This window comes from Haemophilus parainfluenzae ATCC 33392 (assembly GCF_031191205.1).
Lineage (GTDB): Bacteria > Pseudomonadota > Gammaproteobacteria > Enterobacterales > Pasteurellaceae > Haemophilus_D > Haemophilus_D parainfluenzae.
The window spans coordinates 1,678,731-1,794,073 of sequence record NZ_CP133470.1 but is presented as its reverse complement, the minus strand read 5'-3'; the positions used below and the strand labels follow the sequence as shown (position 1 = coordinate 1,794,073).

General features: G+C 38.8%; 103 protein-coding genes, 1 tRNA gene and 1 pseudogene (2 of these 105 cut by a window edge). 45 read left to right on the top strand and 60 right to left on the bottom strand.

Features of this window, described 5'->3' with window-relative positions:
* The 14 genes from dapB to glnS all read right to left on the bottom strand — a co-directional run.
* Window positions 1-708, bottom strand: the 5' portion of a protein-coding gene (gene dapB / locus RDV53_RS08700; RefSeq protein WP_005696006.1) for a 4-hydroxy-tetrahydrodipicolinate reductase. 105 nt of this gene lie to the left of the window's left edge; only the first 708 of its 813 coding nucleotides appear in the window; the start codon lies at window positions 706-708; its stop codon lies off the left edge, out of view.
* A gap of 16 nt (window positions 709-724) precedes the next feature.
* Window positions 725-1,351: a LysE family transporter gene (locus RDV53_RS08695; RefSeq protein ID WP_005696005.1), complete on the bottom strand. Its 627-nt coding sequence runs from the start codon at window positions 1,349-1,351 to the stop codon at window positions 725-727.
* Window positions 1,345-1,839: a phosphatidylglycerophosphatase A family protein gene (locus RDV53_RS08690; protein WP_005696004.1), complete on the bottom strand. Its 495-nt coding sequence runs from the start codon at window positions 1,837-1,839 to the stop codon at window positions 1,345-1,347. The genes RDV53_RS08695 and RDV53_RS08690 overlap by 7 nt, the downstream gene beginning before the upstream one ends.
* A complete protein-coding gene (gene thiL, locus RDV53_RS08685; RefSeq protein WP_005695999.1) occupies window positions 1,839-2,819 on the bottom strand; it encodes a thiamine-phosphate kinase in 981 nt (326 codons plus the stop codon). Before thiL ends, RDV53_RS08690 begins: the two co-directional genes overlap by 1 nt.
* A 57-nt stretch (window positions 2,820-2,876) precedes the next feature.
* Complete coding sequence (nusB, locus tag RDV53_RS08680; protein ID WP_005695998.1) at window positions 2,877-3,314, bottom strand: transcription antitermination factor NusB; 438 nt, start codon at window positions 3,312-3,314, stop codon at window positions 2,877-2,879.
* Window positions 3,315-3,319: 5 nt separating this feature from the next.
* Window positions 3,320-3,793, bottom strand: a complete 474-nt coding sequence (ribH, locus tag RDV53_RS08675; protein ID WP_005695997.1) for a 6,7-dimethyl-8-ribityllumazine synthase — start codon at window positions 3,791-3,793, stop codon at window positions 3,320-3,322.
* A 105-nt stretch (window positions 3,794-3,898) separates the two neighbouring features.
* On the bottom strand, window positions 3,899-6,364 hold the full coding sequence (locus RDV53_RS08670) for a glycogen/starch/alpha-glucan phosphorylase (RefSeq protein ID WP_005695996.1): 2,466 nt from the start codon (window positions 6,362-6,364) through the stop codon (window positions 3,899-3,901).
* A 115-nt stretch (window positions 6,365-6,479) separates the two neighbouring features.
* The gene (gene glgA, locus RDV53_RS08665) at window positions 6,480-7,919 is read right to left on the bottom strand and encodes a glycogen synthase GlgA (RefSeq protein ID WP_005695995.1); all 1,440 of its coding nucleotides are present in this window, start codon (window positions 7,917-7,919) and stop codon (window positions 6,480-6,482) included.
* A 90-nt stretch (window positions 7,920-8,009) separates the two neighbouring features.
* Window positions 8,010-9,308: a glucose-1-phosphate adenylyltransferase gene (gene glgC, locus RDV53_RS08660; RefSeq protein ID WP_005699011.1), complete on the bottom strand. Its 1,299-nt coding sequence runs from the start codon at window positions 9,306-9,308 to the stop codon at window positions 8,010-8,012.
* Complete coding sequence (gene glgX, locus RDV53_RS08655) at window positions 9,298-11,316, bottom strand: glycogen debranching protein GlgX (protein ID WP_005695993.1); 2,019 nt, start codon at window positions 11,314-11,316, stop codon at window positions 9,298-9,300. The genes glgC and glgX overlap by 11 nt, the downstream gene beginning before the upstream one ends.
* A gap of 17 nt (window positions 11,317-11,333) precedes the next feature.
* Window positions 11,334-13,523 (bottom strand): 1,4-alpha-glucan branching protein GlgB, encoded by a 2,190-nt coding sequence (glgB, locus tag RDV53_RS08650; protein WP_005695991.1) that lies wholly within the window; start codon window positions 13,521-13,523, stop codon window positions 11,334-11,336.
* Between the two features lie 11 nt (window positions 13,524-13,534).
* On the bottom strand, window positions 13,535-13,948 hold the full coding sequence (locus tag RDV53_RS08645) for a 4-alpha-glucanotransferase (protein ID WP_232620860.1): 414 nt from the start codon (window positions 13,946-13,948) through the stop codon (window positions 13,535-13,537).
* Between the two features lie 144 nt (window positions 13,949-14,092).
* Window positions 14,093-14,533 carry a YcgN family cysteine cluster protein gene (locus RDV53_RS08640; protein ID WP_005695989.1) on the bottom strand — a complete coding sequence of 147 codons (441 nt, stop codon included), beginning with the start codon at window positions 14,531-14,533 and terminating at the stop codon, window positions 14,093-14,095.
* Window positions 14,534-14,599: 66 nt separating this feature from the next.
* Entirely contained in the window at window positions 14,600-16,273 is a 1,674-nt protein-coding gene (glnS, locus tag RDV53_RS08635) for a glutamine--tRNA ligase (protein WP_005695988.1), read from the bottom strand.
* A gap of 222 nt (window positions 16,274-16,495) precedes the next feature.
* Between glnS and RDV53_RS08630 the strand changes: the two genes are divergently transcribed.
* From RDV53_RS08630 to RDV53_RS08615, 4 genes are all read left to right on the top strand, one after another.
* A complete protein-coding gene (locus RDV53_RS08630; protein ID WP_005695987.1) occupies window positions 16,496-17,677 on the top strand; it encodes an efflux RND transporter periplasmic adaptor subunit in 1,182 nt (393 codons plus the stop codon).
* Between the two features lie 18 nt (window positions 17,678-17,695).
* On the top strand, window positions 17,696-19,627 hold the full coding sequence (locus RDV53_RS08625; protein ID WP_005695986.1) for a MacB family efflux pump subunit: 1,932 nt from the start codon (window positions 17,696-17,698) through the stop codon (window positions 19,625-19,627).
* Window positions 19,628-19,710: 83 nt separating this feature from the next.
* Window positions 19,711-21,078, top strand: coding sequence for a toxin/drug exporter TdeA (gene tdeA, locus RDV53_RS08620; RefSeq protein ID WP_005695984.1), 1,368 nt, complete (start codon window positions 19,711-19,713; stop codon window positions 21,076-21,078).
* Window positions 21,079-21,130: 52 nt separating this feature from the next.
* The gene (locus tag RDV53_RS08615; protein WP_032822745.1) at window positions 21,131-21,760 is read left to right on the top strand and encodes a histidine phosphatase family protein; all 630 of its coding nucleotides are present in this window, start codon (window positions 21,131-21,133) and stop codon (window positions 21,758-21,760) included.
* A 74-nt stretch (window positions 21,761-21,834) separates the two neighbouring features.
* Here RDV53_RS08615 and apbC read toward each other — a convergent pair whose 3' ends face one another.
* Window positions 21,835-22,947, bottom strand: coding sequence for an iron-sulfur cluster carrier protein ApbC (gene apbC / locus RDV53_RS08610; RefSeq protein WP_005695981.1), 1,113 nt, complete (start codon window positions 22,945-22,947; stop codon window positions 21,835-21,837).
* Window positions 22,948-23,108: 161 nt separating this feature from the next.
* Between apbC and metG the strand changes: the two genes are divergently transcribed.
* Both metG and tehB read left to right on the top strand, forming a co-directional pair.
* The gene (metG, locus tag RDV53_RS08605) at window positions 23,109-25,157 is read left to right on the top strand and encodes a methionine--tRNA ligase (RefSeq protein WP_005695980.1); all 2,049 of its coding nucleotides are present in this window, start codon (window positions 23,109-23,111) and stop codon (window positions 25,155-25,157) included.
* Between the two features lie 104 nt (window positions 25,158-25,261).
* A complete protein-coding gene (gene tehB / locus RDV53_RS08600; protein WP_005695979.1) occupies window positions 25,262-26,122 on the top strand; it encodes an SAM-dependent methyltransferase TehB in 861 nt (286 codons plus the stop codon).
* Between the two features lie 71 nt (window positions 26,123-26,193).
* On the opposite strand, the gene dapD is transcribed toward tehB, so the two are convergent.
* The 4 genes from dapD to RDV53_RS08580 all read right to left on the bottom strand — a co-directional run bounded on the left by dapD (window position 26,194) and on the right by RDV53_RS08580 (window position 28,533).
* On the bottom strand, window positions 26,194-27,021 hold the full coding sequence (dapD, locus tag RDV53_RS08595; protein ID WP_005695977.1) for a 2,3,4,5-tetrahydropyridine-2,6-dicarboxylate N-succinyltransferase: 828 nt from the start codon (window positions 27,019-27,021) through the stop codon (window positions 26,194-26,196).
* Between the two features lie 150 nt (window positions 27,022-27,171).
* Window positions 27,172-27,636 carry an outer membrane lipoprotein gene (locus RDV53_RS08590; protein ID WP_005695976.1) on the bottom strand — a complete coding sequence of 155 codons (465 nt, stop codon included), beginning with the start codon at window positions 27,634-27,636 and terminating at the stop codon, window positions 27,172-27,174.
* Window positions 27,637-27,659: 23 nt separating this feature from the next.
* Window positions 27,660-27,959 (bottom strand): hypothetical protein, encoded by a 300-nt coding sequence (locus tag RDV53_RS08585; RefSeq protein WP_005695975.1) that lies wholly within the window; start codon window positions 27,957-27,959, stop codon window positions 27,660-27,662.
* Window positions 27,960-27,963: 4 nt separating this feature from the next.
* Window positions 27,964-28,533 (bottom strand): VOC family protein, encoded by a 570-nt coding sequence (locus tag RDV53_RS08580; RefSeq protein ID WP_005695973.1) that lies wholly within the window; start codon window positions 28,531-28,533, stop codon window positions 27,964-27,966.
* Between the two features lie 88 nt (window positions 28,534-28,621).
* Between RDV53_RS08580 and argS the strand changes: the two genes are divergently transcribed.
* Window positions 28,622-30,355, top strand: a complete 1,734-nt coding sequence (gene argS, locus RDV53_RS08575; RefSeq protein WP_005695970.1) for an arginine--tRNA ligase — start codon at window positions 28,622-28,624, stop codon at window positions 30,353-30,355.
* Between the two features lie 34 nt (window positions 30,356-30,389).
* Here the strand turns inward: argS and smrB are convergent, their stop codons facing one another.
* Window positions 30,390-30,899: an endonuclease SmrB gene (gene smrB, locus RDV53_RS08570; protein WP_005695969.1), complete on the bottom strand. Its 510-nt coding sequence runs from the start codon at window positions 30,897-30,899 to the stop codon at window positions 30,390-30,392.
* 84 nt (window positions 30,900-30,983) lie between these two features.
* Between smrB and prmB the strand changes: the two genes are divergently transcribed.
* Window positions 30,984-31,928: a 50S ribosomal protein L3 N(5)-glutamine methyltransferase gene (prmB, locus tag RDV53_RS08565; protein WP_005695968.1), complete on the top strand. Its 945-nt coding sequence runs from the start codon at window positions 30,984-30,986 to the stop codon at window positions 31,926-31,928.
* A 98-nt stretch (window positions 31,929-32,026) separates the two neighbouring features.
* Window positions 32,027-33,091 (top strand): MFS transporter, encoded by a 1,065-nt coding sequence (locus RDV53_RS08560; protein WP_005695967.1) that lies wholly within the window; start codon window positions 32,027-32,029, stop codon window positions 33,089-33,091.
* A gap of 60 nt (window positions 33,092-33,151) precedes the next feature.
* On the opposite strand, the gene cysB is transcribed toward RDV53_RS08560, so the two are convergent.
* From cysB to sucC, 5 genes are all read right to left on the bottom strand, one after another.
* Window positions 33,152-34,123: an HTH-type transcriptional regulator CysB gene (cysB, locus tag RDV53_RS08555; protein ID WP_032822708.1), complete on the bottom strand. Its 972-nt coding sequence runs from the start codon at window positions 34,121-34,123 to the stop codon at window positions 33,152-33,154.
* Window positions 34,124-34,135: 12 nt separating this feature from the next.
* A complete protein-coding gene (gene rluB / locus RDV53_RS08550; RefSeq protein ID WP_005695963.1) occupies window positions 34,136-35,146 on the bottom strand; it encodes a 23S rRNA pseudouridine(2605) synthase RluB in 1,011 nt (336 codons plus the stop codon).
* 39 nt (window positions 35,147-35,185) lie between these two features.
* Window positions 35,186-35,809 (bottom strand): L-threonylcarbamoyladenylate synthase, encoded by a 624-nt coding sequence (locus RDV53_RS08545; RefSeq protein ID WP_005695962.1) that lies wholly within the window; start codon window positions 35,807-35,809, stop codon window positions 35,186-35,188.
* Window positions 35,810-35,931: 122 nt separating this feature from the next.
* Window positions 35,932-36,801, bottom strand: coding sequence for a succinate--CoA ligase subunit alpha (gene sucD, locus RDV53_RS08540; RefSeq protein WP_005695961.1), 870 nt, complete (start codon window positions 36,799-36,801; stop codon window positions 35,932-35,934).
* 2 nt (window positions 36,802-36,803) lie between these two features.
* Complete coding sequence (sucC, locus tag RDV53_RS08535) at window positions 36,804-37,970, bottom strand: ADP-forming succinate--CoA ligase subunit beta (RefSeq protein WP_005695960.1); 1,167 nt, start codon at window positions 37,968-37,970, stop codon at window positions 36,804-36,806.
* A gap of 145 nt (window positions 37,971-38,115) precedes the next feature.
* Here sucC and cytX point away from each other — a divergent pair, with 145 nt between their 5' ends.
* Complete coding sequence (gene cytX, locus RDV53_RS08530) at window positions 38,116-39,294, top strand: putative hydroxymethylpyrimidine transporter CytX (RefSeq protein WP_005695959.1); 1,179 nt, start codon at window positions 38,116-38,118, stop codon at window positions 39,292-39,294.
* A 101-nt stretch (window positions 39,295-39,395) separates the two neighbouring features.
* On the opposite strand, the gene odhB is transcribed toward cytX, so the two are convergent.
* From odhB to RDV53_RS08510, 4 genes are all read right to left on the bottom strand, one after another.
* Window positions 39,396-40,622: a 2-oxoglutarate dehydrogenase complex dihydrolipoyllysine-residue succinyltransferase gene (gene odhB, locus RDV53_RS08525; RefSeq protein ID WP_005695957.1), complete on the bottom strand. Its 1,227-nt coding sequence runs from the start codon at window positions 40,620-40,622 to the stop codon at window positions 39,396-39,398.
* Between the two features lie 58 nt (window positions 40,623-40,680).
* Complete coding sequence (gene sucA / locus RDV53_RS08520; protein WP_032822710.1) at window positions 40,681-43,488, bottom strand: 2-oxoglutarate dehydrogenase E1 component; 2,808 nt, start codon at window positions 43,486-43,488, stop codon at window positions 40,681-40,683.
* Between the two features lie 148 nt (window positions 43,489-43,636).
* Window positions 43,637-44,341, bottom strand: coding sequence for a ComEA family DNA-binding protein (locus RDV53_RS08515; RefSeq protein ID WP_005695955.1), 705 nt, complete (start codon window positions 44,339-44,341; stop codon window positions 43,637-43,639).
* A 124-nt stretch (window positions 44,342-44,465) separates the two neighbouring features.
* On the bottom strand, window positions 44,466-45,128 hold the full coding sequence (locus RDV53_RS08510) for a Bax inhibitor-1/YccA family membrane protein (protein ID WP_005695953.1): 663 nt from the start codon (window positions 45,126-45,128) through the stop codon (window positions 44,466-44,468).
* Window positions 45,129-45,365: 237 nt separating this feature from the next.
* Between RDV53_RS08510 and RDV53_RS08505 the strand changes: the two genes are divergently transcribed.
* The 8 genes from RDV53_RS08505 to RDV53_RS08470 all read left to right on the top strand — a co-directional run bounded on the left by RDV53_RS08505 (window position 45,366) and on the right by RDV53_RS08470 (window position 53,326).
* Complete coding sequence (locus tag RDV53_RS08505; RefSeq protein ID WP_005695951.1) at window positions 45,366-46,112, top strand: SIMPL domain-containing protein; 747 nt, start codon at window positions 45,366-45,368, stop codon at window positions 46,110-46,112.
* A gap of 89 nt (window positions 46,113-46,201) precedes the next feature.
* The gene (gene sfsA / locus RDV53_RS08500; RefSeq protein WP_005695950.1) at window positions 46,202-46,918 is read left to right on the top strand and encodes a DNA/RNA nuclease SfsA; all 717 of its coding nucleotides are present in this window, start codon (window positions 46,202-46,204) and stop codon (window positions 46,916-46,918) included.
* A 207-nt stretch (window positions 46,919-47,125) separates the two neighbouring features.
* Complete coding sequence (gene tyrS / locus RDV53_RS08495) at window positions 47,126-48,313, top strand: tyrosine--tRNA ligase (RefSeq protein WP_005695949.1); 1,188 nt, start codon at window positions 47,126-47,128, stop codon at window positions 48,311-48,313.
* 75 nt (window positions 48,314-48,388) lie between these two features.
* Entirely contained in the window at window positions 48,389-49,315 is a 927-nt protein-coding gene (cscK, locus tag RDV53_RS08490; RefSeq protein WP_005695948.1) for a fructokinase, read from the top strand.
* A gap of 58 nt (window positions 49,316-49,373) precedes the next feature.
* Entirely contained in the window at window positions 49,374-49,985 is a 612-nt protein-coding gene (locus tag RDV53_RS08485) for a glutathione S-transferase N-terminal domain-containing protein (RefSeq protein WP_005695946.1), read from the top strand.
* Window positions 49,986-49,994: 9 nt separating this feature from the next.
* Window positions 49,995-51,449 (top strand): glycoside hydrolase family 32 protein, encoded by a 1,455-nt coding sequence (locus RDV53_RS08480; protein ID WP_005695945.1) that lies wholly within the window; start codon window positions 49,995-49,997, stop codon window positions 51,447-51,449.
* Window positions 51,450-51,458: 9 nt separating this feature from the next.
* Entirely contained in the window at window positions 51,459-52,076 is a 618-nt protein-coding gene (locus RDV53_RS08475) for a fused DSP-PTPase phosphatase/NAD kinase-like protein (RefSeq protein ID WP_005695944.1), read from the top strand.
* A gap of 77 nt (window positions 52,077-52,153) precedes the next feature.
* Complete coding sequence (locus RDV53_RS08470; RefSeq protein ID WP_147286815.1) at window positions 52,154-53,326, top strand: MFS transporter; 1,173 nt, start codon at window positions 52,154-52,156, stop codon at window positions 53,324-53,326.
* Between the two features lie 48 nt (window positions 53,327-53,374).
* Here RDV53_RS08470 and pgi read toward each other — a convergent pair whose 3' ends face one another.
* From pgi to pyk, 4 genes are all read right to left on the bottom strand, one after another.
* A complete protein-coding gene (gene pgi / locus RDV53_RS08465; protein ID WP_005695942.1) occupies window positions 53,375-55,024 on the bottom strand; it encodes a glucose-6-phosphate isomerase in 1,650 nt (549 codons plus the stop codon).
* A 56-nt stretch (window positions 55,025-55,080) separates the two neighbouring features.
* Window positions 55,081-56,163: an alanine racemase gene (alr, locus tag RDV53_RS08460; RefSeq protein ID WP_005695941.1), complete on the bottom strand. Its 1,083-nt coding sequence runs from the start codon at window positions 56,161-56,163 to the stop codon at window positions 55,081-55,083.
* 23 nt (window positions 56,164-56,186) lie between these two features.
* Window positions 56,187-57,593: a replicative DNA helicase gene (locus RDV53_RS08455; protein WP_005695940.1), complete on the bottom strand. Its 1,407-nt coding sequence runs from the start codon at window positions 57,591-57,593 to the stop codon at window positions 56,187-56,189.
* A gap of 149 nt (window positions 57,594-57,742) precedes the next feature.
* The gene (gene pyk, locus RDV53_RS08450; protein ID WP_032822712.1) at window positions 57,743-59,179 is read right to left on the bottom strand and encodes a pyruvate kinase; all 1,437 of its coding nucleotides are present in this window, start codon (window positions 59,177-59,179) and stop codon (window positions 57,743-57,745) included.
* 228 nt (window positions 59,180-59,407) lie between these two features.
* Here pyk and RDV53_RS08445 point away from each other — a divergent pair.
* Together RDV53_RS08445 and RDV53_RS08440 are read left to right on the top strand one after the other, a co-directional pair.
* Window positions 59,408-59,484 (top strand) — tRNA-Val (locus RDV53_RS08445).
* 191 nt (window positions 59,485-59,675) lie between these two features.
* Complete coding sequence (locus tag RDV53_RS08440) at window positions 59,676-60,893, top strand: tyrosine-type recombinase/integrase (protein WP_032822715.1); 1,218 nt, start codon at window positions 59,676-59,678, stop codon at window positions 60,891-60,893.
* Window positions 60,894-61,064: 171 nt separating this feature from the next.
* Here the strand turns inward: RDV53_RS08440 and RDV53_RS08435 are convergent, their stop codons facing one another.
* From RDV53_RS08435 to RDV53_RS08415, 5 genes are read right to left on the bottom strand one after another with little or no spacing between them, the layout of a single operon-like run.
* Window positions 61,065-62,834 (bottom strand): DNA primase family protein, encoded by a 1,770-nt coding sequence (locus RDV53_RS08435; protein ID WP_005695936.1) that lies wholly within the window; start codon window positions 62,832-62,834, stop codon window positions 61,065-61,067.
* Window positions 62,818-63,261, bottom strand: coding sequence for a hypothetical protein (locus RDV53_RS08430; protein WP_005695935.1), 444 nt, complete (start codon window positions 63,259-63,261; stop codon window positions 62,818-62,820). Before RDV53_RS08430 ends, RDV53_RS08435 begins: the two co-directional genes overlap by 17 nt.
* 1 nt (window position 63,262) lies before the next feature.
* Window positions 63,263-63,874: a hypothetical protein gene (locus RDV53_RS08425; protein ID WP_005695933.1), complete on the bottom strand. Its 612-nt coding sequence runs from the start codon at window positions 63,872-63,874 to the stop codon at window positions 63,263-63,265.
* Entirely contained in the window at window positions 63,855-64,064 is a 210-nt protein-coding gene (locus tag RDV53_RS08420) for a hypothetical protein (protein WP_005695932.1), read from the bottom strand. The genes RDV53_RS08425 and RDV53_RS08420 overlap by 20 nt, the downstream gene beginning before the upstream one ends.
* Window positions 64,061-64,390, bottom strand: coding sequence for a hypothetical protein (locus RDV53_RS08415; protein WP_005695931.1), 330 nt, complete (start codon window positions 64,388-64,390; stop codon window positions 64,061-64,063). The genes RDV53_RS08420 and RDV53_RS08415 overlap by 4 nt, the downstream gene beginning before the upstream one ends.
* Before the next feature lie 65 nt (window positions 64,391-64,455).
* Here RDV53_RS08415 and RDV53_RS08410 point away from each other — a divergent pair.
* From RDV53_RS08410 to RDV53_RS08390, 5 genes and pseudogenes are all read left to right on the top strand, one after another.
* A pseudogene (locus RDV53_RS08410) lies at window positions 64,456-65,610 on the top strand (ABC transporter ATP-binding protein/permease); the annotation flags it as partial.
* A gap of 136 nt (window positions 65,611-65,746) precedes the next feature.
* On the top strand, window positions 65,747-67,285 hold the full coding sequence (locus RDV53_RS08405; RefSeq protein ID WP_005695929.1) for a lipopolysaccharide biosynthesis protein: 1,539 nt from the start codon (window positions 65,747-65,749) through the stop codon (window positions 67,283-67,285).
* Window positions 67,266-68,222 (top strand): polysaccharide pyruvyl transferase family protein, encoded by a 957-nt coding sequence (locus RDV53_RS08400; protein WP_005695928.1) that lies wholly within the window; start codon window positions 67,266-67,268, stop codon window positions 68,220-68,222. The genes RDV53_RS08405 and RDV53_RS08400 overlap by 20 nt, the downstream gene beginning before the upstream one ends.
* A complete protein-coding gene (locus RDV53_RS08395; protein ID WP_005695927.1) occupies window positions 68,222-68,965 on the top strand; it encodes a YdcF family protein in 744 nt (247 codons plus the stop codon). Before RDV53_RS08400 ends, RDV53_RS08395 begins: the two co-directional genes overlap by 1 nt.
* Before the next feature lie 48 nt (window positions 68,966-69,013).
* Window positions 69,014-69,676, top strand: a complete 663-nt coding sequence (locus RDV53_RS08390) for an NAD(P)H-dependent oxidoreductase (RefSeq protein WP_005695926.1) — start codon at window positions 69,014-69,016, stop codon at window positions 69,674-69,676.
* Between the two features lie 41 nt (window positions 69,677-69,717).
* Here RDV53_RS08390 and zevB read toward each other — a convergent pair whose 3' ends face one another.
* Together zevB and zevA are read right to left on the bottom strand one after the other, a co-directional pair.
* Entirely contained in the window at window positions 69,718-70,695 is a 978-nt protein-coding gene (zevB, locus tag RDV53_RS08385) for a zinc transporter permease subunit ZevB (RefSeq protein ID WP_005695925.1), read from the bottom strand.
* Between the two features lie 2 nt (window positions 70,696-70,697).
* Entirely contained in the window at window positions 70,698-71,330 is a 633-nt protein-coding gene (zevA, locus tag RDV53_RS08380; RefSeq protein ID WP_005695923.1) for a zinc transporter binding subunit ZevA, read from the bottom strand.
* A gap of 348 nt (window positions 71,331-71,678) precedes the next feature.
* Here zevA and ettA point away from each other — a divergent pair, with 348 nt between their 5' ends.
* A complete protein-coding gene (gene ettA / locus RDV53_RS08375) occupies window positions 71,679-73,349 on the top strand; it encodes an energy-dependent translational throttle protein EttA (protein ID WP_005695922.1) in 1,671 nt (556 codons plus the stop codon).
* 55 nt (window positions 73,350-73,404) lie between these two features.
* Entirely contained in the window at window positions 73,405-73,761 is a 357-nt protein-coding gene (locus tag RDV53_RS08370) for a SirB2 family protein (RefSeq protein ID WP_005695921.1), read from the top strand.
* 47 nt (window positions 73,762-73,808) lie between these two features.
* Here RDV53_RS08370 and yciH read toward each other — a convergent pair whose 3' ends face one another.
* The 7 genes from yciH to cmk all read right to left on the bottom strand — a co-directional run bounded on the left by yciH (window position 73,809) and on the right by cmk (window position 79,269).
* A complete protein-coding gene (gene yciH / locus RDV53_RS08365; RefSeq protein ID WP_005698480.1) occupies window positions 73,809-74,129 on the bottom strand; it encodes a stress response translation initiation inhibitor YciH in 321 nt (106 codons plus the stop codon).
* A gap of 1 nt (window position 74,130) precedes the next feature.
* On the bottom strand, window positions 74,131-74,823 hold the full coding sequence (gene pyrF / locus RDV53_RS08360; protein ID WP_005695919.1) for an orotidine-5'-phosphate decarboxylase: 693 nt from the start codon (window positions 74,821-74,823) through the stop codon (window positions 74,131-74,133).
* 21 nt (window positions 74,824-74,844) lie between these two features.
* The gene (lapB, locus tag RDV53_RS08355; RefSeq protein ID WP_005695918.1) at window positions 74,845-76,023 is read right to left on the bottom strand and encodes a lipopolysaccharide assembly protein LapB; all 1,179 of its coding nucleotides are present in this window, start codon (window positions 76,021-76,023) and stop codon (window positions 74,845-74,847) included.
* Window positions 76,023-76,316 carry a LapA family protein gene (locus RDV53_RS08350; RefSeq protein WP_005698462.1) on the bottom strand — a complete coding sequence of 98 codons (294 nt, stop codon included), beginning with the start codon at window positions 76,314-76,316 and terminating at the stop codon, window positions 76,023-76,025. Before RDV53_RS08350 ends, lapB begins: the two co-directional genes overlap by 1 nt.
* Before the next feature lie 93 nt (window positions 76,317-76,409).
* On the bottom strand, window positions 76,410-76,700 hold the full coding sequence (locus RDV53_RS08345) for an integration host factor subunit beta (RefSeq protein ID WP_279386107.1): 291 nt from the start codon (window positions 76,698-76,700) through the stop codon (window positions 76,410-76,412).
* Between the two features lie 145 nt (window positions 76,701-76,845).
* Window positions 76,846-78,495 carry a 30S ribosomal protein S1 gene (gene rpsA, locus RDV53_RS08340; protein WP_005695915.1) on the bottom strand — a complete coding sequence of 550 codons (1,650 nt, stop codon included), beginning with the start codon at window positions 78,493-78,495 and terminating at the stop codon, window positions 76,846-76,848.
* Window positions 78,496-78,591: 96 nt separating this feature from the next.
* Window positions 78,592-79,269 carry a (d)CMP kinase gene (gene cmk, locus RDV53_RS08335; RefSeq protein ID WP_032822720.1) on the bottom strand — a complete coding sequence of 226 codons (678 nt, stop codon included), beginning with the start codon at window positions 79,267-79,269 and terminating at the stop codon, window positions 78,592-78,594.
* 382 nt (window positions 79,270-79,651) lie between these two features.
* Between cmk and RDV53_RS08330 the strand changes: the two genes are divergently transcribed.
* Entirely contained in the window at window positions 79,652-82,519 is a 2,868-nt protein-coding gene (locus tag RDV53_RS08330; protein WP_005695912.1) for a TonB-dependent receptor domain-containing protein, read from the top strand.
* A 97-nt stretch (window positions 82,520-82,616) separates the two neighbouring features.
* On the opposite strand, the gene RDV53_RS08325 is transcribed toward RDV53_RS08330, so the two are convergent.
* The 4 genes from RDV53_RS08325 to dsbC all read right to left on the bottom strand — a co-directional run bounded on the left by RDV53_RS08325 (window position 82,617) and on the right by dsbC (window position 86,531).
* The gene (locus tag RDV53_RS08325) at window positions 82,617-83,306 is read right to left on the bottom strand and encodes a 5'-methylthioadenosine/adenosylhomocysteine nucleosidase (protein WP_005695911.1); all 690 of its coding nucleotides are present in this window, start codon (window positions 83,304-83,306) and stop codon (window positions 82,617-82,619) included.
* Window positions 83,306-83,977, bottom strand: a complete 672-nt coding sequence (locus RDV53_RS08320) for a thiol:disulfide interchange protein DsbA/DsbL (RefSeq protein WP_049371166.1) — start codon at window positions 83,975-83,977, stop codon at window positions 83,306-83,308. The genes RDV53_RS08325 and RDV53_RS08320 overlap by 1 nt, the downstream gene beginning before the upstream one ends.
* Window positions 83,978-84,015: 38 nt before the next feature.
* Window positions 84,016-85,743: a single-stranded-DNA-specific exonuclease RecJ gene (gene recJ, locus RDV53_RS08315; RefSeq protein WP_005695909.1), complete on the bottom strand. Its 1,728-nt coding sequence runs from the start codon at window positions 85,741-85,743 to the stop codon at window positions 84,016-84,018.
* 101 nt (window positions 85,744-85,844) lie between these two features.
* Window positions 85,845-86,531, bottom strand: coding sequence for a bifunctional protein-disulfide isomerase/oxidoreductase DsbC (dsbC, locus tag RDV53_RS08310; RefSeq protein ID WP_005695908.1), 687 nt, complete (start codon window positions 86,529-86,531; stop codon window positions 85,845-85,847).
* A gap of 196 nt (window positions 86,532-86,727) precedes the next feature.
* Here dsbC and RDV53_RS08305 point away from each other — a divergent pair, with 196 nt between their 5' ends.
* Both RDV53_RS08305 and prfB read left to right on the top strand, forming a co-directional pair.
* Window positions 86,728-87,198: a PM1805 family lipoprotein gene (locus RDV53_RS08305; RefSeq protein ID WP_032822723.1), complete on the top strand. Its 471-nt coding sequence runs from the start codon at window positions 86,728-86,730 to the stop codon at window positions 87,196-87,198.
* A 141-nt stretch (window positions 87,199-87,339) separates the two neighbouring features.
* Window positions 87,340-88,438, top strand: a protein-coding gene (gene prfB, locus RDV53_RS08300) for a peptide chain release factor 2 (RefSeq protein ID WP_100207866.1) whose coding sequence is annotated in 2 segments (ribosomal slippage) — window positions 87,340-87,414 and window positions 87,416-88,438 — 1,098 coding nt in all. Because the reading frame shifts where the segments join, the coding sequence is not laid out codon by codon here.
* Window positions 88,439-88,489: 51 nt separating this feature from the next.
* On the opposite strand, the gene RDV53_RS08295 is transcribed toward prfB, so the two are convergent.
* Entirely contained in the window at window positions 88,490-89,557 is a 1,068-nt protein-coding gene (locus RDV53_RS08295; protein ID WP_005695903.1) for a TIGR01620 family protein, read from the bottom strand.
* A 180-nt stretch (window positions 89,558-89,737) separates the two neighbouring features.
* On the opposite strand from RDV53_RS08295, the gene RDV53_RS08290 reads away from it, so the two are divergent.
* The 3 genes from RDV53_RS08290 to RDV53_RS08280 are packed head-to-tail and all read left to right on the top strand — an operon-like array spanning window position 89,738 to window position 91,469.
* The gene (locus RDV53_RS08290) at window positions 89,738-90,844 is read left to right on the top strand and encodes a transglutaminase-like domain-containing protein (protein ID WP_005695902.1); all 1,107 of its coding nucleotides are present in this window, start codon (window positions 89,738-89,740) and stop codon (window positions 90,842-90,844) included.
* On the top strand, window positions 90,819-91,181 hold the full coding sequence (locus RDV53_RS08285; RefSeq protein WP_005695901.1) for a mercuric transporter MerT family protein: 363 nt from the start codon (window positions 90,819-90,821) through the stop codon (window positions 91,179-91,181). Before RDV53_RS08290 ends, RDV53_RS08285 begins: the two co-directional genes overlap by 26 nt.
* 9 nt (window positions 91,182-91,190) lie before the next feature.
* The gene (locus RDV53_RS08280; RefSeq protein WP_005695900.1) at window positions 91,191-91,469 is read left to right on the top strand and encodes a heavy-metal-associated domain-containing protein; all 279 of its coding nucleotides are present in this window, start codon (window positions 91,191-91,193) and stop codon (window positions 91,467-91,469) included.
* Between the two features lie 528 nt (window positions 91,470-91,997).
* Here RDV53_RS08280 and sodC read toward each other — a convergent pair.
* Complete coding sequence (gene sodC / locus RDV53_RS08275) at window positions 91,998-92,558, bottom strand: superoxide dismutase family protein (RefSeq protein WP_005695896.1); 561 nt, start codon at window positions 92,556-92,558, stop codon at window positions 91,998-92,000.
* A 109-nt stretch (window positions 92,559-92,667) separates the two neighbouring features.
* Window positions 92,668-94,077, bottom strand: a complete 1,410-nt coding sequence (locus RDV53_RS08270; protein WP_005695895.1) for a YcjX family GTP-binding protein — start codon at window positions 94,075-94,077, stop codon at window positions 92,668-92,670.
* A gap of 88 nt (window positions 94,078-94,165) precedes the next feature.
* On the opposite strand from RDV53_RS08270, the gene RDV53_RS08265 reads away from it, so the two are divergent.
* The 5 genes from RDV53_RS08265 to RDV53_RS08245 are packed head-to-tail and all read left to right on the top strand — an operon-like array spanning window position 94,166 to window position 99,570.
* The gene (locus RDV53_RS08265; RefSeq protein WP_005695894.1) at window positions 94,166-95,866 is read left to right on the top strand and encodes an ABC transporter substrate-binding protein; all 1,701 of its coding nucleotides are present in this window, start codon (window positions 94,166-94,168) and stop codon (window positions 95,864-95,866) included.
* Window positions 95,866-96,831, top strand: coding sequence for an ABC transporter permease (locus RDV53_RS08260; RefSeq protein WP_005695893.1), 966 nt, complete (start codon window positions 95,866-95,868; stop codon window positions 96,829-96,831). Before RDV53_RS08265 ends, RDV53_RS08260 begins: the two co-directional genes overlap by 1 nt.
* Window positions 96,821-97,708, top strand: coding sequence for an ABC transporter permease subunit (locus tag RDV53_RS08255; protein WP_005695892.1), 888 nt, complete (start codon window positions 96,821-96,823; stop codon window positions 97,706-97,708). Before RDV53_RS08260 ends, RDV53_RS08255 begins: the two co-directional genes overlap by 11 nt.
* A 3-nt stretch (window positions 97,709-97,711) precedes the next feature.
* The gene (locus RDV53_RS08250; RefSeq protein ID WP_005695891.1) at window positions 97,712-98,767 is read left to right on the top strand and encodes a peptide ABC transporter ATP-binding protein; all 1,056 of its coding nucleotides are present in this window, start codon (window positions 97,712-97,714) and stop codon (window positions 98,765-98,767) included.
* Window positions 98,767-99,570 carry a peptide ABC transporter ATP-binding protein gene (locus RDV53_RS08245; RefSeq protein WP_005695890.1) on the top strand — a complete coding sequence of 268 codons (804 nt, stop codon included), beginning with the start codon at window positions 98,767-98,769 and terminating at the stop codon, window positions 99,568-99,570. Before RDV53_RS08250 ends, RDV53_RS08245 begins: the two co-directional genes overlap by 1 nt.
* Window positions 99,571-99,627: 57 nt before the next feature.
* On the opposite strand, the gene sppA is transcribed toward RDV53_RS08245, so the two are convergent.
* A complete protein-coding gene (gene sppA / locus RDV53_RS08240; protein ID WP_005695889.1) occupies window positions 99,628-101,490 on the bottom strand; it encodes a signal peptide peptidase SppA in 1,863 nt (620 codons plus the stop codon).
* A gap of 110 nt (window positions 101,491-101,600) precedes the next feature.
* Here sppA and RDV53_RS08235 point away from each other — a divergent pair, with 110 nt between their 5' ends.
* Window positions 101,601-102,155 carry a nitroreductase family protein gene (locus RDV53_RS08235; protein WP_005695888.1) on the top strand — a complete coding sequence of 185 codons (555 nt, stop codon included), beginning with the start codon at window positions 101,601-101,603 and terminating at the stop codon, window positions 102,153-102,155.
* A gap of 40 nt (window positions 102,156-102,195) precedes the next feature.
* Here RDV53_RS08235 and metX read toward each other — a convergent pair whose 3' ends face one another.
* Window positions 102,196-103,281, bottom strand: coding sequence for a homoserine O-acetyltransferase MetX (gene metX, locus RDV53_RS08230; protein ID WP_005695886.1), 1,086 nt, complete (start codon window positions 103,279-103,281; stop codon window positions 102,196-102,198).
* Window positions 103,282-103,438: 157 nt separating this feature from the next.
* Here metX and RDV53_RS08225 point away from each other — a divergent pair, with 157 nt between their 5' ends.
* The 5 genes from RDV53_RS08225 (at window position 103,439) to yedE (ending at window position 109,026) form a co-directional block, all read left to right on the top strand.
* Window positions 103,439-104,140: a SanA/YdcF family protein gene (locus RDV53_RS08225; protein WP_005695885.1), complete on the top strand. Its 702-nt coding sequence runs from the start codon at window positions 103,439-103,441 to the stop codon at window positions 104,138-104,140.
* 167 nt (window positions 104,141-104,307) lie between these two features.
* Window positions 104,308-105,660 carry a lysine-sensitive aspartokinase 3 gene (gene lysC / locus RDV53_RS08220; protein WP_005695884.1) on the top strand — a complete coding sequence of 451 codons (1,353 nt, stop codon included), beginning with the start codon at window positions 104,308-104,310 and terminating at the stop codon, window positions 105,658-105,660.
* Window positions 105,661-105,789: 129 nt separating this feature from the next.
* Window positions 105,790-107,088: an adenylosuccinate synthase gene (gene purA / locus RDV53_RS08215; protein ID WP_005695883.1), complete on the top strand. Its 1,299-nt coding sequence runs from the start codon at window positions 105,790-105,792 to the stop codon at window positions 107,086-107,088.
* A gap of 64 nt (window positions 107,089-107,152) precedes the next feature.
* On the top strand, window positions 107,153-107,818 hold the full coding sequence (locus RDV53_RS08210; protein ID WP_005695882.1) for a DUF484 family protein: 666 nt from the start codon (window positions 107,153-107,155) through the stop codon (window positions 107,816-107,818).
* Between the two features lie 146 nt (window positions 107,819-107,964).
* Complete coding sequence (gene yedE, locus RDV53_RS08205) at window positions 107,965-109,026, top strand: YedE family putative selenium transporter (protein ID WP_005695881.1); 1,062 nt, start codon at window positions 107,965-107,967, stop codon at window positions 109,024-109,026.
* Between the two features lie 93 nt (window positions 109,027-109,119).
* On the opposite strand, the gene ilvN is transcribed toward yedE, so the two are convergent.
* The 3 genes from ilvN to fabB form a co-directional block, all read right to left on the bottom strand.
* Window positions 109,120-109,611, bottom strand: a complete 492-nt coding sequence (ilvN, locus tag RDV53_RS08200) for an acetolactate synthase small subunit (protein WP_005695880.1) — start codon at window positions 109,609-109,611, stop codon at window positions 109,120-109,122.
* Window positions 109,611-111,335: an acetolactate synthase 3 large subunit gene (locus RDV53_RS08195; protein WP_005695878.1), complete on the bottom strand. Its 1,725-nt coding sequence runs from the start codon at window positions 111,333-111,335 to the stop codon at window positions 109,611-109,613. Before RDV53_RS08195 ends, ilvN begins: the two co-directional genes overlap by 1 nt.
* 370 nt (window positions 111,336-111,705) lie before the next feature.
* Window positions 111,706-112,926 (bottom strand): beta-ketoacyl-ACP synthase I, encoded by a 1,221-nt coding sequence (fabB, locus tag RDV53_RS08190; protein ID WP_005695877.1) that lies wholly within the window; start codon window positions 112,924-112,926, stop codon window positions 111,706-111,708.
* 182 nt (window positions 112,927-113,108) lie between these two features.
* Between fabB and mnmC the strand changes: the two genes are divergently transcribed.
* A complete protein-coding gene (gene mnmC / locus RDV53_RS08185) occupies window positions 113,109-115,118 on the top strand; it encodes a bifunctional tRNA (5-methylaminomethyl-2-thiouridine)(34)-methyltransferase MnmC2/FAD-dependent 5-carboxymethylaminomethyl-2-thiouridine(34) oxidoreductase MnmC1 (RefSeq protein WP_005695876.1) in 2,010 nt (669 codons plus the stop codon).
* Window positions 115,119-115,149: 31 nt separating this feature from the next.
* Here the strand turns inward: mnmC and RDV53_RS08180 are convergent, their stop codons facing one another.
* On the bottom strand, window positions 115,150-115,343 hold the 3' end of the coding sequence (locus tag RDV53_RS08180; RefSeq protein ID WP_005695875.1) for a tetratricopeptide repeat protein. It continues 481 nt past the right edge of the window; only the last 194 of its 675 coding nucleotides appear in the window; the start codon falls outside the window, past its right edge; it ends in the stop codon at window positions 115,150-115,152.

Below are 115,343 nucleotides of genomic sequence, written 5' to 3'. Positions count from 1 at the left end.
GCTTGATGCTTTGTGAGCAATTTCAACGCGCTCTCCAATATCCGCAAACCAGACACTATGTTCCCCCACTACATCTGAAGCACGAATGGTAGAGAAACCAATTTCATCACGTTTGCGTTCGCCTGTAATGCCTTCGCGACAAAATACGCCATGTGTTTTCAAATCACGCCCAAGAGTTTTCGCAATGTGTTCACCCATAGAAAGTGCGGTACCAGATGGTGCATCCACTTTGTGACGATGGTGTGCTTCAATGATTTCGATATCGCAATAATCACCCATCACTTTGGCAGCTTTTTCTAATAGTTTAAACACCAAATTCACCCCTACGCTGAAATTTGAGGCAAATACAATGGCAATTTTTTCTGATGCGGCTTGAATTGCGGCTTTACCTACATCATCAAAACCTGTGGTACCAATTACCATCTTTTTATTATTAGCGACACAAAATGCGATATGCTCAAGCGTGCCTTCCGGACGCGTGAAATCAATCAGCAAATCAAAGTTGTCTTTTTCTGCATTTAAATCATCTGATACTTTGATACCTAATGCACCAATACCCGCAAGCTCACCGGCATCTGCACCGACTAAAGAGGAACCCTTACGTTCAAAAGCCGCACCTAATTCTGTTCCTTCTGCATTATGTACGGCTTGAATTAATTGACGCCCCATTCTTCCGCCAGCACCGGCGATCGCAATTTTTAATGTCATGTTTTGTCCTTTTTTATCAAATTAAAGCGTGTTGAACGCCACTATAAATTAAATAGATTCCGAAGAAAATAAAAATCAGCCCTGCTGCATTATCAATATAGCGACTATATTGGCTATAAAACTGTTTTGCAACAGAACGAGAGAAAAGCACCGAAATGATATAGAAATATAAAAAGGTTTCTACGGTAATCACGGCAAGTGCGGTCAAAATTTGTGATGTTTCGGTAATATTCACTAGAACCAATGACATCACACTGCTGAAATAAATCACAACTTTAGCATTAGATAAATTGACTAATAAGCCTTTCATAATGCTCGTTAAGGTTGATTGATTTGGCACATTTGCATTCTGCTTTTCATCAAAAACCGCATTGTTTTTTACTTTTGCCATTTTAATGCCGAGATAAACTAAATAGGCTCCACCAAGCATCATCACAATGCCTTGAATAATTGGCATGGTGGCAAAAATAATGGCGAGCCCTAAAACAGCAGCCGTCGCCCAGATTAATACCCCAATGGTAATCCCAATCACGCCACCAATGGCTTCTCGACGAGAACTCATCGCTGAAACTCGACTGACATAGAAAAAATCAGGGCCAGGCGAAAGTAAACCAACAAGATGAATAATCATCAAATTTAGCATGGCAAGCCTACAATACTTAGTATCGCAATCACGATAACAGCATAGACTGCTGCTAAAACATCATCCATCATAATCCCAAAACCGCTTTTCAGTTTTTGATCAAAGTATCGGATTGGATAAGGTTTTAAAATATCAAAGAAACGGAAAAGTATAAAGGCAATGACAATCCAAGGTAATGATAAAGTTGGAATCGAGGCTAATACGATAAATACCCCAACAAATTCATCCCAAACAATAGAACCGTGATCATGAACGCCCATATCATCAGCCGTTTTTTGACATAAGTAACAGCCAAGCGCAAAACAAAGTGCGGTCAAAATTAAGAAGATTTTTAGTCCAAGACAAGCTAATAATGCCGAACCTAAAATCGTTCCGGCTAAACTTCCCCATGTCCCCGGTGCAGGACGAATGAGTCCTGAACCGAAACCTAATGCAAGTAAATGAACTGGATTTTTTAAGCTAACTCTATCAAGAGGTGAACTATTCATTATTTATCCTTAAAATGATCGAAACCAGACAGCGCTTGATAATTGATGATACGTCCATCTTTAAAAAAAGTAATCGGATTGTTATTTTGCTGAACAATTTTTCCGATACAAGTGCAAGGTATATTCAACGATTGGGATAACTTTTCAATCTCGGCCTTTTTATTTGCAGGAACCGTAAAGCAAAGCTCATAATCTTCCCCGCCACTTAATGCAAACGCTTCTGTCTTTTCTAAGCGATATGTTTTTTTGAGTGGTGTGGATAAAGGCAAGGTAGATAACTCAATCTCTGCAGAACATTGGCTTCTCGTTAAAATATGCCCTAAATCAGCAACAAAACCATCTGAAATATCTATGCATGAATGCGCTACATTCACTAAGGCTTGACCTAATTCAACGCGTGGCGTTGGATGAAAATGGCGTTTTACTAAAAATTCAGTATCAAAATCGACCGCACTTTTACCTTGTAAGATCCAATTTAAACCCGCTGCACTATCACCTAACGTGCCCGATACATAAATTACATCACCAACCTTCGCGTTATGTCGGAATAAAGCCTTTCCTTTTGGTACGAAACCTTGTGCCGTAATGGTTATAGAAAGTGGGCCTTTCGTTGTATCGCCACCAATTAATGTTACATCATATTGATTTAATGTATCAAACAAGCTTTGACTAAATTGGCTCAGCCAGTTTTCATCAACTTCAGGTAATGTGAGTGCAAGAGAAATCCAAGCGGGTTTAGCGCCCATAGCAGCTAAATCACTTAGATTTGTCGCGATAGCTTTATACGCTAAATCTTGGGGAGAAATGGAAGATAAAAAATGCGAGCCCTCGACCATTGTATCGGTGGTAATGGCAAGCTGATAGCCTTCTGGAATATGAGTGATTGCACAATCATCCCCAATACTGAAATCAACAAAGTGTTGATTGCCTTTTTGTATTGAGAAATATCGCCCTATAAGATCAAATTCACCCGTACTCATTTTATCTGCACACCAAAAAACAAAGGGCAGACATTTGTCTACCCTACATTTAAATAATTATTTGCGACCTAATGCAGGAGCGACTTTATCCAATACACCGTTAATGTATTTATGACTTTCATCTGCACCAAACACTTTCGCCACTTCAATTGCCTCGTTAATCGCCACTTTATAGGGCACATCTGGCTCAAATTGAAGTTCATAAACCGCTAAGCGTAAAATCGCTCTTTCAATCGGATCTAATTCATCCAACGCGCGATCTAAATAATGGCTCATTGAAAAATCAACGGCTTCTACATTCGCAACGGTTTGACGGAAAAGGCGGCTAAAATAAGGTTTATCCACACCTTTTAAATCTTGATCCACAACGAACGTGAGTTCCACTTGTTCTGGCGCATTACCAGAGAGCGCCCAAGAATATAATGCTTGAACCGCACATTCTCTCGCTCTACGACGTGGCGATACTTTTTTTACAGGTTCTTTTTTATCTGTCATTGGAATTATGCCGCATCAATTTGTTGTAAAAGGTTCACCATTTCAAGTGCCGTTAATGCTGCTTCTGCACCTTTGTTACCTGCTTTGGTGCCAGCGCGCTCGATAGCTTGTTCAATGTTTTCAGTCGTTAAAACACCAAATGCCACTGGAATTTCAGCTTGCATTGCTACTTGACCTAAACCGCTACTTGCTTCACCCGCTACATATTCAAAGTGAGCTGTACCACCACGGATCACAGTACCTAATGCGACGATTGCATCAAATTTTTTGCTTTCAGCTAAACGACGTGCTACTAATGGAAGTTCATACGCACCTGGTGCACGAACGATAGTGATATTCTCATCTTTCACTTGGCCGATACGTTTTAATGCATCTACCGCACCTTCTAATAAACTTTCATTAATAAAACTGTTAAAACGAGCAATCACCACTGCGATTTTAGCATTTGGCGCAGCTACCGCACCTTCTAAAACTTTCATACTTTTTCCTAATCTGAATGAACAATAAATTTGACGGTGGATTTTAGCATAAAAAGAAACCCTGTGGAAATAATCCGACAGGGTTTTCTATGAGTGGAAAAGAATTTACTTCTCGAGTTTTAACGGTTCAATTTTCCAGATATTTTTCGCATATTCAAGAATTGTACGGTCTGATGAGAAGAAGCCCATGTTCACCATATTTTGAATGGTACTAGCTATCCATACATCACGATCTTGATATTTTTTATCTACCGCTTTTTGCGCTTCCACATAACTGCGGAAATCAGCAAAAGATTGGTAATAATCGTGGTACTGTAAACCTTGAATTAGAGAGTGATAACGGTTCGGTTCTTCCGGCGAGAAATCACCACGAATGATTTGGTCAATAACTTCACGTAATTGCTCGTCATTTTGATAATAATCAAACGGACGATAACCTTCGCGACGTAATGCTTCCACTTGTTCAACCGTATTACCAAAGATAAAGATGTGATCTTCACCAACATTATCTAAAATCTCAACGTTCGCACCATCAAGCGTACCCAATGTTAACGCACCATTTAAGGCAAACTTCATGTTACTGGTACCTGATGCTTCTGTTCCTGCAAGAGAGATTTGCTCAGAAATATCTGCCGCTGGAATGATTAATTGTGCAAGACTTACGCTGTAGTTCGGGATAAAGACAACTTTTAAACGACCTTTTAAGCGTTCATCATTATTGATAACATTCGCGACATCGTTAATTAAACGAATGGTTTGTTTTGCTGCATAGTAAGCTGAAGCTGCTTTACCCGCTAGAATGAACACACGTGGCTGCCAATCTTTTTCTGGATGAGCAAGCATTTCGTTATAACGTGCAATAATGTGTAACACATTAAGCATTTGACGTTTGTATTCGTGAATACGTTTTACTTGTACGTCAAATAAAGCATGTGGATCTAAATCGATATCAAGTGTTTTCTTCACATATTGTGCTAATTTCACTTTGTTATCGTATTTAATATCTACAACAGCACGCTTAAATTCACCTTTATCTGCAAACGCTTTAAGTTTTTCAATTTGGCTTAAATCGCAACGCCATTCAGAACCAATATATTGATCAAATAAAGCCGCTAATTTCGGGTTTGCTACGGCAAGCCAACGACGTGGTGTCACACCGTTTGTCACGTTAGTGAAACGTTCTGGATAGATACGAGCAAAATCAGCAAAGGTTGATGTCACCATAAGATCTGAGTGAATCGCCGCAACACCGTTTACTTTATGTGAACCGACAACAGACAACCATCCCATGCGCACTTTACGTTGATATCCTTCTTCGATAAGTGAAACGCGACGGATAAAGTCCATATCAGTCGTGACATAAGTTTTCACATATTCAAGGAAATGATCATTAATTTCAAAAATCATTTGTAAGTGACGCGGTAAGATCTTCGCCATCATTTCTACCGGCCAGGTTTCTAATGCTTCTGACATTAAAGTATGGCAAGTATAAGAGAAAATACGACGAGTCACATCCCAAGCATTTTGCCATGAGTAACCGTGTAAATCGATTAAAATACGCATCAACTCAGGAATGGCTAATGCCGGGTGGGTATCATTCAAGTGAATTGCCACTTTATCTGCAAGATTATCCAATGTACCGTGAGTTCTTAAATGGCGACGGAGAATATCTTGTAAAGAAGCCGATACTAAGAAGTACTCTTGACGTAAACGTAACTCACGACCATTCCAAGTAGAATCATCCGGATAAAGTACGCGGGATAGATTTTGGTTAGCGGAACGCGTTGCCACAGCTGCTAGGTGGTCACCACGGTTAAATTCTTCTAAATCAAATAACTCTCCACCATGAGCAGACCATAAACGTAAGGTCGATGCCGAATCATTTTTATAGCCAGGGATCATTTGGTCGTATGCAAGTGCGGTCACTTTTTCAGCCGGATTCCAGATACATTTTTTATCTTCAAAATAGATATGACCACCAAAATCAATACTGAAACGTTTTGATGGACGCATAAATTCCCAAGGCGCACCTTTTTCCAACCAATCATCTGGACGTTCAACTTGTTGACCATTTTCAATTTTTTGACGGAACATACCGTATTCATAACGAATACCGTAACCCATCGCTGGAATAGCTAATGTTGCCAGTGAGTCCATAAAGCAAGCAGCAAGGCGACCTAACCCCCCGTTACCTAAACCTGGATCCACTTCTTTTTCAATAATCTCTTCCAAATTAACATTTAATTCAGCCAAGGCTTTTTCTGCCACATCATAAACACCTTCTGCGATCATTGCATTAGAAAGTGTACGGCCGATTAAGAATTCCATAGAAAGGTAATAAACACGACGGGTTTCTTCTGCACGAGATTGACGAGCGGTGGTAATCCAGCCTTCAGTCACTAAATCACGTACCGCATGAAGGGTCGCATTTAGCCAGTCGCGTTGACTCGCCTCTTTTGGTGAACGACCAATTAAGAAAATTAATTTATAAACAATTGCTTTTTTCACGCCTTCAACATCAAGACTTGGTCGATTGTAGAGAAATGGCGAATCAAAATTGTTCATGATCATAGAAAATAAAACCTCAATAAAAAAATCGCGCAAATTTTAAGCTTTTTTACGAAAAAAACAACAAAAATTCCCCCTTCAAAGGCGATTATTTCGAAGAGGGAGTCAATCCATTAAATTATGAGTTTAAAATGCTTAAATAGAGCTGCTCATATTGAGCGGCCGCATTTTTCCAACTAAAGTCCTGTGCCATGGCATTATTACGCACCATCGCCCAAACACGTTGTTTTTGCCACAAGGCAAAGGCATGCTGGATAGCACTTCGTAAATCATCTGCTTCGGCTTTTTGGAATACAAAACCTGTTGCAGTACGCTCTTTAATGGTTTCACTTGTACTGTTGGTCACGGTATCTGCTAATCCTCCCGTTGCACGAACAAGCGGCAATGTGCCATATTGCAACCCATATAATTGAGTTAATCCACAAGGTTCAAAGCGGCTTGGTACCAAAATGACATCACCACCGGCAACCATCAAATGTGAAAGTGCTTCATCATAACCAATTTTTACTGCAATATTTTCTGGGTAACGTTGTGCTAATTGGCAAATTCCCTCTTCCAAATGTTTTGCACCAGAACCGAGAATAGTTAATTGACCACCTTGTTTAACAATTTCATCCGCTGTGGCAATCAGTAAATCCACGCCTTTTTGTTCGGTTAAGCGAGTCACCATCACAAATAAAAGTGCATCAGGTTGTTGTGGCAAATTAAAATAAGCTTGTAAATCCGCTTTATTTTTCTTCTTACCCGCGATGGATTTCAATTTGTAGTGATGCTGAATATAAGCATCACAACTTGGATGCCAAATTTCTTGATCAACACCATTTAAAATCCCCACCAACTTGCCTGCTTCACGTAAACCCGTTAGCAAGCCTTGTAAGCCATAAGCAAAGTCTGGTGTGGTAATTTCTTTCGCATAAGTTGGACTCACTGCTGTGACCATATCAGAATAATAGAGACCTGCTTTCAAATATGAAATTTGGCCAAATAACTCTAAACCATCAACATGGAACATCCCTTCTGGCAATCCAATTTCATGTAAATGACGGTGGGCAAATTGTCCTTGATATGCCAAGTTATGAATCGTAAATACTGATTTTGCAGGACGACCTTTATTAAAGAGATAAGCGGCGGCTAAGCCCGCATGCCAATCATGAGCATGAACCACTTCTGCTCGCCACCAACTGTCTAAGCCTGTCGAAAGCTCTGCTCCCACCCAGCCTAATAAAGCAAAACGTTTATAGTTATCGGCATAATCGTTGTAATCGCTATCATGATAAGGATTTCCTTCTCTCCAATAGAGATGTGGCGCATCAATCAGATAAATCCCTACACCATTGTATTCACCATAACGCAATACAACATGACCAGCAAAATTATCAAATTCTGTGACAACATGCGCGTTCTCAATGCCTGCAGAAATTTTTGGATAAGCCGGCAATAAAATACGCGTATCAATACCAATTTCTTTTTGTGCAAAAGGTAACGCCCCTAAAACATCGGCAAGCCCGCCAGTTTTGAGTAAGGGATATAGCTCCGAGCAAACATGTAAAACTCTCATAATTTTCCTTTTATACTTAAAATTGTGCTGTCATTGATAACAGCACAATCTTTTTAGTTCACTTAAAACACTGTCAAAATTGACCGCACTTTAGTCCAAATGTTCTTCGTTAGTGACTTCTTCACCTTGCAATTTTTTCAACATTGTTGAGGTTACAAGTACAACTTTACCGGTAGAACTTACACGGAAACGTTTACTGTCTAGGGCTTTGTCCACACCGATTTCCATACCATCTGGAATAATACAATGGCGATCAATAATACAATCTTTCAATGTACAATTTTTACCAATTTGTACTTGCGGTAACACGACACAGTGATCCACAGAAGAGTCTTCATCAATTTTGACTCTATCAAACAATACTGAATTACTAATAGATGCATCGGTAATCACACAGCCACCACCGATAAGCGAGTTATCTACCGGTTTAACATTCGCTTTTTTATAGAAGAATTTAGATGGATAAGCCTGCACTGGATTACCACGAATTGGCCAGCTTTGATCATAAATATCTAATTGTGGATGCTCTGAAACTAAATCGATATTCGCTTGCCAGAAACTATCGAGCGTACCCACATCACGCCAGTAAATTTCACCTTCAGTGTTTCGGCCCATACAAGAACGGCTGAATGGATGCGCATAAAGCACGCCTTCTTCCAAGCATTTTGGCAAGACATCTTTACCAAAGTCATGAGATGTGCAAGGGGTATTCACTTCTCTATCAAGCATTTTATAGAGATACTCAGCATCAAACACGTAGATCCCCATAGAGGCTAGCGACGTATCTGGTTTACCCACCATGGCAGGTGGATCTTTCGGTTTTTCAACGAAGGCTTTCACTTTAAGGTTTTCGTTTACCGCCATGACACCAAATTCACTGGCTTCAGAACGTGGTACCTCAATACAGCCTACTGTACATTTTGCTCCACTTCTCACGTGATCCATCAACATGACACTGTAATCTTGTTTATAAATATGGTCACCCGCAAGAATCAAAATGTATTTTGGACGATAGTGATTACGGATAATCGCCATATTTTGATACACCGCATCCGCTGTACCACGGTACCACGTAGAATCATCAATTTGTTGACGGGCAGGTAACATATCAACGAATTCACCACGCTCTTGCGGTAAGAATGACCAACCTGTTTGTAAATGGCGTAATAAAGAGTGAGCGGCATACTGGGTTACAACACCGATACGATTCAGGCCTGAGTTAATACAGTTGGAAAGCGCAAAATCAATAATGCGACGATTACCACCAAAATATAACGCAGGTTTAGCACGTTTATCGGTTAATTCATGTAAGCGAGAACCACGACCACCAGCCAAAATAAGCACTAAAGTATCTTTAACTAATTCATATTTATTAAGATCACTTTTCATAACAAACTCCATCGTTTTCATCATCCATATGTTCCAACACTTCAAATGCTATACCGCTCACATCACATTGTTGAATCACGCTATTTTCAGTTTCGGCAATCTTTTTCCATTTACCATTTGGCAAATAAAAAGATTGCGGTTCAGTTTTTGCATTAATTAAGAAAAGATATTTGCCGTCCAACATAACTTGTAGGGCTTTGCTTTCCCGATTATGCCAATCGTCTAGTGTCATCGGGTTTCCCCCAGTATTCAACCACTCGACATTTTCATCCGACCACCAAGCCTCCTGTTGCAAACTTTGAATTTTTTTTCGTAATGCAATGGTTTGCTTGGTAAAGTCAAATAAGGTTTGGTTAAAATCATTCCACTTTAACCACGTAATTTCGTTATCTTGGCAATAGGCGTTGTTATTGCCATATTGGCTGTTGCCGAACTCATCCCCAGCAAGCAGCATGGGGACACCATTTGCCAGTAATAAAGAGCCTAACAAGCCTTTTTCTGATAAAACACGGTTATTTTCGACCGCACTTTGCCATTCATCAGATAAATCCAGTTGAGAACCTTCTATGCCATGATTGTAGCTATAATTTTCATTGCGTCCGTCACGGTTCTCTTCACCGTTAGCGTCATTGTGTTTATGGTTATAGCTCACTAAATCTCGTAACGTAAAACCATCATGGGCAGTAATAAAATTCAAGCTACCATGTGGTAATCGTCCTTCTCGTTTAAAAATATCGCTCGAGCCAGCAAAACGTTCTGCAAAAGCACCCACTTCACCACTTTGCCATAACCAAAAACGACACATATCATCGCGGAAACGATCATTCCATTGAGAAAAATAGGCTGGGAAATAACCAACTTGGTAACCGTAATGCCCTATATCCCAAGGCTCTGCAATTAATTTAATTTGTTGTAGAACGTCATCCTGTTCCATTTCCGCAAACAATTTTGCATTTGGATTGAAATCAGGCGTTTCACGACCAAGTACCGTGGCTAAATCAAAACGGAAACCATCTACATGACATTCTGTTACCCAGTAACGTAAACAATCTAATACCCATTTGCGAGTGACGTCATTAGCAAGATTGAGCATATTGCCGCACCCCGTCCAGTTGAGGTAATCACCATGCTCGTTTTGCCAGTAATAGGTTTTGTCATCAATACCACGCTGGCAAAATGTCGGAAATGATTTTTCGGATTCAGCCGTATGGTTAAATACGACATCTAAAACCACTTCAATGCCCGCTTGATGCAGGGCTTTCACCATGCTCTTAAATTCGTTCAATGGTTGTTTTTGATCTGCCGCATAACTTGGTTCTAAAGCAAACATAGCTAATGGGTTATAGCCCCAATAATTGCGTAATCCTTTTTCTTGCAAATGTGGTTCATCAATGAAGAAATTCACTGGGAGCAATTCAAGGCTGGTAATACCCAATGATTTAAAGTACGAAATGTTTTTGGGGTGAGCCAATGCCGCATAAGTACCACGGATATTTTCTGGAATACGGGAATTTAATTGGCTAAATCCTTTAACATTTAATTCATATACAATGGTTTGAGCCCAAGGAATAGACGGTTTACAATCCCCTGACCAATCAAAATGCTCGTCAATAATGCGGCCTTTAGGTGCAACGGCGGCATTGTCTCGTCCATCATTTAACACGAAAATTGAACGAGATTCTGGTGAGCTCAAATCCGGTTTATGGCTTACTGCTTTGGCATAAGGATCAAGTATTAACTTTTGCGGATTAGCTAAAGTGCGGTCATTTTTGCCTGTGATTCTGAACGCATACTCATCATTTAACTTAACGCCTTCGATTGCTATATGCCAAATATTATCGGTTCTACTCATGGCAAAACGGCTTTCTTTGCCATCACGGAACAAGCAAAGTTCAATAGCATCCGCCGCACTAGAAAACAGCGCAAAATTCGAAATTTTTAGGCCGTTTTCCAGCGTTTGCGAATATCCCATTGGGGAAGGTTTACCATTGTTATAAATATTAAACATTGTGCCCTTCACTATTGTTATGCTTTATACTTCAAATAGATAGTTGCGAGTGGCGGAATGGTCACGCTAATCGAATTTTCACGTCCGTGACTTGCGATCGCTTCGCTTTCTACCAAGCCAAAATTACCCACGTTTGAACCTTGATAATACATTGAGTCAGTATTCAAAATTTCTTCGTATTCACCCGCGGCATTGACCCCAATGCGATAGCCTTCGCGTGGCACAGGTGTGAAGTTACTGATTACAATAATGCGTTCGCCATTACTGCTTTTACGTTCAAAAGCAAAGACCGAATTTTCCGCATCATCCACCACTAACCAATCAAAGCCTTCCGGTTCACTGTCTAATTCAAAGAGCGGTGCATTTTTTTGATAAATTCCGTTCAAATCTTTGACTAATTGCAATACACCTTTATGCCATAGGCCACCATGGTTTTCGTCAAGTAAGAACCAATCCAAACTTTCTTCATAATTCCATTCGCGACCTTGAGCAAATTCATTGCCCATGAATAATAATTTCTTGCCTGGATAGCCCCACATATAACCGTAATAGGCACGTAAATTAGCGAATTTTTGCCATGTATCGCCCGGCATTTTGCCGAGTAACGAACATTTGCCGTGTACCACCTCATCGTGAGAAAGTGGTAATACAAAGTTTTCGCTGTATTGATAAATCATCCCGAAGGTCATTTTGTCGTGATGATAACGACGATAAACGGGATCGAGTTTCATATAACTTAGGGTATCGTTCATCCAGCCCATGTTCCATTTGAAATTAAACCCAAGTCCACCATTTTCTGTCGGATGAGTTACACCACCAAAAGAAGTAGATTCTTCGGCAATGGAAATCGCGCCAGACATCTCAGAATGGATTTTCCAATTGGTGTGTTTTAAGAATTCAATGGCTTCTAAGTTTTCACGACCGCCATATTGATTCGGAATCCATTCGCCTTCAGCTCGGCTATAATCGCGATAAATCATTGATGCGACCGCATCTACACGGATACCATCTACACCAAATCGCTCAAGCCAATACAGTGCATTACTGGATAAGAAGTTTCTCACTTCATTACGACCATAGTTATAAATTAAGGTATTCCAGTCTTGATGATAGCCTTCACGTGGGTCAGCATGTTCATATAAGGCTGTACCATCAAATGCCACTAAACCGTGTGTATCACTAGGGAAATGCCCTGGCACCCAGTCTAAAATCACATTAATGCCTGCTTTGTGGGCTTTTTCGACTAAGCGTTTAAAGCCTTCTGGTGTACCAAAACGACTCGTTGGAGAATACAAACCAATCGGTTGATACCCCCAAGATCCATCGAATGGGAATTCGGAGAGTGGCAAAAACTCAATATGCGTAAAGCCCATATGTTTAACATAAGGAATGAGCTCATCGGCAATTTGATCATAATCAAGCCAGAAATTATTCTCTAAATTACGACGCCATGATCCCAAATGTACTTCATAAATCGAAATGGGTTGGTTGCGTTGGTTCGCTTTACGACGTTGCTCCGTCATTTCGACTACATCCGGCAACATACTGATTTCTGATGCAGTATCTGGGCGCAATTCCGATCTGAATGCATAAGGGTCAGCTTTTAAACGAAGGTTGCCGTTGCAATCAATCAATTCAAATTTATAGCGTTGCCCCAGACTGGCTTTTGGTAAGAATAATTCCCATACCCCACTTGCCGGATGGAAACGCATTGGATGACGACGACCGTCCCAATAATTAAAATCACCGACCAACGAAACGCGCTTAGCATTTGGCGCCCATACCCGGAAATTTACGCCCGGGACACTGTCACATTCAGTAAAATGCGCACCTAATACTTCATAAGGACGCAATAACGAACCTTCCACTAATAACCATTGATCCAAGTCATTAATCATCGGATGGAAGCGGTATGGATCTTCAATAATTTGGGCTTCTACGCCCCAATACACTTTTAATTGGTAGGTAAAGAAATGGTGAATCTCTGGCACAATAGCAGCAAAAAACCCGCGGTCATCCAGTTTTTCTAGTTCGACAACGATGGATTGACTTTCTTTGTCAATCACATCGACTTTATCTGCATCGGGTAATAAAGCACGAATCTCAATACCATTGTGAGTTTCATGCATGCCTAATACAGCAAAAGGATCGGCATGTTTGCCATCAAAAAATGAATTAATTACTGATTGAGCGACTAATTTCGTCATGACATACTCCTTTATGCTTTGTAAGCTTGATTATTTACAACCGATTGTATTTTCTCGTTTGTTGAGCGACAAAAAGCATTAAACGATGATAGATAAAAGACAAAGCAGGCAATGAATGAAAGTGCGGTTGAATATGGAATGGTTTTTTCAAACTGAATTTGGTTTTGCTCGTCGAGCAATTGATAACGCAAAGAAGCATCAGGAGGAGAAGAAAACGCGATTAAATCACCATGAATGGGTTCATTTTCAAAGGCACATATGACATGTTGGAACGGCTGATTTTGTCCAATATTCGGCGGAAATTGCAACTGCTCGATAAAATAATCAATACTGGTTGGCGATGCATCAATCAAATGCCCACCAATATCATAATGGGAAAACGAAATGCCAAGTTTTTTAGCAGATTGTTTAAGTGATAAGGACATTTGCATACAACGAATGATACATCTATATAATACTTAATAAGTATTATAAGTAAGCACAATTGAAATACAATTGCCAATCTCGCAAATTGTGACCTAAATCAAAAAACAAAGTTTAAAGAGAATAAAAAAACAACGAAATTTAAATTATTCAGTTTCAATGACAAATTCAAACCAATCAATGACATCTTCTTCGTGCACGCCATCTGGAATTAAAATACCTGCATTTTTCACTGAATTAGGATCACCGCTGATTAAGGGATGCCATTCGGGCAAAGGTTTACCTTCATACAATAAACGATAGGCACAGGTATTCGGCAGCCAACCAAAATCAGGCAAATTCTTTTTGGTTAATTTCGTACAATCACTTTCGATTTTAAAACGTTCAGGATAATTACGACACTTCCCTGTTTCCACATCTAATAGATTGCAAGCAATGCGCGTGTAATAGAGTTTTTCACGCTTGCCCCGCCCTTGAATATATTTCCGATAACAGCATTTCCCGCAGCCATCACATAGGGCTTCCCATTCGGATTCCGTCATTTCAAGGAGCGATTTTGTTTGCCAAAAATGAGATTCAAATTGCATAGTGAAACCAATAAAAAAGTGCGGTCAAAATTTACGTGATTTTTGACCGCACTTTGTTGTTTAGAATTAGAAGCCTTCTTTTAAGCTCACGGTTAAGTTAAACACTAAGTGCTCTGGGCGGCTGTCTTTGTTATCCGCACAGAAATAACCTTCGCGTTCAAATTGGTAACCTTTTTCTGGTTCTGCATTTGCAAGGCTTTGTTCTACAAAACCGTGTTTCACCACTAAAGAGGTTGGATTTAACACGCTTTCGATGTCTTCTGCTGCACCTGGATTTGGTACAGTGAAAAGACGCTCGTATAAACGAAACTCTGCCGGATAATTATGCACTGCAGATACCCAGTGAATAACCCCTTTCACTTTACGACCATCGGATGGATTTTTACCTAAGGTTTCTGGATCGTAAGTACAGAAGATGGTGGTGATTTCACCATTTGCATCTTTTTCGACACGTTCAGCTTTAATCACGTAGGCGTTACGCAAACGCACTTCTTTACCTAATACTAAACGTTTATATTGTTTGTTTGCTTCTTCACGAAAGTCTGCACGATCAATATAAAGCTCTTTCGTAAACGGTAATTGACGCTCACCTAATTCAGGACGATTCGGGTGATTTGGCGCCGTTAAGGTTTCTTCGCCTTCAAAGTTTTCAATCACTACGCGAACAGGATCAATCACCGCCATTGCACGTGGCGCGTTTTCATTTAAATCTTCTCGAATGCATGCTTCAAGTGCAGAATACTCTACGACGTTATCTTGTTTAGTCACACCGATACGACGGCAAAATTCACGTAACGAAGCCGGTGTATAACCGCGACGACGTAAACCTGAAATGGTTGGCATACGCGGGTCATTCCAACCATCTACAATACCGTCGTTCACTAATTTCAATAATTTCCGTTTAGACGTTAACGTACCTTCTAAATTTAAACGAGAGAATTCATATTGATGCGGTAATGGACGTTCAATACTGATATTTTCCAACACCCAGTCATATAAACGACGGTTGTCTTGGAATTCTAATGTACATAGAGAGTGTGTAATACGCTCAATCGCATCAGAGATACAGTGAGTGAAATCGTACATTGGGTAAATGCACCATTTATCACCAGTTTGGTGATGGCTCGCAAATTTAATACGATAAAGCACAGGGTCACGCATGACCATAAATGGTGAAGCCATGTCGATTTTCGCACGAAGACTTAATGTCCCTTCGGCAAACTCACCGTTTTTCATTCTTTCAAATAACGCTAAGTTTTCTTCGACACTACGATCACGATATGGGCTGTTTTTACCTGGCTCAGTTAATGTACCACGATATTCACGCATTTGGTCTGGTGAAAGTTCATCAACATAGGCTAAACCTTTTTCGATTAACTCAATCGCATAGCCATAAAGTGCATCGAAGTAATCAGATGCATAACGCGGTTCACCTTCCCATTTAAAACCTAACCATTTCACATCGGCTTTAATGGAATCCACATATTCCACGTCTTCTTTCACCGGATTGGTATCATCAAAACGTAGGTTACATAAACCGTTATACTCTTTTGCTAAGCCAAAGTTTAAGCAAATCGATTTTGCGTGGCCAATATGCAAATAGCCATTTGGCTCAGGTGGGAAACGAGTATGAACACTTTTGTGTTTACCCGAAGCTAAATCTTCATCAATAATTTGAGTAATGAAATTGTGTGTGCGGGTATTTTCCGCATTTTCTAGAGTGTGTTCTGTATTGCTCATAAATTTCTCAATAAATTGAAAATAATTTCCCCATTCTATACGAAAAGTCTGGCGTTGTGAATTTGATCACAAAACTAACCGCACTTTCATTAAATTAATGACTGAATTTTTTAGAATTTTTAGGTCTAACTTGAAGATTTTTCGTGCAAACTGAAAAGTTTACCTTTAGAATACCACTTTACTGAACAAACGTTCATTTTTATTTAGGATAACAAAGTCTTTATGAAAAAACGCTTTTTTATTTTAATCGGATTAGCCGTTGCTGCTGGCGCAGCTTATTATTTTTTCTCAAGCAATAACAAACAAGAAACCACCTATCTGACGGAATCCGTTACCCGTGGTAATGTGGAAAAAACAGTGATCGCCTCTGGTTCAGTTGAAAGCGTGAATGAAGTTGATGTTGGTGCCCAAGCTTCGGGTAAAATTACCAAACTCTATGCCAAATTAGGGCAAGAGATCAAAAAAGGTGAAATGATCGCGGATATTGATTCCACAACTCAAATTAATACCTTAAATACCAAAAAGGCCGCATTAGTTAGCTACCAAGCTCAATTAAAAGCGAAGAAAACCGCTTATGATATTGCCCTTTCAAGTTATAACCGCTTATCAAAACTTTATTTGCAAAAAGCGACGTCTTTAGATAGTGTAAATACCGCAAAAAGCACCCTTGATAATGCGAAAGCTGAAATGGAAGCCATTGAAGCTAATATCAAACAAGCTGAAATTGAAGTGAATACCGCAGAAACCAATGTGGGTTACACCAAAATCACCGCACCAATGGACGGTACTGTTATTTCCGTGCCCGTTTCTGAAGGTCAAACCGTTAATGCCAACCAAACGGCTCCAACGATTGTAACTATTGCTGATTTAAGCAAAATGAAAATTAAGCCTGAAATTTCAGAAGGCGACATCACCAAAGTGAAAGCAGGTCAAGAAGTGAGTTTTACTATTTTATCGGATAGCCAAACCGTGTATCACTCTGTCATTGATTCGGTTGATCCAGCCAATACCACAACAAGTGATAGTTCTTCAACATCATCTTCGACAAGTTCAAGTAGCAGCTCAACGACCAGTGCGATCTACTATTACGCCAATGTTTTGATTGATAACCCTGATCGTACTTTACGCATCGGAATGACGACAGAAAACAACATCAAAATTGCCAACGCGAAAGATGTGTTATTAGTTTCCAATATGGCTATCCAAAAACGTGATGGCAAAAGCTTTGTCAATGTATTGAATGATAAAAATCAACCTGAGCCGCGTGAAGTTGAAATCGGTGTTCAAAATGATTTCAAAACTGAAATCAAATCGGGTTTAAACGAAGGTGAAAAAGTCATCGTGTCGCAAGTTGCGAATGGTGAACAAGTTGGCTCTATGCCTCGTGGTCCAAGAATGTTCTAAAAGTGCGGTAGAAAATTAATGAATATTATTGAAATTAAGGATCTCAACCGTTACTTCGGTGAAGGCGAAAATCGTGTTCATATTTTAAAGAATATCTCTTTAAATATAGAAAAAGGCGATTTCGTCGCGATTATTGGGCAATCAGGTTCCGGTAAATCGACCTTGATGAATATCATCGGATGCTTGGATACGGCAACCAGTGGCTCTTACAAAATCAATGGCAAAGAAACCATTGAATTAAGCAAAGATCAGCTGTCAGATTTACGTAGCCAAAAATTCGGCTTTATTTTCCAACGCTATAACTTATTGTCGAGCTTGACCGCAGCAGAAAACGTCGCCTTGCCTGCAATTTATGCGGGGATGTCGCAAGAAAAACGTCTTTCTCGTGCAAAACAACTGTTAGAAAAATTAGGCTTAGGCGATAAATGGCAAAATAAACCCAGCCAGCTTTCAGGTGGTCAGCAACAACGTGTGAGTATTGCGCGAGCATTAATGAATGGTGGCGAAATTATTTTAGCCGATGAACCTACTGGTGCATTGGATTCACAAAGTGGCCAAAATGTAATGGAAATTCTGCATCAATTACACGCAGAAGGCCACACTATTATTATGGTAACCCACGACAGAGAAATTGCCGCCAGTGCGAATCGCGTGATTGAAATTAAAGATGGCGAAATCATTGGTGATACACAAAAAAAAGCGGTAAAAAGTGCGGTCGAAAATCAAACCAAATCTAAACCGAACTTTGGGTTTAGCAAAGATCAATTTGTCGAAGCCTTTCGTATGTCTGTGAGTGCCATTATCGCCCATAAAATGCGTTCTCTTTTAACCATGCTGGGGATTATTATCGGGATTACTTCTGTGGTTTCTGTCGTGGCATTGGGAAATGGTTCACAGCAAAAAATCTTAGAGAATATCAAAGGTATTGGTACAAGTACCATGACCATCTTTAATGGTACAGGCTTTGGTGATCGTCGTGCTGAACAAATGCAGAATCTCACAATTAATGATGCCACTGCCTTAAATCAACAAAGCTATGTACAAAGTGTCACGCCAAATAGCTCATCAAGTGGCACATTAATTTATGGTAACCAGACTTTCTCCTCGACCAGTTTAAAAGGTGTAGGCGAACAATATTTTGATGTAGATGGCTTAAAACTAAAATCCGGTAATTTATTTTCTGCTCAAGATGTTGCTGATAACAACCAAGTAGCCTTAATCGATGAAAGTGCGAAAAAATCGATTTTCCCGGATGAAAATCCTATCGGCAAAATTGTAATGTTTAATAAACGTCCATTACGTATTATTGGCGTGGTATCTGATAAACAAATGGGCGGGGCAAGCAGTTCACTTAATCTCTATGCCCCTTATACCACCGTGATGAATCGTATTTCGGGCAGTAAAAAAATTGGCTCGATTACCGTAAAAGTAGATGATTCCGTGAATACTACTGTCGCTGAAAAAGGAATTACTGAATTGCTTACCATGCGTCATGGTAAAAAAGATTTCTTTATCATGAATAGCGATACCATTAAACAAACCGTTGAAAGCACAACAGGCACGATGAAATTGCTCATTTCCTCTATTGCCTTTATTTCATTGATTGTAGGCGGTATTGGGGTAATGAATATTATGTTGGTTTCTGTTACTGAACGAACTAAAGAAATTGGCGTGCGCATGGCTATTGGTGCGAGACAATTTAACATTCTGCAACAATTTTTAATTGAAGCCGTGCTGATTTGTTTAATTGGTGGCGTGACGGGTATTCTACTTTCGGGTTTAATCGGTCTGCTATTTAACGTATTTATGACTGACTTTACGATGGCATTCTCAACTGGCTCAATTGTTGCAGCGGTGGTCTTCTCTACCCTGATTGGTGTGATCTTCGGCTATATGCCGGCAAAACGTGCAGCACAATTAGATCCAATTACCGCCCTTGCGAGAGAATAAAGAAATTTTGTAAAACTCAAAAGAGCGGTTAAAATTCTTACTAATTTTTGACCGCACTTTAATTAAAAAGAAAGGAAAAATCCATGTTAAAAATGAAAAAATTAACCTTAGCAATCGCGATGGCAACTGCTCTAGCAGGTTGTGCTAACATCGGCGATTCTTATAAAGCGAGCCAGCAGGATTACCAAAATTATGCGGAAATCACCAAACAATTTAATGTAAAAGAAAACTGGTGGGCACTTTACAATGATTCACAATTAAATCGTGTGGTAGAACAAGCATTAGTTAATAACAAAGATTTAGCCAAAGCGTCTATTGCCGTAAACCGTGCTCTATATAATGCAAACCTTGCAGGCGCGAATTTAATTCCGGCATTTAGCGGTTCAACCCAATCTTCTGCGGGTAAAAATCTGAAAACTGGTGGCAACTCAACCATCAGTCATAAAGGTGCATTAAATGTGAGTTATACGTTAGATCTATGGCAACGTTTAGCGGATACCGCTGATGCAGCTGAATGGTCACACAAGGCAACGGCTGAAGATTTAGAAGCAACAAAACTTTCACTCATCAACTCTGTTGTAACAACCTATTATCAAATTGCCTACTTTAATGATGCAATCAGCACCACGCAAGAAAGCATTAAATACTACAACGACATTAGCAGCATTATGCAACGCCGTTTATCACAAGGTGTGGCTGACAGCGCAAGTGTGGATCAAGCACAACAAGCGGTATTGAACGCACGTAACAACTTGATCAACTATCAAACGCAACGTAAAACAGCGGAACAAACTTTACGTAACTTACTGAACTTAAAACCGGAAGAAGCATTAAATATCAACTTCCCACACATTCTTAATGTGAAAAACGTGGGCGTGAATTTAAATGTACCCGTTTCTGTGATTGCGAATCGTCCTGATGTAAAAGGCTATCAATATCGCTTAAGCAGTGCATTCAAAAATGCCAAAGCAACCGAAAAAGGCTGGTTCCCTGAAATGACTTTAGGTGGTAGCTTAACATCAAGTGGTACTAAAGTTGGTAATACATTGCACAATCCAGTGGGTACCGGGTTAATCGGCATTAGCCTGCCATTCCTCAACTGGAATACGGTGAAATGGAACGTGAAAATCTCTGAGGCAGATTATGAAACTGCACGTTTAAACTATGAGCAAAGCATTACTAAAGCCTTGAACGATGTAGATACCAACTACTTCGCCTACACACAAGCACAAAGTGCCTTTGCTAACTTGCAAAAAACACACAGCTATAACCAACGTATCACCAAATACTATCGTGATCGTTACAATGCTGGTGTATCTGAATTACGTGAATGGCTTGCAGCGGCAAACACAGAGAAAAGCTCTCAACTTTCTATCTTGAATGCGAAATACAACATCATTCAAGCAGAAAATGCCGTATATAGTTCAATGGCAGGTTATTACTCCCGTTAAAATCATGATTAAGGAAGTTTCGGCTTCCTTAATCTTTTTTATGGACATGAAAATGAAAAAACAACTGACTTTTTATTTCATTCGCCACGGTAAAACTGTTTGGAATACGGAAGGTTTAATGCAAGGTCATGGCGATTCCCCTTTAACAGAAGAAGGTGTTAATGGTGCGAAAAAAACAGGTGTGGCACTTAATCATATTCCTTTCATTGCTGCTTATTCCAGCATATTAAACCGCACTATCGCAACCGCCTCTCATATTATTGGTGAAAGAGATATTCCCCTTTTCCATCACCAAGGTTTAAATGAACAATATTTTGGTTCTTGGGAAGGCAAAGTTGTTGATACGTTAAGAGAACACCCGGAATTTAAACAACTTATTAAAGATCCTGCCAATTACAAAGCTCAAGCGAATGGCGGAGAAACGTTTGAACAATTAGGCGAACGTGCCATGAAAGCATTGCAGGATATTATTAAGATCCACGATCAAGGTAATATTCTCATTGTGTCACATGGCCATACCTTGCGTTTATTGCTTGCCTTATTAAACGGTGCAACGTGGCAAAATCACCGTGATGAAGATAAATCGGTATCGCTCATTAATACCTCAATAAGTGTTGTACATTATGACGATGAGAATGGTTTTCGCATTGAGAAAATAAATGATGCAGATCATTTAAAATAAGCAAATTTAGCTAAAAAAATAACCGCACTTTGGATGACCTAAAGTGCGGTTAATTTTTATGATATTTTTTGTGATTATTTCACTTCGCGGAATAAAATCTCGCTTGGAATCACAGAACCTTGCCAGTAAAGCTCAGTTGATACTTTCTCTGCTAAATCTAAGAAAGATTTCGCAATTTCACTGTCTGGTGCAGCAACTACGGTCGGTTTACCTGCATCCAAATCTTGACGAACTTGGATATTCAACGGTAACTGACCTAATACTTTCACATTGTATTTTTGTGCCATTTTCTCTGCACCACCAGTGCCGAAAATCGCTTCGTGATGGCCGCAATTGCTACAAATATGCATAGACATATTTTCCACAATACCTAACACTGGTACTGACACACGTTCAAACATCGATACACCTTTCACCGCATCTAATAACGCAATATCTTGTGGTGTTGTGACCACTACCGCACCCGTTACAGGGATTTGTTGTGAAAGGGTCAATTGGATATCACCTGTACCCGGTGGCATATCGATCACTAAGTAATCTAAGCTATCCCATAATGTTTCATTTAAAAGCTGACTTAATGCACTACTTGCCATTGGACCACGCCAAATAGTTGCATTATCTTCATCCATTAAGAAACCGATCGAGTTTGCAGATAAACCATGTGCTTTAATCGGTGTGATATGTTGGTTATCTGGTGAAGTTGGGCGTTGATGTGGGGCGCCTAACATATGCGGAACAGATGGGCCATAAATATCCGCGTCTAAAATCCCCACGCGAGCACCTTGAGCTTGTAAAGCAAGCGCAAGATTCACAGAAACCGAGGATTTCCCTACTCCGCCTTTACCCGAAGTCACCGCGATGATGTTCTTCACGCCTTTTACAGCGGGTTGATTATTCGCACGTTTTAACGTTGCGATTTGATAATTCACCACCCATTTGATTTCTTTACTATCTGTTGCTTTTAATAAGGCATCAGAAAGTTGCTGTTTCACTTGCTCCACGCCAGTGTTCCATGCAAAAGGCAATTGTAATTCAATACGTAATACGTCACAGCCTTTTTCAACTTTCTTCAAAGTATTTAATGCGATTAAGTCTTTTTGCAAACTTGGATGTTGAAATTGTTGGAAAACTTGCAGAACTTGAGATTGTTGTTCTGCCGTTAAATTTTCAGAAAAAGCAGTTGCCATAATATTCCTTTAATAGTAGTAGGTAGTAGAGTAAATTTGTCAGGGATATTTTACCCTTTTTACACCTCAAATGTTAAGCTAAAAGTATAACTAAACTAGAAAAAATCGCACTAATCGGGTAACATACTCGCAATTTTTGCAAAAAGAATAAGAGAAAAATAATGACAACTCAACCTCGTAAAATTTTAGTTACTTGTGCATTACCTTATGCAAATGGCGCCATTCATTTAGGGCACATGTTAGAACACATTCAAGCGGATATTTGGGTGCGTTTCCAACGTATGCGTGGCAATAAAATTTATTTTGTTTGTGCAGATGATGCGCATGGCACACCAATTATGCTTAATGCCGATAAATTAGGCATTACACCAGAAGAATTAATTGCAAAAGCAAAAGCGGATCACGTACGTGATTTTGCTGGTTTCAATATTAGTTTTGATAACTATCACTCTACTCACAGTGAAGAAAATAAACAGATCACCGCTGAGATTTACAATAAATTGAAAGCCAAAGACTTCATTAAAACAAAAGTGATTTCTCAGTTATTCGATCCTGAAAAGAACATGTTCTTACCAGATCGTTTCGTCAAAGGGACTTGCCCAAAATGTAAAGCTGAAGATCAATACGGTGATAACTGCGAAGTTTGTGCTTCGACTTATAGCCCGATGGATTTAATTAATCCTCGTTCAGCTGTATCAGGTGCAACACCAATCATCAAAGAATCTGAACATTTCTTCTTTGACTTGCCTGCTTTTGAAGGTATGTTAAAAGAATGGACTCGCTCTGGTTCACTTCAACCTGAAATTGCAAACAAAATGCAAGAATGGTTTGAAAGTGGTTTACAACAATGGGATATCTCTCGTGATGCACCTTATTTTGGTTTTGAAATTCCAGGTGCAAAAGATAAATTCTTCTATGTTTGGTTGGATGCGCCAATTGGCTATATGGCTTCTTTCAAAAATCTCTGCGATCGTGAAGGCATTGATTTTAATGAATTCTGGGGAGAAAACAGCGATGCTGAGCTTTATCACTTTATAGGTAAAGATATCGTGTATTTCCACAGCCTATTCTGGCCAGCAATGTTGGAAGGAAGCGAATACCGCAAACCAACCAATGTGTTTGCTCACGGTTATGTCACCGTAGATGGCGCCAAAATGTCAAAATCACGTGGTACATTTATCCAAGCTAGCACCTATTTAAACCATATTGATCCAGAATGTTTACGTTATTACTACGCAGCAAAATTAAACGATCGTATCGAAGATCTTGATTTCAATTTGGAAGATTTTGTTCAACGTGTCAATACGGATATCGTCAATAAACTAGTCAATTTAGCTTCTCGTAATGCTGGATTTATTGCGAAACGCTTTGAAGGCAAATTAGCAGATAAATTAGAAGACGAAGCACTTTTTGCTGAATTTACTGCACAAGCTGAACAAATCGCTACTTATTATGAAAGCCGCGAATATAACAAAGCAATTCGTGAAATCATGACATTAACCGATAAAGCCAATAAATATATCGATGAAAAAGCCCCTTGGGTCATTGCAAAAGAAGATGGCAAAGAGACAGAATTACAAGCGGTTTGCTCAATGGGTATCGAGCTTTTCCGTGTATTAATGTCTTACTTAAAACCGGTTCTCCCAAAACTGGCTGAACGTGCAGAAGCGTTCTTACAAACAGAACTAACTTGGAATAATATTGCACAGCCTTTATTAAGTCATCAACTTACTCCATTTAAAGCGCTTTTCTCTCGTTTAGAGAAAAAACAAATTGATGCTGTTGTAGAAGAAACTAAAGCACTTTTCGCCGAAGCAAACAAAGCGACAGAAAAAACAGCGGCAAAAGCGACCGCACTTTCAAATGTTGAACCAATTGCTGACACTATTACCATTGATGATTTTGCTAAAATCGATATGCGTGTGGCAAAAGTACTGAAATGCGAAGCAGTACCAGAATCAAATAAACTCTTACGTTTTGAATTAGATTTAGGTGACCATACTCGCCAAGTGTTCTCTGGTATTAAAGCTGCTTACAACAAACCTGAAGAATTAGAAGGTCGTTTTGTTATTGTGGTTGCAAACCTTGCACCGCGTAAAATGAAATTCGGCGTATCAGAAGGGATGATTCTTTCTGCTGGTACCGGCGGAAGTGATTTATTCTTACTTTCAGCTGATAGCGGTGTAACTGCCGGTATGCAAGTAAAATAATTTAATATTTAGGCGACTTCGGTCGCCTTTTTTATTGCCAAGTAGAGTTAAATACCCTACCATATCAATCAGTTATTTATCACGCAAATTAAAAGGAATTCATTATGACAAACGAACTTATCTGCTATAAACAAATGCCGGTTTGGACAAAAGATAAACTACCTAAAATGTTCCAAGAAAAACACAATACTAAAGTGGGCACTTGGGGCAAACTTACAGTATTGAAAGGTAAGCTTAAGTTTTATGAGCTAACTGAAGATGGTGATATTATTACTGAGCATATTTTCACGCCAGAAAGTAACATTCCGTTTGTCGAGCCACAAGCCTGGCATCGAGTTGAAGCCCTTTCTGATGACTTAGAATGTACGCTTGGTTTTTATTGCAAAAAAGAAGACTATTTCAGCAAAAAATACAACATGACTGCAACGCACGGTGATGTGGTTGATGCCGCTAAAATTATTAAGCCTTGCAAAGTGTTAGATTTAGGTTGCGGACAAGGTCGTAACTCCCTTTATTTAAGTTTAAAAGGTTATGATGTGACTTCTTGGGATCACAACGAAAACAGCATTGCCTTCTTAAACGAAACTAAAGATAAAGAAAACTTAAATATCAAAACTGCTGTTTATGATATTAACACCGCTAATATTCAAGAAAACTACGACTTTATTGTATCAACCGTGGTATTTATGTTCTTAAATCGTGAGCGAATTCCAGCTATTATTAAGAATATGCAAGAACACACCAACCCAGGTGGTTACAACTTAATTGTAGCCGCAATGTCTACACCTGAGGTGCCTTGTCCACTTCCGTTCTCATTTACATTCTCTGAAGGTGAATTGAAAGAATATTATAAAGATTGGGAATTCTTAGAATATAACGAAAATATGGGCGAATTACATAAAACCGACGAAAACGGCAATCGCATTAAGTTAAAATTTGCGACAATGTTAGCAAGAAAAAAATAATTCGCTAATTTAGAAAAGAAAATGACCGCACTTTGTCACATAAAGTGCGGTCATTTTTTATAGTATTTTAATTACTCTTCAATAGAACGTAATAACTCATTGATACCCACTTTACCTAAAGTTTTTGCATCAACTTTTTTCACGATCACTGCACAGTATAAGCTGTATTTACCACATTTTGATGGAAGGCTACCTGAAACAACCACAGAACCCGCAGGAACGCGACCGTAGAACACTTCACCCGTTTCACGATCATAGATTTTAGTTGATTGACCAATGAATACGCCCATAGAGATCACACAACCATCTTCAACAATCACGCCTTCAACCACTTCAGAACGTGCACCGATAAAACAGTTATCGCCAATAATGGTTGGGTTTGCTTGTAATGGCTCTAATACACCACCGATGCCTACACCACCAGATAAGTGTACATTTTTACCAATTTGCGCACATGAACCAACAGTTGCCCATGTATCAACCATGGTACCTTCACCCACATATGCACCGATATTGACATAAGAAGGCATCAATACACAGTTTTTAGAAATGTATGCGCCTTTACGTACTGTTGCAGAAGGTACGACACGGAAACCTTCTTGAGCAAAACGCTCTTCGGTATAGTCAGCAAATTTTAATGCTACTTTGTCATAGTATTTGGTTTCTGCACCATCAATGATTTGGTTATCATTGATACGGAAAGATAATAATACTGCTTTTTTCAACCATTGGTGAGTCACCCATTCACCATCAATCTTTTCTGCAACACGGTATTTACCGCTATCTAATCCTTCGATCACTTCTTCGATTGCTGCACGAGTTTGTGCATCAACTGTTTTAGGGGTAATTTCCGCACGTTTTTCAAATGCAGCTTCAATAACTTGTTGTAAATTTGACATTTTGCTTCCTATTGTTGATGTGAAATAACGGTTGATAGTTGTATCATATTTTTGACTTTCAAGCAAAAAACAACCGCACTTTCTTTTGATTTAAAACATAAAAAAAGCGAACCTTATTATGGCTCGCTTTTTTTCTATTTCTAGCTTTAGTTAGTTGATAACAGAAACATTTAATGATGAACCGCCAACGATTCTTACGCGACGACCAGCTTGAAAACTTGGATCGGCTTTTTGAACCACAACGATCTCTTCTCTATTATCTTTTCTGATAACAAGCTCTGCACCATTAACTTGGCTCATTTTCTCTTCAGCTTTGCTACCAATAATCGCCCCACCAATTGCACCTACTGCAGTTGCAATTGCTTGTCCAGTGCCACCGCCAATTGTACTACCAGCGATACCACCTAAAGCACCACCACCAACTGTACCGATTACACCTGGATTATCCGCTTGGATTTTAACAGGACGAACAGAAACAATAGTACCATAGCTAATTGAACGCGCTTCTTTTGCTTGTCCAGCTTCATACACATCACCGCTAAAAATATCAGTGTTTGCACAACCGGTTAAGCCGATAGACATCATAAGTGCTAATGCTACTGTTACTTTTTTCATAAAACTAACCTTCTAAAAATGAATTAGATTGGGTTTCTTGGAGACCAAGTTGAAACGTTTTTCACGCCTTGACCGTTGTCAGATACTTTCACACAAGCACCAGTTACTAAAGTTGAATCGTATTTGTGAACGATAACTTCTGTTTCACCTTCTTGTTTGTATGAGCAGTCGTTTTTACGAACGGTTAATTTTACATCATCACCTTGGAATTCGGTGAAGATAACTTGACCTTTATAAGCGCTTTCATCTTTTTGTGATTGAGATGAACAAGCTGATAAACCTAAACTTAATAAGACAGTTAATGCTAAGGTAATTTTTTTCATTACACTAAACCTCGAGTATTTTCTTTATTGTATAAGGATGAACCTTTATGCAAACGTGATTTTCTGTTTTATCAACAAAACTCACTGCAATGGATGGATTGGGCAATTGCTCCCCTTCCACCTTAGGTTCGCTCACCTTCATGGTTAATTGAGTTAGTTCCTTCCATAAAAATGTATTGCAAATTCGATTAACCCAATCCTCAACAGATTCATGAGATAAAAGCGGCATTACAATTTCAATATGTTCCCAAGTTTCTTGGGGATATTGTTTATTTTTAGGAAACGGTAATTCAATAACATCGACAGGCTGACCAATGAAATCAACTGGCTCATCTAATTCAATCAAATAGATAGGACGCCCATTGACGATATTATCGCTTAAAATTCTACCGCACTTTAATAACTCTGTCAGCCAATTTTTTGCTTTTTCTTCAGTATTTGCTCTTAAAGCTAAATGATCAATTTGATAATCCGCTAAATTCACTTTCATGACGGCAGCTAATTGCTGAATTTTTTCCTGAAATAAAGGCAACTCCTGATAAAGTGCGGTCGATTTTTCCATTAAATTTGACATTTTCTCCTGCTCTTACTTTGAGAAATCTATAAACAACGGTATCATAGCCGATTATTTTCATTATTCAATTTCAAGATTAGGAAAAACCGTGAATATTCAATCTATTTTATCCGATAAAATTAAACAAGCGATGATTGCTGCTGGCGCAGATGAACAATGTGATGCGCTTATTCGCCAATCAGGTAAACCACAATTTGGCGATTACCAAGCAAACGGCATCATGGCTGCTGCTAAAAAACTAGGTTTAAATCCACGTGAATTTGCACAAAAAGTATTAGATCATGCTGATCTTTCTGATGTCGCAGAAAAAACTGAAATTGCTGGTCCAGGTTTTATTAATATTTTCTTAAATCCAACTTGGTTAGCGAATAACGTTTCTGCTGCATTAAAAGATCAAAATCTTGGTGTCAGCGCAAATGAAAAACAAACCATCGTGATTGATTATTCTTCACCAAACGTTGCGAAAGAAATGCACGTAGGTCACTTACGTTCTACCATAATCGGTGATGCCGTTGTTCGTACCCTTGAATTTTTAGGTCACAACGTTATTCGTGCGAATCACGTGGGTGACTGGGGTACGCAATTTGGTATGCTTATTGCTTATCTTGAAAAAATGGAAAATGAACACGCAAGCGAAATGGAACTTCAAGATCTTGAAGCATTCTATCGCGAAGCGAAAAAACATTATGATGAAGATGAAGCTTTCGCTGAAAAAGCCCGTAACTATGTGGTGAAATTGCAAGGTGGAGATGAATATTGCCGTACAATGTGGAAAAAATTAGTTGATATCACCATGCAACAAAATCAACGTAACTATGATCGTTTGAATGTCACGTTGACCGAAAAAGATGTGATGGGTGAAAGTCTTTATAACCCGATGTTACCTGCTATCGTTGAAGATCTGAAAAAACAAGGTTTAGCAGTTGAAGATGAAGGTGCATTGGTCGTTTATCTTGATGAATTCAAAAACAAAGAAGGCGAACCGATGGGCGTTATCGTTCAGAAGAAAGATGGCGGTTTCCTTTATACCACTACCGATATCGCGGCGGCTAAATATCGTTATGAAACCTTAAAAGCGGATCGCGCATTAGTGTTCTCTGATACACGCCAAAGCCAACACATGCAACAAGCGTGGTTAATTACGCGTAAAGCAGGTTATGTGCCAGACAGCTTCTCACTTGAACATAAAAACTTCGGTATGATGTTGGGTAAAGATGGTAAACCATTCAAAACTCGTACTGGCGGCACCGTAAAATTAGCAGATTTATTAGATGAAGCTATTGAACGTGCCACTGTATTAATCAACGAGAAAAATACCAACTTATCTGATGAAGAAAAAACTGCGGTTATTGAAGCGGTGGGTATTGGCTCGGTGAAATATGCGGATCTTTCCAAAAACCGCACAACTGACTATGTGTTCGATTGGGATAATATGCTCAGTTTTGAAGGTAATACCGCGCCTTATATGCAATATGCTTATACGCGTATTCGTTCAATCTTCAATAAAGCAGATGTGAATCCAACCGCTCTTGCAGAAGCGAAAATTCAGCTTTCAGATGAAAAAGAACGTGCATTAGCGATCAAATTGCTTCAATTTGAAGAAGCGGTTCAAACGGTGGGCAAAGAAGGAACACCGCATGTGCTCTGTGCTTATTTATATGAGTTGGCGGGGATATTCTCTTCATTCTATGAACACTGCCCAATCTTAAATGCAGAAGATGAAAACGTAAAATTAAGCCGTTTAAAACTCGCTTCTCTTACAGAGAAAACCTTAAAACAAGGTTTAGCGTTATTAGGCATTAAGACAATCGAAAAAATGTAAAAAAAGTGCGGTCAATTTCGACCGCACTTTTTCTTTATACATCCACTAAAATGAGTATCGCCGCTTCTCCGCCCCATTCTTTGGGAGCTTGGTGTAACGCTCGTACTTTAGGATGCTGAACTAACCAACGTGGAATTTGTTTTTTCAACGTAAACGTGCCATAGCCGGTCATGATGCTCGCGCAATAAACATGCTCATCTTCACAAGCTAACAACAGTGCTGCCAATTCCATTTTGGCTTGTTCACGGGTTAAACCATGTAAATCCAAAAATAATTCAGGTGAAAAATCGCCACGACGAAGTTGTTTCAATAAATGGCTATCTTCCCCTTCGCGTAAATATTTGATGACACCATCATGTTCATTTAGCAAGGGTTCATACTCATCAGAAAAATAGAAAAGCGTATCTTCTTTTTCTCGAATATCACGTAAATGGGATTTTTTTTGACCGCTCTTTTGACGAGGTGCCACAAAGGTATCTTGCTTAATAGGTTTGATCCCTTTGGTTTCTGCCCGAAAAAGATCAAAATCATCTGGTTCTGTCATTATTTTTCTCAATTTGTTATTTTGCTTAATGATAGCACATCTATTCTATGGTATAACTAGCCAAAATTTTTATTGAGGCACAAAATGGAAACCTTACACAATCAAGAACTTGTTGCGACAATTTTAGAAGATAATGTGGCAAGTGAATTAACAACTATTCAAGATTTTTTACGCTGGACATACAGCACATTTAACCGTTCTGATATTTACTACGGGCAAGGCCATGACAATGCGTGGGATGAAAGCCTTCAATTAGTCCTTGCGGGGCTTCAATTACCGCTCGATTTACCACAAGATTTGTTTAACAGTAAACTTACTCATTCAGAAAAAGAAACTTTAGTACAATTAGTTTTAAGTCGTATCGAACAACGTGTGCCAGTCGCTTATTTAACGAATAGTGCGTGGTTCTGCGGATTAGAGTTTTATGTGGATGAGCGCACAATTATTCCTCGCTCGCCAATTAGCGCATTAATCCAAGATAAATTTGCTCCGCTTTTAAAATCTGAACCCAAACGTATTTTAGATCTTTGTACTGGCAGTGGTTGTATTGCAATCGCAACAGCTGAAGCCTTTCCTGAAGCGGAAGTAGATGCGGTCGATCTTTCTGTGGATGCATTAAATGTGGCTGAAATCAATATTGCACGCCACCAATTAGAACATCGTGTTTTCCCGATTCAATCAGATTTATTCCAAAATCTCTTCGGTCAACAATATGATTTAATCGTCACCAATCCGCCTTATGTGGATGAAGAAGATTTGGCAGATATGCCGGAAGAATTCCACTATGAACCTGAGTTAGCCTTAGGTTCAGGTGTTGATGGGTTAGAAATTACAAAACAAATTTTAAAACAAGCACCAGATTATTTAACGCCAAATGGCATGCTCATTTGTGAAGTGGGCAACAGCATGGTAAGCCTTATCGAGCAATATCCAGATGTGCCATTTGAATGGGTTGAACTAAAAAATGGTGGCCTGGGTGTATTTGCCATTAGCCGCGAAGATTTAGTGAAATATCACGATTCTTTTTAATCTCAAGTACGGTTAAAAATCGTCGTGAATTTTGACCGCACTTAACCAATTCCTGGCGCGCGTTCTTAACGCGTGCTTTTCTTTTTTAAATAAAACCAATGAATTTACAAAAACTTTTACTGACTCGTCGTTTCTTTTCTACCCTTGCATTCTTTTCCATGCAAACGGTATTTTTCATCTACTTACAAGGAAAAGGCTTAAGCAACAGCGAAATTGCCTTTTCGCTCTCGTTGCTTTTCTTCTGTAACCAAGCATTGGCTATTTTAGCCGGTATCTGGGGTGACCGTTTTGGACTGGCCAAAATGATGTTACTTGGATGCTTTTTAGATGTGATCGCCTATATTTTCTTTCTCTCTGCTGACAATTACATTCTGCTTTTAATTGCCACCACCTGTTTTGGCCTAGGCAGCTGTTTGTTTGGTACCAATGCGAAAGCCTGCCTATTGGTTCTCGCGGGTGAAGAATACAAAGAGAAAACCCGATTACAGGGAAAATATTTAAAAGTCACCTCCATGTCGTCTATGTTTGCGCCTTTATTGGTGATTCCATTTATCAAATACAATCACATTGAATGGTTGATTTGGGTCTGCTTTGCAATGGAAGCGATTCTCTTTGCCCTAATGGTTAAACCGTTTTATCAAATTCAAACCTTGCAAACCTTAGTGAAATTTCGCTTTGCCCAAATTAAAGAAATCATCACTAAAGAATTTTTATTAGTGCATTTGATGTTGTTTATTCCCCTTTCCATTGCAACCTCATTCTTTGTGATCTTCCCGTTCCTATTTGATAACAAATTAGGCATGCCGGAACACTCCCCCATTGCACTTTTTGTAAATGGTTTGTTAACTGTATCACTACAAAGTTATTTTTCTCGAAAAATTAATTTAACGATTAAACAAACCCTATGGGTGGCACCAATCTTGGCTGTTGGTATTATCCTGCCTTGGTTTATTACGTTGAAATATATTTCTTTGGTTTCTGCTTATATTTACTTAGTCATTTTCACGGTGATTGAAGTCTATGCTTTAACGGCAATGGCAAATTTATTAGTAAAATTTGATAATGGTACAAACCGAGGTTTTATCTTTGGCTCATCACGATTATTACTTTCTATCGCAACAGTTATCGTCATGAACTTAGTGCCACATTTGTTTTTATTGTAAAAAAAAGAAACGGTCAGAATTCACATTAAATTCTGACCGCACTTTTATATTTTTCTATGCTTATTTCACTTCTAATTCAACATTATCAAACAATTTCTTCACCGCGCTGTTATCACGCAATTTCTCCGCTTTTTCAACCATTGGACGCATTAAGTGCGGAGAGAAAAACTCAATAAAGTCATACATATAGTTGCGTAAGAAAGTACTGTGTTTAAACGCAATTTGCGTCATACTCGCACGGAACAAATGCCCTGCATCAATCGCCACTAAATCCTTATCTGCTGGTGTATGTGCCATAGAGGCCATGATGCCCACACCTAATCCTAAACGCACATAAGTTTTAATCACGTCAGCATCCGTTGCGGTAAACACAATATTCGGCAGAATCCCCGCGCGGTTAAACGCATAATCCAAATCAGACACACCGGTAAAACCGAAGGTATAAGTGACTAACGGATATTTACCTAACTCCTCAACAGTAAGATTTTTCACTTTTGCTAAAGGATGGTCCGGTTTAACAATCACCGAACGATTCCACAAATAGCAAGGCAGTTGAATCAAATCATCAAAAAGATACGGCGCTTCTGTTGTGATCGCTAAATCCACTTCGCCCGAAATCAATGCATCATGGATTTGCGTCGGTGAACCTTGATGAATATGTAAACTCACATCCGGATATTGTTTAGAGAAACGCTCCACCACAGCCGGCAACATATAACGCGCTTGCGTATTAGTTGTCGCAATACGTAACACACCATGATTCGGGCAAGTATATTCATTGGCCACTGATTTAATGCTTTGGGCTTTCACTAAAAGCTCACGAGCAATAGCGACGATCTTTTTACCCGCTGGCGTAATGGATTTAATGTGTTTACCATTACGCTCAAAAATCTCTAAACCTAATTCATCTTCTAACAAGCGAACTTGTTTACTGATACCTGGCTGAGAGGTATAAAGCGCATTCGCGGCTTCAGTCACATTTAAATTTTGGTTTACAATCTCAACAATGTAGCGAAGTTGCTGCATTTTCATCGCGAATACCACCTATTTTTTATAGCGTTTACTTAACTCAGTATAACGTTTTACTGCTTTACGAATTTGACCTGATTTTGGTCGACGACGAGGTTTCGTCACGTCTAATTTAGTTTCTGTTTCAGGTGGCAAGCCCACTAATTCACGTAAATAGTTGACGTTTTCCAGATCCATTTCTTCCCAGCCACCACGAGGTAAGCCTTTCATTAGCTTAATGTTGCCGTAACGAATACGAATTAAGCGGCTCACCTGAATACCTTGAGATTCCCACAGACGACGCACTTCACGGTTACGACCTTCCATTAAGGTCACGTCGTACCATTGGTTAATCCCAATACCGCCCGCAAATTTGATTTCTTTGAAATTAGCTGGTCCATCTTCCAACTGTACGCCTCTACGTAAACGCGCTAACATGGCATCGTCTACTTGACCAAATACACGCACAGAATACTCACGCTCAACTTCACGGCTTGGGTGCATTAAACAATTCGCTAATTCGCCATCTGTTGTGAAAAGCAATAAGCCTGAAGTATTAATATCCAAACGACCGACAGCAATCCATCTTGCGCCATTTAAGCGTGGTAAACGATCGAATACAGTTGGACGACCTTCCGGATCACTGCGAGTACAAAGTTCACCTTCCGGTTTGTAATACATCAACACACGACACACTTCTTTTTGTGCTTGTTGAAGGTTGATGATACGACCATCAATACGCACTTTTACACCAGAATGTACATCGATACGATCACCAAGAGTCGCCATTTTGCCATCAACACTCACACGGTTATCAGCAATCATCGCTTCAATTTCACGACGAGAGCCCTGTCCTGCTCGCGCAAGCACTTTCTGTAATTTTTCACCTTCTACAGTAGATTGACAAGATGGCTTAGCTACCTTAGCCTTAGGAGTTGATTTGATGTCAGAATTGACCGCACTTTTACGATCTTTACGCTCAAAGTGCGGTTGTTTTCCCGCTTGTTTTTCACGTTCTTGTCTGACTGGTTTTTGAATAGGTTTCATTTGTTTTCCTTTGTCGCTTTCCCAAGCGTCTAAAATAAGTTAAATGAAAGGATCGGTACTACCACTTCCTTCACGTAAAATGACTGGCGATTCTTCCGTTAAATCTACCACCGTTGTTGGCTCTTGACCTAAATAGCCACCATGAATAATTAAATCCACTTGACGTTCTAAGCATTCGCGAATCTCTTCGGGATCGGAATAAGTCATATGTTCATTATCAGGCAACATCAGTGAGCAAGATAAAATTGGTTCTCCTAATGCCTTCAATAAATCTAAGGCAATTTGGTTATCCGGTACACGCAAGCCAATGGTTTTTCGTTTTGACGTCATTAAGCGACGAGGAAGCTCTTTCGTCGCCGTCAAAATAAAGGTATAGCGCCCTGGTGTATTATTTTTAATTAAGCGATAAGCCACATTACTGACCGTTGCATAGGTTGAAAGCTCGGATAAATCGCTACATACCAACGTAAAATTATGCCCTTCTGGCAATTTACGAATCGCCACGATACGATCCATCGCATGTTTATCGCCGATCATACAACCTAAGGCATAGCCTGAATCGGTCGGGTATACAATGACACCGCCTTGACGCAAAATTTCTACCGCTTGATTAATCAAACGCGCTTGCGGATTTTCAGGATGGATATAGAAAAATTGGCTCATAATTTTGTCCTTAAAAAACTGATGAGATTATACACCGATTTAGATGCAGGTTATAAGAATTTGTTATAAAAAACGACCGCACTTTGAAACTAATCTAAAGTGCGGTCCATTTTTTAGGTATTTTATTTCAATAATTCATGAAGGGCTGAACCGATTTCAGCGAGACTTCTCACTGTCTTCACGCCTGCCGCTTCAAGTGCTGCAATTTTATCTGCAGCTGTTCCTTTTCCACCGCTGATAATCGCTCCTGCGTGTCCCATACGCTTGCCTTTTGGTGCCGTCACGCCTGCGATATAAGCCACCACTGGTTTTGTCACATGAGCCGTAATAAACGCAGCAGCTTCCTCTTCTGCAGAGCCACCGATTTCACCAATCATCACGATGGCTTCAGTTTCAGGATCTTCTTGGAATCGTTTAAGAATATCAATGAAGTTAGATCCTGGAATAGGATCGCCACCGATCCCTACGCAAGTGGATTGACCGAAACCTTCATCTGTCGTTTGTTTTACTACTTCATAAGTCAAGGTACCTGAACGAGAAACAATGCCTACTCTGCCTTTTTTATGAATATTTCCTGGCATAATACCAATCTTACATTCATCTGGTGTAATCACACCTGGACAATTCGGGCCGATCATCACGACACCGGTTTCAATTAATTTTTGTTTTACCAATAACATGTCCAATGTTGGGATGCCTTCTGTAATACAGACCACTAATTGAATGCCTGCATCAATGGCTTCTAAAATAGCATCTTTACAAAATGGTGCAGGCACATAAATCATGGTTGCCGTAGCCCCTGTAACTTGCACTGCTTCACGCACTGTATTAAATACCGGCAAACCTAAATGCGTTGTTCCGCCTTTATTTGGTGAAACGCCCCCCACTAACTTGGTGCCATAAGCCAATGCCTGTTCGCTGTGAAATGTTCCTTGAGCACCAGTGAAACCTTGGCAAATTACTTTTGTCTCTTTATTAATTAAAATCGCCATGATTATTCTCCTTTTGCCGCTTTCACTGCCGCTTGTGCTGCTTCTTGTAAACTATGTGCAGCAATTAAATTCATACCACTTTCGGCTAAAATTGCTCTGCCTTGTGGGGCATTGGTTCCTTCTAATCGAACCACAACAGGCACTTTTACACCGACTTCTTGAATCGCTGCTACGACACCTTCAGCAATAAGATCACAGCGTACGATTCCACCAAAAATATTTACTAAGACTGATTTCACATTTTTATCGGTGAGAATAATCTTAAAGGCTTCAGCCACACGCTCTTTCGTTGCACCGCCACCAACATCAAGGAAGTTTGCAGGATTACCACCATATAATTTCACGATATCCATGGTACCCATAGCAAGCCCGGCGCCATTGACCATACAGCCAATATCACCTTCCAAAGCAACATAGTTAAGCTGATATTTTTCTGCTTCTGCTTCACGTGCATCACTTTGACTTAAATCGCGTAAGGCTAATAAATCAGGATGTCGATAAAGTGAGTTATCATCAATGCTCACTTTTGCATCTACGCAAATTAAATTGCCTTCTTTTGTCACCACGAGCGGATTGACTTCAACTAGAGAAAAATCTTTTTCGATAAAAAGTTTAGCGAGTTTTACAAAAATCTCGGCAAATTGTTTATTTTGTTCGCCACTTAAACCAAGTTTAAAGGCTAATTCACGGCCTTGATATGGCATTCCACCCACGAGAGGCTCAATGGTCACTTTATGAATTAATTCAGGCGTCTCTCTTGCCACATCCTCAATGCTCATACCCCCTGCTGAAGAAGCCATAAAAACCACTTTCTGCGAAGCACGATCAATCACTGCCCCAAGGTAAAGTTCTTTCTCAATCTGGCAGGTTTCTTCAATATAAATACTATTAACAGGTTGGCCTTTTTTATCTGTTTGGAAGGTGACCAAATGCTGCCCAAGCCATTTATCTGCAAAAGCACGCGCTTCTTCTGCATTATGCACGAGCTGCACACCTCCAGCTTTTCCACGTCCACCTGCGTGAACTTGACATTTCGCTATCCAAACATCGCCATTCAGCTGAAACAACGCCATTTCAGCTTCATCTGCCGTTTTGCACACGACACCTTCACTCACCGGCAGAGCATATTGCTTAAAAAGCTGCTTAGCTTGGTACTCATGTAAATTCATATTTCCTTCCTATTTTTGATGTTGTTTAGCGAAACAAACAAAAATTTGACCGCACTTTGTTTTAGCTCAAATTCAGGGCTTGTTCTTTAAATATTGAGTTATATACTGGAACTGAATAACCACAATTTATGTTAAGGATAACAACATGCAAACGAAAAAATCAAGCAATCTTGCGATTGCACTCATTTGGTTTACCGCTGCTATTTCAATGGCAGAAATTCTCACGGGTACTTGGTTTGCACCACTTGGATGGAAACAAGGTTTAATCGCCATCGTCGTTGGACACTTTATTGGCGGCTCGATGTTTTTCTGTGCAGGTTACATCGGCGCGAAAACCCAAAAAAGTGCTATGCAAACGGTACAAATTTCATTTGGTGAAAAAGGCTCTGCGCTTTTCTCTTTACTTAATGCCATGCAATTAATGGGATGGACTGCAGTCATGATTTATATGGGCGCTGACGTTATTTCCATCTTAAATCAAACACCTGATGCTTCACTCTTCCCATTTCTTACACTTGGTTTAGGCATACTCATCATACTTTGGCTACTACTCGGCTTTACTAAATTAGGTATTTTTAAAAGCATTTCACTTGTCACCATGTTTTTACTGATGTTATGGCTTAGTATTCAAGTTGCGAATAAACCATTCATTGCCATGGATGTAGCACAAAATATTAAATTTGGTACAGCTGTTGAAATTGCTGCCGTCATGCCGCTTTCTTGGTTACCGGTAGTATCTGACCATACGAAGAATAGCGAAACACCATTTAAAACGACCGCACTTTCAACGCTGACTTATACCGCGACTAGCTGCTGGATGTATGCTCTTGGCTTAAGTGCAGCATTAGTGACCGGTAAATCTGAAATCTCACAAATTCTTTCGCTTGCTGGTGTCAGTGTTATTGGTGTATTAATTGTCATCGCCTCTACCATGATTAACACTGCACTTCCTGCCTATTCTACCGGCATGAGTTTAAATAATATTTTCCCTCAATTAAAAGTTACGCCAATCTCAGTTCTGACCGTGATTGTGGGCATCATATTAGCCTCAACCTTACCAGTGACAGAATACGAACATTTCTTGTTCTTTATTGGCTCAGTATTCGCGCCAATGATCGCCGTGCTTATCGCTGATTTCTTTGTGCTTAAACAGCATGATGTGAGAAAATCAGTTGATAGTGTTGGACTCGGCGTTTGGTTTGTCGGCTTCGTGCTCTATCGTTTTCTTATGGCAAAAGGTTGGGAAAGCGATTTAGGTCTGACTTTCCCTGTTATCATCATTACCTTTATCTTAGCAATCTTAGTACGCAAAATAGCTAAATAAAGATTGGATTTTAACGATAGAAAGGCGGGCATTATTCCCGCCCTTTTAGTTACTTCGATATAAAAAAGGCTTTTCCCCTCAAAAGAGAAAAGCCTATATGCTTAGATTTCTAATAATAAACGAGTTGGATCTTCCAATAAGTCTTTAATCGCCACTAAGAAACCGACGGATTCACGACCATCAATTAAGCGGTGGTCATAAGACAATGCCAAATACATCATAGGGCGAATCACCACTTGGCCATCTACCGCAACTGGGCGTTCTTTAATGGCGTGCATGCCTAAAATCGCGCTTTGCGGTGGATTGATAATTGGTGTGGACATTAAAGAACCAAATACGCCGCCATTAGTAATGGTGAAGTTACCGCCTGTTAAATCTTCAACCGTTAATTTACCATCACGGCCTTTTTCAGCTAGCAATTTAATTTGTTTCTCAATATCTGCCATGCTGAGTTTATCGCAGTTGCGTAATACTGGTGTCACTAAACCACGCGGCGTTGAAACGGCAATGCTAATATCAAAATAGTTGTGATACACAATGTCATCACCATCAATTGAAGCATTCACTTCGGGATAACGTTTTAATGCTTCAACCACGGCTTTAATGTAGAAAGACATAAAGCCTAAACGTGCACCATGTTGTTTTTCAAATTTCTCGCCGTATGTTTTACGTAATTTCATAATCGGCTGCATATCCACTTCATTAAATGTGGTGAGCATTGCGGTGGTATTTTTTGCTTCCAATAAACGCTCAGCAATACGTTTACGTAAACGGGTCATTGGTACACGTTTTTCTGAACGAGAGCTATATGCCACAGTGCTAATCGTATTTTGCTCTGTCGCTACATCTTGTTTCGCTTTTTGAGCATCTCGTTTTGCTACTTCACGTGCAACATCTTCACGAGTAATACGGCCACCCACACCAGAACCTTGAATTTTCTCTGCATCTAAATCATGTTCAGCCAATAAACGACGAATAGCAGGGCCTTGATCCGCTGAATTATTATGGCTATTTTCAATTGATGCTCTTTGACGATCCGCAGGCGTTGGTTCATTGTCTTTCACTGTTTCAGATGAAATATCGCCAGCCTGTTGGGTTGAAAGCTTACCTAAAAGCTGTTTACTTACTACGGTTGCGCCTTCTTCTTGAAGAATTTCAGCCACTACGCCATCACTTAATGCTGGCACTTCAAGTACCACTTTATCTGTTTCGATTTCCACTAAAACTTCGTCACGTTTTACTGTCTCACCCACTTTTTTATGCCATGTTGCAACAGTTGCATCCGCAACGGATTCCGGTAAATCTGGAACAAGAATTTCGATTGTCATTTTATTTTCCTTTAAATTATTCTTTACTTTAAAAATTACTAAAATTTCGACCGCACTTTTACAGTGTCAGCGCATCTTCTACTAATTGTTTTTGCTGTTTGGTGTGTAAAGACATGTAACCTACTGCTGGTGAAGCAGAGGCAGGACGACCGGCATATTTTAACTTCACATGCTCAGGAAGCGAGCTGTCAAAGTTATGTTTACTGCAATACCAAGCCCCTTGGTTTAATGGCTCTTCTTGACACCACACAAAATCCGTCACATGAGCATAAGGCTCTAACGCTTTCTTCACATCTTCATGTGGATACGGATAAAGCTGTTCAATACGAATAATCGCCACATCTGTTTGGTTATTCGCACGACGTTGTTCCAAGAGATCGTAATACACTTTACCTGAGCATAGGACTACGCGTTTAACTTGTTTTGGATCGATATTATCAATTTCACCAATGACCGTTTGGAATGTGCCATTTACTAATTCATCTAAACTTGAGACGGCAAGTGGATGACGTAATAAGGATTTTGGTGAAATACCAATTAATGGACGACGCATTTTACGGATCGCTTGGCGACGTAACATGTGGTAAACCTGTGCTGGTGTAGATGGAATACACACTTGCATATTCTGCTCAGCACAAAGTTGTAAATAACGTTCTAAACGAGCGGATGAGTGTTCTGGACCTTGGCCTTCATAACCATGTGGTAATAACATCACCAAGCCACACATTCTGCCCCATTTTTGTTCGCCAGAACTAATAAATTGATCAATTACGATTTGTGCACCATTTGCGAAGTCACCAAATTGAGCTTCCCAAATAGTTAATGTTTTTGGATCCGTTGTGGCATAACCATATTCAAAAGCCAATACGGCTTCTTCGGATAATACAGAATCCCACACCTCAAAACGACCTTGGTTGGCGTGCAAATGAGTTAATGGCACATAGCCTGTCCCGTCATTTTGGTTATGCACAACTGCATGGCGGTGAAAGAACGTACCACGTCCTGCATCTTCACCAGATAAACGGACATTAGTGCCTTCATCTAATAAGGTTGCGTATGCCATAGTCTCTGCCATACCCCAATCGAACAATTTCTCACCTTTTGCCATTTCACGGCGATCAGCATAGATTTTTTCGACACGAGGATGTGCACGCAAGGTTTCTGGATATTCACTGACACGCTCTGCTAAAGTTTGGAAACGTTCTTGTGGGAATTTACTTTCGTAAGGGGATGTCCAGTCATAGTTGAGATATTGCAACCAGTCCATTTGGGCAATATCCATTTCTCGCCATTCTTTCACTATACGATCGCCGTTATCTAAAGCATCACGATAGAGATTCATCATTTCAATGGCTTCTTCTTCGGTGATTACCCCTTCAGCAATTAAACGATCTGCATAGACTTTACGTGGCGTTGGATGTTTTTTGATGATGCTATACATCATAGGTTGAGTGGCTAATGGTTCATCAGCCTCATTATGACCATGACGACGATAAGAAATCAGATCAATGAAGATATCGCGTTTGAATAAATTACGATATTCCACCGCCATTCTCGCCGCAAAAGCAACCGCTTCAGGATCATCACCATTCACATGAATAATCGGTGCCTGAATCATTTTCGCGATATCTGTACAGTATTCTGTTGAACGGGTGTCATTTGGGTTAGAGGTGGTAAAACCAATTTGGTTATTAATCACAATACGGATTGTTCCACCAACGGTATAACCACGTGCATTAGACATATTCAAGGTTTCTTGTACAACACCTTGTCCCGCTACCGCGGAATCCCCATGAACAGTAACCGCTAATACTTGATTACGCTCTGTATCATTCTTTTTGGTTTGACGAGAACGTACCGCACCAATCACTACTGGGCTAACAATTTCTAAATGGGATGGGTTAAATGCAAGGGTTAAATGCACGCGACGATCACCGACTGCGAAGTCAGAAGAGAAACCTTGGTGGTATTTAACGTCACCTGTACGCTCGCCTGAATGTTTACCCGCAAACTCGTCAAAAAGATCTTCGGGTTTCTTACCGAGCACGTTTACTAACATGTTTAAACGACCACGGTGTGCCATACCAAACATCACATCTTGTACACCTTGTTTGCTCGCATGGCGAATAATTTCTTTCATCAATGGAATAAAGGCATCACTTCCCTCTAAAGAGAAACGTTTTGCCCCCGGGAATTTCGCACCAAGATAACGTTCTAAGCCATCTGCAGCGGTCAATTCACTTAATAAATTAATTTTTTCTTCTTTGGTAAAGAGCGGTTTATTTAATTGGCTTTCTAATTTGCTTTGTAGCCAACTTTTTTGCTCCATATCTTGAACATGCATAAACTCAAGACCAATTGAGCCGCAATAGGTCTCTTTCAGCATTTCAGCTAAATCACCTAACTTGATGTTATCGCGATGATAGACGTAGTGATTAATATTGAAGGTTTCATTGAGATCCTTCTCGGTAAAACCGTGATAACGGTAATCTAATTCAGGTACGGTGGAGACTTTCCAACGATAATAATTGATTGGGTCTAGTTTTGCTTCTAAATGACCGCGGAAACGATAAGCGTTGATAAATTGGAGGACTTTGACTAATTTTGCACTGGCTTCTGGATCGATAACCGTCACGGCTTCTGTTGTATTTTCTCTCGCTAAACGACGGAAATAATCACGGACTAGTGAATGTGGTTGCTCCACTGCGGTTGTTTTCGGCAATGCATCAAACGTGGCACGCCAGCTTTCATCAACTGAAGATGGATATTCTAAATAACGTTCGTATAACTCCTCAATATACGATTGATTAGAACCACCCAAAGCGGTTGAAGCCAACCATTCATCAAAGGCATTGTAATGCTGCATATCTACCCCTTGTATTACATGATGTTGTCCACCATTATACATAGGATAAAAAAAGAAATAATCCTCAAATCACACTTTGTTACAATTTTGTGATCTACTTCAACAAAAAAACCGCACATAAAGTGCGGTCTGTTTTATCTGAGTTTTCTTAGAAACTTAAGAATGGCGTAATTTTTTCAATTGTAGCTTCACCGATACCATCAATATTAGAAAGCTCAGCAGCACTTTTGATTTTGCCCACTTTGTTACGGTAATCAATAATCGCTTGTGCTTTTTTCTCACCGATACCAGAAAGTTTTTGTAGAGTTTCTGCATCCGCTTTATTGATGTTTACTTTAGCAGAAGAAGCCACTTTCTCTTTGGCTGCATCTTTTGTAGAAGCCGCTTTTTCTTTCACTTCTTTTACTTTATCTGCGGCTTTTGTTTTTGCTTCAGATGCTTTTTCTTTCGCATTATCTTTAACTGAATTGAATTTTTCAGTAGCTTTATCTTTAATTGACGGTTGATTATTCTCAGTCGCCTTTTCTTTTAAAGCGGACGCCTTCTCTTTTACCGCATCTTTTGCAGAAGTGGCTTTATCTTTCATTGCATCTTTCGCGGAAGTCGCTTTTTCTTTAGCTGTATTAACTTTATCTAATGCGTTTGATTTTGTTGAGCTCGCGCTATCACTCATTGATTTAAGCTTATCATTTGCCGCATTTTTCACGTCAGCTTTTGTGCTTTCAACCATTGATTTTGAATTGGTTACAACATCTTCTTTTGTTGGCAATACGGAAGTATTCGTTGCTAATGCAGAACCTGATACCGCTAATGCGAGTGATGTTAATGTTAAAAGTGATCTTAAAGATTTCATAAAAACTCCTGTTTTATTATCAATAGGTTCAACTAGCGAACCTGTATGCTAAGACTTCTCTTCAGAAAATTAGTTCAAAACAAAAAACGCCCCTAATAAGGAGCGTCTTTAAATTTAATACTGACTAATCATCGCTTGAGAAGATAGAAAGTAATCTTAATAAGCTAATGAATAAGTTGTAAATTGACACATAAATACTCACCGTTGCACGAATATAGTTTGTTTCGCCACCGTGAATAATATTGCTGGTTTCATAAAGGATTGTCATTGTTGAGAACACCACAAACAATGCACTGATCCCTACCGCTAATGCTGGAATTTGGAAGAAGAAGCTTGCCACAATTCCTAACAATAACACGATAAATAATGAGAAAATCGCGGTAGAAAGGAAAGACATATCTTTCTTCGTTGTTAGCACATAAGCTGAACATGCAAAGAAGACGATAGCGGTACCTGCGAAAGCAAGCATAATCAAATCTTCCATTCCTCTCGCCACATAGATATTTAAAATTGGCCCAATGGTGTAGCCCATAAACCCAGTGAACGCGAATGCAGCCAAGATTCCCCACGCGCTATTTGCTAAACGGTTTGTGACAAAAAGTAAACCGTAAAAGCCCACGAGCAATACGATAAGGTTTGGATAAGGCAAGTTTAAGCTCATAGAAATATAAGCAACAACCGCCGAAAATGCCATCGTTAATCCCAATAAGAAATAGGTATTACGTAGCACTTTATGTGTGCTAAGTAGTGATTCTTCCTGTGAATTAACCACAATGCGAGATTGCATAAAAGCTCCTTATTTTACAAAGAATAAATTTGATGAAATCATCAGTTCGTAAAGTAAGGGCTATATGGAAAAAAGTCAATGGTAAATAAAGAATCCGTTTCGATTTTTTTAATTTATTTGGTCAACTCTTAAAGCTATTTTTTATAGCCCGCTATAATGAATAAATAAATTAATTTACTCAATAAGATTGATTACATTATAATAAGCTTCCTATTTATTCCACATCACGGACATTATATGAACAACAAAAAATCTTATCTCGCTATTTTTGGCATCATTCTTGCCGTCGGATTGATGGCGTCAGCATTTATCCTAGGTAATCAATTTAAAAATTTACGTCAAACTGGTTCTATTTCAGTTAAGGGATTAGCAGAAAGCCACTATACGTCAACACAAGGCACATGGGTTATCCGCATAAATGGTTGGGGAGCAACTTATAATGATGCCATGGCAGCTAATCAGAAAAACTTAAATGAAGCGGTTCGTTTTCTTAAAGCACAAGGTTTTGCTGATGAAAATCGAGAAATCACTGAATTGGATGTATCTACTCATACTGACTATTATGAAAATGAAAAAGGTGAAACCAAAAGTAAAGACAATGGCTTTGATGCATCTAGATCAATCCGAATTTCGACCAAAGAACTCACTAAGTTACAAAAAGCACTCACCAACATTCACCAATTGGTTTCTAACAATCAAGACATTAGTTTTGGTGAACCTAATTATTATTTAGAAAATCTTGAACAAATTAAACGTGAATTAATTTCAAAAGCAACACAAGATGCCCATGTTCGTGCTGAAGAATTTGCGAAAACCAGTAATGTAAAAGTTGGCGTGTTAAAATCTGCTTCACAAGGGCCATTCTACATTCAAGCGCCAAATCCTGATGCGGATGACTCTAGCGATTACACTGGTAGCTACGATACAAGCACTATTGAGAAAAAAGCACGCTTAGTCGTCACCATTGAATATGCAATTGAATAATCATTTAATATTTACTCAACATTCATAAAAAAGTGCGGTCAATTTCATCATTAAATTCGACCGCACTTTCTTTTCAAAAGGAATAAGCTATGCAACTCCCCACTCTACAATCTGCAAAATTAATTCGCCGCTATAAGCGTTTTTTGACTGATATTGAATTACCAAATGGTGAAGTAATCACTATTCATTGTGCAAACACTGGTGCAATGACTGGCTGTGGTGAAAAAGGTGATACCGTTTGGTACTCTCATTCTGATAGCCAAACGCGCAAATATCCACATAGTTGGGAATTAACTCAATTAGCAAATGACCAACTTGTTTGCATTAATACGCACAGATCCAACCAGTTAGTCTTTGAAGCCTTGCAAAATAAACAAATCAAAGAACTGGCTATGTATGATGAAATTTATCCTGAAGTGAAATATGGTGAAGAAAATAGCCGTATCGACTTCTTACTTAAAAGTGAAGGCTTGCCAGATTGTTATGTTGAAGTGAAATCCATCACCTTTGTAAAAGGCTCATTAGGCATGTTTCCCGATGCGGTTACTACCCGTGGACAAAAACATGTTCGTGAACTTTTAGCCATGAAAAAACAAGGACATCGCGCGGTTGTTCTCTTTGCTGGATTACATGATGGCTTCGATCGTTTTAAAATCGCTGAGTTTATAGATCCTGAATATGATCGTCTTTTAAAGAATGCCAAATCACAGGGCGTTGAAGCTTACGCTTATGCGGGAAAATTTGAAATCTCAGATGGAATTCCGACCGCACTTTCTCTTACGGAAAGTGTACCTTACATTGATTAAAAAATAATTGAGAATTATTTTCATTTTTCTATTGACATGACATTTGAGAATGGTTATCATCTAAACATTCCAAAAACAAATAGATAATCACTCCAACTTCACGCCTATTTCCCCACAAATAGGCGTTTTTTTTCATCTCAATCTTTTCATTTCAGCCATATTCTCTATAATGTAGCCTTTAATATTGAAATAACATTAGGAAATAGAATGACTGATATTAATACCGTTCTCGCAGAACTAAAACGCGGTACTGATGAGATTCTTTCTGAAGCAGATTTAATCGAAAAACTGAAAGAAAATCGCCCACTTAAAATTAAACTTGGTGCAGACCCTACTGCTCCGGATATTCACTTAGGGCATACCGTGGTATTAAACAAACTTCGCCAATTCCAACAATTAGGCCACGAAGTCTATTTCTTAATCGGTGATTTTACTGGTATGGTCGGTGACCCATCTGGTAAAAATACTACTCGCCCACCACTTAGCCGTGAAGATGTGCTTCGCAATGCGGAAACCTATAAAGAACAAATTTACAAAATTCTAGACCCACAAAAAACAAAAATCGTATTCAATTCTGAATGGTTGGGTAAATTGGGTACTGAAGGGATGATCCGTTTAGCGAGCAACTACACCGTAGCGCGTATGCTAGAACGTGATGACTTCAAAAAACGTTTTGGTAACAATCAACCTATCGCGATTCATGAATTTATTTACCCATTATTACAAGGCCATGACTCTGTTGCTTTAGAAGCAGACGTAGAACTTGGTGGTACAGACCAAAAATTCAACTTACTTGTTGGTCGTGAATTACAAAAATCAGCCGGTCAGAAACCACAGGTAGCGATTACGCTTCCATTACTTGTTGGTTTAGACGGTGAGAAGAAAATGTCTAAATCATTAGGCAACTACATCGGCGTGACAGATGCACCAAGCGATATGTTCGGTAAAATTATGTCGATCTCTGATGAATTAATGTGGGATTGGTACAACTTACTTTCTTTCCGTCCACTCACTGAAATTGCGGAATTAAAAGCTGAAGTGGCAAATGGTAAAAACCCACGTGATGTGAAGATTTTATTAGCCAAAGAAATCATTGCGCGTTTCCATGATGAAGCGGCTGCAGAGGCAGCTGAGCAAGAATTTATTAACCGTTTCCAAAAAGGTGCAATGCCGGATGAAATGCCTGAATTCACCTTTGAAGGCGAAATTGGTTTAGCCACCTTATTAAAAGAAGCGGGACTGGTTCCTTCAACTTCTGAAGCAATTCGCTCAGCGAAACAAGGTGGTGTGAAAATTAACGGTGAAAAAGTCGAAGACATGAAAGCCAACGCACCGAAAGGCACGAATGTTTACCAAGTCGGTAAACGTAAATTCGCACGCGTAACCATCGCATAAAACACCTATGAAAATGACCGCTCTTTTTAAGTGCGGTTATTTTTTAACTGATATCCACAATAGAAGGAAAATAATATGAGCCAAAAAATCTGGGTAACCGGTGATGCGGTTGTCGATCTTATTCCTGACGGTGAAAATCATTATTTACGCTGTGCCGGTGGTGCGCCGGCAAATGTGGCTGTTGGCGTGGCACGCTTAGGCAGCCCGAGCGCTTTTATTGGTCGTGTAGGTAACGATCCGCTTGGCCAATTTATGCAAGATACCTTAAATGCGGAAAATGTGAATACACAACATATGATTTTAGATCCGCAACATCGCACCTCTACCGTTATCGTCGGCTTAGATAATGGCGAACGCAGCTTTACCTTTATGGTAAACCCAAGTGCGGATCAGTTTTTACAAGCTAGCGATTTACCCCCATTCCAACAAGGTGAATGGCTGCATTGCTGCTCTATCGCGCTGATTAATAATCCATCACGCGAAGCGACTTTCGAAGCCATTCGTCGTGTTAAAGCTGCTGGCGGTTTCTTCTCTTTCGATCCAAATCTACGTGAGTCACTTTGGTCAAGCTTAGAAGAAATGAAAACCGTAGTAATGGAAGCGGTTGCCTTAGCTGACGTATTGAAATTCTCTGAAGAAGAATTAACGCTTTTGACTAATACTGATAGCCTTGAAAAAGCCTTTGAAAAAGTGACCGCACTTTATCCTGAAAAATTGATTATCGTGACCTTGGGTAAAGATGGTGCACTTTATCACTTAGAAGGTAAGAAAGATGTGATTTCTGGAAAAGCCTTACAGCCGGTAGATACAACAGGTGCTGGCGATGCTTTCGTTGGTGGCCTACTTGCTGGACTTTCACAGCATCCAAACTGGAAAGAAAATGATGTGCTAGTGCAAATCATCCGTCAGGCTAATGCCTGCGGAGCCCTGGCTACGACAGCAAAAGGGGCGATGTCTGCTCTACCAAATCAAACACAATTAGCAGCATTTTTAGCGAATTAGCGTGCAAAGCTGCGAATAACCACACCTTTTATTTATGAAGATAATTTAGGAGATATTTATGAAACTTTGGTATTCCAACTCTAGCCCTTATGCTAGAAAAGCTCGTGCTGTAGTGCAATATCATCAATTACAAGATCATGTTGAATTACTCCTCGCAACCAGTGGTTTAGATAAGAATTCCCCCCATAATTTAGACAATCCTCTTGGACGTTTACCAGCATTACAACAAGAAAATGGCGAATGGCTTTATAATAGTTCACTTATTGCAGAATATCTCGATCACCTCGGTACACAACCTTCACTTTATGGAAACAGCGAGACACGTTGGGAAATTCTTCGTTTACATTATTTAGCCGATGGTATTTTAGAAAATGAAATCTCAGTCGCACCTGAAAAACACCTTCGTCCACAAGAGCAATGGTGGCTTGAACGTCATCAGCAAATTTTTGACCGCACTGAGCGAAGCTTAATTGAACTAAAAAAAGCCATTGATAGTTTTGGTGAAGAATTAAATATCGGCACATTGAATGCCGTGTGTGCAATTGATTTCCTACTGTTCCGCGATGCTTGGACTCATGCTTCACAACATGCAACCATCAAATCATTAAAAGCATGGGCTGAAGCAATGAATCAACGCTATGATTGCTTAAAAAATACTTTACCCAAATAAGATTAAATTATGATTATTTTCAATAATGGCAAATACAAAAGTATCCTAGCCGCAGAAGCGGGTGAACTCACAAAAATTACTGAAACTGTGCAAAAAGACAAGGATTTTCGACCGCACTTTCATATTGCCCCACCAACTGGCTTGATGAATGATCCGAATGGTTTGATCTTCGATGGAGAGAAATATCATCTGTTCTATCAATGGTTTCCATTCGATGCAATTCACGGGATGAAACATTGGAAGCATTTAATCACGAAAGACTTCCAACATTACCAATCAGCGGATGATCTGATTCCTTGTGAGCTTTTTGAGTCTCACGGCTGTTATTCGGGTGGTGCTTTAAAAGTCGGTGATAAATTGGCCATGTTCTACACTGGCAATACTCGTCGTCCAAGTGATAATCAACGCGTGCCTTATCAAAATTTAGCGATTTTCGATCTTAACGGGAAGTTGCTTAGCAAACGTCCGTTAATTGAAAATGCGCCAGAAGGTTATACCGAGCATGTTCGCGATCCTAAACCGTATTTAACTAAAGACGGCAAAATCCGTTTTATCTGCGGCGCACAGCGAGAAAACCTCACGGGAACAGCCATTATTTTTGAAATGGATAATCTTGAAGGTACGCCTCGCTTATTAGGTGAGCTTTCCTTACCTGCTTTTGACAATACAAACGTGTTTATGTGGGAATGCCCTGACCTATTGAAGCTCGGTGATAAAGATGTGTTTATTTGGTCGCCACAAGGTAAAGATCGGGAAGCGCATCAATTCCAAAATAATTATCATGCGACTTATGCTGTGGGTAAATTAACGGATTTAACCTTTGAAGCAGAATATATTAGTGAGTTGGATCAAGGCTTTGATTTCTATGCCCCACAAACATTTGCTGGGTTAGATAACCAAACTCATGCCGTGCTTTTCAGTTGGATTGGTTTACCTGATTTAACTTATCCAACAGATAAATTTAAATGGCATTCAGCTTTAACCTTGCCAAGAGAATTGCGTTTAGAAGGTTCGAAAATTTATCAACGCCCGATTGATAAAATATACGAAAATCTGACCGCACTTTCTGCGCTTCATCTCGATAAAAAAGAGAATATTGCTAATTTAGATCGTGCGTATCTTAAATTTGAGGCAAATAACCAAGCCTTTGGCTTAACCTTCTTCCAAAATGAAAAAGGACAGTCACTGCGTCTATCTTATGAAAATGGGTTGATTTGCTTAGATCGCAGTCAAAGCGAACAAACTGAATTAATGGAAAAATTCGATAGCAAACGTTTCTGTGAAATTGAAAATTTGCAAACTATCGAAATTTTCTTTGATCGCTCAATTATTGAAATTTTCATTAATCAGGGTGAAAAAGCGATGACATCAAGATTTTTCATTGAGAATAGAAAAAATACAATAACTAGCAATCGTCCATTAGATTTAATGATCGGTTATTTACCGGCTATTCAATATATTTAAAAGGTGTTTATGCAACAAACTCATTTCAATTTATATAAGATGAGCAAAAATGTCCTTTTTGCTTTAACAGCTTTTTCATTAGTCGCCTGTACGACGGCACAAAGTGAACCGCCAAAAAATACTGAACATTGGGCTACTCTAATCAGCGAACAGGAAAATTTATATCAGATTGATAATAAATTTTATCGTAGTGAGCAATTAGAAGCCCAATCTGAAGCGTTATTAAATAAATTGAATATTCACACTATTGTGAATTTACGCTTTTTTGACCGTAATGATGATAAACAAGCATTTGGTCATACTAAGATCAATTTGATTAATACCCCATTACTTACTTGGTCAATCAGCCCAGACGAAGTGGCTGATATTTTGTGGCAAATTAAACAACATCAAAAAAATGGTGCGGTTTTAGTACATTGTTATCATGGCGCTGACAGAACAGGCTTAATTGTTGCAAGCTACCGTGTGATTTATCAACATTGGGATCTCAATGAAGCCAAACGTGAAATGCAACAAGGTCCTTACGGCTATCATTCTGTTTGGAAAAATATTGATAATTTCTTCACACAAGAAAATATGGCTAAGATCAAAGCCGAATTAGATAAACGTTCTAACACAACAAAATAGAGAACATGAATGAAAGTGCGGTTAAAATTAACCGCACTTTTATTTCCCACTACGCTCTTTTATTAAAATTAATGACTATGTTTGTTCAACAACAAAACTCAACACCATCCAATATTGTGGCGTTCAATTTTCTATTGATTGCCTTTTTAACGGGGATTGCATCTGCATTTCAAACACCGACCTTGAGTTTATATCTGTCTCAAGAGATCAATGTTTCGCCTTTTTTTGTGGGCTTATTCTATTCAGTTAATGCCATTATTGGCATTATCTTAAGCCAAATTCTCGCAAAATATTCTGATAAGCAAGATGATCGTCGTAAAGTGATGATTGTTTGCTGTTTGATTGCCGTGCTTGGTTGTCTGATTTTTGCTTATAGCCGAAATTATTATGTATTGATTATTATCGGTACCACGCTATTAGGGTTAGGTTCATCCGCTAATCCGCAATCTTTTGCTTTAGCACGAGAATATGCTGAAAGCAGCCATCGTGAAGCAGTAATGTTCACCACAATTATGCGAACTCAAATCTCATTGGCTTGGATTGTCGGACCACCACTTTCCTTTTTCATTGCACTCAACTGGGGCTTTGATTATATGTATTTGGTGGCAGGTTCTGCCTTTTTACTATGTGCAGGCGTCAGCAAATTATTGCCGAAAATACCTCGTCAAAGTGCGGTTAAAAATCAAGAGATTTTAGATAATACGCCACCAAGAAGAAGTGTGATTTACTTATTCATTGCTAACCTATTACTTTGGACCTGTAACAGCATGTATCTCATCAATATGCCATTATTTGTGATTAATGAGTTACATTTAGGCAAAGAATTAGCAGGAACATTGATGGGAACGGCTGCTGGATTGGAAATCCCTGTGATGATTTTTGCGGGCTATCTCACCAAATACTTCAGTAAAAAACGCTTAATGATGATTGCTTTAGTTTCAGGTCTCGCCTTCTATTCAAGCTTATTATTTTCTGACCAAACTTGGCAGCTTATCGGGTTACAAATGCTTAACGCGATTTTTATTGGTATTACCGCTACCATTGGCATGGTGTATTTCCAAGATTTAATGCCGACTAAAATGGGCACGGCCACCACACTATTCAGTAATGCAGCAAAAAGTAGTTGGATTATCGGAGGACCTATTGCCGGTATTATTGCGGAAATTTGGCATTACAACTCTGTTTTTTATGTCGCTGTAGCATTAATTTTTATCAGCGTAGGCTGTATGTGGAAAGTTAAATCAGTTTGATTAAAATAAAAAAGAGCGGTCAATTTTGACAGCTCTTTTTACTTTATATTATCGCCATGCTTTGAATTGATTAATCAATCCATTAGTTGAGCTATCATGGCTTGAGACTTTCTCTTTATCTGCCAATTCAGGAAGAATTCGGTTCGCTAATTGTTTACCTAATTCCACGCCCCATTGGTCGAAACTGAAGATATTGAAAATCACACCTTGTGTAAAAATTTTGTGTTCATACATCGCAATTAATGCGCCAAGAGCAAATGGTGTAATTTTTTGCACTAAAATAGAGTTGGTCGGTTTGTTACCCGTAAAGACTTTAAATGGCACAATGTCTTTTACCTCATCTAAAGACTTACCCGCTTTCACAAACTCTGCTTCGACTTCTTCTTTGGTTTTACCCAAAGCAAGCGCCTCAGTTTGCGCAAAGAAGTTTGATAACAATTTGCTGTGATGATCACCTAATGGATTATGACTTTGTGCCGGCGCGATAAAGTCACAAGGGATTAACATCGTACCTTGGTGAATTAATTGATAGAATGCATGCTGGCCGTTTGTACCTGGTTCGCCCCAAATAATTGGGCCGGTTTGATAATCACGGATAACATTGCCATTACGATCAACATATTTACCGTTTGATTCCATATTACCTTGTTGGAAATAAGCGGCAAAACGGTGTAAATATTGGTCATAAGGTAAAATCGCTTCAGTTTGTGCACCAAGGAAGTTGGTATTCCATAAACCGACTAATGCTAATGTTACAGGGATATTTTTTTCTAATGGCGCGGTACGGAAATGTTTATCCATTTCATGCGCACCACTTAATAACGCTTCAAAATTATCAAAGCCGATTGAAAGTGCGATAGAAAGACCGATTGCAGACCATAAAGAATAACGGCCACCAACCCAATCCCAGAACTCAAACATGTTGTTTGTATCAATACCAAATTCCGCTACCGCTTTACCATTAGTAGAAAGTGCAGCAAAGTGTTTTGCTACCGCGCTATTATCTTTCGCTGCCGCTAATAACCAATCACGCGCAGAATTCGCATTAGTCATGGTTTCTTGAGTAGTGAAGGTTTTAGATGCCACTAAGAAAAGTGTCGTTTCAGGATTCACTTTTTTCAACGTTTCAGCAATATGTGTACCATCTACGTTTGAAACAAAGTGCATATTCAAGTGATTTTTATAAGGACGAAGCGCTTCGGTCACCATATAAGGGCCTAAGTCCGAACCACCGATACCGATATTCACTACATCAGTAATTGCTTTTCCGGTATAACCTTTCCACTCACCTGAAATCACACGATCACAGAACGCGCTCATTTTCGCTAATACTGCATTCACTTCTGGCATCACATCTTTGCCATCTACATATACAGGTGTATTTGAACGGTTACGAAGTGCGGTATGTAATACGGCTCGATTTTCTGTACGATTAATTTTCTCACCTGTAAACATAGCATTAATTGCTTCATCTAATGCAGATTCTTTAGCTAATTGACGAAGCAATTTGAGGGTTTCTTGATTAATTTTATTTTTTGAAAAATCCACTAAGATTTGATTTTCAAAAGTTAAAGAATAATCGTTAAAACGATTTTCTTCTTGCTTGAACAAATCAGTAATCGTGGTATGAGCCAATTGAGATTGGTGAGCTTCAAGGGCTTTCCACGCTTGTGTATTGGTTGGATTGACGTTTTTCATGAATATTTCCTTTTAAAAATTAAATTTTCTGTATTTTGGCTTTCTTGCAAAAACAACTAATCAACATATTCTGTTATAACACGAGGCGTTAATTTTGTAATCAATTCATAGCTTAAAATACCACTGTATTTAGCTACTGTTTCAATTGGTAATTCCTTACCCCATAAAATCACTTCATCACCCACTTTATCTTGGCTATCTGCGCCTAAATCGACCGTGAGCATATCCATTGAGACACGACCGACACTAGGAACAATTCGACCGTTTAGATAAACTGGCGTACCTTCTGGCACATCACGCGGATAGCCATCACCATAACCAATCGCAACGACACCAATTTTGGTATCTTTCGGACTGGTCCAAATGCCACCATAGCCAACAGGTTCACCTTTTTTATGTTCGCGCACCGCAAGCAATGAAGAAGTTAAGTTCATCACGGGAGTTAAACCAAATTCTGCACCGACAGTATCCGTTGGTGAAATGCCGTACATAATAATCCCTGGACGAATACAATCTAAATGAGCCTCAGGCCAGAATAAAATCCCGCCAGATGCCGCAATGGTTCTTTCTCCACCTTTATCTTTTGTCGCTTGAAGGAAACGATCAAGCTGAACTTGAGTATAATCAGAATCTAGTTCATCAGCACGGCTAAAATGGCTGACAAAACCTAAGTGCGGTTGAATTTGAGGGAGTTTTTTCAGCTCTTGATAAAAATAGTCCACTTCATCAAGCGACACACCTAGACGGTGCATCCCCGTATCAATCTTCAACCAGACTTTGATTGGACTTGGCACTGCAGCTCGCTTTAATGCTTCAAGCTGTTCACGGTTATGTACCACCGTTTCAATGTTATTTACCGCAATAATCGGTAAGTCTTTTTCATCAAAGAATCCTTCTAGTAATAAGATCGGTTTGATAATACCGTTAGAGCGTAACGATAACGCCTCTTCTAAACGCGCTACGGCAAAGCAATCTACCATGCTTTCTAAAGCAGATGAAACAAATACCACGCCATGACCATATGCGTTTGCTTTTACCACGGCAATAATTTTGCTATGTGGCGCTTTTTCTTTAATAACTTGTAAATTATGTTTTAAGGCAAGCGAACTGATTTTCGCTGTTGCCGGTTTTACGTTCATTTTTCTAATCCGTTCTATCTTGCCTAATAATCATCTCTGTATTCACGCTGTTCGGCAAGGTTATCAAAGCGTGAGAATTGACCGTTAAATGCTAAACGTACACGACCAATCGGACCGTTACGTTGTTTACCAATAATGATTTCAGCAACACCTTTATCTTCAGAATTATCGTTATACACTTCGTCACGATAAATAAACATAATCAAGTCAGCATCCTGCTCGATAGAGCCTGATTCACGCAAGTCTGAGTTTACTGGACGTTTATCTGCACGTTGTTCTAAAGTACGGTTAAGCTGGGAAAGTGCAATAACCGGGACTTCTAATTCTTTCGCTAATGCTTTTAAAGAACGAGAAATCTCGGCGATCTCTAAGGTACGGTTATCTGAAAATGCGGGCGCGCGCATTAATTGAAGATAATCCACCATAATCATACTCAAGCCACCATTTTCTCGATACACACGACGCGCGCGAGAACGCAATTCTGTTGGAGTTAAACCCGATGAATCATCGATATAAAGATTATTTTTTTGCTTAAACATCCCAAACACGCTAGCAATTTTGCTCCATTCCGCTTCTTCCAAGTTTTGGCCTGTACGAATTTTGGTTTGGTCCACGCGAGCTAGAGAGGCAATCATACGCATCATAATTTGCTCAGCAGGCATCTCTAAACTGAAGACTAATACAGGCTTATCACTTGCCATGGCCGCATTTTCACAAAGGTTCATTGCAAATGTGGTTTTACCCATGGAAGGACGTGCTGCCACAATGATGAGATCGGAAGGCTGTAAACCGGCTGTTTTCTTATCTAACTCAACAAAGCCCGTTGTGACCCCTGTCACACCGTTATGATTTTCAAGCTTACCTAAGGTTTCAATTCGAGCAATAGTGCTTTCCAACACGCTGAGCACGTTTTGAGGGCCCTCTGTTGAAGAACTCCGTTTTTCAGCGATCGCAAAAACTTCCCTTTCAGCTTCATCCAACACCATTTTGATGTCTTTGCCTTTTGGGGAATAACTGTTTTCTGCAATACGATTCCCCACTGCAATAAGCTCACGCAAAATCGCTTTTTCACGTACGATTTCAGCATAAGCCAAAATATTAATAGCATTTGGCGTGTTATTGGAAAGATCTGCGAGATAAGCAAAACCGCCTACGGAATCACTGATACCTTTGGCTTTAAGGGCTTGATCAAGGGTGATTAAATCAATCGGTGTTTGGTTACGCATTAATTCTTCCATAGTTTGGAAGATTGCTTTATGCGCAAAAGTGTAAAAATCCTCAGCAATGACTCTTTCAGCGATACCATCCCAATGCTGATTACTCAACATTATACCGCCAAGAACGGCTTGTTCAGCTTCAGTGGAATGAGGCGGGATACTAACTTGTTCAGTTTTCTGATCGGAAGATTGGATTTGTCGTTGTGATGCCATAAGGATTTCAATTTAAACTAAAAAACTGTGCTTATGATACCGCAAATACGAGGTGGTTTTAAGAAAAAAGTGCGGTCAATATTTTCAATATTTTAGACATAAAAAAACGGTGGAAAAATCCACCGCTCTTTTTCATTCAGGCATGTTGATTATTCAACAGTTAAAGTACGACAAACGTTAGTTGTACCTTCTGATTCATCACCTTGTGTTAATAAAACAAGATCACCTGAAACTAAATAACCTTTTTCTTTTAATAGGTTAATCGCTGCTTTTGCACCTGCAGCGCTACGAGATTCACCATCAAAATGAACTGGTGTTACACCACGGTATAATGCGCAACGGTTTAAGGTTTCTTGAACACGAGAAAGTGCAAAGATTGGTAAACCTGAGCTAATACGTGACATTAATAATGGTGTACGACCAGAGTGGCTTAATGTAATGATTGCTGCAATACCGCTTAAGTGGTTTGCTGCGTACATTGCTGACATCGCTACAGATTCTTCAATATCTCTGAATTCACGATCTAAACGGTGTTTAGAAATATTGATGCTTGGCATTTTTTCTGCACCTAAACATACGCGAGCCATTGTCGCTACAGTTTCAGCTGGATATTGACCTGCTGCAGTTTCTGCTGAAAGCATTACCGCATCAGTACCATCTAATACCGCATTTGCCACGTCCATTACTTCTGCACGAGTTGGCATTGGGTTGCTGATCATTGACTCCATCATTTGAGTTGCAGTGATTACCGCACGGTTTAATTGACGTGAACGACGAATTAATTTTTTCTGTACGCCAACTAATTCAGGGTCACCGATTTCAACACCTAAGTCACCACGTGCAACCATAATTACATCAGAAGCAAGAATGATATCGTCCATTGATGCGTCATCAACTACGGTTTCAGCACGTTCAACTTTAGCAACGATTTTCGCATCTAAACCTGCTTGTTTTGCTAACTCACGTGCATAGTTTAAGTCTGCACTTGAACGTGGGAAAGATACCGCTAAGTAATCTACACCGATACGAGCTGCAGTGATAATATCTGCTTTATCTTTTTCAGTTAATGCATCAGCAGATAGGCCACCACCTAATTTGTTGATCCCTTTATTGTTTGATAATGGACCACCAACAGTCACTTCAGTAAATACTTTTGCACCTTCAGTAGAAAGTACTTTTAATTGAACACGGCCGTCATCTAATAAAAGAATATCGCCTGGCACAACATCTTGTGGAAGTGTTTTATAGTCTAAACCAACGGCTTCTTGATTACCTTCACCTTTTGGTAATTCCGCATCAAGAATAAATTTATCACCAACATTTAAGAAAATTTTGCCGTCTTTAAAAGTAGAAACACGAATTTTAGGACCTTGTAAGTCACCTAAAATTGCCACGGTTTTACCTAATTTTTTCGCGATCGCACGAACACGCTCAGCACGCTCAATATGATCATCTGGTGTACCGTGAGAAAAGTTCATACGTACAACATTAGCGCCTGCTGCAATAATTTTTTCAAGATTGTTATCGCGGTCTGTTGCTGGACCCATTGTACATACAATCTTCGTTCTTCTTAATTTTCTAGACATTATCTAAACTCCACAAATGGTTACAATTTACTAAAGCTTTTTTTAAATTTCGGCTCATCCGAGATAAAAAACGCTGGGGATTATACGCTTAAACCTGCATAAAATCAAAATAACTACTGAGACTTTTTAAATCAATTTTTGGTTATTTTTTTAGCAGCTAAATTTAACTTAAAACAAATTCTCTTGTTTTCATTCTTAAAACTGTTTATCATCTGCCACATCTTTTATGCGACTATAGCTCAGTTGGTTAGAGCACCACCTTGACATGGTGGGGGTCACTGGTTCGAGTCCAGCTAGTCGCACCATTTACCCTAAACACAGCCCCGCGAAACTACTCGCGGGGTTTTGTTTTTCCTAGTATTTTCAAGGCTTCTCAGCCATTTCACTTATCGTCACTAATCGGATTTAATTGTCTTTAACCGCACTTTTTAGTAACAAGTTTAGTAACAAGGTGATAAACTTCGAAAAATCTTGTTACTAAAACTAAGGAAAAATGATGCCTCGTGTTACTAAGCCGCTCACAAATACCGAAGTAGATAAAGCGAAAACAAAGGATAAAGAATACAATCTAAGTGATGGTAACGGTCTTTTTTTACGCATTAAGCCTACCGGTGCTAAGGCTTGGATTTTTAATTATTATCACCCAGTAACAAATAAACGCACATCTTTTACTATTGGAACTTATCCAGCTATAACACTTGCGCAAGCTCGCCAAAAACGCGAAGAATATCGCGCCCTACTCGCTCAAAGTATCGATCCGCAAGAATACATCAAAGAACAAGAACTAATTAAAAACGGTCAGAACGAAAATACTTTCTATAAAGTCGCTTTACTTTGGAAAGAAAAAAGAAGTAAAGAAATTGAGCCTATGACAATGGAAAAGAATTGGGCAAGATTAGAAAATTATCTATTCCCTACTCTTGGGAATTACCCTATCGATCAGATTACTTCCCCTTTATTGATTAAAACTGTTCGGCCATTAAATGAAAAAGGTTTCAATGATACGCTGCATCGCTTGTTAAACCTCGCTAATCAGATTTTAAATTATGCGGTAACAATAGGATTGATTTCGTTTAATTCTTGCTTGAAAGCATCTGATGCTTACCATAAGGAGTCTCAAAAACATCACCCAGCAATCAAACCGGAAGAATTACCGAAACTATTACAAGACTTCAAAAATTCAAGTAGAGATCATCTAACAAAGGTTTTGTTCCGATGGCAATTACTTTCTATGGTTCGTCCGGCTGAGGCTGTTTCTGTTGAATGGTCTGAAATTGATTTCGATAAGAAATTATGGACTATTCCAGCAATCAAAATGAAAAAAACAAGACAAGGGCAATTTCCTCACATTGTTCCGCTTTCATCTTTAATGCTTAAAATTTTAGAAGAATTGAAACCTATAACAGGTGGTGACAAATTCGTATTTTCTCACTACCACAAACCTAACCAATCAGCTAGTAAAGAACTAATAGCTAACGCATTAAGAAAGATAGGTTACAAAGGGATTCAAGATGCTCACGGATTGAGATCGATAGCTAGAACGTTTTTAGAAAATCAGCAAGTTGATTTCCGTATTGCTGAAAGTTGTCTTGCTCATAGCATTGGGAATAAAACAAGTCAGGCGTATAACCGTTACGATTATGTAGAACTCCGCCGCCCTGTGATGCAATTATGGAGTGATTTTGTGGAGCAATGCGAAAAAGAAAACGTGTGAATGAGCGGCGTGTAAAAAATATTACAAAAATTGGTTCACCTGTTCACCTTGCCAATTTAACCTTTTATTTCATATAGTTATGGGTGAATAGGTGAACATTATTGTTCACCCTAATTGTTCACCTTTTAAGAGAAAAGCATAAAAAAGGGGCTTTCGCCCCCTTTCCCTAGTTTATGAATTGAACTCGTTTTGGAACTCATCATAGTTTTTGAAGTGAACATTGGAGCGATATCCATATTTTCCCTTAATCTTAGAGAACTCAAATTTATTTTTATGTTGCGCAAATCCTTGCTTTAATGAATTTGAGAAGTTTCTCAAAGTAAGGGTATTTGTAATGCCGCTCGCTACAGCAAAGGCTAAGTATGCCGGATAAAGATGCGTTCTTGACTTATTGCCTTGATTCGCATTTCCTATATACAAGCCGTCATTCTGTGGCGTAGTATAGAAATATCCGCAAAATTCGGTGATGTGGTCGGATTCGCTTTTTATTTCCAAAGCCTCATCACTTGTTTGTTGCTCTTTTAAAGCGGCCTTAGCGGTTTCAGGTTGTTCAAAGGTATGTATTAGTTTGTAAATAATACCCCCTACTTCCCTCTCAATCTTATCCATAAAATTAGGATCTCGCTCGTTTTCAGGTACTACTTTGTCAAAGTGAAAGATTACCCTTCTTCGCTCAATCCCACCGCTACGCTCTGTAAATCTAGTCGCCTCGTTATTAACGATTAAGACTACTGCCGAAATAACAGCTTTAAATTTAGTGCGGTGTTTTGGGTCAATATTCACAGGGTCGCCACCTGTAATACTTTTCAATCCACCACCATCACCACCATAACGCGATTGTTCAGGGCAAATTAGCAAAGTTTTACCTACAAAGCTTTCTCGCCCGCGCGGTTCATCTAAATCCACTAAGCGCCCGCTTTCTGTGTTCTGCGCACCAGCTAATAACGTGGCAATATTAGCAAAAACAGATTTACCACTTCCGCCATCGCCTGTTACTTCAAAGAATAATTGCCAGTCGTTGCGATTAGTTAAAACTGCGTATAAAGCCGCTAGAATAGCGTTCTTTTTGTTTTCTTTACCACCGCTTACGAACTCTAACCACTTATCAAAATAAGGCGTATTTTGCGCTGAATTTAGATATTCATGCGGAATATAAGACATTAGCCAATTTTCCCGATAATGGGGCAAGAACTCTAACGTAGTGCGGTTTAAAGTGCCGTTATTGAAAGCAATCAACTCTTGCACCTGTGTTCCCATTTTTGGCGATTGGATTTTGATTGTATCAATAATGCTTTCGATTGAGCGCGCACTATAATTGAAGTCCTGTTCATCAAAGAAAGTTACTGCATTATCTAAGAACTCAAATTTATCTACTAGCTGCCAGCTTATGCCGTCATAGCGATATAATTCTCGGTCTTTTGGGTTTAATGCTAAATCCATATTTAGCCACTTCGTCAAAGCCCGTGCCTTCTTATTTACTCCGTCATTTTCTTTCAGTTTTTCGGGCGGTGCTAATTGGTCTGCTAAATCTGCCGCCTTTTTATCGGTTCGCAAGCGTTGAATGTAAGAGCTTAAATCCTCTTTTACTTGTGCGGCCGCATCAATGAGTTTCACTTCTCTAGCAGAAGTATTTTTTGCTAAATTCTGACAAATTTCGGTGATTTCTTCCTGTTTTAATTCGCCATATTGAGCAATCTTCACTAACTGCTGATCTTCTTTAGCTATACGCGTTGAAGAAATATTATCAAGTTGATTTTCACCTAGAATAACTGGTTTCTGATTACTTTCTAGACCATCCACCAACGAACACAATAAGAGCCACTCTTCACCTTTTCCATTATCCCATGCTTGCCATGCTTTAGAGCCAGCTAGCACAAATAAATCGGAATAAGGTTCATGCGGTTGCTCCGCAAGATGCGGAGCATTAATTAATCGAGCCATTGTTCACACCTTTAAGTACTCCGTTTTCAATATCATTGATACGTTCAGCAACTACTTTTTGAAAGTATGTAAGAGTTTCAACTAAAGAAATGACAATGCTATTTTTCAGCAATCCATCAATGATTTCATCGTTAGTTAAACTTGCTACTATTTCTTCCGGATTAAATGAAGGCGGATTCGGTGCTAGTTGTAATAAATGCTTATTAGCCGCTAACAGTTCATCGTGTAGATTTCGTAACACATAGAGTTTTTCAGAAGGATAACTCTCAAAAATTTCTGCTAACGTTACGATTGTTTCACCCAGATAAGGTAAAGGTAAATAAAGAGCATCTCCCTCTTTCTTTTCAAAATTCATCTGACAAAGCATAATCGCTTTCAATTCGACCGCACTTAAATTTGAGTAGTCTAATTTATCATTCATATTCATCTTATTTACCCTCGCTAACGATTAATTTTTGTTTTTCAATATTTTCAACTTGTAACTGCTCAATCTGCTCTATCACTTCAACAAACTTATGGATTAAGTAGTTATTTGCTTGATTAAATCCCTTTAGCGCTCCGTACTTATCTTTAATTTCCACGCCTTGCGACTTAGCCATTTCATTAAGTAACTTTGAGCCAGCTTTTAACTTCTCTACTAAATCAGCTAGTTCATTACGGAATTTCACTTTGTGATGAAACTCGTCTGGATAAACTTCAAGGCATTTGCGGTTGCTGTCATGAATTAGCTTAAATTGGCGAGAAATCTGAGTATATTCAAACACTAACGGGTTGAATGATAGTTTGCCTTGGTATTTGGCTTTAGGTGCGCTGTGCTCGTTTCCTTGCGTATTTTCTACAGAATGTAAATTTGCATTCTGGTTTTTCTCAAATTTGAGTTTAACCGCACTTTTAACCGGACCAATTTTGGTCTTGTTACCTTTAACCGAACCAATTTTGGATTGGTTCATTTCATTCATAAACTTATTTATTTTTGCTTGCTCATTGTTTTTCTTCCATTGCTCAAGCTGTGCTATTGGATTAGTTGGTTTTGGTTTCATTTTCGCCCTCCGTTAAAACTGTGATAGTTTCTAAACGTCTGCCGGTAATATCTTTTTCGCCAATCTCAGCTTTTGTTCTGATTTTGGCTTGTAGTACGTCTCTAAGTGAACAATATTGACCCGCAGTGAATTGATCGCCGTTGTCATAGGTAAAAACAAGGGTGTAAGGGAATTTCGTGTTACTCATCATTTAGCCCCCTTATCTCCACCATTGAGATGGTAAGTTGCTTGGATAGAGGCTTCTCGTAAGGTATTAAGAAAATAAGCGTTAGCCTGAATTAATGCTCCAATATGTTTTACATTGTCATTACTCATCGCGTGGCGATCAAAGGTTTGCTCACTCTCAGCCAAGAAACCTAAACGACTTATCATATCGCCCAATTCCATTAAGCCATATTCGATAGATTCACAAAGACATTCGCTTTCTGTGCGAATTTTCTCTAAGGTCTGTTCACTTACATCATTACTATTAACAACATCTTGAAGAGCTATTTGAATAGCATCATAACTAAGCATGAGCCACCTCCGCGAAAGAGATTGAAGGGAAAGTATTTGCGGATAAAGCGCTAGCGTTTTGAAGATTAAGTCTTTTTGGCTTGAATATCGAAAAAGGCGTCGTTTTCTTTATTTATGCCTTTATTATCCTCGCAACGTTAATGTCCGTTTGGATTGGTCACCCTTTAATCAAGCTGAACTTCAATAAAGAAAAACTTAATGGTGACTACCGTTATTCTTTGATTCGAGTGCGAGATAATGCGGAAAGTATCGCTTTCTATCAAGGCGAACTGCAAGAACAACACTTATTGAAAAACAAATTTGCTCAAATCATTCATAACCGTTGGGCAATTGTATTGAGAATGTTGGGATTAGACGGCTTTAATGGAAGTGTCACGCGCGTTGCAAAACTCTTACCGTTAATGCTGCAAGCACCTCGTTTTTTCACTGGACAAATCAAACTGGGCGATATGCACCAAACTGTGCAAGCATTTAACCGATTAATGACCGCACTTTCCTTCTTCCGTTTGTTCTATGAAGAATTTACGCTCTACCAAGCGCGTTTAAATCGTCTTTATGGTTTTATGACGAAGTTGGATGAATTAGATCATTTAGAGGTTCATCACCCCATGAAATGCTCAAACCGTGTTGCGTTATCAAATTTTGGTATTAAAGATGACCAAGGCAGATTGTTGCTTAATAACTTGAATATTGAATTAAAAAATGGTGATGCTTTATTAATTCAAGGGCCTTCTGGTACGGGAAAAACATCGCTATTAAAAGCGATGGCAGGAATTTATCCTTTTGAAACAGTTGGTCTGGTGGAACATCCTTGTGTGACCAGTTTGTTCCTACCGCAACGCCCTTATATGCCACAAGGTACGTTACGTGAAGCGATTTGCTATCCAGATATTGATCCTTATCATCCTGAATTGGAAAAAACACTGGCTGACTGTTGTTTGGATAAATATCTTCATAGCTTAGATGTAGATAACGATTGGCAGGCAATTTTGTCGCCAGGTGAATTACAGCGCGTGGCATTTATTCGGATTTTACTGACGAAACCTGAAGTGGTCTTTTTAGATGAAACCACATCAGCACTTGATGAGCCAACCGAGTACCTCCTTTATAAAACAATTAAAGAGCGGTTACCCAATATGATCATTCTGAGCGTGGGTCATCGTGGCACATTGCATCAGTTCCATAATAAGCAACTAGATTTGGCAGTCTGCATCGTCTAAATAACAAAAGGCTAAATTTATATTTAGCCTTTTCTTTTTACTAAGCGTAATTCAAATACAGAGAAGTCTCTCAAGGCTTGCTACACATCCCAATCCCCCCTATAATTCCCCCAATTTTTCTAATTTCATTCTCACAATGTCAAATAAAACCATTGCTAAAAATACGCTATTTCTTTATATCCGAATGCTTTTCAACATGGGGGCCATGCTGTATATCTCTCGTGTGGTATTACAGGTATTGGGTGTAGAAGATTTTGGTATCTACAACATTGTGATGGGTGTGGTGGTCTTATTTTCTTTTTTTAATGGCACAATGACAGCCACCACTCAGCGTTTTATTAACGTAGAAAAAGCCTCGAATGACATTCAACGTGTCAATAAAGTCTTTAATATTAGTATCTTAAATCACCTACTGATTATTTTTATCGTATTTTTGTTAGCCGAAACTGTCGGTTTATGGTTTTTAAATCACAAATTGGTGATTCCAGCAGAGCGCTTGCAGGCGGCGAATATCGTTTACCAATTAGCGTTAATTATTGCCCTCGTTGAAATCATCAAGGTGCCATTCAATGCCATGATTGTTGCACACGAGAAAATGGGATTCTATGCTTGGTTGGGATTAGGTGAAACCATTTTAAAACTGACTTCTGTCTTTATCTTAAGTCATATCACGTATTACGATAAGCTAATTACTTATGGCTGCTTATTACTTTCAGTCAGCTTAATTGTGCTCTCTCTTTATGTGTTATTCACTAAGTATTATTTCAAAGAAGCCGCACGTTTCCGCCTATATAAAGATTTAAGCAAAACCAAAGAAATGGTAAGTTTTTCCGGTTGGATGCTTATGGGACAAGTTGCCTATGTGGGTTCAACACAAGGCTTGAATATGGTATCAAACTTATTCTTTGGTGTGGCAGTCAACGCCGCTGTTGCCATTGCAACACAAGTAGAAGGTGCGGTTTATAGCTTTGTGAATAATTTCCAAATGGCGGCTAATCCGCAGTTAGTGCAGTCTTATGCAGCAAAAGATTACGATCGCAATCGCCAATTAATCCTTGGTATTTCAAAATATTCACTTTATTTAATGGCGATTCTCTCTGCACCGGTATTGTATTTCACCCATACCTTACTGACATTTTGGTTAGGCGATCATCTTCCACAATATACTGAACAACTTGTACAAGCTATTATTGCTTGCTTATTAATCAGTGCGATGGCTGGGGCATTTTGGATGAGTGCATTAGCCATTGGCACATCCACCGTAAAACAATACAATATCATCGTGGCGTTAATCGATCTCTGCACAGTGCCTTTGGCTTATTATTTGTTCACACTAGGTTATAATCCAGTATTTGCCTTTGTGGGTAAATTTAGTACGATGGTCATCTCACAACTCTATCGATTATATTTTATTAATAAAAAAATTAAATTTAACCATAAAGAATTTGTCTCATATTTAGTGAATGTCGGCGTGGTGTTTGGCCTACTATTAGGTATCATCTATATATCAGATACCACCCGCAGCTATTCTTTATTGGAATTTATTGGACAATCCATCATTTTAGAAATGGTATTAATCTGTGTCATTTTAATCTTCGGATTAAACACAGCAGAAAAAAATTTCTTGTTTAGCTATTTAAAGAAAAGAGTAAAAAATGAATCAACTCCTTATTGATTTAAAAAACAAACTGAATCCTATTGTCGAACTGATCAAAGATAAAAACGACGTATTTTATTTCGACTACCCACTTCATTTGAACGTGGGCGATTTGCTGATTTATCACGGAACCGAGCAATTTTTTAAAGATCACCATATTAATGTGACCTTAAAACGTTGCGAATATGATTTAGATCTTGAAGAAGTTAAAGCGAAAATTACACCAAACACCACCATCCTTTTACATGGTGGCGGTAATTTTGGCGATCTTTATCCGCAGCATCAAAAAATCCGCGAAGAAATGGTGACGAATTTCCCGAATAATCGAATTATTGTGTTGCCACAAACTGCTTATTTTAAACACGAAGAAAATCTGCAAAAATCAGCCACACTGTTCCGTAGCCACAGTGATTGCCATCTACTGGCTCGTGACGAAAGAACAGAGAACCTATTTGCACAATTTTCAAATCATGTTTATTTGTCACCGGACATGGCTCATCAGCTTTATGGCACCATGGAAACGAAACAAGGCAAAACTGGTGAGCAGCTTTACTTCCTACGTAAAGATATTGAAACGAGTGATATCGAGAAAAATATCCTTGCTCGACTTCCTGCTAACAGCAACGTAAAAGACTGGGAAGATATTCTTTCAACAGAAGACGATGTTGTTTTAGCAGTAAGCTGGCGAATGAGTAAAATGGCCAATAAATTTGGTCTGGGTTGGCTGAAAGATCTTTGCCATCAATTCTGGTATGCCTATACTCAACGCATTGTAAAACGCGTTGCTCAGGTGTTCTTAGCGAATGACAAAGTGACCACAACTCGCTTACATGGTCATATTTTCTCTTGCTTGTTAGAAATTCCAAATCGTGTTTGCGATAACTCTTATGGCAAAAATAGTAGCTATGCTAAATTATGGACCAAAGAACTAGATTTTGTTGAATTGGATAAATAATGTTTGAATTGAAAAAACTGATTACAGCCATGATTCTTCCCCCATTTAATATTTTAATTTTATGGGGACTTTCACTTATTCTAGCTAAATTCAATTTCAAAAAATTAAGCCGAATTTCGACCTCACTTGGTTTCTCTCTACTCTATCTTTTAAGCATTCCTTACACTGCACAAGTACTTAAAGACAGTCTCATTACTGAAGATCATTTAACACTGCAAGATTATCAACAAGCTCAAGCGATCGTTTTACTTGGCGGTGGTTTACGTGATAGTAAAGAGCTTTATGCACCATTAGCTTCAACAGGTATTCAACTTGAACGCTTACGCTATGCCGCATTCTTGCAAAAAGAAACGCACTTGCCATTATTAATTACAGGGGCGAGTCCAACTGGCGCCATTGAAGCAAAAATCGCTGCGGAAGAACTCCAAAATTTCTTTAATGTGCCAACTAAATGGATTGAACCTAAAGCCCTTACTACCAAAGAAAATGCACTTTTCACCAAACAAATGTTGGAAAAAGAAGGTATTCACAAAATTATTTTAGTCACCAATGAATGGCATATGCAACGTGCAAAATTATTATTCCAACAACAAGGTTTTGATGTGTTACCTGCAAGTGTAGGTGAAGGCATTACGCCTGACAGTTACGGACTCAATATGATGCATTTTATTCCGCAAGGTGGTGCAATTACTAAAAATATGCAATTACTCAAAGAGTGGATTGGATATTGGAAAGAGCGCTAAAGTGCGGTCAAAAGATCACAAATTAGATAATGTTAAGAGGAAGAAAACATGAGTCAAATTACACGCGAAAAAATGCTTCAAGTATTCGAAAATCGCTGTTCCACACGCTATTACGATCCGAATAAAAAAATTAGCCAAGAAGATTTTTCGGCAATTTTAGAATTTGCTCGCTTATCACCAAGCTCGGTCGGTTCTGAGCCATGGAAATTCTTAGTTATTCAAAATAAAGCATTACGCGATAAGCTCAAACCTTTTAGCTGGGGCATGCAATATCAATTAGATGATTGTAGTCATTTAGTGATCATTCTTGCGAAGAAAAATGCGCGATATGATACACCTTTCTTCCGTGATGTGGCGGTGCGTAGAGGTTTACAAGGCGAGCAATTAGAAAAAGCCTTGGAAAAATATAAAGGCTTACAAGAAGTTGAAATGAAAACCGCAGAAAGCGAGCGTGCATTATTTGACTGGACAAGCAAACAAACCTACATTGCATTAGCCAATATGCTAACTGGTGCCGCCGCTATCGGTGTAGATTCTTGCCCTATTGAAGGCTTTAACTACGATAAGATGAATGAAGTTTTAGCCGCTGAAGGTCTCTTTGATCCAAATGAATGGGGCGTATCTGTGGCAGCAACATTTGGTTATCGCGCAAGAGACATTACCAAAAAATCTCGTAGACCAATTGAAGAAATCGTCACTTGGGTTGAATAATCTATTTTCAAATAAATGGGCAGCAAACGCTGCCCTTTTCTTTATCCACCAAACAAGGCTGCTCCACCTGTTACAGCCCCCATCGTGCCATATAACAAGCTTAGTGCAAAAAAGATCATAATTGCGCCCGCAATACATTTGATCATTGCCTCGCCTTTTTGATTAGAACCCGCTAAACCATACCAATGACCTAAGCGGGTCGCGACATTTCTTGCATAGCGTACTAACCCCGCAAAAAGTGACAGCATTAATCCTGTGCCGAGAGACATGGCAAACGTGGCTAAAATTCCCCACCAATACAAATCCAACATATAAGCGAGAAAAAGCACGAAAATGGCGCCACTACATGGTCGCATACCAATGGTTAAAATCACTAAGAGTTGAGATTTTAAATCACCTGATTGCTTAAGCTGTTGATCATTGGGTAGATGTTGATGTCCACAACTGCATTGTGTTTGGCTCACTATTCCTTGCTCATATCGAAATGGCGAAGCTGTTCCAATCTGTTTCGGCAATGATTGAATAGATGTAATACGAAAAGATTGTTTTTTCTTCAAGCCTTTCAAACCTTGAGCAATCCAATAAAGTCCTAATAACAATAATAAAATGAGCGCGCTACGTTCCAGCCATAACTGGCTAAGTTTAAAATATTTAGAGGAAAGATTAAGTATCACCACCACAATGGAGGTTGCAGCAACGGCGACAAAACCTTGCATGAGAGAGGAAAGCAAGCTTAAGCGTACACTGGTTTTAAGTTGACTTTCGTGTGTAGAAAGATAGCTAGCGATAATAAATTTGCCATGCCCAGGCCCTAATGCATGTAATACACCATAAGAAAAGGCGGCAAAAATCAACCACAATCCTGCCGTTGATGAATGTGCTTGAATTTGATGTAGATTTTCAGAAATCAACTGATTAAAGGCTTTTTGCCAATCAGCAACTTGCACAAACAGCCAAGGTAATAATGCGAAGATAATCGCTAATAAACCAATAAAAAGTGCGGTTAGTTTTAACTTCATTTTTATTCACACTTAATTTTTACTTTCTGCGCAAACAATACACCAAGAGAATCATCTTCATTTTTTTGCGATTTATCTAATGATGAGGCGTAAGATTGAATTTTTTCATCAACATTAGGTTCAAGCACCTCGCCTTTGCAGTTTGCAGGAAGTGATGAAAAATCAACCGCGCTTTTGCCAGTTTCTGCATACCGCATAGCCACATAATAAGTGCGGTCATAAGTCATCAGCGTAAATTCATTATTTTGCAAAGCCTGTGGCTGTGCTAAAAGAAAATCAAAATAATATTCCACTTCGTTCCCTTTCACGCGCATACCGTAATTTTCAGGGCGTTTTGTGTATTTAATTTTATGATTTTCTTTGTCAAAGACATAACTAAAGTAATGTTCATTCACAACATTTTCCATTACTTCATCAATTAATTTCTGTTGGGCGGCCTTATCTCCTTTTGCCTGCTTCACGTCGTACAGGACAGCTGAAGAACTGGCTTCATCTAGTAACCATTGCGTCGAAAAACCAATTAATTGATTATCTTTCACTAAGGTTTTCGTTTGCATATCAATGAACGCATGAGGATGTGCTAGCGCTGAAAAAGGTGAAATCAGCAATAATCCAAGAAGTGATTTTTTAAACATAAATAAGAAAAAAGAGTGGCTAAATGATTGAATAGACAGATTTTATCACAAGCAGTTCCCAATCAAAATCGAATAAAAATCAGTCTAAAAGTAAAAAATCCCATGATTTTATTGATTTTTATCAAAAAATGATTCATTCGCATTTCCCTTATAACTGAAATTTATGTACTATCTGTGTCGTCAAGTGATTGCTTGATATTCATAAAGTTCCTAAATAAAATAATCATAAATATAGCTAAACTACTTTCCTACCACCCTGTATGGGTGGTTTTTTTTGCCTTTCAAATAGCTTATTCCCTAAACATCAAGTAAAATAACCGCACTTTTATTCATAACATCGAGAAAATTATGTCAACGCAATTTGTATATACGATGCACCGTGTCGGCAAAGTGGTGCCACCGAAGCGTCATATTTTGAAAGATATTTCTTTAAGCTTCTTCCCTGGTGCAAAAATCGGGGTGCTCGGCTTAAATGGTGCGGGTAAATCAACCCTTTTACGCATTATGGCGGGCGTGGATAAAGAGTTCGAAGGTGAAGCGCGTCCACAACCGGGTATTAAGATCGGTTATCTTCCACAGGAACCAAAACTTGATCCTCAACAAACTGTGCGTGAAGAGGTAGAAGAAGCGGTTTCTGAAGTAAAAAATGCACTGACTCGTTTAGATGAAGTCTATGCGCTTTATGCCGATCCCGATGCGGATTTCGATAAACTCGCGGCGGAGCAAGCGAATCTTGAAGCGATTATTCAAGCACACGATGGCCATAATTTAGATAACCAATTAGAACGTGCGGCAGATGCATTACGTTTACCGGATTGGGATGCCAAAATCGAACATTTATCTGGTGGTGAGCGTCGTCGTGTAGCGCTTTGTCGCTTATTACTCGAAAAACCAGACATGCTCTTATTAGACGAACCAACCAACCACTTAGATGCAGAATCTGTGGCATGGTTAGAGCGCTTCTTACATGACTATGAAGGTACTGTTGTGGCGATTACCCACGACCGTTACTTCTTAGATAACGTAGCAGGTTGGATCTTAGAGCTCGACCGTGGTGAAGGTATTCCTTGGGAAGGTAACTACTCTTCTTGGTTAGAGCAAAAAGAGAAACGCTTAGAGCAAGAACAAGCCGCTGAAAATGCGCGCCAAAAATCCATTGCGAAAGAGTTAGAATGGGTACGCCAAAACCCTAAAGGTCGTCAAGCGAAAAGCAAAGCTCGTATGGCACGCTTCGATGAGTTGAACTCTGGCGAATACCAAAAACGCAACGAGACCAATGAACTCTTTATTCCACCTGGTCCACGTTTAGGTGATAAAGTGATTGAAGTGCAGAACTTAACCAAATCTTATGGCGACCGCACTTTAATTGATAATTTATCATTTAGCATTCCAAAAGGGGCTATCGTGGGTATTATTGGGCCAAATGGTGCGGGTAAATCGACCCTATTCCGTATGCTTTCAGGCCAAGAACAACCCGATAGCGGCTCAATTACGATGGGTGAAACCGTTGTGCTTGCTTCTGTGGATCAATTCCGTGATTCAATGGATGACAAGAAAACCGTTTGGGAAGAAGTGTCTAACGGACAAGATGTTCTGACCATTGGTAACTTTGAAATTCCAAGCCGTGCCTATGTTGGCCGATTTAACTTCAAAGGCGTAGATCAACAAAAACGCGTTGGCGAATTATCAGGTGGTGAACGTGGTCGTTTACACTTAGCGAAACTTCTACAACGTGGTGGTAACGTACTGTTATTGGACGAACCTACCAATGACTTAGACGTTGAAACCTTACGTGCATTAGAAAATGCGATCTTAGAATTCCCGGGTTGTGCAATGGTGATTTCCCATGACCGTTGGTTCTTAGATCGTATTGCGACTCATATTTTAGATTACGGTGATGAAGGTAAAGTGACGTTCTACGAAGGTAACTTCTCAGACTACGAAGAGTGGAAAAAGAAAACCTTAGGTGAATCCGCAACACAACCACATCGTATTAAATATAAGCGTATTGCAAAATAAGAAATTAAAGTGCGGTCGCTTTTGACCGCACTTTCCTTTTACATCTGGAGTGATTATGTTAATTTATTTGCACATTGTTTGTGCATTTTTAAGTTTAGGATTATTAATTATCCGTGGGGGAATGCAATTAAGTGGGAAAAATTGGCGCGCGATTAAACTGCTAAAAATTTTACCGCACTTAGTGGATACACTTTTAATTGCAAGCGGCTTAACGATTTTCTTCTTGGTCGGTTATCAGCTACAAAGCTGGTTGGTCATGAAAATCATCATGCTTGTGCTTTATATCTTCTTCGCGGCTAAATATTTTAGTCGTAAAGCAGTCAATCCAAACAGTGCATTTCTGGCATTTGCCTTGTTAAGTTTCTTAGGTGCAATGTTCTTTGCTTACCAACCAAACTTTATGGAAGGCTAATTATGAAAAAATCCATCTTCAATTGAAGAGGGATTTTTTGTCTTATCTTAACCACCGGCTAATTTTACTTTAAACCCTTTTTGTTCTAAAAGTTGTTTAATTAAATCGCGTTTTTCACCTTGAATCTCAATGTTGCCGTCTTTAACCGAACCACCGCAACCACAACGTTTTTTAAGTTCAGCGGCTAACTTTTTCAATTCATCATCAGCTAAATCTAGCCCAGTAATCACTGAAACGCCTGCGCCTTTTCGACCACTGGTTTGTTTTTGGATGCGAACCACACCATCACCTTTAGGGCGTTGTACCGGCTCTTTTTGCACTTTAATTCGACCGACTTCGGTAGAATAAACTAATGTACTCTCAGCCATATTACTCAATTGATGCATTAATTGAACGAAGCACTTCAGCTGGGTTTTCAGCTTGCGTAATTGGACGACCGATTACTAAATAATCAGAACCAGATCGAATAGCTGCAGCTGGTGTCATGACGCGACGCTGATCTCCAAAATCACTACCAATAGGACGAATCCCTGGGGTGACTAATTTAAAATCAGGACCACAAGTATTGCGTAAAATCTCCACTTCTTGTGGTGAACAAACGACTCCATCTAATCCCGCACGCTGTGTTAAATGCGCAAGACGTAAAACGTGTTCGAGTGGTGAAGAATTAATGCCAATTTGTAATAAATCTAAATCTTCCATACTTGTCAATACGGTCACTGCAATTAATAAAGGGGCATCTTTTCCATAAGGTTCGAGAATTTTTTTCGCCTCTTCCATCATTTTTAAACCACCACTAGCATGGACATCCACCATCCATACGCCTAAATCAGCCGCAGAGCGCACTGCTCTTGCCACAGTATTCGGAATATCATGAAATTTAAGATCGAGGAAAACATCAAATTGACGCTCGTGCAATTGCTTAACGAAACTGGTTCCTAGTGTAGTAAACATTTCTTTACCCACTTTTAAACGGCATAAGCTTGGATCAATTTGATCCACGAGGGATAGTGCTTGTGCTTCCGTTTCGTAATCCAATGCAACGATTATTTTGCTATTCATAATTTTACCTCACTGTGTCAATTAATTATGTTCTGGTTTGATGGATTCCCACTGTTTGCAAGAAGGACAATTCCACATTAATTTATGGGTCTGATAACCGCAATTTGAGCAACGGTAGCCAAAGCCTTGCTTAATTCTCTCACCGACCATTTTATGTAGCAAAATTAAGCTTTCTTTACCTCGTCCTTCCTCTGCATCATCAATTTGGAATTGAATAAAACGGTGGAAAATAGATGTACTTGGATGTTTTGTGAGTTGTTGATAAAGCTTTGATTGCGCTGCACTCTTACCATCTTTCTCTTCAATCACGCTTGCTAACATTAAATCTACTTTCGTATTGTTAATCTGCTGGCTGGCTCGAATCAAGAATAACTCAAAGTTATCTCTCTCTCCTAATTCATCATAGCAATATTTGAGTGTTTTCAACACTTCTCCAATGTAAATTGGATTTTGATTAAGAATATTCTCCAAAAAATGAATGGCTTGACGGTAGTTTTTATCTGCCATTTCTAAATCAGCAAGCAGCATTGATGCTCTCACACTGGTTGGAGATACATTCAACGCTTTTTGTAAAATACTGCGTTTTTCGACCACACTTTCAAGTTCACCACTTAAGGAATATTCACAATAACATTGTGCTAATTCCACATCATTTTCTTTAGGGGAAATTTTGGCTAGTTTTTCTGCAATATTAACCGCTTTTTTCCATTCTTTTGTTTTTTGGTAAATCACTAAAAGCTGTTGTAGTGCATTTTCAGCGAATTCAGGCTCATCTACCATGATTATGTAAAGGGCTTCTGCTCGGTCATAAAAACCCACCGCCATGAAATCCTTAGCGAGTTGCTGTTTAGCTAATAATTTTTGTTCGAAAGAGTAATTGGGACTACGATCGAGGGCTTGATGGATACGTAAAGCACGATCCACTTCACCTCTAGAACGGAAAAGATTACCGAGCGTTAGCTCAGCCTCAAATTGTGAATTGCTTTCAATTTCATTTTCGGTTTCTTGTTTTTGTAACATATCAAGAAACAAATCAACAGCTTTATCCGTTTGATTAGAAAGCAAAAAATTGACCCCCGTGACATAATCACGGGAGAGTTTATTATTAATATTTTCCTGATCTTTCTTGGCACTCCGATGCCCCATATACCAACCATAAGCGGCGGCTATTGGCAGAAGCAGAAAGAGTAATTCAAGCATTATACTGCCTTATCGCGGGTAGTAGTTAATTCGTTAATTTGTAAGGTTTGACGTTTAACTTGACGCGCTAACGACATATTTTTGAATTTTAATTTTAAGTAGAATAATCCAGTAATTAACCAACCTAAAATTAATCCAAAACCAAATAAAATGGCAACTAATGTTGAAAGTTGGAATTGGCTTTCAGCAACAATATAGTTAAAGGTGATTACTTGATCATTATTCGCCCCTATAGTTACCGCAACGAGTACAATAGCCAGCACAATAATGAGTCCGAGAATATATTTAATCATCACAATCTCCTTTGTTAAGAATAGGTTCATTATGCCAAAATTTGTAATAAAAAACGACACCTAAGTGTCGTTTTATTGATATCGATTGAATGTTTAAGCAAAAACATTTACGCGATCTTTTAATTCTTTACCCGCTTTAAAGTGCGGTACAGATTTAGCATCTAGTTTTACAGAATCACCTGTTTTAGGATTACGGCCTACTCGCGGTTGACGATGGTGTAAAGAGAAGCTACCAAAACCACGAACTTCAATACGATTACCCTCTTCTAAAGATTGTGCAATGAGCTCAAGAATATCTTTTACAATACCTTCTACTTCTTTTGCGGATAAAGTTGGGTGCTTTGTTGATAGATTTTCAATTAGTTCAGATTTAGTCATCGTCAACTCTCCTTTAAATTTATACTTAAACTTATTATTAAGACTTACAGGTAATGTATTAGTTCATAATAAATTACCGCTAAATCCTTGTTAATTATAGTGGGTAGTAATAAGGCTGAGCCAACGACCCAGCCTTATTTATGTGAATTAATTATTCACCTTTAGCTGCTTTGAAAGCTTCAGCCATTGCGTTTGGAATAGCAACATCTTCTTGTTTGTTATTCACGTTTGCAACTGCAGCTGCTTCTTCAGCTTGATCTTTCGCTTTTACAGATAAGTGAACGATACGTGCTTTACGATCAACACCTGTGTATTTCGCTTCAACTACATCACCCGCTGCAACTTCATTTGTTAAGTCTGCTGCACGGATATAACCTTCAATGCCACCTGCTAATTCAACTTTAGCACCTTTAGCGTCAGCTTCAACAACAGTTGCAGAAACTACTGCACCTTTTTTGTTAACTGCTACGAAGTTGTTGAATGGATCATCTTCAAGTTGTTTGATACCTAAAGAAATACGTTCTTTCACTGCATCTACTGCTAATACTACTGCAGAAACTTCGTCACCTTTTTTGTAGTTACGAACTGCTTCTTCACCTGCAACATTCCAAGAAATGTCAGATAAGTGAACTAAACCGTCGATACCACCTTCAAGACCGATGAAGATACCGAAATCAGTGATTGATTTGATTTTACCAGTAACTTTGTCGCCTTTGTTGTGAGTTTCAGCGAATTGAGTCCATGGGTTAGGTTTGCATTGTTTTAAACCTAAAGAAATACGACGACGTTCTTCGTCAACTTCTAATACCATTACTTCAACAGTATCGCCAAGGCTTACAACTTTAGATGGGTGGATGTTTTTGTTAGTCCAATCCATTTCAGAAACGTGAACTAAGCCTTCAACACCATCTAAGATTTCAACGAAACAGCCGTAGTCTGTTAAGTTAGTTACTTTACCTGTTAATTTGCTGTTTACTGGGTGGTTTTCAGCAATAGCAACCCAAGGATCTTGACCTAATTGTTTTAAGCCTAAAGATACGCGAGTACGATCTTTGTCAAATTTTAATACTTTAACAGTTACTTCGTCGCCTACATTCACGATTTCGCTTGGGTGTTTAACACGTTTCCAAGCCATATCAGTGATGTGTAATAAACCGTCAACGCCACCTAAATCTACGAATGCACCGTAGTCAGTTAAGTTTTTAACGATACCTTTAACTTCTGAACCTTCAGCTAGGTTCTCAAGGATTTGTTCACGTTCTTGGCTGTTTTCAGATTCGATCACTGCACGACGAGAAACAACAACGTTGTTACGTTTTTGATCTAATTTGATTACTTTGAATTCTAATTCTTTACCAAGTAAGTGATCTGCTTCACGTGCTGGACGAGTGTCAACTAATGAACCTGGTAAGAATGCACGAACACCGTTTAACTCAACTGTGAAACCGCCTTTCACTTTACCGTTGATTAAACCGATAACGGTCGCTTTTTCTTCGTAAGCTTTTTCTAATTCAATCCAAGATTCGTGACGAACTGCTTTCTCACGAGAAAGTTTAGTTTCGCCGTAACCATCTTCAACTGCATCTAAAGCTACGTTTACTGTGTCGCCAACTTTAACTTCAAGTTCACCTTGAGCGTTTTGGAATTCAGCAACAGGAATTGCAGATTCAGATTTTAAGCCTGCATCAACAAGTACAAAGCCTTTTTGAATAGCAACAACAGTACCGCTAACGATTGAACCTTGACGGGTTTCAAGGCCTTTTAATGATTCTTCAAAGAGTTGAGCAAAAGATTCTGACATATAAATAATCTTCTTAATTTAAGTTAATAACATCCACATTAAGATCCATAAAATGCGGGGTTGAGGATAAATGTCTATTCTTCCTTGAATAAACAGTTAAATCGAAATTGACGTTTTTTGTTGAATATAAACTAACGCTTGAGCAATAACCTCATCAATACTCAATGTTGTACTATCTAACAATAAAGCATCATCAGCCGCCTTCAATGGCGCAACCTCACGATTTCTATCACGAAAATCACGTTCTTGTATCTCGGCTAAAATCTGTGCAAAGTTACCATTAATTCCCTTATTTTGCAACTGTTTATAACGTCTTTTTGCACGTTCTTCCGCACTTGCATCTAAAAACAGTTTAACTTGTGCATTTGGGAAAACCACGGTTCCCATATCTCGCCCATCCGCAATCAGTCCATCATTTTTGCCAAAATCTTGCTGAAGTTGCAGTAAAGCTGACCGCACTTTTGGGAAAACCGCTATTTTTGATGCAGCTTCCGCTACTTCTTGCGTACGGATTAAATGGCTCACATCCATCCCTCCAAGAAGTACATTGACCTCACCATTTTTCGGGATGAACTGGATATCTAAATGACGTGCTAACTCCGCTAATCCTTTTTCATCGGTTAAATCTGCATGACGTTTCAGCGCAGCCAATGCCGTCACGCGATAAATGGCACCACTATCCAACAAGGTAAAACCCAACTTTTCAGCCAAGGCGTAACAAAGTGTTCCTTTCCCTGCTCCGCTTGGACCATCAACGGTGATAATTATCCCCATCATCTCTATCCTTTTACTTTTCAAAAACCGATATATTATAGACACAAATAATTTATTTCACTAAAGATTCTTTTGCCAAATGTTAAAAATAATCACCTATCACAATTCTAAATAAACATTGATAATTCATATAAAATTTAAAGAAAAAATATCAGCTCTTAATCCTCTCCTATAATGTCAAGGCAAACGCCACCGATAAAAAGAAAAACCTCAATAATCGTTATTATGTTTTCAACAAAAAAAGAAGAATTAAAAATTTCATCATATATAACATGAAAATTATTCTTTAATTCTTATATAAATTTCATGATCTCATCCCTTGAATTCTCTCACATCAAATAGGATAATGAGAATCTTTCTCAAAAAAAGAAGAGGATAACAAATGAAGAAAGAAATAAAATTAAACTTAGTTACATTTTGCCTAATAAATGCAATGAATATTAATATTGCTGAAGCTCAAACAGAAGAAATACTCGATCAAATAAATGTGGTCGAAAAAAATGTGGCTAATGATAAAAAACCTTTTACGGAAGCGAAAGCAAAAAGCACCCGAGAGCATATTTTTAAAGAAACCCAAACTATCGATCAAGTTATTCGAAGTATCCCAGGTGCTTTTACTCAACAAGATAAAGGCTCTGGCGTAGTTTCTGTGAATATTCGTGGCGAAAATGGGTTAGGTCGAGTCAATACTATGGTTGATGGCGTAACACAAACTTTTTATTCTACCTCAATGGATTCAGGTCAATCAGGCGGTAACTCTCAATTTGGTGCCGCGATAGATCCTAATTTCATTGCTGGTGTCGATATCAATAAAAGCAATTTCTCAGGTTCCAGCGGTATAAACACATTGTCTGGTAGTGCTAATTTTAGAACATTGGGGGTTAACGATATTATCACGGATGATAGACCTTTTGGTTTAGTTGTTAAAGGTATGGCTGGTAGCAATGAAACTAAGTCGAATTTTATGACCACAGCTGCAGGCAGAAAATGGCTTGATAATGGCGGTTATGTCGGTGTGGTATATGGTTATAGCCAACGTGAAGTTTCACAAGATTACCGTATCGGTGGCGGAGAACGATTAGCATCATTAGGGCAAGATATTCTTGCCAAAGAAAAAGAAGCTTATTTCCATAATGCCGGTTATACTTTAAATTCTACAGGACAATGGACTCCCGATTTAAACAAAAATCATTGGTCTTGCAATGCGCCAACCCCAACATTTAACGGAAATACAGATCCAATTACAACTACAGATGAATTGACTGGAGTGACTGAAACAAGAACACCAGGATGTATTACTCGAGTAGAAAGAAAAGAAGAAAATTATGATTATATTAGTGAAGAAGATACGCCTAACGAACCTCGTTACAATACATCTAGCTATCAACTTAATACTTATAAAAATGAAACTAGAAAAAAAATTCTGAGAGAATTAGAAAATGGTGTGCCTCCCAAAGATATCCCCGAATTACAAAATGATGTGGATTCAACAAATAACTCATTTGAACGTAATAAGGATCAATACAGTGTTGCCCCTATTGAGCCTGGCAGTTTGCAATCTCGTTCTCGTAGCCATTTATTAAAATTTGAATATGGTGATGATCGCCATAATTTAGGTGCACAAATTCGTACCCTCGATAATAAAATTGGTTCTCGAAAAATTGAAAATCGTAATTATCAATTAAATTATAATTTTAATAATAATCGCTATCTTGATCTCAATTTGATGGTAGCACACAACTTGGGTAAAACCATTTATCCTAAAGGTGCATTCTTTTCTGGTTGGCAAGTAGAAGATAAATTAATTACGAAGAATGTGGCAAATATTATTGATATTAACAATAGCTATACTTTTTTATTGCCAAAAGAAATCGATTTAAAAACCACATTGGGCTTTAACTACTTTATTAATGAGTATAGTAAAAACCGTTTTCCAGAAGAATTAAGTTTGTTTTATAACAATGAATCACACTCCCAAGGAAACTATAGTTATTTAGGTCGCTTCCAAGGAAGCAAAAGCGGATTACCACAACGTTCAGTGATCTTACAACCTTCTGGTAAACAACAATTTAAAACTGTTTATTTTGATACCGCACTTTCTAAAGGAATTTACCATTTAGACTATAGTGTCAATTTTACGCATTATGCATTTAACGGTGAGTATGTAGGTTATGAAAATACACCAACACAAATTAATGAACCGATTTTGCATAAATCAGGACATAAAACAGCGATAAACCACTCAGCAACGCTTAGCGCGGATATCAATGATTATTTTATGCCGTTTTTCACCTATTCGCGCACACATAGAATGCCAAATATTCAAGAAATGTTCTTCTCTCAAGTATCTGATGTTGGCGTAAATACGGCATTAAAACCTGAGCGAGCAGAAACTTATCAACTAGGGTTTAACACCTATAAAAAAGCTGTTTTTACAGAAGAAGATGTTCTAGGTTTAAAACTAGTGGGATATCGTAGTTTCATCAAAAATTATATTCATAATGTATATGGTGTATGGTGGAGAGATGGCGTTGTTCCTGACTGGGCTGCTGATAATGGATTTAGATTTACCATTGCTCATCAAAATTATAAGCCTATTGTGAAAAAGAGCGGCGTCGAGTTAGAAATTAACTATGACATGGGACGTTTCTTTGCAAATCTGTCTTATGCATACCAACGAACAAATCAACCAACCAATTATGCAGATGCAAGTCCACGTCCTAACAACGCATCAAAAGATGACATTCTAAAACAAGGTTATGGTCTATCTCGTATCTCAATGTTACCTAAAGATTATGGAAGATTAGAACTTGGCTCTCGCTGGTTTGATCAAAAATTAACTGTTGGTATCGCAGCTCGTTACTATGGGAAAAGCAAACGAGCAACCATTCAAGAAGAATATATTAACGGCTCTGAATTTGAATTAAATACTAGTCATGAAAGAACTTATTATGCAATTAAGAAAACAGAAGAAATTAATAAACAACCAATTATTTTAGATTTGCATATAAGTTACGAACCTATCAAAGATTTGATTATCAAAGCTGAAGTACAAAACCTACTAGATAAACGTTATGTTGATCCTTTAGATTCTGGCAACGATGCGGCATCTCAACGCTATTATTCAAGCTTAAATGATTCCATTTGTAGCAAAAATGATACTTGCGATAACGGAATAAAAGATAAATCTGTGCTTTACAATTTTGCACGAGGAAGAACTTATATTTTTAGTTTAAACTATAAATTCTAATGGGTTTATATAAAAAGGCATAGTCAATTAACTATGCCTTTTTAAATAATGTTTATGATTCAATTTTAGAATTTATTATCTTATTAAAAGATTATTACTACAGTCTGTCTATCATCCCTAATACTAATGCCGAAGACTGTTTTGCAGCTAACGGTAAGAACTCTTCAAAAGACATACTCGCTTCGCCATCGCCTGCATCCGAAATTGCCCGAACGACCACAAAAGGTACGTTAAAGGCATGACAAACTTGCGCAATCGCCGTGGCTTCCATTTCTACTGCAGTCACATTTGGGAAATCAACTTTAATTTGAGCAATTTTTTCTTCGCTATTAATAAAACTATCACCAGAGCAAATTAAACCGCGTTTTACATTTTGTCCTTGTGATTGGGCAATTTCATCGGCTAAATCTGCTAATTGTTTATCTGAAAGAAAAGCAGCTGGATTTGCAGGTAATTGACCTTTTTCATAGCCAAAAGCTGTCACATCGGCATCGTGATATCGGGTTTCATCTGAAATAACGATATCCCCCACTTTTAAGCCTTTCGCAACACCACCCGCTGAGCCCGTATTTAAAACCACATCCGGTTTAGCCAATTGTAATAAAGCTGTGGTACCAATAGCTGCCGCGACTTTACCAATCCCAGATTGCAATAACGCGATCTCTTTGCCATTAATTTTGCCTTCAAAAATGACCGCACTTGCAACTTTTGTCTCTTTTTTATCTGTCATTAATTGGGATAAAATCTCCACTTCTTGTGCCATTGCACCAACAATCCCGATTTTCATTAATTTTTCCTTTCTTGTTCGAGTTTATTCACTAAGAAATCTAATACTGCCACTCCATAATCATCGTTATACAGCGTACTTGCGGTGAGAACATATTTCCCACCTATAACTACATAAGGAAAAGTAAAAACACCATATTCTTCCGTCAAATTAATAGCGTTACTTACATCCTTTTTCACTTCTGAAGAATGCACAACTTTGTTAAATTCAACTTTACTAATTCCTTGCGAGATTACCCATTCACGCATCTTATCTAATGTAGATAATTCGGTATAACGCGCCTTTTCAGAAGTTTCAAATAACAGCGTATCCGATAACTCGCCCACTTTTAAACGCTGTAATGTATAGAATATTGTCGCTGAAAATCTAGCCTCATTCGTGGCGACAGGATATTCTTCTAATTCCACCTTATTAGGGCGAATTTGGCTATAAAGTTGCAAGATATCTTGAGCTGAAGAACAAACCCGACAGTCGTAATCAAAGAAAAATTGGATAGGAATTCTACTATCACTTCTTCTAATCTGCTCAATAGGTTCTTGATATGAAAAATAATCTCTACCGTCTTCAAACTGTGTCACATTTGCAGGCGGTAAGTGTGGTGAATTTTTGGCAGAAAAATCCTTCGCATTGACTTCACCGAATGCGACATTTGTCACGCTCAGCAACATCATTGCAAATGATCCTTTAAATGTATTCTGCCAAAATTTTTTCATAAACTAACTGGCTCAATATAATCGACTAATAATTGGACGTTTCGATTTCCTCGAAACTCATTAATTTCTAATTTATAAGCAAACCTTGCCTGTTTAATAGACAAATCGGGATAATACCGAGTATCAATATTAAACGCAATGGCATCTAATAATGGACCGCCATTTCTAGGCTCAACAAGCATTTTTAAATGATTTTGATTTTGCCCAATAGTACGTTGCTCAAAAATTTTAAATTCACCATCAAAAACAGGCTCAGGAAAAGCTTGTCCCCAAGGTCCACCAGATTTTATCACTTCTGCCGTTTCAATACTAAATTCATTTGCTTGAAGTTCGCCATCCGTCCAAATCACTCCTTGTAATTGATCTTCATTTAACCAATCTTGCACCGTTTGATTAAAAATCTTTTGAAAATCAGAGAAAAAGCTTTCTTTAATGCTTAATCCTGCTGCCATAGCATGACCACCAAATTTTAAAATCATATCCGGATGTTGAGAATGGATGCGTTCTAATACATCGCGCATATGCAAGCCTTCAATTGAACGTGCAGAACCTTTTATAATACCTTCTTGATCTTGTGCAAAAGCAATGACTGGTCGATGGTATTGATCTTTAATACGAGAAGCTACAATGCCTAATACACCTTGATGCCAATCTTTCTGAAATAAGGTTATTCCCATCGGTAATTCATCAGAAAGTGCGGTGAGATTGCGGCAAATTTCTAAAGCCTCGAGCTTCATGCCTTGTTCAATTTCTTTTCTAGCCTGATTTAAGCTGTCCAAATCCAAAGCTTGTTCTCTTGCCTCTTGCATGCTTTCTGCAAGTAATAACTCCACACCGACAGACATATTATCTAATCGCCCTGCAGCATTTAAACGTGGTGCAATCGCAAAGCCTAAATCAGCCGAGCAAAGTTTTTCAACTTCTCGATTAGCCACTTCCGCGAGAGCAATAATTCCAGGGCGACAACGTTTCGCACGAATTCGCATCAACCCTTGATGAGCTAAAATGCGGTTATTTTGATCAAGAGGAACAACATCTGCAATTGTACCGAGCGCGACTAAATCCAGTAGCTCAGTAAAATTAGGTTGTGTTTCTGCCGTAAAAATACCCAACTCACGAAATTTAGCTCGTAAAGCAAGCATTAAATAAAATGCCACACCTACACCAGCTAAACATTTTGAAGGGAAATCACATTGTTGCAAATTTGGATTAACAATAGCATCAGCATTCGGCAGTATTTCTGGTGGCAAGTGGTGATCGGTAATCAACACCTTGATGCCCTGCTCTTTTAAATACGCTACGCCCTCAAAGGATGATACCCCGTTATCTACTGTCATCAATAACTGCACGCCTTTTTCCATTGCCATTTCAGCAACAGGCACACTCAAACCATAACCCTGTTCAAAACGATTCGGCACAAGATATTCTACATCAGTAAAACCAAGCATACATAAAGCCAAGACAGAAAGTGCCGTACTGGTTGCTCCATCGGCATCAAAATCGCCGACGATAACAATCTTTTGTTGCTGTTGATAAGCTTCAACCAATAAATCTACGGCTTGTTGAATACCGTATAATTGATTGGGATTTAGCATTGATTGCAAAGTGCGGTCTAATTCTTGACTATTTTTTATATGACGAGAACGATAGAGACGATCGAGTAATGTATTATCTGAAACAGGATTTCCGCCAGGAATTTCACGACGTTTAATGAGTTTTTTCACGGTGTTTCGTTATTTAAAATTACATTAAAGGAACATTCGATATGTACTTTGATGACATGAATATTTTAAGGGCGCATACAATACGCCCTCACTACTAATAATTATTGTGCTGATTCTTGTAACACAGCTAATAAATCTTGAGGTTTTAAATACCCGCCAAGCATTTCACCTGTTGAAGTCACAATACTTGGCGTACCTTTCACACCAAGTTGTATACCTAAATCATAGTGTTTTTTTACAATATTAGGGGTTTTCAATTCTTTCGGTAAGTTACCTTTTTCTGCTTCGTTCAATGCAAATACAGGATCTTTTGCCGTCCAAATTGCTTCCATTTGGCGAGCAGTTTCATTCATTCCTGCTCGAGGAAATGCCAAATAACGAATAGTAATACCTAAATCATTGTACTCTTTTATTTGTTGATGGAGTAAATGACAATAATGGCAAGTGATATCCATGAATACTGTCACAATATGTTTTTCATTTTTTGCCGGATAAACAATCATTTCATTTTTTAATGCGTTCACTTTATCCGCCAGAAATTTACTCGCTACATCAACAGGACCTTTATTCGTTAATTCATACATTTTACCTTGCAAAACATATTGACCATTTTCACTCACATATAAAATACCTTGATCTGTCACAGCAGTTTTAAGGCCTTTTACAGGCGAATCTTTTACTTCTATATTTTTCGCACCTAATGCCTGCAATTTTGATTTAATTGTAGCATCATCTGCCATTGCGTTAACCGAAACCGTAACTAAAAGTGCGGTCAGTAATTTATTCATACTCGTTGTTCCTAATTTATTATGAAAATGAGCCTGAATTATAAAGTAATTGATGATTTATGCAAAACTGTTATTTTTTCCAAATAGCATGCTAAAAAGATCAACTAAATACTTGATCAAATAACTATACTTTATTACAATGCCAATTGTACCCATTCTGGTGCAATTTTTAATTCTACTCAAAGAGGATATCTCAATGAAAAACTTATTAAAAATCACAGCTATTGCAGCATTAACTTTCAGCTCTATTAGTGCATTTGCTGCATCTCAACAAGCTGAGGAAGTGAAAAAATTTAAAGCGTGGGAAGAAACAGCTGGCCAAAAACTTGAAGCAAGTTTTGATGCAATTGCTACTGCCTCTTCAAGTAGCAATGTGACCGCAACTGAAGCTGCTGTTGCAGAATTTGATAAAAAAGCAGCTGAACATGTAGCCGAATTAGAAGCATTAGGTATTAAAAGTGAAGAAGTTTCACCACTTGTTTCTATGTATAAAGAATATGTAGATGCTGAAAAAGAAGTGGCTCAACTAATTTTATCTCAAGTCAAATCACCATCTGCTGACAATGCAGGTAAAGTTCCTGAAGCTGTCGCAAAAGCAAACGCAAAAGACGATGCTATTGACAAATTAGCAGATCAATTAGAAGAAAAATTCCCTGCAGAGGAATAACTTCATCCTTTTTAATTATATTAAGAACCTTATTTATTCTAATAATAAATAAGGTTTTTTATTGCTCAATAATCTACCCAATCCTCTGTAGTTCCTTTATAATTTCAATTTTAATTTAACTTAAAAGCTTATTTAGTCATTATGTTTGAAATTAATCCAATCAAAAACAAAATTGCTGACCTTTCCGAGCGCACTTCTGTGCTTCGGGGGTATCTTTGACTTCGATGCAAAAGTTGAGCGTTTAGAAGAAGTTAATGCCGAATTAGAACAACCCGATGTGTGGAACGATCCTGAAAAAGCCCAAGCACTTGGGAAAGAACGCGTTTCACTTGAACAAGTGGTTGATACCATCAAGAATTTAGAACAAGGTTTAGAGGATGTTGAAGGGCTTCTTGAATTAGCCGTTGAAGCTGAAGATGAAGAGACCTTCAATGAAGCCGTTGCTGAATTAGACGAACTTGAACAACAACTTGCCAAATTAGAATTCCGCCGTATGTTTAGCGGTGAACATGATGCGTGCGATTGTTATGTCGATTTACAAGCGGGTTCCGGTGGTACAGAAGCGCAGGACTGGACGGAAATGTTACTTCGCATGTACCTTCGCTGGGCTGAAAGTAAAGGCTTTAAAACAGAATTAATGGAAGTCTCTGATGGTGATGTGGCAGGTTTAAAATCCGCGACGATTCGTGTTAGTGGCGAATACGCTTTCGGTTGGTTACGTACGGAAACCGGTATCCATCGTTTGGTACGCAAAAGCCCATTTGACTCTAATAACCGTCGTCATACATCTTTTGCTGCGGTTTTTGTTTATCCTGAAATTGATGACAATATTGATATTGAAATCAACCCGGCAGATTTACGTATTGACGTTTATCGTGCATCCGGTGCAGGTGGTCAGCACGTCAATAAAACCGAAAGTGCGGTGCGTATTACTCATATGCCAAGTGGGATTGTCGTGCAATGTCAAAACGATCGTTCTCAACACAAAAATAAAGATCAAGCTATGAAACAATTAAAAGCGAAATTGTATGAGCTTGAGTTACAAAAGAAAAATGCGGATAAACAAGCGATGGAAGATAATAAATCGGATATCGGTTGGGGCAGCCAAATTCGTTCTTATGTGCTAGATGATGCACGTATTAAGGATCTGCGCACAGGCGTTGAAAATCGTAATACACAAGCCGTACTAGATGGCGATCTCGATCGCTTTATTGAGGCAAGCTTGAAAGCGGGACTTTAATCATCTCTTTTATACAAAAAAAGTGCGGTCAATTTTAACCGCACTTTTTTATTACACCTCTTCTTTTTCTTTCAGTTTATTCTTGCCTAACACTGCATCTTTCATCACTGTCAGCAATTCTTTTTGCACATGAGAAAGTTTTGGTCTTTCCGACTTTTCAAATGCTAATGGACGACAAAACTCCATAGCCTTAATGCCTAATCGAGCCGTCAATAATCCCACGCCAATCCCCTGTGCAGCTCTTGCAGAAAGTTTCGCGGTAATATCTTGCGAAAGCCAATCCATCCCTAAGTCTTGCACGATTTCAGTCGCACCGGCAAAAGCAAGATTTACTAACACCATTCTGAGCAAACGAAGACGGGTAAAATACCCAAGCTCAATTCCATAAATTGCTGTAATTTTATTGATTAAACGAATATTGCGCCACGCAATAAAAAACATATCAATCACAGCTAAAGGACTAATTGCCACAATCACAGCGGATTCTGCCGACATTTTCGTAATCAGTTTTTTCGCTTTGTTATCAAAAGATTGTAATACCGTCTTACTGAATAAATGGGTAACTTCGCGAGCAGAATAACTTTCATTCAGCTGTTTTTCCCATTGGACAATTGAGGGATGTTGCGAATCCAATTTTAAGGTATCGGCAATCGATAAACACAAGGCTTTTCCTTTCTCGCTATCCTGTTCTGAAAAAACTTGATGATTTTTAACCGCACTTTCACCTATTAATCGCTGACTTTGTTCTTGTAAATTCAAACGCTTTTTGAGTTTCACTAAGCGTCGCCATTCTGCGATGATTTCAGATAAACCAAACATCACCACCACAAAACTCACCAAGGCAAAAGCAAGATAAATCCATTGTTGGTTTTGATAACTGTCCAAAATCCATTGAACAGATTGCGCAACCGTCGCCCCTAAAAATAAAAGTGCGGTCAATTTCAAAGCCGTTTTCCAACCACTGGATTTAGGCTTCACAATTTGCTCAAATTGCTCGTCCAACAACTCCCCTTCTAAAGGTTCATTATCGATGGTTGTTTCAACATTATAAAATTCCTGCTTAGGCAGAATTTCTTCCTCTTCTGGTTGTTGAGATTGTGTGAAAATTTGTTTTATCATTATTCTTTCCAATAAAAATAGAAATGGTATTTTACTTCGAATTTCTTTAGCAAATCTTAAATGGCTGAAATAAAAAAGCAATATTGACTAGAAAATAAAATGAGCTACTATAGTCACGTCCACAATTAGTTTATCTAATGTGTTAAGTTTTAACTGTTAACTAACTAGAAGGATCTTTTCATGAAGAAACTTATCGCCACTGCGGTGCTCTCCGCATGTTCCATGGCTTACGCCAATACCGACATTCCAAACTACAATACCGATTCTCATCTGTATGAATTCACTCAAACTTATGACTTAGTTGCGCCAAAAGGCTCGCAAGGACAAGCGAATCTGTGGGTGCCTTTACCATTTTATGGTGAGTATCAACAGGTAAAATCTATCCATTTTGAAGGTAACTATTTGGATGCCTATGTGACAGAAAACAACAAATATGGTGCGAAAACGCTCTTTGCGACTTGGGATAAAGATGCACAAAAACGCGATTTAAAAATCACAATGGTGATTGAAACCAAAGATCGTGAACCAATGGTTAAAGGTGCATTAGAAAATTACAAACCACCAAAAGATATTCACTATTCTGTTGATGTACAAGAATATTTAAAACCGACTCAACATATTAAAACTGATGGCATTGTGAAACAGTTCGCCGATAAAATTGTGGGCACTGAAACCAATCCATTGAAAAAAGCTGAGTTGATTCACCAATGGATCGTCAACAATATGGAACGTGATAATTCTGTTTTAGGCTGTGGCGATGGTGATGTAGAAAAAATTCTAACCACTGGCGTGTTAAAAGGTAAATGTACCGATATTAACTCTGTTTTCGTTGCACTTGCTCGCGCTAGCGGTATTCCAGCTCGTGAAATTTTCGGTATTCGTTTAGGTGCAGCAGATAAAATGGGCAAATATTCCAAAGGTGCATTCGGTAGTGCGGACGAACATGGCGTAGCAAACGTAAGTGGTGGTCAGCATTGTCGTGCTGAGTTCTATCTTGCTGGATTCGGCTGGGTGCCTGTTGATTCTGCAGACGTGGCAAAAATGCGTTTAGCAGAGAAAAAATCTGTTGATGATAAGGATACACAAGCCGTTGCCAAATACTTATTCGGTAACTGGGAAGCAAACTGGGTTGGCTTTAACCATGCGCGTGACTTCGATTTATATCCGCAACCAGAACTTGCTCCACTCAACAACTTTGGCTATCCGTATGCTGAAGTGGGCGGCGACCCGTTAAATTCCTTTGACCCGAAAGAATTTAAATATGACTACGTCTCTAAAAAGCTCTAATAAATCTTTTTGGGTTGCGATTGCCACCGCACTAAGTGCTGCGGTGGCATCAACCTTGTGCTGCATTGCGCCTTTAATCTATTTAGTATTTGGCGTGTCATCCACATGGTTGATCGGTTTGGGTGAATATGACTATTTACGCATTCCGATGCTTATCGTTTCATTATGCGCCTTTGCCTACGGTTTTTGGTTGCTGATGTTTTCCAAAAAAATCATTTGCAGCAAATACATTTCCCGTAAAAAGCTCATTGTTTTGTATTGGATTGTATTTATCGTCATGCTCTTTTTCTTAACTTATCCAACCATTTTACCATGGATTTTAGAGCTTTCTAATTAGGAACAAAAAATGAAGAAATTAACGGCCGCACTTTTGCTTTCATTATTCACCTTCTCTATTGCACAAGCGGAAGAAACAAAGCAAGTTGTGTTAAAAGTGAATGAAATGAACTGCCAGCTTTGTGCTTATTTAGTGAATAAAGAATTACGTAATATTGATGGCGTGATTTCCACTAAAGCCTCCATTAAAGATAGAACTGTGACTGTTGTAGAAGATCCAAAAGTTTCTGATGAGCAATTGATTAATGCGATTCATAAATTGGAATATACGGCGGAAGTGATTAAGTAAAGCGGTGAAACATAAAAGTGCGGTCAATTTTTGATAGGTTTTAAAACTCATTAAAATTGACCGCATTTTATATCTGGACATTTAAAATTACATTCTACTCAAATATCAATCTATCCAATACTTTTAAACTCGTACTTGTTAAAAGATTGACGAGATTACCATCCCTTATTTCTAGCTTCAATTATCAAAACTAAAGTCGCCATTGCAGCAGAGCCATTTAACCAAAAAGATGCCATTTTCTTAAAATCAGAAAAAGAATAACTATCAAGCTTTAGAAGCAGCTCAAATAAACTAAACGCTAACGTAGAAAATGTAAAACAAATAATAAATATAATTATCCAAAATATAAGATATTGAAGTAATAGCTTAGTTTTCAATATTCCTCCCGATATATAGGCTCATTATTAAATATATTACTACTTTAGCTATGTTCCAAGCCACTGCTAATGGCTAGATATAATGTTGCATTGAGTTTAAACACAAAGTGCGGTCAAAATTGACCGCACTTTTTTATCTTTAAAAATCGACTTATTTAATCACGCCACATGCCATACGTGGGCCGCCACCGCCAAGTGGAGCTGGATGATCTGAGTGGTTATCGCCACCAGCGTGAATCATAATAGAATGACCACGAACTTCATCTAATTTTTTAAGACGTGGCGCTAAAACAGGGTTAGTTGCTGTACCATCATGTAATACAGTTAAAGCCGGTAAGTCACCTAAGTGAGCATCATCTTGCCATGGGTAACCGTGTTGTTTTGCGCCTTTAGGATCCCAGTGACCGCCAGCCGCTAAACCTGCTGTTAATTTACCGTCTTTTTCTTTTGGATCACAGCTTGGATTTTCATGAATATGGAAGCCATGTAAACCTTCAGCTAAACCTTGTAGATTTGGTGTAAATACTAAACCATAATTTGATTCAGTAATGGTTACAGTCCCTACATCTTTATTACCATTTGCAGGATCTAATTGTTGTACTTTTACTTCGATTGAAGGACCTGCTGGTTTTGCCATATGGTCATGTGCATTTGCCACGCCAGCAGCACAAATTCCGCTGATTGCTAATGCTAAGAGAGTTTTCATTTTCATCATAAGCTCCTTTACTTTAGAAAGACTCAAATTAATTCTACCTAAATACCAATAAAAAAATAGTGGTTTATATTAAATATTTGACAATTAAATTGATTTGACTTTTCTATCAATCAAACCTATCCGCCAATAAAAACTGTAAGACTGCATCCATTCTTAAATGTGGGATGCTTTCACCTTGTTGTAAAACTTGAGGTTCGAAGGAATCAAAATCAAAAGATTGTTTTGACCAGAACTCTGCACTAGGTAATTTACTTGGAACAGAACCCGGATAAAGCGTAATCAGTTGCTTATCTAAAGAATGCACACCTTGAATAGCTTTGATTTGTTTACCGTTTTGATTAACTAAAACTTGTTTTGTCGCTCGAATCGCAGCAATTGCCGTATATTCTGTATCAATCCCTTCAAATTCAACATGGCGACCGCCCTCTTGCACCAATTGACGCATAAGGCTAATTAAGTTTTGAATTTGATCTGTCGTGATATGATCAGCTTTTGTTGCCACAAACATGAGCTTATCAATATTTGGGGAAAACAAGCGATTAAGTAAATTGCGTTTTCCATAATGGAAATTTTTGAAAAGCTGATTAAGCCCTGTTTGCATATCAATAAAAGCTTGTTGGCTATGATTTAATGGTGTTAAGCAATCGGCTAAAATTACTTGGCGATCAAAGGTGGAAAAATAATTTTCATAAAAGCCTTTCACTACCTTATTACGATAATAATCATATCGTTTATTCAACACAGCAAAATAGCTGTTGGATTTCACTTCTCTTTTCAGTTTTTGCCATTGTTCTTCCGACAAATGCAATAACGGAAAAAATTGTAATACAGGTGCGCCTTCTAATTCCCCAGGTAAGACAAATCGGCCAGGTTGAATAAATTGCATTCCTTCTGCTTTGCAGGCAAGTAAATAATCGGTATAAGATTTTGCAATCTGCGCTAAAACATCTTCATTGACGCCCGCACTTAGGTCGAGTTTTTTCAGTTTATCCAACCACTCTTGCGCAAACTGTTGACGAACACCCGATGTAATGTTGGCTTGTTCGAGTGACCATTGTTGAAAGTCTAGATTCAGCAGAGGTAAATCCAATAGCCATTCACCAGGATAATCAAAAATATCCAAATATAATGTGCCACGTTCTTTAAAATGGCGAAGTAAGCCCGATTGGCGTTCAAAACGAATAGCAAGACGTGTTTCACTTACCCCTCGAGTAGATTGGCACCATTGTGGTGGATTATTCATTAAATCATTGAGATTCGCTTCATAATCAAAACGTGGAATACTTAAATCCTGCTGAGGCACACGTTTTACCGCTAAAATAGATTGATTTCGGGCAGCCTCAAATAAAGGAAGATGTGCATTTCCCTCTTGATTAATATGTAACAATTGATTAATTAAGCTTGTAATGAAGGCTGTTTTACCGCTTCGACTTAGTCCTGTCACAGCCAAACGTAAAGTGCGGTCAAATCCACGATTGATTATTTGATTAATTTCCCGATTAATTGATTTAAACATATCCTAAAAATCCAATAACTAGCCATTTTTGCCAAGATATTTTACAATTCACTCAATTTATCACAAAACGGTCTTTAATAATAAAGCTATGTTACGTCGAAATGTCACTTTTTGTTTTTTATTGTGTGGGTTGAGCCAAATTAATCTGGCACAAGCCGCACCAAGCATACCCAAAATGCTGACAGAAAACGGCTTAACATACTGCACAAATGCATCGGGTTTTTCTTTTAACCCACAAACTGCAGACGCTGGCACCAGTATGAATGTGGTGACGGAGCAAATTTATAACAAATTATTTGATATTAAAGATCATAGTGCGGCTCTCGTTCCTGTGTTAGCCCAATCTTATTCTATTTCATCTGATGGAAAACAAATTCTCATTAATCTTCGTAAAGGGGTGAAATTTCATCGTACTCCTTGGTTTACACCAACACGTGACTTTAATGCAGAAGATGTGGTCTTTTCAATTAATCGCGTTTTAGGTCATGATACTTACTTGCCAACACTCTCAGATGATGTAGTCACCTACAAAAATCCGCAATATAAAATCTTTCACGAACAGGCCAAGAAGGTACACTTTCCTTATTTTGAAAGTATTAAGCTGAATCAAAAAATTAAAAGTATCACAGCAACGAATCCTTATCAGGTTAAAATTGATCTGTTTGAACCCGATGCGTCAATTCTGTCCCATCTTGCTAGCCAATACTCTATTATTTTCTCGCAAGAATATGCATACCAATTAAGTGCCGATGATAATCTCACCCAATTGGATACGCATCCTGTTGGCACGGGCCCTTATCAAGTGAAAGATTACGTTTATAACCAATATGTTCGCTTGGTTCGTAATGAGGATTATTGGAAAAAAGAAGCTAAAATTAAAAATATCATCGTGGATCTTTCTACGGATCGTACGGGGCGTTTAATAAAATTCTTTAATAATGAATGCCAAATTGCTTCTTATCCTGAAGTTAGCCAACTCGGTTTATTAAGCGAAAAAGATGATCGTTATTATCTGCAATCTACGGATGGAATGAACTTGGCCTATTTGGCTTTCAATTTCCAAAAGCCATTAATGCAGGATAAAACCATTCGCCACGCCATTTCGCAAAGCTTGAACCGTTTTAGAATTGTGCGAAATATTTACCACAACACAGCAACTGTAGCGAATAACATTATTCCTGAAATTTCTTGGGCTTCGGCAATTAATACGCCTGATTTTCCTTATGATTATCAACCTGCAGAAGCAGAAAAAGCATTACGCAATAAAAAACTCACGTTAAATATGTGGGTGATGAATGAAGAGCAAGTGTATAACCCAGCCCCAATTAAAATGGCGGAGCTCATTAAATGGGATTTAGCCAAAGCCGGCGTGGATGTTAAAGTGCGGTCAGTCACACGTACATATTTAATCGAACAATTACGCAAAGGCACAGAAGATTACGATTTAATCTTAACCGGTTGGCTTGCTGGAAACCTTGATCCTGACGGTTTTATGCGCCCGATTTTAAGTTGTGATACGCAAAATGAAATCACGAATTTATCAAATTGGTGTAATCTTGAATTTGATAAGATGATGAATCGTGCACTAGCGACCAATCATTTATATGAGCGCTCTAAAGCATATAACAATGCACAAGACCTCATTTTAAACGAATTACCTATTGTACCAATTGCAAACGTAAAACGACTTTTAGTCGCACGTGGTAATGTAAAAGGAATTGAGATGACCCCATTTGGTAGCATCAATTTTTCTACCTTGTATTTCATGAAAAATAAGGAGAAAAAATAATGCTCTTTTCAGCAATTCGTTATGTCATTTGGGTAAGCATTTTATTATTGATTTTATCCGTATTAAGTTTTGTGATTTTAATGCGAGATCCACTCAATGCCGATCTTGTCACAAATAACATTTATAGCGCTTATTATCATTACCTTACATCATTGTTACAGGGCGATTTAGGGATTACCTATAATGGCGGAGAATCGTTAAAAGATTTAATTTTTACTGTATTACCACCCACATTAGAACTCTGTTTTACCGCACTTTTATTGGCTTGCATCTTAGGTATTCCTCTCGGCGTATTAAGTGCGGTCTATAATCAGCGTCCTTGTGCACGCGCATTGCAAAGTATCTCTAATGTTGGTTTGTCTATTCCTATTTTCTGGTTTGCCCCGATTTTGCTCTATGTGGCCGCGATTCAAAGCTGGGAGATTGCCGCCATTGGACAATATAATTTGCTTTATGAAATCAAACCTATTACGGGATTCCCTATTATTGATGTGTGGTTTGTGGATGTGCCTTACCGAACTAAAATCGTACAAAATGTTTTACAACATTTAGCCTTGCCAACATTAGTGCTTTGTATTCTGCCAACCATGGAATTTATCCGCATTATTCAGCAACGGGCTGATTATTTACTTCAACAAGAATATGCTAAAGCGGCAGCAACGCGTGGCTGGTCAAAATGGACGATTTTAAGACGTTATGTTTTCCGCAATACTTTTCCGTTATTAATTCCACAACTTACGCGTGTATTTACCTTAGTATTAACACAATGTATGTTGGTAGAAAACGTTTTAGGTTGGCCAGGAATAGGACGTTGGCTGATTGATGCCGTAACCCAACAAGATTACAACAGTATTTCTGCCGGCGTGGTAGTAATTGGTATTTGTATCATTATTATTGATACGTTCGCCAAGTTGCTCATGTTTATATTAGATCCATTGAATAAGAAGGGCTGGTATGCAAGATAGAGAACCTGATGAATTTCGTGAAAGCACCTCCTTCTTTCAGATTTGGTTGCTTTTCCGTCAGAATCGTGTGGCATTATTCTGTTTCTATTTATTTTGCCTTCTGATTTTAACCGCACTTTTTCCTAAACTCATTATGCCTTATAGCGAAAGCATGGAGTTTGTCGGAGAAGAACTCATGCCGCCATCTTGGGTAGAAAAAGGTCGTATTGCTTTTTTCTTTGGTACAGATGATCTTGGTCGTGATGTACTCAGTCGATTAATTATGGGGACACAATATACTCTCGGTTCCTCTCTTTTAGTGGTCATTGCTGTGGCAATTATTGGTGGCGCATTAGGTATTCTTGCCGGTATGTCAGAAGGGATTAAATCTCGTTTTTTAGGTCATTTTTTTGACGCCTTTTTATCTATCCCTATTTTACTGATTGCCATTATTATTTCGACGTTAATGGAACCGAGCTTAATAAATGCCATGTTTGCCACTCTGTTGGCTATTTTGCCGTATTTTGTACATGCCATTTATCAAGCAATTCAGCAAGAACTAAAGAAAGACTACGTACTCTTACTAAAATTAGATGGTATTTCAAACTGGGAATTATTAAAAACTACAATCTTGCCGAATATTAGTGTCGTCTATACACAAGAAATTTCTCGAGCATTTGTGGTCGCTATTTTAGATATTACGGCTCTCAGCTTTATTTCTCTAGGTGCACAACGTCCAATGCCAGAATGGGGCGCAATGATTAAAGATTCGTTAGAGCTGATTTATCTTGCCCCTTGGACAGTTTTATTACCGGGCTTTGCTATTATTTTCACCATTTTATTAAGCATTATTTTTACTAACGGATTGTGTAAAGCAATCAATAAATATTATGAGTAACCCATGGCGCTGTTAGATATTCGCAATCTTAATATTGAAATTCAAACACCAAACGGTCGCATGAAAATTGTGGACAGCGTCAATCTTTCGCTTAATGAAGGGGAAATTCTAGGGCTCGTCGGTGAATCTGGTTCAGGTAAAAGTTTAATCGCTAAAGTAATCAGTAATTCCATTAAAGATAACTGGATTGTCACCGCTGACCGTTTTCGTTTTAATGATGTTGAATTGCTTAAACTGACGCCGAATCAACGTCGAAAAATCGTTGGAAAAGAAATTTCAATGATTTTCCAAAATCCATTAAGCTGCCTAGATCCAAGTCGAAAAATCGGTAAACAGCTTATTCAAAGTATTCCAAACTGGACCTTTAAAGGTCATTGGTGGCAATGGTTTGGTTGGAAAAAACGTCGTGCGATTGAATTACTACACCGTGTAGGCATTAAAGACCACCAAGATATTATGGCGAGTTATCCTAATGAGCTCACTGAAGGTGAAGGCCAAAAAGTGATGATTGCCGTAGCAGTGGCGAATCAACCTCGATTATTAATTGCGGATGAACCCACTAATTCTTTGGAGTCCATTACGGCATTGCAAATTTTCCGCTTGCTTTCAAGTATGAATCAAAACCAAGGCACGACAATTTTATTAGCCAGTAACGATCTTAAAAGTATCAGTGAATGGTGTGATAGCATTTCCGTTCTTTATTGTGGGCAAAATACAGAGTCTGGGCCAACCGACCAAATATTAGAAATGCCTCATCATCCTTATACACAAGCATTGCTTTACTCTGTTCCGGATTTTAGTCGCCCCTTAGGTTTTAAAAGCAAATTAGGAACATTAGAAGGGACTGTGCCGATTTTAGAACAAATGCCGATTGGTTGCCGTTTAGGACCTCGCTGCCCTTTTGCTCAGCGTGAATGTATTCAAAAGCCAAGCAGATATCGCATTAAACAGCATGAGTTTTCCTGCCATCATCCAATTAATCTTCGAGAACGGCAGTTTAAGGATAAAATTGCAACTTCACCGCTTACGCTAAATACCGAATCAAAAGGAAACGAATAATGCCATTATTACAAGTGGAAAATCTCAGTAAAACCTTTGATGAACCTGCCAAACTTTTTGGCTCAGAGCAATTTTATGCGGTAAAAGATGTCAGCTTTACGCTTAACCGTAAAGAAACGCTTGCGATTATCGGTAAAAATGGTTCAGGTAAATCGACCTTAGTAAAAATGATTGCGGGGATTACTCCCCCTACTTCAGGAAAAATCTTATTTAATGATTTACCGTTACAATTCGAAGATTTTCACTATCGTGCACAACATATCAGAATGGTTTTCCAAGATGCGAATTCAGCATTTAACCCGCGTTTAAATATTGGACAAGCCTTAGATGCACCACTGCGATTAATTACCGATTGGGATGAAGAAACGCGTAATGAAAAGATCTTTGAAACACTTTCTCTGGTGGGGCTTTATCCTGATTATACGAATCTGAAAATTAAACATCTTTCGGTCAGTCAAAAACAGCGGATCGCTTTGGCTCGTGCACTCATTCTTCAGCCTGAAGTGATTATTATCGATGATGCACTTGGTACATTAGATGCCTCCGTTCGTGTTCAATTGCTTAATCTAATTTTAGATTTACAAGAACATTTAGGCATTTCCTATATTTATGTTGGACAAAATTTAGGGATTATCAAACATATTGCGGATCAAGTGCTAGTTATGGATGAAGGTGAAATTATCGAATCAGGTACACCAAGAGAGATCTTTACCAATCCTCAAAATAACATTACTCGCCTACTTGTAGAAAGTCATTTTGGTCAATTGCTTGATGAAAATGCTTGGCAAACAACAGTCCCCTAACCATAAAGAAAAAATAAGGGCGGAAATCATATTCCGCCCTTTTTACATTTTACTGTTTTACTTAACCGAACCGCAATTTAAACAATACAAATACTGCCCTTTTGGATCATTAAATTTAGTCAAGACATTCAGTTGTTTTTTCACTTGATGCACTTCCTGTGGTAATCCTAACCAATTTGTCAGTAACGCTTGACCTTTTTGTTTAAGCTTACGATCTAATTGAGCTAAGAAACTACTATCTTCATCCACCAACCATTGCACGCTGAAATTATCCATGTATTTATCGGGATGTTGATTGACTAGTGCGACTACTTTATCAATGGCTACATCAATATCGCCTAATTCATCCACTAAACCATTTTTCTGTGCATCTTGCCCTAACCAAACTTGGCCCTGAGCAATTTTATCCACTTTATCTTTTGATAATTGACGACCACGGCTTACCACCTCTAAGAAACGATCATAACCATTTTCGATACTAAGTTGATAAATATCCTGTGTATTTTTACCCAATGGACTTAAAGCTGACGTTTCCGCGAGATCCGTTGTCGCTACGCCATCAGTACTCATTCCCATTTTTTTGATTGTATTTTCAAAGGTTGGGAATAATGCAAAAATCCCGATTGAACCCGTAATCGTATTTTTATCTGCCACGATATAGTCGGCAGTTGAAGAAATCCAATAACCGCCAGAGGCTGCCATGCCCCCCATGGATACCACAACAGGTTTACCTGATTTCTGAAGGTTTTCAGTTTCTTGGCGAATAATTTCAGAGGCAAACGCACTGCCTCCCGGTGAGTTAACGCGCAGAACAACCGCCTTCACTTTCTCGTTATCGTAGGCCTGTCTTAATAACTTCACGATGGTATCGCCACCAGCTGATTCTTCATCGCTTTCACCATCAATAATGGTCCCTTCGACATTAACTACAGCAACGATATTTTTTTCATTTGGATCAACAGAGAAACGATCACCTAAATCAGATAAATAATCTTCAAAATCTAATAATTTAGTATTTCCCTCTGCATCTTGACCAAAAAATGCGGTCAATTTTTTATCTAAATCCAATTTTGTCGCAAAATGTGTCACTAACTGACGTTTTTTCACATAAGCCGTTTCATCACCCTTTAAGGCTTTTAAATCACTAATATATTTTTGTGCATTCGGTAATACATCATTAGCGGTAATATGACGATTAACCATTAACGTTTGCATGTAGTTTTGCCACATACCCCCAAGCCATTTCTGCATATTCGCTCGTGCTTCTGGTGACATATCATCACGCAAGAAAGGTTCTACCGCAGACTTATATGTCCCCACTCGGAAAATATGCGGCGTAATTTCAAGTTTTTCGAGCATGGATTTGAAGTAAAGATTTTCATAACGTAAACCTTGAATACCGACTTGTCCAATCGGATTAAGATAAATTTCATCCGCAAAACTCGCAAGAAAATATTGTGATTGTGTGTAATTGTCAGCATAAGCAATAACTGGCTTTTCTGATTCTTTAAAACTTTGAATGGCCTTTCCTACATACTCTAATGATGGAAGATCCCCCCCTTCAAAGTCATTTAAATTCAACACTAAACCACGAATTCGTTCATCATCTTTCGCAGATAAAATACTTTGCACCACATCAAAGGTTGAATATTTATAAGAGACTTTTTCATTATTTAAACGTTGGAGTTCCTTTTCCCAACTCAACATATCTTCCGTGTTATCCGCAAGATAGCCCGTTAAATTTAAATATAATGCACCTTGATCACCTGATAAGACTTGGCTTTTCTTACCATCCCCCAAAAGACCGACAAGAAAAATCAACGCTAAAACAAATAATAAAAACACAAAATTCATCACAAGATTTCGGATAAAATTGAGCGCTTTACAACAAAATTTCAATACGCTTAAGATGTTATTCATGCGAAATTAAACCTTTAAAATAGAAATAAAAATTGTGCGTAGCCTATCATAAAGTCCCATGAAAAACTATGCTATAATCAACCGCACTTAATTAGAAGAAGGAAAATACTATGGATGCATTAACTCTTTTAACACAACGTAAATCCAATAAAAAATTAACGGCACCAGCCCCTAGCCAAGTACAATTAGAACAAATGTTTCAAGCCGCTTTACATGCACCTGATCATGGTAAGCTTGAGCCTTATCATTTCGTGGTAATTCAAGGCACAGGTTTAAGTAAATTGGAAAGCTTGCTCAAAGCTGCAGTAGCTGAATTTGAGTTAGGTGAAGAGCGATTAAAAAAAGCAGAGAATTTTGCACGCCGTGCACCGATGGTCATTGCGGTAATTGCTAAAATTAATCATGAAGTGAAAAAAGTACCAGGTTGGGAACAAATGCTTACTGCAGGTGCAGCAACTTATGCGATTCAACTTGCGGGCAACGCACTGGGTTTTGAAAGTTTTTGGGCAACTGGTCCTCTCGTTGAAGGGCGTGAATTACGTGAAGCGTTTGGTTGCGACAAAAATGATAAGATCGTTGCCTTATTACAAATTGGTACGGCCGCTGAAAAATTAGAAAGAGACTGTAAACCAAAAGATTTATCACGTTTCGTGACCCATCTATAACGATCAAAAAAGGCGGAGATTTCCGCCTTTTCTATTGTTCTTATTCAAACTCGCCTTCTAATCCACTTCGGATTTTATTTTCAAACGCTGTATAGTCCACTAAAAACGCATCGTGACCATAATCTGATGGGAATTCATAAAATCTTAAATCTACGCCTGCTTGCTCTAAAAGCTGTTTACTTTTATGCAAATCAATGGATTTAAATAGTTGATCTGTTGTCACTGAAACTAATGTATAACAGGCTTTAATTCGGGACAAGGCTTCTTTTACGTCTGTATACCCTACGCTTGGATCATACAGATCGAGCGCACGCAATAAATGCAAATAGGTGTTGGCATCAAAACGCTCTAAGAATTTTTTACCTTGATAACTCAAATAGGATTCCACTTGAAAGTGATCACCCCAAAATTGTCCTTCAGATTTAGTTGCTCGCCCAAATGCCTTGGCTAACTGTACATCGGTCCGATAGGTCAACATTCCCAACATACGAGCAATGGAAAGCCCTTGATTAGGCGGTGTCCCTTCATAATAATCGCCATTATTAAAATTCGGATCATTAATGACAGCCTGACGCATCACATGATTAAACCCAATGGCTTCTGCACTGAAGAAAATTGAAGAGCAAAGGTTCACAATGTTATCCACAAAATCCGGATAATCAATTGCCCATTGGGTGGCTTGCATACCGCCAAAAGAGCCACCCACTATAGCTTTTAAATGCGCTATGCCTAGATAGTCAAGTAACGCTTTTTGTACTTTAATAATATCTTGAACAATAATATTCGGGAACTGACTGCCATAAGGTTTTCCCGTAGTGGGATTAATTGAGCTTGGTCCCGTTGTTCCTTTGCATCCGCCTAATACATTTGAACAAATAAAAAAGTATTTAGATGTATCAAATGCGAGACCATCCCCCATAAAATTTTGCCACCAACCATCTTTATTCGGTTCATCAAAATAAGGTTCGGCATCTCCTGTTAAGGCATGACAAATCAATACAGCATTGCTTTTATCTGCATTTAAAGTACCGTAAGTTTGATACGCGACATTAATAGGCGAAAGCTGCCCACCCAATATTAATTGGAGGGGATTGTCTTGAAAAAGCACGGCATTTTGCACAGCCATTGAAATAATAACCTTTTAAATTGGTGATTCGCCAATTATCAACAGCTTATTTTTTTTGTCAAGAAATTTTAGCCGTTTAGACGGCCAAATTTCATTCTATCCATTTCCTAGATAAATTGCACTTGAACTTACTTTAATTTTTAAGTATGTTGGTTAGATGCAACTACTCTCTCAAATGCTATCAAAAATGACCGCACTCTTAGCTTCGTTACGCCTTCCTTTAAAAAAGCTCCTTAGCTATGTCTTGGGGTTCTCTTTGGTTGCATTAATAAGTTGTTTCATAATTGATCGTGCCGTAAGTTTCTATGTACAGGATCGCGTATATGAAGACGTCGAAATACTTCCTCATCGCCATTACGCATTGGTACTAGGCACGTCTAAATATGTCACCAAAGGAAAAACCAATAAATATTATGACTATCGCTTAGAGGCATCAAAACTCTTAATCGATCAAGATAAAGTCGATTATTTACTGCTAAGTGGCGATAACCGCACGATTCAATACAACGAACCACGTACCATGTTTTTGGATCTACGTAAAATGGGCGTGTCTGAAAGCGTCATGTTTAAAGATTTTGCAGGATTCCGCACCTTAGACTCTGTTGTGCGAGCAAATAAAGTTTTCCAAGTTCCTTCCTTTACGATCATCAGTCAAAAATTCCATTGTGAACGCGCGCTGCTTATTGCTAAACATTACGATATTGATGCCATTTGTTTCACCGCAAAACAGCCAGAAGTTTATTTTGGGACACGTGTCCGCGAAATGTTTGCTCGCGTGAAAGCCGTATTAGACTTAATTATCGGAGTAAAACCCTACTTTCTCGGCACACCAGAACCGCTACCAATACCTGCTGAATAGTTAACTATTCTTTAATTTTTACCCTATTTAATCAAAAAAGATCTAAATAAAAAGATTTTTATACGATTTTTTATCATATTTATTTGACAATTTTTACTTAAATCGCTATTTCTAATAGCCATCATAAAACACAACATCTTACTTTTTCATTTTTAGAGGATTATCTTATGTCTCATTTATCGGTAGCAAAATTTGGCGGTACGTCTGTCGCAAACTATTCCGCTATGCAAGCTTGTGCCAAAATCGTTATTGCAGATCCTAATACTCGCGTTGTCGTGCTTTCTGCCTCTGCTGGTGTAACAAACTTATTAGTTGCCTTAGCCAATGGCGTAGAAGCTGAAGAACGCGCAAAATTAATTGGTGAAGTCCGCCAAATTCAAGAAAATATTTTAAATGAATTAAAAGACGACAGCCGTGTTCGCCCTGTCATTGAAAAATACTTAGAAAATATTACCGCACTTTCTGAAGCCGCTAGCCTTGCGACATCACTTGCTTTAACTGATGAGCTCATTAGTCATGGTGAAATGATGTCAACGCAAATTTTCATTGAAGTATTAAGAGAATTACAGACATCTGCAACCTGGGTTGATGTACGTACTTTAGTGGCAACTAATGATAACTTTGGTAAAGCCGCACCAGATGATTCACAAACTCAAGCGAACTGCGATAATTTATTAAAACCATTAATCGATCGAGGTGAATTAGTTATCACTCAAGGCTTTATCGGTCGTGAACCAAGCGGTAAAACGACTACTTTAGGCCGTGGTGGTAGTGACTACTCTGCTGCACTTTTAGCTGAAGTATTAAACGCAAAAGATGTCTTAATTTGGACTGATGTGGCAGGTATTTATACGACCGATCCACGTGTCGTACCAAATGCACAACGTATTGATACAATGAGCTTTGCTGAAGCAGCCGAAATGGCAACCTTTGGGGCGAAAGTATTACACCCTGCGACATTGCTTCCTGCCGTTCGTAGTAATATCCCTGTTTATGTGGGTTCAAGTAAAGCACCTGAAGCTGGTGGTACTTGGGTAACACGAGATCCGCAACCTCGCCCAACATTCCGTGCAATTGCATTACGTCGCGATCAAACCCTACTAACGCTTTCAAGTCTCAGTATGCTACATGCACAGGGCTTCCTGGCGAATGTATTCACTATCTTAGCGAAATATAAAATTTCAGTCGATACGATCACAACCTCTGAGGTAAGCATTGCATTAACCTTAGATAAAACTGGCTCAGCGTCATCTGGTGTAGAATTACTTTCTCCGGAATTATTAGAAGAATTAAGTCAATACTGCACTGTGAAAGTTGATACAGGCTTATCTCTTGTCGCATTAATTGGAAATGATTTACACCTTGCTTCAGGTGTGGCGAAACGTATTTTTGACACCCTTGAAGGCTATAACATCCGCATGATTAGTTATGGTGCAAGCACCAATAACATTTGTATGCTCGCGATGAGCGACAAAGCAGATGACGTGGTTCGTTCATTACACAAATCATTGTTTGAATAAAAAATTTACTGAAAGTGCGGTTTAAAATAACCGCACTTTTTTACGTTTAAAATTTGAGATTACGACCAAAAAAGAGTAAAGTAATCGTTTGTCTGATTTATAAACTTACGCAAACTTAAGGCGGAAATTATGGGAAAAAGTGTTGTTGTTCTTGGCGCTCAGTGGGGCGATGAAGGGAAAGGCAAGATCGTTGATTTATTAACAGATCGCGTTAAATATGTGGTGCGTTACCAAGGTGGTCACAACGCAGGTCACACTTTAATTATTAATGGTGAAAAAACCGTATTACGCTTAATTCCATCAGGTATTTTACGTGATAACGTGACCTGTTTAATCGGTAACGGTGTGGTGCTTTCTCCTGCTGCATTAATGCAAGAAATGGGCGAATTAGAAAGCCGTGGCGTAAAAGTACGTGAACGTTTATTAATTTCAGAAGCTTGTCCATTAATCCTACCTTATCACGTTGCAATGGATCACGCGCGTGAAGCTGCATTAGGCAAAAAAGCCATTGGTACAACCGGTCGTGGTATCGGTCCTGCTTATGAAGATAAAGTAGCTCGTCGTGGTTTACGCGTGGGCGATTTATTCAATCGTGAAGCCTTTGCTGAAAAATTAAAAAATATCCTTGAATACTATAATTTCCAATTGGTGAACTACTACAAAGTAGAACCTGTTGATTATCAAAAAACATTAGACGATGTGTTCGCGGTAGCTGATATTATTACTGGCATGGTAGCAGATATCACAACTATTTTAGATACTGCTCGTAAAAATGGCGACAACATCCTATTCGAAGGCGCACAAGGCACCATGCTTGATATCGACCATGGAACCTATCCTTATGTAACCAGTTCAAACACTACTGCAGGCGGCGTAGCAACAGGTTCTGGGTTTGGTCCTCGTAACCTTGATTATGTGTTAGGTATCATCAAAGCATACTGTACACGTGTTGGTGGAGGTCCATTCACCACTGAATTATTCGATGAAACTGGCGCAGAAATTGCTCGTAAAGGTAACGAATTTGGTGCAGTAACCGGTCGTCCACGTCGCTGTGGTTGGTTTGATGCCGTGGCCATTCGTCGTGCAATTCAACTTAACTCGATTTCTGGTTTCTGTATGACCAAATTAGACGTATTAGATGGCTTTGACGAAGTTAAAATCTGTACGGCTTATAAAATGCCAAATGGCGAAATCGTTGAATATGCACCACTAGCAGCGAAAGATTGGGAAGGCGTAGAGCCAATTTACGAAACCTTACCTGGTTGGAAAGAAAACACTTTCGGTGTGACTGATGTAAATAAACTACCGCAAACTTGCCGTGATTACATCAAACGTATCGAAGAAGTAACTGGTGTGCCGGTAGCTATCCTTTCAACAGGTCCAGATCGTGTTCAAACAATGATTTTACGCGATCCATTTGCGGCCTAAAACCGCATAAAAATAAACCGCACTTTGGCATAACCAAGTGCGGTTATTTTTTAAGGAGTTTTTGATGACTGAACAAGATATTGCTGACTACCTAAAAAATCACCCGGATTTTTTTACTCATCACCCAGAACTACTTCAACAGCTTACCATTCCTCATAGCCATGAAGAAGGGACGATTTCGTTAGTCAAAGCACAGCTTGCTCAGCAACGAGAACAAATCAAAACGCTCACTCAACTCCTCGAAAAATTTCATCAACTTGCTCATCAAGAAGCAGATATCTTCTTTGCTCTCTTGCCTTTGCAGAAAAAACTATTTCAAACAGAAGACTTTATTGCCATCAATGAAAAGCTTGATGACTGGGCAAAAGGCTATGAGCTAGAAGGTGCCAAAATCTTACTTTTCACTGACAGCTGGCAAAAAAAGGACAGCATTCCTGAACAATATTGTCTAGACCGAAAAGCTTTTGAACTCATTCGCTTAGAGCGTATGGGTTTACGCCAATTCTATTTAGGCGATCTCTCCAATAAAGAAAAAGCCCTCATATTCCTCCCTGAAGAACTCCCTATCGGCTCTGTGGCGATTTGCCGTTTAGGCGGAACACCTCAAAAACCAACCGCACTTTTACTCTTCAAATCTCGAGACACAGACCGTTTCCACAATAACCAAGACACCACATTCCTTCGACATTTAGTCGATGTTGTGGAATTGCATTTGGGAAGATGGAGTTAAAGGTTACTAATATCAATTTATTGATCCCGCTCACAATTTCAAAAAAATAAACTTTCTTTATTTTTCAACTCTTTCTACAATACCTTTGTTTTTATTATTAAAAACACACAATTCAATTTAACTTCAGATATCACAAGGGTCTAATTATGAAATTTTTAACTTGGCCTGTGGTTGCAGGTGCTGCACTTGGTATCGTTGCGCCACTTCTCACTTACAATGGCAATCCTGGTAATATGGGATTTTGTGCGGCTTGTTTCTTACGCGATACAGCTGGATCGCTTGGATTACATCACGCTGCCCCATTGCAATATCTTCGCCCAGAACTCATTGGATTAGTTTTAGGTGCACTCATCAGTGCATTCTTATCTAAGGAATTTAAACCTCGTAGTGGCTCTGCCCCACTTGCGCGTATTAGCTTAGGCTTTTTTGCGATGCTTGGTGCGCTCATTTTCTTAGGTTGTCCATGGCGTGCTTATTTACGATTAGGTGGAGGTGATCTCACCGCAATTGCAGGTATTGTAGGATTATTTGCTGGCGTATTGGGTGGCATTTTCTTCGCTAATCGAGGATTCTCGTTAGGTAAATCTAAGGAACAAAGCCAATCTTCTAGCTTAATCGGTCCAATCTTTGCGGTGATTTTGCTTGTTTTAGCCTTAACCCAATTTAAATTTGGTGAAAATCTAGCGATTTATACCTCTGAAAAAGGGCCTGGTGCACAACATGCGGCTATTTGGATGTCACTTGCTAGCGGATTACTTCTCGGTGTGCTGATGCAAAAATCACGTTTTTGCACAATAGGGGCATTCCGAAACTTTGTCCTCTTCCGTGATGCACATTTATTAAATGGTGTGATTGCACTGATTGTCTTTGCGGCAATAACCAATGCCTTACTAGGCCAATTTCATTTAGGCTTTGAAAAACAACCTATCGCGCATAATGACTATCTCTACAATTTCCTTTCTATGGCGCTTTGCGGACTTTGCTTTGCATTAGGCGGCGGTTGTCCAGGCAAACAATTAGTCAATATTGGTGAAGGAAATAATGACTCAGCATTATTTGTGCTCGGTATGTTACTGGGCGCAGCAGCGGCGCATAACTTTGGTTTCGCGGCTGCCCCTACTGGCGTTCCAACCTTTACGCCTTATGTTTTACTTGCCGGCTTTGTGGTTTGTTTATATATCGCATTCACTAATAAATCGGAAGCTTAATATTCATTCAGAATAAACAAAAAGGAAGTCAATCATGACTTCCTTTTTTCGTTTTCAAAAGTGCGGTCATTTTTAACCGCACTTTCTACATTATTAGAGAATATTTTTCTCACCACGGGAAAGGCTAATTAAGCCTGAACGAACAATCTCAAGTAATGTACTTTCTTCCTTCACAGCCTCAACAAAAGCATCTAATTTGTCTTTTGTACCTGTTAATTGAATTGTGTAGGATTTTGTTGTTACATCCACAATCTGACCACGGAAGATATCGGCTAAACGTTTTAACTCATCACGCGATGAACCTGTTGCACGCACTTTTACTAATAACACTTCACGCTCAACGTGCTCATGTTCACTCAAGTTAATAACTTTAAACACATCCACTAATTTGTGAAGTTGTTTTTCGATTTGTTCGAGTACTTGCTCATCACCCACCGCTTCAATCGTCATACGAGAAAGCGTTGGATCATCGGTTGGTGCCACAGTTAAGCTTTCAATGTTAAATGCACGTTGGGAAAATAAGCCGACCACACGAGATAATGCACCGGATTCATTTTCTAATAAAACAGATAAAATTCTACGCATTATTCTTTCTCCTCTTGTGGTTTGCTTAAAATCATCTCATTCATTGCCCCGCCGCGAACTTGCATTGGGTAAACGTGTTCAGTTTCATCGACGTTAATATCAACAAAGACTAATTTATTTTTAATGCTGAAGGCTTCTTGTAATTTGCTTTCCAATTCATCTGGCGTAGAAATTTGAATTCCCACATGACCATAAGATTCTGCTAACTTCACGAAATCCGGTAAAGAATTCATATAAGTTTGAGAATGGCGGCCTGAGTAAATCAAATCTTGCCATTGTTTTACCATGCCTAAGAAGTGGTTGTTCAAGCAAATTATCACAACAGGAATACCATATTGTGTTGCTGTTGAAAGCTCTTGAATATTCATTTGAATACTGCCATCACCCGTTACACAAACCACAGTTGCTTCAGGATGCGCAAGTTTTACCCCTAATGCAGCTGGTAAACCAAAGCCCATGGTACCCGCACCACCCGAATTGATCCAACGACGCGGTAAATCAAACGGATAATGTAATGCGGCAAACATTTGGTGTTGCCCTACATCCGATGCCACATAAGCTTGGCCTTTTGTGATGCGATATACGGCTTCCATGACTTGCTGTGGTTTAATGACGCCTGAAGTGCGATCGAAATCCAAGCATTTTTTCGCTTTCCATTCATCAATTTGTTTCCACCAATCTTCTAATTGGTTTTGTGGACGCGAACCAATTTCTTCACCTAATAAGCTTAAGAACTCATCCAATACATTTTTCGCGTTACCTACAATTGGAATCGCAACAGGGACGTTTTTAGAAATAGAGGTTGGGTCAATATCAATCTGAATCACTTTTGCATTCGGACAATATTTATCTAAGTTGTTAGTAGTTCGGTCATCAAAACGAACACCAACACCAAGGATTAAATCACTTTCATGCATGGCTGTATTGGCTTCATAAGTCCCGTGCATCCCAAGCATGCCTAAAAATTGTTTGTCCGTACTTGGGTACACGCCTAAACCCATTAACGATGAGGTGACCGGTAAATTTAAACGTTTTGCGAACTGTATTAATTCTTCATGACAACCTGCCGCAATTGCCCCACCGCCCACGAATAAAACCGGTTTTTTAGCCACTAATAATGCTTTTAATGCTTTCTTAATTTGACCTTTGTGACCATTTACCGTTGGATTATAAGAACGAAGCTCTACAGATTTTGGATATTCGTAAGGATATTTTAAAGTTGGATTTACGGTATCTTTTGGAATGTCTACGACAACGGGACCTGGACGGCCTGTTGAAGCAATATAAAAGGCTTTTTTCAAGATACCTGGAATGTCTTCTGCTTTTTTAACAATAAAGCTGTGCTTAACCACTGGACGAGAAATCCCCACCATATCACATTCTTGGAACGCATCACGGCCGATTAAGCTACTCATTACCTGACCAGAAATGATCACCATTGGTACCGAATCAGTATAAGCGGTCAAAATCCCCGTAATCGCATTGGTTGCACCTGGACCAGATGTCACTAACACACAACCTACTTTACCTGTCGCACGTGCATAACCATCTGCCATATGTACCGCGGCTTGCTCATGACGAACTAAAATATGCTCAATCCCACCAAGAGTATGGATTGCATCATAAATATCCAATACGGCACCGCCTGGATAACCAAATAAATACTCAACGCCTTCGTCACGCAAAGACTGAACCACCATTTCCGCACCGGATAATTTCTTCATATTTTACTCCTAAAACTGACCGCACTTTTATTTGTTACGATTCGTGTCAAAACAATGGAAACATCATACCGAAAGAAAACGGCTTGTCCAGCATGAGAAAAGTCTAAAAAAATGAATTAAAAAGCATTAAAAACCAACAAAATCCAAATATTAAGATTTAAATAAAGATAATTAATATAAAAAGCAGAAAATCGTAGTTTTATATGGAGTTTTATAAAAATAAAAATTTTTTATTCTTTTATTCAAAATTTTGAGCCAGATCACATTTTAAGCGTCAATTTCTATGATGATTAAGGAGAAAGGGATGGATTATAGGAAATAACCGCACTTGGAAGATCCAAAGTACGGTTAAATTTTAAGAGGTTTTTACTTAGCCGTTATAGCGTTTGAACACTAAAGTCGCGTTTGTACCACCGAAACCAAAGCTGTTTGACATGACAGTTTGTAAGCCTGCATTTTCTTTTGTTTCAGTCACGATATTGCAGCCTTCTGCCGCTTCGTCTAATGTTTCGATATTAATGCTTGGTGCAATGAAGTCATTGTGTAGCATTAATAAGGTATAGATTGCTTCGTGTGCACCTGCTGCACCTAAAGAGTGACCGGTCATTGATTTGGTTGAAGAAATCGCTGGGATTTTGTCACCAAATACATTTTTGATTGCACCTAATTCTTTCACGTCACCAACTGGTGTTGATGTACCGTGTACGTTGATGTAATCAATTGGAGTATCTACCGTTGCCATTGCTTGTTTCATACAACGCTCTGCACCTTCACCGCTTGGCGCTACCATGTCGTAACCATCAGAGGTTGCACCGTAGCCCACGATTTCTGCGTAGATTTTTGCGCCACGTGCTAATGCGTGTTCTAATTCTTCAACCACTACAACTGCACCACCACCTGCGATAACGAAACCATCACGGTCTGCATCGTAAGCACGAGACGCTTTTTCTGGGGTATCATTGTATTTAGTTGAAACGGCACCCATTGCATCGAATTCTGTTGCACATTCCCAAGATAATTCTTCCGCACCACCAGCGAAAACCACATCTTGTTTACCTAATTGGATTAATTCAACTGCGTGACCGATACAGTGCGCAGACGTTGCACAAGCAGAACTGATTGAGTAGTTCACACCGCGGATTTTGTAAGGGGTTGCTAAACAAGCTGACACACTTGATGCCATCGTTTTAGTTACTGCGTAAGGACCAATTGCTTTCACACCACGTGGACCACGCACTGCATCACAAGCGACTAATTGGTTGTGTGCAGAACCGGTACCCGCACCGATTACAAGACCAGTACGGTCATTTGAAACTTGATCTTCTGTTAAACCTGAATCTTCAATCGCTTCACGCATAGAAAGGTATGCATAAGCTGCCGCATCACCCATAAAACGATACACTTTACGATCGATGTGCTCGCTTGGATCAAGTTTGATTGTGCCGGCAACATGGCTACGCATTTTCATTTCAATAAACTCAGGCACGACTTCAATACCAGATTTACCTGCTTTTAATGAAGCCAAAACTTCTTCTTTGTTGTTACCGATACTTGAAATAATACCAAAACCAGTAATTACAGCTCTTTTCATTCTTTATTCCTTATGAGTTAGGGGAAATTTAATTCAACTTACAGTTGTTAGCTGAACGCAATTTACTATGAAATGAAAATATTGCAAGCAATAATTCATTTGTTCGACCAGTTAAGTTTTAACCGACTCAAAATTTCCGTGCTATTATAAAAGAATTTGATAAGGCAAAAAAGGGCTAACACATGTTCACCATTCAGCACGCAAAAATTCATTTTAACCAAGAGAATACGCCTGTTTCGGATAAATTTGATGATGTGTATTTTTCTAATCAAGATGGTTTAGCGGAAACGCATTACGTGTTTTTAGAAGGCAATCAGTTGTGGGAGCGCTGGGTTAATTATCAAGAAGCCCATTTTGTTATTGCTGAAACGGGATTTGGCACTGGATTAAATTTCTTTGCAGTGACCTCTCTATTCCGTGAATTTCGTCAAAAATACCCAGATTCGCCTTTAAAACGCCTTTATTTTATCTCTTTTGAAAAATACCCTTTGCCACTTGATGCATTACAACAAGCCCATTTAGCCTATTCACAATTTTCTCACCTAGCTGAACATCTACAACAGCATTGGCTTAATCCCATTCAAGGTTGCTATCGTTTTCATTTTGATGAAACCTCGTTAGATCTTTGGTTTGGTGATGTCGCTGAAAATCTGCCACAGCTTGGCGATTATATGAATGATAAAATTGATGCGTGGTTTTTAGATGGTTTTGCGCCGAGTAAAAACCCCGACATGTGGAACGAGCAGCTTTATCAGCAAATGTTTCGTTTTACTAAATCACAAGGCACCTTTGCGACCTTTACTGCGGCAAGTGCGGTCAGAAAAGGCTTAGAAAATGCAGGCTTTGATATTACGAAGCGCAAAGGCTTTGGTAAAAAACGAGAATGTCTTTCTGGTCAAAAAAAACATGAAAAAATGACTGCACTTTCAGCTCCCTGGTTTCATAGTCAGTCCGCTAATCTAAACGAGCAAGATATTGCCATTATTGGTGGCGGGATTGCCTCGCTTTGTACGGCTATCTCCTTGCTTAAACGCGGAGCAAAAATCACAATTTATTGCGAAGATGAGCAAACTGCCCTTAATGCCTCTGGCAACAAACAAGGCGCTTTTTATCCGCAACTGAGTGATGATAACGAACGCAATATTCGTTTTTATATTCATGCCTTCGCCTATGGTCATCAATTACTACAATGGGCAATTCAGCACAAAATTGAATTTGAACACGAATTCTGTGGAGTCGCGCTTTGTGCTTACAATGAGAAAGCTGAAAGTAAATTAAATAAAATCGCTAAGCTGAATTTGCCTTCTGATTTATATCAGTCATTAAGTCAAACTGAATTAAGCAAAAAAGTGGGCTTACCGTTACCTTTTGGGGGCGGTTTTATTCCTCAAGGCGCTTGGCTTGCACCACGTCAGTTAGTTCAGCATGCTTTTGCCTTTTTAGAAAAACAAGGTGTCCAGATTAAAACATCACAAAAAGTAACCGCACTTTCGCAAACAGAAAATGGTTGGCAAATCACTACAGCTGAAAATAAAACTTTCTGCCATGAAGTGGTTGTTTTAGCAAACGGATATAAACTCACTGATTTTGAGCAAACACAAAAACTCCCACTCTATCCTGTTCGAGGACAAGTGAGCCAAATTCCAACATCGGAAAAGTTACTTAAACTCAAAACCGTGTTGTGCTATGACGGCTACCTGACACCAGTCGATCAAGCGAAAACCAGTCATTGTATTGGTGCCAGTCATGTTCGTGATAATGCGACTCGTGAATTTAACCTAACCGAACAACAAGAAAACCAACAAAAAATTCAGCAAAATATTCCTGAAGAGTGGACAAAAGAAGTAGATACATCGGGCAATCTTGCTCGAATCGGTGTACGTTGTTCGGTTCGTGATCTTACGCCAATAATGGGGGCTGTTCCTCATTTTTTAGCGCAGCAAACACAATATCAAAATTTGTTTAATTTACGCCGCCGTAAACAGCCAATAGAACAGGCTGCAAACTACCCTAATCTCTATTTAATCGGCGCATTAGGCTCACGAGGATTAACCTCTGCACCATTTTTAGGGGAAACACTGACTTCCTTAATTTATGGCGAGCCCTTACCGATGAGCGAAGATCTGATTCATAACTTAATGCCAAACCGCAGTTGGGTCAGACGCTGGTTGAAAGGTGCAGAGGTGAAATAAAAAAAGTGCGGTTAAAATCAACCGCACTTTTTTAATACAAGCTTAAACGCTGTAATCGCTGTCTGGCGATTTCTTTGATTTCATCCTTTTTCGCCGTATTCATAATTTCCAAATAAAGCAATTTGGCCAAACCAATATTGACTTGTGTCCCAATCCCTTCTTCATACAAACGAGCCAAACGGAATCGCCCCTCATTACTACCCGCATTAGCGGCTTTTTGGAACC

What these genes read in the sequence shown, in the direction of transcription:
- RDV53_RS08695 (WP_005696005.1), bottom strand. Translation starts at nt 1,351, where the DNA reads ATGCTAAATTTGATGATTATTCATCTTGTTGGTTTACTTTCGCCTGGC.
- RDV53_RS08690 (WP_005696004.1), bottom strand. Translation starts at nt 1,839, where the DNA reads ATGAATAGTTCACCTCTTGATAGAGTTAGCTTAAAAAATCCAGTTCAT.
- thiL (WP_005695999.1), bottom strand. Translation starts at nt 2,819, where the DNA reads ATGAGTACGGGTGAATTTGATCTTATAGGGCGATATTTCTCAATACAA.
- nusB (WP_005695998.1), bottom strand. Translation starts at nt 3,314, where the DNA reads ATGACAGATAAAAAAGAACCTGTAAAAAAAGTATCGCCACGTCGTAGA.
- ribH (WP_005695997.1), bottom strand. Translation starts at nt 3,793, where the DNA reads ATGAAAGTTTTAGAAGGTGCGGTAGCTGCGCCAAATGCTAAAATCGCA.
- RDV53_RS08670 (WP_005695996.1), bottom strand. Translation starts at nt 6,364, where the DNA reads ATGATCATGAACAATTTTGATTCGCCATTTCTCTACAATCGACCAAGT.
- glgA (WP_005695995.1), bottom strand. Translation starts at nt 7,919, where the DNA reads ATGAGAGTTTTACATGTTTGCTCGGAGCTATATCCCTTACTCAAAACT.
- glgC (WP_005699011.1), bottom strand. Translation starts at nt 9,308, where the DNA reads ATGAAAAGTGATCTTAATAAATATGAATTAGTTAAAGATACTTTAGTG.
- glgX (WP_005695993.1), bottom strand. Translation starts at nt 11,316, where the DNA reads ATGTTTAATATTTATAACAATGGTAAACCTTCCCCAATGGGATATTCG.
- glgB (WP_005695991.1), bottom strand. Translation starts at nt 13,523, where the DNA reads ATGACGAAATTAGTCGCTCAATCAGTAATTAATTCATTTTTTGATGGC.
- RDV53_RS08645 (WP_232620860.1), bottom strand. Translation starts at nt 13,948, where the DNA reads ATGTCCTTATCACTTAAACAATCTGCTAAAAAACTTGGCATTTCGTTT.
- RDV53_RS08640 (WP_005695989.1), bottom strand. Translation starts at nt 14,533, where the DNA reads ATGCAATTTGAATCTCATTTTTGGCAAACAAAATCGCTCCTTGAAATG.
- glnS (WP_005695988.1), bottom strand. Translation starts at nt 16,273, where the DNA reads ATGAGCAATACAGAACACACTCTAGAAAATGCGGAAAATACCCGCACA.
- RDV53_RS08630 (WP_005695987.1), top strand. Translation starts at nt 16,496, where the DNA reads ATGAAAAAACGCTTTTTTATTTTAATCGGATTAGCCGTTGCTGCTGGC.
- RDV53_RS08625 (WP_005695986.1), top strand. Translation starts at nt 17,696, where the DNA reads ATGAATATTATTGAAATTAAGGATCTCAACCGTTACTTCGGTGAAGGC.
- tdeA (WP_005695984.1), top strand. Translation starts at nt 19,711, where the DNA reads ATGTTAAAAATGAAAAAATTAACCTTAGCAATCGCGATGGCAACTGCT.
- RDV53_RS08615 (WP_032822745.1), top strand. Translation starts at nt 21,131, where the DNA reads ATGAAAAAACAACTGACTTTTTATTTCATTCGCCACGGTAAAACTGTT.
- apbC (WP_005695981.1), bottom strand. Translation starts at nt 22,947, where the DNA reads ATGGCAACTGCTTTTTCTGAAAATTTAACGGCAGAACAACAATCTCAA.
- metG (WP_005695980.1), top strand. Translation starts at nt 23,109, where the DNA reads ATGACAACTCAACCTCGTAAAATTTTAGTTACTTGTGCATTACCTTAT.
- tehB (WP_005695979.1), top strand. Translation starts at nt 25,262, where the DNA reads ATGACAAACGAACTTATCTGCTATAAACAAATGCCGGTTTGGACAAAA.
- dapD (WP_005695977.1), bottom strand. Translation starts at nt 27,021, where the DNA reads ATGTCAAATTTACAACAAGTTATTGAAGCTGCATTTGAAAAACGTGCG.
- RDV53_RS08590 (WP_005695976.1), bottom strand. Translation starts at nt 27,636, where the DNA reads ATGAAAAAAGTAACAGTAGCATTAGCACTTATGATGTCTATCGGCTTA.
- RDV53_RS08585 (WP_005695975.1), bottom strand. Translation starts at nt 27,959, where the DNA reads ATGAAAAAAATTACCTTAGCATTAACTGTCTTATTAAGTTTAGGTTTA.
- RDV53_RS08580 (WP_005695973.1), bottom strand. Translation starts at nt 28,533, where the DNA reads ATGTCAAATTTAATGGAAAAATCGACCGCACTTTATCAGGAGTTGCCT.
- smrB (WP_005695969.1), bottom strand. Translation starts at nt 30,899, where the DNA reads ATGACAGAACCAGATGATTTTGATCTTTTTCGGGCAGAAACCAAAGGG.
- prmB (WP_005695968.1), top strand. Translation starts at nt 30,984, where the DNA reads ATGGAAACCTTACACAATCAAGAACTTGTTGCGACAATTTTAGAAGAT.
- RDV53_RS08560 (WP_005695967.1), top strand. Translation starts at nt 32,027, where the DNA reads ATGAATTTACAAAAACTTTTACTGACTCGTCGTTTCTTTTCTACCCTT.
- cysB (WP_032822708.1), bottom strand. Translation starts at nt 34,123, where the DNA reads ATGAAAATGCAGCAACTTCGCTACATTGTTGAGATTGTAAACCAAAAT.
- rluB (WP_005695963.1), bottom strand. Translation starts at nt 35,146, where the DNA reads ATGAAACCTATTCAAAAACCAGTCAGACAAGAACGTGAAAAACAAGCG.
- RDV53_RS08545 (WP_005695962.1), bottom strand. Translation starts at nt 35,809, where the DNA reads ATGAGCCAATTTTTCTATATCCATCCTGAAAATCCGCAAGCGCGTTTG.
- sucD (WP_005695961.1), bottom strand. Translation starts at nt 36,801, where the DNA reads ATGGCGATTTTAATTAATAAAGAGACAAAAGTAATTTGCCAAGGTTTC.
- sucC (WP_005695960.1), bottom strand. Translation starts at nt 37,970, where the DNA reads ATGAATTTACATGAGTACCAAGCTAAGCAGCTTTTTAAGCAATATGCT.
- cytX (WP_005695959.1), top strand. Translation starts at nt 38,116, where the DNA reads ATGCAAACGAAAAAATCAAGCAATCTTGCGATTGCACTCATTTGGTTT.
- odhB (WP_005695957.1), bottom strand. Translation starts at nt 40,622, where the DNA reads ATGACAATCGAAATTCTTGTTCCAGATTTACCGGAATCCGTTGCGGAT.
- sucA (WP_032822710.1), bottom strand. Translation starts at nt 43,488, where the DNA reads ATGCAGCATTACAATGCCTTTGATGAATGGTTGGCTTCAACCGCTTTG.
- RDV53_RS08515 (WP_005695955.1), bottom strand. Translation starts at nt 44,341, where the DNA reads ATGAAATCTTTAAGATCACTTTTAACATTAACATCACTCGCATTAGCG.
- RDV53_RS08510 (WP_005695953.1), bottom strand. Translation starts at nt 45,128, where the DNA reads ATGCAATCTCGCATTGTGGTTAATTCACAGGAAGAATCACTACTTAGC.
- RDV53_RS08505 (WP_005695951.1), top strand. Translation starts at nt 45,366, where the DNA reads ATGAACAACAAAAAATCTTATCTCGCTATTTTTGGCATCATTCTTGCC.
- sfsA (WP_005695950.1), top strand. Translation starts at nt 46,202, where the DNA reads ATGCAACTCCCCACTCTACAATCTGCAAAATTAATTCGCCGCTATAAG.
- tyrS (WP_005695949.1), top strand. Translation starts at nt 47,126, where the DNA reads ATGACTGATATTAATACCGTTCTCGCAGAACTAAAACGCGGTACTGAT.
- cscK (WP_005695948.1), top strand. Translation starts at nt 48,389, where the DNA reads ATGAGCCAAAAAATCTGGGTAACCGGTGATGCGGTTGTCGATCTTATT.
- RDV53_RS08485 (WP_005695946.1), top strand. Translation starts at nt 49,374, where the DNA reads ATGAAACTTTGGTATTCCAACTCTAGCCCTTATGCTAGAAAAGCTCGT.
- RDV53_RS08480 (WP_005695945.1), top strand. Translation starts at nt 49,995, where the DNA reads ATGATTATTTTCAATAATGGCAAATACAAAAGTATCCTAGCCGCAGAA.
- RDV53_RS08475 (WP_005695944.1), top strand. Translation starts at nt 51,459, where the DNA reads ATGCAACAAACTCATTTCAATTTATATAAGATGAGCAAAAATGTCCTT.
- RDV53_RS08470 (WP_147286815.1), top strand. Translation starts at nt 52,154, where the DNA reads ATGTTTGTTCAACAACAAAACTCAACACCATCCAATATTGTGGCGTTC.
- pgi (WP_005695942.1), bottom strand. Translation starts at nt 55,024, where the DNA reads ATGAAAAACGTCAATCCAACCAATACACAAGCGTGGAAAGCCCTTGAA.
- alr (WP_005695941.1), bottom strand. Translation starts at nt 56,163, where the DNA reads ATGAACGTAAAACCGGCAACAGCGAAAATCAGTTCGCTTGCCTTAAAA.
- RDV53_RS08455 (WP_005695940.1), bottom strand. Translation starts at nt 57,593, where the DNA reads ATGGCATCACAACGACAAATCCAATCTTCCGATCAGAAAACTGAACAA.
- pyk (WP_032822712.1), bottom strand. Translation starts at nt 59,179, where the DNA reads ATGTCTAGAAAATTAAGAAGAACGAAGATTGTATGTACAATGGGTCCA.
- RDV53_RS08440 (WP_032822715.1), top strand. Translation starts at nt 59,676, where the DNA reads ATGCCTCGTGTTACTAAGCCGCTCACAAATACCGAAGTAGATAAAGCG.
- RDV53_RS08435 (WP_005695936.1), bottom strand. Translation starts at nt 62,834, where the DNA reads ATGGCTCGATTAATTAATGCTCCGCATCTTGCGGAGCAACCGCATGAA.
- RDV53_RS08430 (WP_005695935.1), bottom strand. Translation starts at nt 63,261, where the DNA reads ATGAATATGAATGATAAATTAGACTACTCAAATTTAAGTGCGGTCGAA.
- RDV53_RS08425 (WP_005695933.1), bottom strand. Translation starts at nt 63,874, where the DNA reads ATGAAACCAAAACCAACTAATCCAATAGCACAGCTTGAGCAATGGAAG.
- RDV53_RS08420 (WP_005695932.1), bottom strand. Translation starts at nt 64,064, where the DNA reads ATGATGAGTAACACGAAATTCCCTTACACCCTTGTTTTTACCTATGAC.
- RDV53_RS08415 (WP_005695931.1), bottom strand. Translation starts at nt 64,390, where the DNA reads ATGCTTAGTTATGATGCTATTCAAATAGCTCTTCAAGATGTTGTTAAT.
- RDV53_RS08405 (WP_005695929.1), top strand. Translation starts at nt 65,747, where the DNA reads ATGTCAAATAAAACCATTGCTAAAAATACGCTATTTCTTTATATCCGA.
- RDV53_RS08400 (WP_005695928.1), top strand. Translation starts at nt 67,266, where the DNA reads ATGAATCAACTCCTTATTGATTTAAAAAACAAACTGAATCCTATTGTC.
- RDV53_RS08395 (WP_005695927.1), top strand. Translation starts at nt 68,222, where the DNA reads ATGTTTGAATTGAAAAAACTGATTACAGCCATGATTCTTCCCCCATTT.
- RDV53_RS08390 (WP_005695926.1), top strand. Translation starts at nt 69,014, where the DNA reads ATGAGTCAAATTACACGCGAAAAAATGCTTCAAGTATTCGAAAATCGC.
- zevB (WP_005695925.1), bottom strand. Translation starts at nt 70,695, where the DNA reads ATGAAGTTAAAACTAACCGCACTTTTTATTGGTTTATTAGCGATTATC.
- zevA (WP_005695923.1), bottom strand. Translation starts at nt 71,330, where the DNA reads ATGTTTAAAAAATCACTTCTTGGATTATTGCTGATTTCACCTTTTTCA.
- ettA (WP_005695922.1), top strand. Translation starts at nt 71,679, where the DNA reads ATGTCAACGCAATTTGTATATACGATGCACCGTGTCGGCAAAGTGGTG.
- RDV53_RS08370 (WP_005695921.1), top strand. Translation starts at nt 73,405, where the DNA reads ATGTTAATTTATTTGCACATTGTTTGTGCATTTTTAAGTTTAGGATTA.
- yciH (WP_005698480.1), bottom strand. Translation starts at nt 74,129, where the DNA reads ATGGCTGAGAGTACATTAGTTTATTCTACCGAAGTCGGTCGAATTAAA.
- pyrF (WP_005695919.1), bottom strand. Translation starts at nt 74,823, where the DNA reads ATGAATAGCAAAATAATCGTTGCATTGGATTACGAAACGGAAGCACAA.
- lapB (WP_005695918.1), bottom strand. Translation starts at nt 76,023, where the DNA reads ATGCTTGAATTACTCTTTCTGCTTCTGCCAATAGCCGCCGCTTATGGT.
- RDV53_RS08350 (WP_005698462.1), bottom strand. Translation starts at nt 76,316, where the DNA reads ATGATTAAATATATTCTCGGACTCATTATTGTGCTGGCTATTGTACTC.
- rpsA (WP_005695915.1), bottom strand. Translation starts at nt 78,495, where the DNA reads ATGTCAGAATCTTTTGCTCAACTCTTTGAAGAATCATTAAAAGGCCTT.
- cmk (WP_032822720.1), bottom strand. Translation starts at nt 79,269, where the DNA reads ATGGGGATAATTATCACCGTTGATGGTCCAAGCGGAGCAGGGAAAGGA.
- RDV53_RS08330 (WP_005695912.1), top strand. Translation starts at nt 79,652, where the DNA reads ATGAAGAAAGAAATAAAATTAAACTTAGTTACATTTTGCCTAATAAAT.
- RDV53_RS08325 (WP_005695911.1), bottom strand. Translation starts at nt 83,306, where the DNA reads ATGAAAATCGGGATTGTTGGTGCAATGGCACAAGAAGTGGAGATTTTA.
- RDV53_RS08320 (WP_049371166.1), bottom strand. Translation starts at nt 83,977, where the DNA reads ATGATGTTGCTGAGCGTGACAAATGTCGCATTCGGTGAAGTCAATGCG.
- dsbC (WP_005695908.1), bottom strand. Translation starts at nt 86,531, where the DNA reads ATGAATAAATTACTGACCGCACTTTTAGTTACGGTTTCGGTTAACGCA.
- RDV53_RS08305 (WP_032822723.1), top strand. Translation starts at nt 86,728, where the DNA reads ATGAAAAACTTATTAAAAATCACAGCTATTGCAGCATTAACTTTCAGC.
- RDV53_RS08295 (WP_005695903.1), bottom strand. Translation starts at nt 89,557, where the DNA reads ATGATAAAACAAATTTTCACACAATCTCAACAACCAGAAGAGGAAGAA.
- RDV53_RS08290 (WP_005695902.1), top strand. Translation starts at nt 89,738, where the DNA reads ATGAAGAAACTTATCGCCACTGCGGTGCTCTCCGCATGTTCCATGGCT.
- RDV53_RS08285 (WP_005695901.1), top strand. Translation starts at nt 90,819, where the DNA reads ATGACTACGTCTCTAAAAAGCTCTAATAAATCTTTTTGGGTTGCGATT.
- RDV53_RS08280 (WP_005695900.1), top strand. Translation starts at nt 91,191, where the DNA reads ATGAAGAAATTAACGGCCGCACTTTTGCTTTCATTATTCACCTTCTCT.
- sodC (WP_005695896.1), bottom strand. Translation starts at nt 92,558, where the DNA reads ATGAAAATGAAAACTCTCTTAGCATTAGCAATCAGCGGAATTTGTGCT.
- RDV53_RS08270 (WP_005695895.1), bottom strand. Translation starts at nt 94,077, where the DNA reads ATGTTTAAATCAATTAATCGGGAAATTAATCAAATAATCAATCGTGGA.
- RDV53_RS08265 (WP_005695894.1), top strand. Translation starts at nt 94,166, where the DNA reads ATGTTACGTCGAAATGTCACTTTTTGTTTTTTATTGTGTGGGTTGAGC.
- RDV53_RS08260 (WP_005695893.1), top strand. Translation starts at nt 95,866, where the DNA reads ATGCTCTTTTCAGCAATTCGTTATGTCATTTGGGTAAGCATTTTATTA.
- RDV53_RS08255 (WP_005695892.1), top strand. Translation starts at nt 96,821, where the DNA reads ATGCAAGATAGAGAACCTGATGAATTTCGTGAAAGCACCTCCTTCTTT.
- RDV53_RS08250 (WP_005695891.1), top strand. Translation starts at nt 97,712, where the DNA reads ATGGCGCTGTTAGATATTCGCAATCTTAATATTGAAATTCAAACACCA.
- RDV53_RS08245 (WP_005695890.1), top strand. Translation starts at nt 98,767, where the DNA reads ATGCCATTATTACAAGTGGAAAATCTCAGTAAAACCTTTGATGAACCT.
- sppA (WP_005695889.1), bottom strand. Translation starts at nt 101,490, where the DNA reads ATGAATAACATCTTAAGCGTATTGAAATTTTGTTGTAAAGCGCTCAAT.
- RDV53_RS08235 (WP_005695888.1), top strand. Translation starts at nt 101,601, where the DNA reads ATGGATGCATTAACTCTTTTAACACAACGTAAATCCAATAAAAAATTA.
- metX (WP_005695886.1), bottom strand. Translation starts at nt 103,281, where the DNA reads ATGGCTGTGCAAAATGCCGTGCTTTTTCAAGACAATCCCCTCCAATTA.
- RDV53_RS08225 (WP_005695885.1), top strand. Translation starts at nt 103,439, where the DNA reads ATGCAACTACTCTCTCAAATGCTATCAAAAATGACCGCACTCTTAGCT.
- lysC (WP_005695884.1), top strand. Translation starts at nt 104,308, where the DNA reads ATGTCTCATTTATCGGTAGCAAAATTTGGCGGTACGTCTGTCGCAAAC.
- purA (WP_005695883.1), top strand. Translation starts at nt 105,790, where the DNA reads ATGGGAAAAAGTGTTGTTGTTCTTGGCGCTCAGTGGGGCGATGAAGGG.
- RDV53_RS08210 (WP_005695882.1), top strand. Translation starts at nt 107,153, where the DNA reads ATGACTGAACAAGATATTGCTGACTACCTAAAAAATCACCCGGATTTT.
- yedE (WP_005695881.1), top strand. Translation starts at nt 107,965, where the DNA reads ATGAAATTTTTAACTTGGCCTGTGGTTGCAGGTGCTGCACTTGGTATC.
- ilvN (WP_005695880.1), bottom strand. Translation starts at nt 109,611, where the DNA reads ATGCGTAGAATTTTATCTGTTTTATTAGAAAATGAATCCGGTGCATTA.
- RDV53_RS08195 (WP_005695878.1), bottom strand. Translation starts at nt 111,335, where the DNA reads ATGAAGAAATTATCCGGTGCGGAAATGGTGGTTCAGTCTTTGCGTGAC.
- fabB (WP_005695877.1), bottom strand. Translation starts at nt 112,926, where the DNA reads ATGAAAAGAGCTGTAATTACTGGTTTTGGTATTATTTCAAGTATCGGT.
- mnmC (WP_005695876.1), top strand. Translation starts at nt 113,109, where the DNA reads ATGTTCACCATTCAGCACGCAAAAATTCATTTTAACCAAGAGAATACG.